This is a genomic window from Frigoribacterium sp. ME-P-080 (assembly GCF_030209595.1).
Lineage (GTDB): Bacteria > Actinomycetota > Actinomycetes > Actinomycetales > Microbacteriaceae > Frigoribacterium.
Genome location: NZ_JARVRR010000003.1, coordinates 515,369 through 627,750 on the forward strand (window position 1 = coordinate 515,369; position 112,382 = coordinate 627,750).

Consider the following 112,382-nt stretch of genomic DNA (forward strand, 5'->3'; position numbering starts at 1 on the left):
CCACGGTGGTGCGGTCGCGACGGGAGGACGCGTAGGCCTCGTACGCCGCACGCTGCTCGGCGGTGGCCGTGTCGGTGGGCAGGACGACCGCGCCCTTGGCGACCCGCGCCTCCTGACCCGAGGGGTGGACCGCGCGGAACGCGCGGATCTGCTCGAGTTGCGACGCCGCGAAGCGGGTCGGCTCGATCGGCCCGGGCGCGCCCGCGAAGCTGACGTTGCTGATCAACATGCCGAGGCCCTGGCGACCCGCCCACTCGGCCGACCGGGGGCTGCCCGCGCCGTACCAGACACGGTCGGCGAGGCCGGGGCTCTGCGGCTGCACCCGCCCGGTGAAGACCTCGATGCCCTCGGTGCCCTCGAACGCGCTGACCTGCTCGCCCCGGACGAGCGAGAGGAACTTCTCGACCCGGCCGTACGAGAAGTCCTGGTGGTCGGCGGCGTCCCCGTAGAGGTGCGGCCCGACCTCGTCGTAGGCGCGGGGCTCGCCGACGCTGACGCCGAGCTGCAGCCGGCCGCGCGAGAGCACGTCGACCGTGCCCCAGTCCTCGGCGAGACGGAACGGGTTCTCCCAGCCGAGCGGCATCACGGCCGTGCCGAGGGTCAGGCGCGAGGTGCGCTGCGCCGCGGCCGAGAGGAACGCGACGGGCGACGAGATGCCGAACTGCAGGTGCCGCGTGCGGGTCCAGCCGCCGTCGAGCCCCAGCGCCTCGGCCCGCTCGAACAACTCGAGCCCCTGCTCGAGTCCGACGGTCGGGTCGTCGCCCTCGAAGGCGCCGATGGTGAGGAAGCCGAGACGACGCAACGGCCTCGCGGCGGCGGACGGAGCGGGCGACGAGGAGGCGGTGGTCACCCGTCGAGCCTAGCCAGACGACCCGGGGTCGCCGGGCCGGGCCCCCGGCCCTCGTCCCCCCGTGCGACATCCCCGGACGACGTCCCCCGGGGTGCGTCCCCCGCATTGGGGACCGGCCCACCCCCGTACTGGGTGCCTGTGCCCCGTTGTCCCCCACCCCGGAGTGCGGTTCGCTGGACGGAGCCGTTCGAGGGTCACGTCGACGACGACACGACCACGCACGCCACCACGACTCCAGGGGAACAGAACACGATGGACACCGCAGAGCCCGACACCGGACGCCCGGGCACCAACGACCCCTCGGACGCGGCGCTCGTCCTCGACCCCACCGCGACCGTGGGCACCGTCCGGACCACGCCGGCGCGCCCGGCCCGCATCCGCCGCGAACGCGCCACCCGTCTGCGTCGCCCCGCCACCTTCGTGCTGTCCTGGCTCGACCTGCCCAACGACGGCAGCGACCCCACCCTGCCCCTCGGCACGTGCCTCGTGCTGCGCACGGTCGGCCGGCCGGCGCGGGACGTGCTCGTCGACCTGCCCGGCGGCCCCGTCCGGGGTCGCGACAAGCTGCGCCCCGGGGCCCCCCTCGGCATCGCGACCCCCGTCGAGCTCGACGCTCTGGTCGCCCTCGGCACCGTCTTCGTCGAGTGGTCGGACGCTCGCGGTGTCAGCCGGACCACGTGGCTCCGCGTCCCGCCGGTCCCGGCTCGGTACCGCAGCCCCGCCGCCCACTGACCACGTCGACGCGTCCGCCCCGGACCGGGACGTCGCCGGGACGGACGTGAGCGACGCGCCGACGCGCGCCGCCCCTCCCGGGCTCAGCGCCGGTACGCCGCCGCCGGGTGCGTCGCGGGGAGCCGGGGTCCGCCGCCGGTCAACCGCTCGCGCAGCGTCTCGCCGGGCACGTACGCCTCGCGCAGTCGACCACGACGACGCAGCTCGGGCACGACCAGCTCGACGAAGTCGGTCAGCGTGTCGAACGAGTGGTACTGGCGCAGGTTGATGCCGTCGATCCCCTCGTCGTCGAGCCAGCGCTCGACGGCGTCCGCGACGACGGTCGGGGTGCCGGCGACGAAGAACGTGCCGCCCCAGGCCTCGTCGACCGAGTCGATCAGCTGCCCCACCGTGATGTCGAGCGGAAGCGCGGCGGCTCCCGGGTGGTCGAGCCGGCCCTCGGCCTCGAGCGCCTCGCGCACGGTCCGGTCGCGGGGGTGCGCCGGGGCGTCGAAGGGGATGCTCCGGTGGACCAGCTTGCCCTGCTCGCTGGCGAACGAGCGGTAGAGCGCCAGCTTCTCGGCGACGACCTCGTCCGTCTCGCCCGTGATCACGCCGGCCTGCACGATGAACGACACGTCGTCGGCGGAACGTCCGGCCGCGACCGCCGCCTCGCGCGTGGCCGCGCCGACCGCCCTGACGGCGGGGCCGCCGGTGAAGACGACCTCGGCGTTGCGGGCCGCCTGCTCGACGCCCTTCGGCGACGCCGTCGCGAGGAAGAGCACGGGCGTGCGCTGCGGCGACGGCTCGCTGAGGTGCGGACCGGCGACGCGGAAGTGATCGCCGACGTGGTCGATCGCGTGCACCTTGGCGGGGTCGGTGTAGACGCCGGATCCGGGCTCGAGCCCGTCGGCGGTGGGGTCGGCGACGACGGCGTCGTCCTCCCACGAGCCCTCCCACAGCTTGTAGAGCACGTCGAGGTACTCGGCGGCGCGGGCGTAGCGCTCGGCCTTGGGGATCTCGGCGTCGAGGCCGAAGTTGCGGGCGGCGTTCGGCAGGTACGACGTCACGACGTTCCAGCCGACGCGCCCCTTCGTGAGGTGGTCGAGGGTCGACATCCGCCGCGCGAACGCGAAGGGCGGCTCGTAGCTCGTCGAGAAGGTGATGCCGAAGCCGAGGTGCTCGGTCACCGCGGCCATGGCCGGCACGACCATCATCGGGTCGTTGTTGGGCGCCTGGATGCCCTCGAGCAGGGCCGGTGCCGGGCTGTCACCGAACACGTCGTAGGCACCGAGCACGTCGGCGATGAAGATCGCGTCGAAGCCGCCACGCTCGGCCAGGCGGGCCAGCTCGAGCCAGTACGCCAGGTCTTTGTACTCGCTGCGGTGGTTGTGCGGCAGCCGCCAGAGACCGTGCGTGATGTGCCCGACGCAGTTCATCTCGAAGAGGTTCAGGATCAGCTTCTTCTTCGGGGCGGGGGTCCCGGCGTCGACGGAGGCGGCGGGGACGGTGGCGGACGGCTCGGGCGCGGGGGTGTCTGCGGTGCTCACGCGTCCTACTGTGCCGCACCGCGCCTCCTCGTCCACCGGGTGGTGACGCCGTGTCGCCCGAGGGGAGAGCCGGGCGGCACCACACCGCACCGCGTCCCGTGCACGACACCGCGACGAGACGAGGTGTGGTGCACGGAACGCGGTGCGGCGCGGCGCGGCGGGTCAGCGCTCGCGGATCGTGGTGGTCACGTCGACGAGGCTGGGATCGGCGGGTGCCGAGCCGAAGCCGAACCGCACGGGCGGGTCGAGCGGGGCCAGCGCCCCGAGGGCGCGACCGTCGAGACGGGCGTCGACCGCGACGATGCGGCGGGCCAGAGTCACGCCGTAGTACTCGCGACGACCTCCACCGGCCGTGCCCGCCGTGCGGGCACCCCGGACGATCAGTCGGGCCACCGGGTCGATCAGCGTGAGCCAGCCGGGGCGGGTCGCGAACGCCCGGGGCACGAGCCTCAGCAGCCAGCCGAGCGCGGACACGGGCCCGATCTCGAGCGACAGGTCGAGGACGTCGCCGCCCGCGTCGTCGGGGCCGGCCGAGACCCGGAGCGTCCGGTCGACGCCGCGCCACGACACGGGCTGCACGCGCACCTCGTCGAACGTGTAGGTCGACGAGACGTAGTCGGCCACGGCCTGCGACGGCGCCAGCAACGTGCGGTGGCCGTCCGCACCCTCGACCATCACGTCGACGAAGCGGCCGAGCGGCGAACGGTCCCACAACCCGACGACGACGCGCGTGCCGGACTCCGTGCCGAAGCCGGCGATGCGTCCGTGGAACCGCTGGTCGGGGGTCGCTCTGCTCATCGCTCGACCGTACGCCGACGGTGCTGCACGCACCGCGCCTCCGGGTCCGTCGCTCCCCCGCTCGTCGCGGGCCGAGGCAGACCCGGAGGCGCGGGTCGTCGGTTCGGGAGGCGCTACTCGGCCACGCGGGCCGAGACGGTCTCGAGGGCGGCGAGCTCGTCGGCGCTGAGGGCCACGCTCGCGCTGGCCAGCAACGCGGGCAGCTGCTCGAGGGTGCGGGCGCTGGCGATCGGGGCGACGACGCGGGGCTGCGCCTGCAGCCAGGCGAGGGCGATCGTGGCGATCTCGACCTGGTGGGCGCTCGCGATGTCGCGCAGGGCGGCCACGACGTCGAGCCCCTCGTCGCTGAAGTAGCCCTCGACGTTGCCGCTGCGGGCCCCGGCGATGTCGTCGCGGCTCTGGTACTTGCCGGTGAGGAAGCCCGCGGCGAGCGAGAAGTAGGGCGTCACGCCGAGCTGGTTCAGGGCGGCGAGCGGAGCCAGGTCGCGCTCGTAGGACTTGCGGGTCACGAGGTTGTAGTGCGGCTGCAGGGCGACCGGGGCCGCGAAGCCCTCGCGACGCGCGATCTCGACCCACTCGGTGATGCGCTCGGGCGAGAAGTTCGAGATGCCGACGTGCCGCACCTTGCCGGCCTTCTGCAGCGCGTCGAAGGCGCCGAGGGTCTCGGCGAGGTCGTCGCCGGTGTCGAAGTGCGCCCAGTACAGGTCGATGTGGTCGGTCTGCAGGCGGGTCAACGAGGCGTCGGCCGCGGCGGCGACGTTGGCGGCGCCGAGCCCGGGGAACTCGGGGTGCTGGCTGACCTTGGTGCCGAGCACGATCTGGTCGCGACGCGAGGCACCACCCTGGGCGAGCCAGGTGCCGATGACCGTCTCGGACTCACCGCCCGAGTTGCCGTCCGCCCAGGCCGAGTAGACGTCGGCCGTGTCGACGAAGTTGCCGCCGCCGGCGACGAAGGCGTCGAGCACCGAGTGCGACTCGGCCTCGTCGCTGGTCCAGCCGAAGGTGTTGCCGCCGAGGGCGAGGGGGAAGACGTCGAGGTCGGATGTTCCGATGAGGGGCATGCGGGGGTTCCTTTCGCGAACGTCGCGTCGGGTCGGCGCGGCGACTACCCAGGTCTAACGCGTGCGGCGCGGGTTCGTTCCCAGGTCCGCGGCGTTGCCGCGTGCGCGGCGTTCCCGGCCGCGCGCTGCTCCCAGGTCCGCGGCGTTCCCGTGTGCGCGCTCAGTACCCCTGCTCGACGTCGACGACGCCCTCGGGGTCGCCGCCCTCGGCGAGCGCGCGGATGTTCGCCTCGACCCGGGCCTGGAACAGCGGCTCGGTCATGTCGTTCGTGTTCGCCTGGTGCGGGGTGACGAGCGCACGGGGCTCGGCCCACAAGGGGTGACCGTCGGGCAGCGGCTCGGGGTCGACCACGTCGAGGCCCGCGGCCCCGATCCGCCCCTCGGCGAGCGCCGTGACGAGCGCGTCGGTGTCGACGAGCGGCCCGCGGGCGATGTTGACGAGCACGGCCGTGTCCTTCATGGCGGCGAACTCGGCGGCGCCGAGCAGGCTGCGGGTGCCGCCGGTGAGGGCCGCGGCGACCACGACGACGTCGCTGGTCGGCAGCACCTCGGCCAGGCGGTCGACCGTGATCGTCCGGGCGGCGCCCGGCACGGCCTCGTCGGTGCGGCGCACCATCGTCACCTCGACGTCGAACGGCTGCAGCAGCCGCAGCAGCTCGGTGCCGATGCCGCCGGCCCCGACGATGGTGACGGACGCGCCGTTCAGCGAGATGCCGCGCTGCTCGCGCTCCCACGAGGAGGCGCGGGCCCTGATCTGCAGGGAGCGCAGCGTCGCCAGCGTCAGCGCCAGGGCGTGTTCGGCCACGGGTGCGCTGTACGCGCCCTTGGCACTGGTGAAGACGAGGCCGTCGCGGGCGGTGGCCTGCATGGTCTCGACGTAGGCGTCGACCCCGGCGCTCGGCAGCTGGACGACGCGGACGCGGGGGTGCTCGTCGATCGCCGCGCGCAGGGCGTCCTGGTCGACGCGGCCACCGAGGACGATCATGTCGGTCTCGTCGCCGAGCTCGACCAGGCGGGCGTCGGTCGCGTCCACCGCCCTCGTCGCGGGGGCGACGCCCCAGGCGTCTCCGGACGACGCCTCGGAGTCGGCGGAGGCGGAGGGCAGGACGGTGACGGCGACGGTGCTCATCGCTCCACCGTATCGATCCGGTCACGAAAGCGACTCAGGCTCGTGTCTGCGTCGAGCCGGTGGCAGAGTGACGCCGTCTGCAGGTCGCGAAACCCGATCGTGGACGCGGGAGGCACGGGTCAACGGCGACACGCGCCTCCTTCCCCTCACCCCGACCCGTCGCTCCCGTCGCACGACGGTCGACGGTCGCGGCCCCCGGGGGTACGCTGTCCCACGGCCCAGGCGGGCCCACGGCCCCACCAGGCCCGGCGGCAGCACGACGGAAGGCAGGTGAGCGGCGATGGCTGGTGACAGTACTGGCGCCCCGCGGCATCACTCCGTGATCGCGCCGTCCGCCCCGCTCGTCTGAGCAGCGGGCCCGACCGACCACGAGCGAGGCCCACGGGCACCGACGTCTCCTGTCGACGCACGTCGTCGACGACCCGACACCCCGGTGTCGTCTCGTCGCCCGTGTGCGTCGCCCCGGCCCCCACCGCACACCCGCCGTCCGCACGGCTGTCGTGACCACCACCGGTACGACATCGTCCCTCGACGGACGGTCGTCGCACCCCGAACGGCAGGAGCGCAGACCATGGCACTCATCGACAACGGCATCTACGTCGCGGGACACCGCACCGACAGCCCGGCGAACCTCGACGAGACGTTCGAGCTGCTGCACGAACACCAGGGCATGGCCTGGATCGGGCTGTACCGCGCCGACCCCGACGAGGTGCGCTCGATCGCGCAGGAGTTCGAGCTGCACCCGCTCGCCGTGGAGGACGCACTCAAGGGCCACCAGCGCGCGAAGCTCGAGCGCTTCGGCGAGACCCTCTTCGTCGTGCTGCGGTCGGCCCGCTACCTGGACGCCGAGGAGACGGTCGAGTTCGGCGAGGTGCACGTGTTCGTCGGTCCGGGCTTCGTCATCACGATCCGGCACGCCGAGAACCCCGACCTGGGTCGGGTGCGGCGCCGCCTTGAGTCGAACCCCGAGCTGCTCGCCCTCGGACCCGAGGCCGTCCTCTACGCCGTGCTCGACCAGGTGGTCGACGGCTACGGCCCGGTCGTCGCCGGCATCGAGAAGGACATCGACGAGATCGAGGACGAACTCTTCGGCGGCGACCCCGAGGTCTCACGGCGCATCTACGAACTGCTGCGCGAGGTGATCAGCTTCCAGCGCGCGACGAGCCCGCTGCGGGGGATGCTCGAGAACCTGCTGCGCGGGTCGGACAAGTACGGCGTCGACGTCGAGTTGCAGCGCTCGCTGCGCGACGTGCTCGACCACGTGTTGCGCATCGGCGAGCGCGCCGACACGTTCCGCGCCCTGCTCGAGAACGCGCTGACCGTGCACTCGACGCTCGTCACCCAGGCGCAGAACGACGAGATGCGGCGCCTGTCCGAGGCCGGGCTCGCCCAGAACGAGGAGACCCGGCGCCTGTCGGAGGTCGGCCTGCAGCAGAACGACGAGGTCAAGAAGATCTCGGGCTGGGCGGCCATCCTGTTCGCCCCGACCCTGGTCGGCGGCGTCTACGGCATGAACTTCGACCACATGCCCGAGTTGCACTGGCAGTTCGGCTACCCCATGGCGGTCGCCGCCATGGTCGCGGTCGGCGCGAGCATCTGGGGCGTCTTCAAGTGGAAGAAGTGGCTCTGACGCCGTCGCACCGGTGACGCCGTCGGGCCGGTGACGCAGAGAACGCAGGAGGCGCGGGTCGGGTGACCCGCGCCTCCTGCGTCCACGAGGCGGTGCGGTGCTGCGGTCGGGGCCTAGGCCTCGAGCGCGGCGTCGAGCGTGATCTCGACGCCGGTGAGGGCCTTGGAGACCGGGCACGTCTCCTTGGCGTTCTGGGCGGCCTCGAGGAAGCCGGCCTCGTCGATGCCGGAGACCTCGCCGCGGACGGTGAGGGCGATGCCGGTGAGCTTGAAGCCGCCGGCCGAGTCCGGGCCGAGCGAGACGTCGGCCTTGACGTCGAGCGCCTCGACGGTGCCGCCGGCCTGGCCGAGGACGGCCGAGAACTGCATGGCGTAGCAAGCCGAGTGGGCCGCGGCGAGCAGCTCTTCGGGGCTGGTGGAGCCGTTGGCGTCGTCGGCGGCACGCTTGGGGAACGAGACGTCATAGGTGCCGAGCTTCGAGCTCGAGAGCTCGACCTGGCCTTCGCCGGTCTCGAGGCTGCCGTTCCAGGCGGTGCGTGAGGTGCGAGTGGGCATGTGGTGCCTTCTTTCAGGGAGGGGCCGACGTCGGGGTCGGCCCGGGGTGGGGTGTTCGGGGGTGTTCTGGTCGGTCGGTGAGGCGGGTCAGAGGTGCTGGTCGGTGAGGGCGGCCGTGTTCGCCCGGACGGCGGCGGCGAGCGCGGCGATGTCGGCTCGCAGCGTCTGCAGGTCGGTCAGCTCGAGACCGGTGGCGCCGCAGATCTGGTCGGCGAAGCCGGCGGCCTGCTCGCGGAGCGCGACCCCGGCATCGGTCAGGGCGACGTCGACGGTGCGCTCGTCGGAGGCCGAGCGCGTGCGCGTGACCAGGCCGTGGGCCTCGAGCCGCTTGAGCAGGGGCGACAGCGTGCCCGACTCGAGCTGCAGCTGGTGGCCGAGCTCGGAGACGGTCGTCGGGCCGCCCTGCCAGAGGACCAGCAGCACGAGGTACTGCGGGTAGGTGAGGCCGAGCGGCGCGAGCAGGTCGCGGTACCGCGCCGTGACGGCACGCGAGGCGTTGTAGAGCGCGAAGCAGATCTGCTCGTCGAGCACGGGCGCCGGGCCCGGGGTCGTCGTGTCGGCTGCTGTCGTCATGTCGGCGACTGTAGCACGTCGCGCGCGATTTGGTTGTGCACAATCGAATGGCATCCTGCGTGACGTGGAACGGGCGGCGACGAACCCGCCTCAGTCGACGTCGAACCCGCCTCGGTCGACGTCGGCCCGGCGTTCCCGGAAGGCGATCATGTTGACGCGGTTGCCGCAGCGGACGCTGCAGAACCGCTTGGACCCGTTGCGCGACAGGTCGACGAAGACCCCGTCGCAGTCCTCGGCGGCACAGGCCCGCAGCCGGCCGGTCTCGTCGGTGCGGATGACGTCGACCAGCGCCAGGGCCGACTCGACGCGGATGCGGTCGGCCAGGGGCGCGTCGTCGCTCGTCGCGTGCAGGTGCCAGTCGAGGGCGTCGTGTCGCACGAGCCGGGGCGACGAGACGCTGTCGGCCAGCATGCGGTTGACCTCGGCGGCGAGCAGGTCGCGCTCGAGCGTCCAGATGCGTCGCAGTTCGGCCCGGACGCCCTGCACCGAGGCCAGTTCGGCGTCATCCCGGTCGAAGCGGCCCGAGAAGGCGAACGAGTCGAGCAGGGCCGTCAGCTCGGCACGGGTCGAGAGCTCGTCGCCACCGGACCGACTCGCGCCGGCACCCGTGTTGACCAGGGCGACGTTGAACTCGAGGACGTCTTCGGTGTCAGGGGCGAAATGCAAGTTGACTCCTTGTCAAGGACGGTTCTACGCTCGCCACAGAGACGGCGCGTCAGCACCCATTGTGCACGACGGCCCTGACACAAGGAGTCCTCGTGAGCACCGGTGCGACCACGACCACGATCGCGACGACGCCCCTCGCCGCGGGGCGCCCCGCCTCGACCACCGCCGGCCTGCTCGTCGCCCTGCTGGCCGCCGCCTCGTTCGGATTCTCGGGCCCGTTCGTCAAGCCGTTGCTCGAGTCGGGCTGGAGTCCCGTGGCCGCCGTCACGGTCCGCGCCCTGATCGGCGGGGTCGTGCTCGCCCCCGTCGCCCTCTTCGCCCTCCGGGGCCGCCTGGGTCCGATCTGGCGTGCCCGGTGGCGCGTGCTCGGCATGGCGGTGGTCGGGGTCGCCGGCACCCAGGTCTTCTACTTCGCCGCGGTGGTGCGCATCCCGGTCGGCACGGCGATCCTCGTCGAGTACCTCGCTCCGCTGCTGCTCGTCGGCGTGGCCTGGGCGACCTCGCGACGCGTCCCGCAGGCCGTCGTGCTCGTGGGCTCCGTGATCGCCTTCGCGGGCCTCCTGCTGGTCGTCGCCCCGAGCGGAGGCGTGGCCCTCGACCCCGTCGGGCTCGCCCTGGCGGGGGCGGCGATGGTCTGCTGCGCCGCCTACTTCGTGCTCGCCGCCCGGCCGAGCGGCGACCTGCCCCCGGTCGCCCTGGCGGCCTCGGGCCTGCTCGTCGGCGCCGGGCTGCTGGGACTGCTGGGACTGACCGGCCTCGTGCCGTTCACGACCTCCGCGGCCGACGTGCCCCTGTTCGACGCGATCGTGCCGTGGTGGGTGCCGATGCTCGTGGTCGGCGTCGTCGCCACCGCGGTCGCGTACGCCACGAGCATCACGGCGAGCAGCATGCTCGGCTCCCGCCTGGCGTCGTTCGTCGGCCTGCTCGAGGTGGCGGCCGCCGCGCTCTACGCCTGGCTGCTGCTCGGCGAGGCCTTGACCCCGCTGCAACTCGGCGGCGGCCTGCTGATCGTGGTCGGCATCGGCTTCGTCCGGGCCGAACGCACCCGCGAGGCCGTGGTCGTGGCCGACGCCGTGGCCGAGACGCCCCTCGGCGACGCGGTGGCCGAGCCGCCCGTCGTCGACACGGTGGCCACCGACGGCCGAGGTGCGACCCTGGGGTGATGGACCCCGTCGAGAACACCGACCTGCACGCCCAGCCCAGTCCACGGACGGCCGTCGAGATCGCCGCAGCGTTCGGACGCCCCCTCTTCACGTTCGTCGACCAGCCCCGACTCGACCTGTCGCAGCCCGGCACCGTCGGCCACGACGACGTGCTGGTCGAGGTGGCCTTGAACTACGTGTTCGTCGCCGACCCTTCCGACCCGGATGCCCCGTCGAACCTGGTCGAGAACGTCGCCGAGATCGACGGCCACCTGGCCGACGCCCTGGCCGCCGGGCAGCCCGACTGGTTCGTGGCCGGGCTACGAGCGTTCCGGTACCCGATGCTGTGGGAGGCGGTGGTCACCCTGGTCGCGCCCGGCGAGCCGGCGCCGTCCGACCAACCCGCATCCGTGGCCGAGCACCTCGCTCGGCACGTCAACCACGTCCTGGTCAACACCGCCGAGGGACGGAGCATCCGACCCGACGGCGGCTCGCCCGTGCTGGACTCCCCCGTGACCGCCCGGCACGCGCAGCCCGGGGCGGTGCTCGTCGTCGACGGGATCGGGCGTGACGCCGCGCTGATCGACACCGATCCCGACGTGGTCGGCTGGGGCACCGAGGTCGACGGCTCGATCGTCCTCGTGGTGCTGCCTCGCGACCGGGTGCCACTCGTCGACCTGCGGTTGACGTCCCTCGCGACCTGACCCGCGCCTCCGGGGCCGGGCATAGGGTCGGGGGGTGACTCCGACGACGCTGCCGCGCAGCACGCCCTCCGCCCAGAACGTCGACGCGGCGGGCATCGCCGCGTTCGTCGACGCCCTCGAGACCACGGCCGGCGTCGAGCCGCACAGCATCATGCTGCTGCGCCACGGGCAGGTCGTCGCCGAGGGCTGGTGGGCTCCGTACTCGGCCGACCGCGCCCACCTGCTCTACTCGCTGAGCAAGAGCTTCACGTCGTCGGCCGTCGGGTTCGCCGTGGCCGAGGGCCTGATGGGGCTCGACGACACCGTGCTCGGCCACTTCCCCGAACTCGACGACGAGGTCACCGACCCGCGCAGCCGCTCGATGCTCGTGCGCCACGTGCTCGCGATGGCCAGCGGGCACCGCGCCGAGACCCTCGACCGTGCGCTCGCCGTCGACCCGGTCGACGTCGTCCGGGGCTTCCTGCTCACGCCGCCCGACGACGAGCCCGGCACCGTCTTCGCCTACAACCAGCCCTGCACCTTCGCCGCCGGCGCGATCGTGCAGCGCGTCACGGGCCAGCCGCTGAGCGAGTACCTGCGACCACGCCTGCTCGACCCGCTCGGCATCGGCGAGGTCGGGTGGCAGCGCGACGCGTCCGGCCGCGAGCTCGGCTATAGCGGACTGCACGCCACGACCCACGCGATCGCCGCCCTCGGCCAGCTCTACCTACAGCAGGGCGAGTGGGACGGCGTGCAGCTGCTGCCGCGCGAGTGGGTCGCCCAGGCCACGCGCTCGCACGTCTCGAACGCGGGCGAGTCGAACCCCGACTGGGCGCAGGGCTACGGGTTCCAGTTCTGGATGGCCCGCCACGGCTACCGCGGCGACGGCGCCTACGGGCAGTTCGCCGTCGTGTTGCCCGAACACGACGTCGTGCTCGCCCTGACCGGCCAGTCGCTCGACATGCAGGCCGTGCTCGACGCGGCGTGGGCGCACCTGCTGCCCGCCTTCGGGACGGACGCGGCGCGCGTCGGCGGCGCCCCGGCCGACGCCGCCCTGGCGTCCCGCCTCGCCGACCTGGCACTGCCCGGGGTCGCCGGTCCCACCGAGCACGACGCCGCACCCGTCCGACCGGCGGACGAGGAGGCGCGGGACGGCGACCAGGACTCCCCCGGCACCGACCGGCTCGTGTCGTTCACCGCGGCCGACGGCAACGACCAGCCCGACCTCACCCTGGTCGACCTGCACGCCTCGGCCGACGCCGCGACGACGCTCACCCTCGTCGAGGGCGACTCCCGCCTCGTGGTCCGGGTCGAGGCCGAGGACTGGGTCGTCACCGACGACTCGGTCGGCGGGGCCGGCTCAGGCGCCGGCTCCGCCGCGCCGGTCGCCGCGAGTGCCACCCGGTCGGCCGACCTGCTGCACGTCGACCTCGTCTTCCTCGAGACGCCGCACCGCCTGCACCTCACGCTCGACGAGTCGGACGGGACCTTCACGGCCCTGTGGGAGACCCAGCCGCTGCACGCACCCGCGCTGGCGCAGCTGCGCATGCCGCGCGACTGACGCGACCCGCGCCTCCGAGGCGCCGACCCGGCTGGGTCGGCGCAGGACTCAGCCGAGGACGCCCGTGTGCTCGAGCACGATGTTCACGCCGATGAGGATGAGGATCACGCCACCGGCGATCTCGGCCGGCTTGCCGAACCTCGCACCCACCCGGCGCCCGACGAGCACGCCGACGAAGGTCAGGACGGTGGTGGTCACACCGATCAGCAGGATCGCCCAGCCGATCGAGACCGGCAGGAACGCCAGGGTCACCCCGACCGCGAGGGCGTCGATGCTCGTGGCGATCGCGAGCACGGCGAGTTCGCGGAGGTTCAGCCGGTCGGTGTCCTTCTCGTCGTCCTCGCCCGACGAGAACGCCTCGTAGAGCATCTTGCCGCCGATCAGGGCGAGCAGCCCGAAGGCGACCCAGTGGTCGAACGGCGCGATGTACTGCGCGAACGTCGAGCCGAGCAGCCAGCCCAGCAGCGGCATCAACGCCTGGAACGCGCCGAACGTCACGGCGATGACGACGGCATGACGAGCGTTGAACCGCGTCATGTGCAGGCCCTTGCCGAGGGCGACGGCGAAGGCGTCGGCGGACACGCCCAGCGCGATGAGGAAGAGGGCCCAGAACGACATGGGGGCAGCGCCTTTCGAGACGGTCGGGTGGAGACACCGCTGTCTCGGAACCTGACGATCCTGCCATGCCCGACGCGCCTCCTCGGCCGGAAAAGCCCTGATCAGAGGTATTCGGCGCGCCGAATCCGTGGTGTCGGCGAACCGTCGCGCGGGGCGTCGCGCGCCGAACGCCTTCCCCGGCCGACGGTTATGAGGCGCGGCGCGGATCAGGAGGCGCGGCGCGGCTCAGGCGGGGACGAGCACGTCGCGGGGCAGCACGGCGTGCACGCCCCAGGTGCGGTTGGCGACCTGGGTGACGCGCAGGTCGACGACCGTGCTGGCGAAGGCCAGCGCCGTGGCGGCGTCGAGCGAGTAGAGCTGACGCATCCACTCGACCATCGCGGCGAGCGCGTCGCCGCTGGCGGCGTTGAGGTCGGCGTCGAAGCCGAAGGTGATGCGCGCCTCGGGGGTCTCGGCGTGGATCGTCGAGAGCGGGCGGTCCGTGGCGAGGCCGACCCGCGCCTCCGTCGTCATGCCGGTCTCGATCGCGGTGCCCCCGACCTCGCCGTCGCCCTGGGCCGCGTGCCCGTCGCCGAGGTAGAGCAGGGCGTCGTCGACCGCCACCGGCAACCAGAGGGTCGTGCCCGCGACGAGGTCACGGCAGTCGATGTTGCCGCCCACGGAGGTGCGGGGCGGGATGGTCGAGTGCTCGCCGGCCTCGGCGGGGGCGAGTCCCATGACGCCGAGGAAGGGCGCGATCGGTCGACGCAGGCCCCGGCTCTCGGTGGCGGTGCCGGCGTCGCGGTCGATGCTCCAGAGCAGCCAGGCGGCCTCGGCGTCGACCAGGCCGAGGTGGCGGGTGATCGGGGTGTCGGCGGCCGCGGCGACCGTGAAGCCCCAGTCGTCGGGGGTGAGCGCGAGCAGGTCGAGCTGGAGCATGTCACCCGGCCGGGCCCCGCGGACGGCGATCGGACCGGTCAGGGCGTGACCCCGCCGCGTCGGGAACAGGTACGGGGTGACCTCGCCGGGCACGGTCTGCGGCTCGAGGTGGCCCGAGGCGTCGAGCGAGCGCACGACGACCGTGTCACCGGGGTCGATCGTCAGGACGGGGGCGTGGTCGCGCGAGAAGACCTCGTGGGCGGTGTCGGTGCGGGGGTCGAGGCGGTGGGTCGTCATCGTCCGAGCGTAGGCCGCGACGCCGACACCGACGCCCCGCCGGACGTGCCGCGCCCAGGGGCCGTCGGTACGATGGAGACCTGTTCCGCCCAGACCCCGCCCCACCTGCTCACAGAGAGACCGACGCCCCCATGGTCCTGTTCTTCCACGTCCTCATCATCGCCATCTCGGTCGTCGGCGCCGGCCTCATCTCAGCCGCCCTCGTGGGGCTCGCGACCTCGAAGTAGCGCGAATCCCCTCGGCGTCCCTCACCCGGACGGAGGTCGACCATCCGGCACGAGGTGGCGTAGCCGACCCCCAAAGACCCGTTTGACGGTGGGACGCGTCGGCCTGCACGATGGCCGCATGTCCGCACTCGACGAACTCCGCGCCACGGCCCACCCGATCCGCCTGCGCCTCCTGTCGCTCCTGACCGGCGTCGCGATGAGCGCCGCCGAGGCCGGTCGCGAGCTCGGGCTGTCGCAGGCGACGGCGAGCTACCACCTGCGCGTGCTCGAGCGCGTGGGTCTCGTCGAGGTCGTCGAGGTGGTCACGATCCGCGGCGGCGAGGCCAAGCGCTACCGGCACCTCTCGTCGGCGCAGCCGTTCCCCGTCGTCCCGCCCTCCGTCGACGGGACCGACGACGACACCGACGTCGAACGCGCCCGCTACGTCGACGCCCTGGCCGACGAGCTGCGTCGCCGCTCCCCGCGGCGGGCCGATGGCCCCCAGATCTCGACCGACGCCGAGCTCTGGGTCGACCCCGAGACCTGGCAGCGGGTCGTGCGCCACGTGGGTCACGCCTCCGCCCTCCTGCACGCCGCCGCGCAGCGCCCCCGGACGCCCGGCACGAACCCGGTGTCGATGACGGCCGCCCTGTTCCCGATGAGGCGACCGTGACCGGGGACGCAGGAGGCGCCTCCTCGGTCCCCCGGGCCCCTCACGACCGCCGGGGTCCCCTCGCGCACGGCCCGTTCCGCTGGCTGCTCGCGGCTCGGACGACGGGCGTGCTCGGCAACGCCGTCGCCCCGATCGCCCTCGCGTTCGCCGTGCTCGACCTGACCGGGTCGGCGGCCGACCTCGGCCTGGTCGTCGCGGCCCGGTCGATCGCCAACGTCGCGGTGCTGCTCTTCGGCGGCGTGATCGCCGACCGGCTGCGGCGAGACGTCGTGCTCGTCGGGACGTCGCTCGCCGCCGCCGGGACCCAGGCCGTCGTCGCCTCGCTCGTCGTCACGGGGTCGGCGACGATCCCGCTGCTCGTCGTGCTGAGCGTGCTGAACGGGGCGGTCGCGGCCGTGAGCCTGCCCGCGGCGGCGGCCCTCGTGCCCGAGACGGTGCCCGACGCCCTGCTGCGGCCCGCCAACGCGCTGCTGCGCCTCGGCCTCAACGGCGGCAGCGTCGTCGGGGCGTCGGCGGGGGCGGGGATCGTGGCGGTGGTCGGTCCGGGCTGGGGCCTCGCCGTCGACGCGGCGGGCTTCGCCCTCGCGGGCGTGCTGTACTCGCGGCTGCGGCTGCCCGTCCGGCCCGGCAGCCCGTCGCGCGGCGGGGCGGACTCGGGCCCGGGGGCGGGCGCAGGGGCGGGCGCTGGCTCGGGCCCGGGCTCGGGCCCGGGCTCGGGCCCGGGCCCGGGCTCGGGCCCGGGCTCGGGCTCGGGCGCTGGCTCGGGCTCGTCGGTGATCGCCGATCTGCGCGAGGGGTGGCAGGAGTTCACCCGGCGCTCGTGGGTCTGGATCGTGGTGGCGCAGTTCGCGGTGCTGAACGCCGCGTTCGTGGGGGCGACGACGGTGTTGGGCCCCGTCGTGGCGGACGGGTCGTTCGGGCGGGCGGCCTGGGGGCTGGTCGTCGCGGCCCAGACGGTCGGCCTCGGCCTCGGAGCCGTCGTCGCCCTGCGCTGGCGGCCCCGGCACGGCCTCGCCGTGGGCGTGGGGCTGATGGCCGTCACGGGGGTGCCGGTGGCGACGCTCGGACTGGCTCCGGTGGTGCCCGCGCTGGTGGTGGCCTTCCTGTTGGGTGGCGTCGCCCTCGAGATCTTCGCCATCTCGTGGGACCAGTCGTTGCAGAGCCACGTGCCCCGCGCCTCCCTGGCCCGGGTCTACTCGTACGACATGGTCGGCTCGTTCGTGGCCGTGCCGCTCGGCGAGGTGTTCGCGGGGCCGGCGGCGCAGCACGTCGGCACGCGACCGACGCTGCTCGTCTGCGCCGCGATCATCGTGTCGGCGACCCTCGCGGCCGTCTCGACGCCGGGCGTCCGCCGACTGACGACCGACGAGGTGCGCCCACGGGTCACCGAGCCCTGACGGTCGCCAACTCGTCCCAGTGGGTGGTGGCGCGGGGCGACACCATGTCGCGCTTCATCGACCACCCGCGCCGGTGGCGGAGACCCGCGATGCCGAGCCCCAGGGTGTCCTCGCCGAACTTGCCGGCGATGCGGTCGATGACGGCGCCGTAGGCGGGCGGTGCCGCGTCGGCCTCGCCGAAGACGTCGAGGCTCGCGTGTTCGTCGCGCGGGGTGAGCTCCATCAGGGTGACGCCCGCCCGGACGTAGCGCTTGCCGGGTTCGAGCTGCGGCCCGAGGGCGGCGATGGCCGAGCGGTACAGCAGGGCGGCGTCGTCGGTGGGCTCGGGGAACGCCACCGACACCGAGTGGTTCGTGTGGGCGGCGCTGTCGGAGAACGGCGAGGTCGCGGTGAAGCAGCGCATCATGCGCGTCAACGACCCCTGCCCGCGCAACCGGGCCGCGGCTCGCTGCGTGTAGACCGACAGGACCTCTTCGAGCTCGGTGACGGTCGTGATGGGCACCGCGAACGACCGCGAGTGGTAGATCTGCTCACGGTCGGGCTGCACCTGCTCGATCGGCAGGCAGTCGACGCCTCGTAGCTCGTGGACCACCCGGGCCTGCACGACGCCGAAGCGCGTGCGGATGCGGGCCGCGTCGGCGTCGCGGAGGTCGGCCGCGGTGTGGATGCCGAGCGGCGCGAGCTTCTTCGCCGTGCGGCGACCGATGCCCCAGACGTCGCCGACGTCGACGCTCGCGAGGATCGCCGTCTGCTGCTCGGGGGCGTAGCTGCCCAGGTGGCAGACGCCGGCGAGGGCGGCGTTCTGTTTCGAACCCCGGTTGGCGAGTTTGGCCAGGGTCTTGGTCGGCGCGATGCCGATGCTGACGGGCAGCCCGATGAGCTTGCGCAGGGCGCGGCGGATCTCGCGGGCCTGGGCGATCGTGTCGTCGAGCGAACCGGTCAGCTCGATGAACGACTCGTCGATCGAGTACACCTCTTGGTCGCTGGTGTACCGACTCAGGATCTCGGCCGACCGCGCCGACATGTCGCCGTAGAGCTCGTAGTTGCTCGACACCGCGACCACGCCCTGCATCGCCGCGATCGGGGCGATGCTGTGCCACGGTGCCGCCATGTCGACGTTCAGCGCCTTCGCCTCTTGCGAACGGGCGATGACGCAGCCGTCGTTGTTCGACAGCACGACCACCGGCCGCCCCTCGAGGGCCGGGTTGAAGACGCGCTCGCACGACACGTAGAAGTTGTTGGCGTCGACGATGGCGACGCTGCGCTCGGACGCGGTCGACCTGGATGTCGTAGCGGACTCAGACACGGTGCAGGCACCTCGTCACGACGCCCCAGATCGTCGCCTCGTCGAGCTCGGACAGCACGATCTCGGGGTAGGCCGGGTTCTCGGGGCTGAGCACCATCCGCCCCTGCCGGTACGAGAGGCGCTTGACGGTGAGCTCGGCGTTGACGACCGCGACGACCACGTGGCCGTCGTGGGCGTCGAGCCCCCGGTCGACGACGAGCTCGTCACCGTCGAAGATGCCGGCGCCGGTCATGCTGTCGCCGCTGACCCGCACCAGGAACGTCGCGGTGGGGTCGCGCATCAGGTGCCGGTTGAGGTCGACCGGCCCGTTGTAGTAGCCCTGCGCCGGGGAGGGGAAACCGGCGTGGACGGCTTCGGCGGCCTGCTGCGGCAACAGGTGGTCGGGACGTTCGTCGCCCCCGACGGGGCCGATGACGGCGGTCACCGTGTGCCCTCGCACCCGGCACGGGGGTCGCCGAGGAGGCGCACGCCGGTTCGCACGGACGACTGCCGGTGGTCTCTCATCACGCCTCCCACCGAGGACGCTACGTCAGACCACCGACACCGCGCTCCACGCCGGCGCGGCCGCCCCGCCGCAACCGCCGACCCCGCGGGTGCCACACCACCGCGACCACCGACCCCACGAGTGCCGCGCCACCGGCACGACGTCCCGCCCCGGCACCTCGGGCCACCCCCCGCCGCCCCGGCACTCCGGCACCCCGCCCTGCGCGTCGCCACGCGGTGCGGTGCGGTGCGGGCAATTCCTGCCTCGTGCTGCGACGTTCCGCGGCGGCCCCGAGCCTCCGGGCCCGGGGATTCGCGCTGCGGCACCATCCCGGAGTTGCCGACGGGGATCGTGGTGACGCGCGGTCCCGACCGGAGCCGAGCGCGCCCGCACCCCCGGCACGCCCCGCCGCCACCCCGGCACCCCGGCACCCCGCCCTGCGCGTCGCCTCGTGGTGCGGGCAATTCCTGCCTGGTGTCGCACCGAGCTGCGCGAGCCCCGGGACTCGGGGCCCGGGATTCGGCGCTGCGGCACCAGCCCGGAGTTGCCGACACGAGTGCGTGACGACCCGAGCGCACGGCACGGTCCCGACGCGACGTGCACGTCCGCACTGCCGAGCCCCGCCCCCCGGCACGCAGGCGCGTGCGGTCGTCGGCGGCGGGAGCCTCAGCCGGCGAGGGCGTCCCGGAGGGCGGTCCCGTGATCGACCAGTCGACCGGCGCGGGCCGACGGGGCCACCTCGTCGAGCCGCTCGACGAGGCGCAGCGCGGCCGCCAGCACGGCCGGTTGGTCGGGGGCGTAGGTGCGGACGGTGTGGAACAGCGAGTCGACGAGCGCCTCCACGGACGGCCACGTGACGAGGACGGCGGGTGCACCCCGGTCGTCCAGCAGCGCCGTGACGGGCTCGCCCCGACGCCAGAGCGGGACGAGCACTCCGGCCGACATGTCGAGCGCGCTCACCGCGGTGTAGGGGTCGTTGCTCCCCGAGGCGAGACCGCGCACGGCGATCTCGACGAGTTGCTGCAGGGCGAACCCGACGTCCTGGTGAGGCGTCCGGGCGGGCCCCAGGGTGGTCGCCCGTCGCAGTTCACGGACCGTGTCGGACCCCGGGGAGGCGCTGGTCACCGCGAGCGGGTCCCCCACGATCACGTACCGGCCGGGCATCGCGACGACGTCGACGACGAGGCCTTCGCGCACGGCGACGCGGCGGAGCGCCTCCCATGAGACGGTCTGCACGTAGCCGTCGGCGTCGGCACGGACGACGGCCGCGTCGGCCTGGAGCGGATCGTCCGCCGAGGACCGGACCCGCGCCTCCTGGCTGACGTCGTCGGCCGGGCTCGTGGGGTAGACGACGTCGGTCACGGCCCGGAGGTCGTCGAGCACCCGCGCCTGCAACGAGGTGATCTGCACCGAACCGGCGATGTGGTGGATGAAGAAGACCAGCACCCCCACGTCGAACACGCTGAGCAGGACCGCGACGTGGACGGCGATCACCGGGACGAACGCGCTGGTGTCGTCGACCTCGGTGTGGACGGTGCGCATCACGACGATGCAGTAGAGGAAGGTCGAGGTGAAGGTCGCCAGCACGAACTGGTTGGCGCGGTCGGCCATGAAGTTGCGGACGAGTCGCGGGCCGTAGGTCGACGACGTCGTGGCGAGCACCGAGATCGTGATCGAGAACGACGTCCCGGCCACGGTCAGCATGGACGTCCCGATGCCCGAGAGCAACGACCGTCCCCCGGAGGCGCTGAGGGCACCCAGCAGCGGCAGCCCCTCGGTCACCGTCGTCGGCAGGGACCGGTCGACCGTCACCAGCACCTCGGCGAGGACGACGGCGACGAGCCCGAACACGGCGGGCAGGAACCAGAACGACTCCCGCACGCGGGTCAACGACAGCATGCCGCCGAGCGTAGACGGTGCCTCCCGCCGGGCACCGCCGGAGGGGAGGACGCCGCCACCGACGCCCCCGCCGATCAGCGGGTCGTGACCACGCGCCGTCCGAGGTCGGAGTCGAGCATCGTGTCCATGGCCGTGCCCACCAGGCGGTCGCCGAGGGGGCGCTCGATGCGGCCGGAGGCGACCAGCGAGGCGATCCCCTGCATCGTCGCCGCGAAGAGCATCTTGAAGTGGTCGCGCGACTCGTCACCGGACGCCTCGGACTCCGTCGGCCCCAGGGCTCCGTCGAGGACGGCGAAGAGGGTGCCCGCCGCCTCGTGCACGGCCTCGGGCTTCGTCGTCACCTTGGTCTGGAACATGAGCTCCATCAGCGCGGCATCGTCGACGGCGAAGTCGACGTAGGCCCGGGCGACGCGATGGAGGCGTTCCGTCCGACCTCCCCCGCCGTCGAGCGCGCGTCGGACCGCGGTGGTGAGCCGCTCGAACCCGGCTCCGGCGAGCGCGTCGAGCAGCGCCTGCCGATCGACGAAGTGGCTCCGGGGGGCACCGTGACTGACCCCGGCCCGACGGGCGAGGTCGCGGAGCGAGAGGCCGTCGACGCCGGACTCGCGCACGACCTCGATCGCCTCGTCCAGCAGCACGGCGCGCAGGTTCCCGTGGTGGAAGGGCCGCTGCGTCATGCCTCGATCCTAATCCCCGACTAGTCATTGACTAGATACTAGACACCGCCTAGATTGAGGCCATGACGACTCCACGCACCCTCCTCGTGCTCGGCGCCACGGGGCAGACCGGGCAGCACTTCACGCGACTGGCACTCGACGCCGGGCATCGACTCCGCGCTCTCGCGCGGACGCCCGGCAAGCTCGCGATCGAGCACGACGACCTCGAGGTCGTCCAGGGCTCCCTCGACGACGACCTCGACCTCGACGCCCTGCTCGGCGGCGTCGACGCCGTCGTGATGATGGTCGGGGACGCGGCCGCCCAACGCGAGCGGCAGGTGAACGCGACCTTCGTCCGAGCGCTCGTCCCCGCCATGCGCCGCAGCGGCACGCGGCGACTCCTGTACCAGGCCGGGGGCCTGAGCGCGGCACCGGGCAAGCCCCTCGCACCGGTGCTGCGGATCGTCCGCAGCACGATCGCCCGCGCGTACATCGGCCAGCACGAGGACAACGAGGCCGTCATGCGCTACCTCGACCAGGACGCCCGTGACGTCGAGTGGATGGTCCACCGGGCCGGCATCGGCTCCGACGGCCCGTCCAAGGGCGAACTGCACCGCTCCTCCTCGTTCATCAGCATCGGCACGTTCGCCGACTGCGCCGCCTACGACCTGCGGCTGCTCTTCGATGATTCGGCCGTCCACACCTGCGACGGCAGCCGCTACCGGCGGGGCTGATCGACCACCGGTGCGGCTGATCGACTACCGCGGGGCGCTGGTCCGCAGGGCGGCGGCGAGGACGACCTCGAGAGCCTGCACCTGGCGCGCCGCGGTCCAGCGGCCGGGGTCGCCGGTCGCCAGGCTCGAGACCCCCTCCACCGCCGCGACGAGGGCCGCCGCCCGGGTGCCCGCCTCGTCGTGGCCCCCGGGATCACCGACCCCGAGCAGTCGCGTCAGACGGTCGGCGAAGGCGCGGCTGGCGAGGGCGTGCCGCTCGGCCAGGACGGGATCGTCGAGCGCCGCGGCCAGGAAGCCGACCCACACGCGGGCCTCGGCGAGACGCTCGTCGTCGGTCGGCAGGGTGCCCAGGACGACGGCGCGTACGGCGGCCACCGCGTCGCCGGCATCGCCCTCGAGCGCGTCCGAGCGCTCGCGGGTGCGCTCGTGGAGCACGTCCCGGGCGTGGAGCAGCAGGGCCTGCTTGTCCCGGAAGGTGTGCAGGACGAGGCCCGTGGTGCAGCCCGCCCGTTCGGCGACCGCGCGGAGGGTGAGCCCCGTCGGCCCGCGCTCGGCGAGGGTCGTGAACACGGCGTCCGAGAGACGCCTCCGGGTGTCGTCCACGTCACGCGTCCTGCTCATCCCGTGATCGTAACGCATGTTACCGTAACGGTTGTCACGAAAGGACGACCCATGCGCTGGACGATCACCCGGACCCCCTTCGACCACCCCGACGCCGACGGCCTCCGCCGCGCACAGCGGGTCGAACTCGACGCCCGGTACGGCAGCGACGACCACGAGCCGGGCACGCCGCCGTCGGCGGCCGACGTCCCGGTGTTCCTCGTCGCCCGCGCGGACGACGGCCGGCCGATCGCCTGCGGTGGCCTGCGCCCTCTCGCCGACACGGTGGTCGGCCCGGCCACGGTCGAGGTCAAACGCATGTACGTCTCGCCCGAGGCGCGGGGATCGGGGGTCGCGACCGCCGTCCTCCGAGCCCTCGAGGACGCCGCACGCGACCTGGGCTCCCGCCGGATCGTGCTCGAGACGGGCATCCTCCAGCCGGACGCCATCCGCTTCTACGAACGCGAGGGCTACGAGAGCATCCCGCTCTTCGGCTCGTACGCCGGGTCGGCCGAGTCGGTCTGCTTCGCCCGCGACGTCTGAGCCGCGGCCGCGGCACCCCGTCGACCCGCAGGCGCCCTGCCGACCCGCGGGCGCCCTCCCGACCCGCGGCGGGGCATCCCCCTCGGGGCGGGGCACGTCTTCTGGGGTAGAGACAGTCGCCGGCGGATGCGGCATCGTGTCCGTCAGACCTCCCGTCGGCGATTCGTGACGAAACCTGCTCGACCCTCGTCCCCATTGCTGAGGCCACGTCCCACCAGCGTGCGACCCGGAGAGGAGGACCAGGAGATCACCGTGCCCAGCACCTACATGCCCGCGACCGGACCGGCGCCCGACGAGCGCGCAACGGACGAGCGCGCACCCGACGACTTCCGCCGGGACGCCTGGTCGAGCGACGACGTCGAGGAGGCGCGCGACAGTCTGCAGACGGTCCTCGCCGGCCGGGACTTCCGCGCCCGCGTCGACTCGGAGCCGTTCGCGTTCCGCTTCGCCTCCGCCGGCGACGCCCGTCTGGCCCTGCAGACCGGCACCTTCACCGGTCACCTGCAGGGCACGATCCCGTGGTCGCGGGACTACGTCGTGTCGTGGTTCCAGCAGGGCTCCGTGACCATCGACCACCCCACCGGGCAACTCACCAGCGTGGGCACCCGGCCGTTCCTGACCCCGACCGAGACGTCGTTCTCGTTCGTGATGACACCCCACCGGCACGGCATCGTCCACATCGACGGCGCCTTCTTCGAGGAGGTCGCCACCGAACGCCACGCCGGGCCGGCGCAACGGATCGTCTTCGACTACGCCGCCGTGCCGAGCGACGTCGCCCTCGCCGCCTGGCAGCGCACCCTCGGCGCCGCCACCCCGACGATCGTCGACCCGCGGACCCCTCCCCTCGCCCGCCACAGCGCCCAGACGGCGATCGTCAGAACGCTGCTGGACGTGTTCCCGTGGCGAGCGGTCGACGTCCCCGACTCCCTGCGCACCGAGCGGACGAAACGCCTGCGACTCGTCGCCGAGTACGTCCACGCCTACGCCGATCAGGCGATCTCGTCGGCGGACATCGCCACGGCCGCCGGCATGCACACCCGGACCCTGCAGCAACTGATGAACGAGCACCTGGGCTCCAGTCCGTCGAAGTACCTGAGACACGTCCGCCTCGACCGGGTGCGCCAGGACCTCGTCGCGGGCGACCCGGGGACGACCCTCGTCTCGGAGGTCGCCGGCCGCTGGGGCTTCGGGAACATGGGCCGGTTCTCGGCCGCGTACCTGGCCCGCTTCGGCGAGCACCCGAAGGACACCCTGGCGCGCTGAGCGGTCGGAGGCGCGGGTTCCGTCATCGCCGGCGGTCCGTGTATCGTCTCCTTCACTGAGGTAAAAGGCGTCGCGATCCGCGACGCACCCGCACGCGGCATCGGACGATCCGCCACTTCTTCCCTCGAAGGAGTGCGCCCTCGTGTCGCCCAGCCCCCACCTCATCCGCCGCGCCGGCCTCCGCACCGGCGACGCGCCTCCTCGCCTCTCGGACGCCTGGATCGCCCTCGCCGGGTTGTCCGCGGTGTTCCTGTTCGAGATGCTCGACAACTCGGTGCTGAACGTCGCGCTGCCGACGATCGGCCGCGAGCTGGCCGCCTCGACGACGGGGCTGCAGTGGGTGTCCGCCGCCTACTCGGTCGCCTTCGGCGGGCTCATGCTGCTGTTCGGCGCCGTCGCCGACCGCGTCGGCCGCCGCCGCGTGATGATGACGGGACTCGTCCTGCTGGCCGCGGCGAGCCTCGCCACCGCGGCGGTCACGACGACCGGGGAACTCGTCGCCGTCCGCGTGCTCATGGGGGTCGCGGCCGCGATGACCACACCGGGGTCGATGGCGCTGGCGTTCCGCCTCTTCGACGACGAGGGCCTGCGCGTCCGCGCGCTGACCGTCATCTCGACCGCGGGGCTCGTCGGCCTCGCCGTCGGACCGACGGTCGGCGGCTTCGTGCTGGCCGTCGCCCCGTGGCAGGTGCTGCTGCTCGCTGACGCTCCCATCGCCGTGCTGGCCCTGGTCGGCATCGGGCTCGGTGTCGCCCGGGACGACCCCGCGGGGCTCCGACGCGACCCGGTCGACGTCGCCGGAGCGCTGCTCGGCTCGGCGACCGTGTCCACCGCCCTCGTGACGCCGACCGTCCTCGTGGAGTCGGGTGGCACCTCCGGGTGGGGGTGGCTCGGCGTCGCCGTGACCGTCGTCGGCGCCGTCGGGTTCGTGGCCCGGGAGCGGTCCGCCCGGCACCCGGTGGTCGACCTCTCACTGCTCGCCCGTCCGCTGGTGTCGAGCGGCCTCGCGTTCAAGGCGGCGTCGGGCCTCGCCGTCGCCGGGCTCTCGTACCTGGTGACGCTCCAGCTGCAGTTCGCCTGGGGCTGGCCGCCGGCCCTGGCCGCCGTGGGGACGCTTCCGCAGGTCGTCGTGCTGCTCGCCGGCGGTCGCCTCGTCGGGCCGTTCGTCCGGCGGGTCGGTCTGGCCCGGGCGGCGGGGATCAGCGCGGCGTCGGTCGTCGCGGGCCTCGCGGTCTTCGGCGCCCTGGGTCGCCACGGGTACGTGTGGGTGCTCGTCGCGCTCGTGCTGGTCGCGGCGGGGATGCGCGTGGTCGGGGTCGTCGCGGGCGCCTCGGTGCTCACCGGCCTGCCCGCCGACCGCACCTCGGTCGGTGCCGCCCTGGTCGACACGTCGAGCGAGCTCGCGAGCGGTGCCGCCGTCACCGTGGCCGGGACGGTCGTCGCCGTGCTCGTCGGCGGCAGCATCACCACGACCACCTGGACGACCGCACGTCTGGCCACGTTCCAGGACGCCCTGACGGTCGCGGGCCTCGGGCTCGCCGTCGTCGCCGCCGCGCTCGTCGTGGTCGGGACGACCCGTGCCCGGGCCGCCGACGGCAGGGCCGACCGCGGCCGCGCCGACCCCGGCCGCGGCGACCCCGGCCGCACCGAACCCGCCCCCGAACCGCTCTCGACCCCGACCCGTTCCACCACCACCGAGGAGACCTCCCGTGCCTGACACCACCGCCCTGCCCCGTCCGCCGTTCGACCCCGAGTTCGCGCCCTTCCTGGAGGCGATGGACGCCCGCGGCCGCTTCCGCCTCGAGACCGGGATGCTGCCCCGGATGCGACAGCTCGAGACGACGGAGGCGCAGCTCGACGAAGGACTGCGCGCCCGCGGTCTCGAGAGGCGCAGCATCACCGTCCCCGGGCACCTCGGCGACCCGATCGACCTCGCGGTCGTCCAGCGGATCGGCCGCACCGGGCCGGCGGCCTGCGCCTACGCGATCCACGGGGGCGGCATGATGTTCGGCCACCACCTCGGCAACCTCGACTCGTACGACGACTGGCTGCTCGTGCACGACGTCGTCCTCGTCAGCCCCGACTACCGCCTCGCGCCCGAGCACCCCGACCCCTACCCGGTCGAGGACTGCTACGCCGGTCTCGTCTGGGTCGCCGAGCACGCCGACGAGCTCGGCGTCGACCCCGACCGCATGGTCGTCGTCGGCCAGAGCGCCGGGGGCGGGCTCGCCGCGGGCACCGCCCTCCTGGCCCGTGATCGACGAGGCCCGGCCCTTCTCGGGCAGGTGCTCGTCAGCCCCATGCTCGACGACCGCGACGCGACCGTCTCCGCCCGACAGTTCGACGGGGTGGGCGTCGCCGACCGGGAGATGACCCGGTTCGGCTGGGACGCCTACCTCGGCGACCGTCGCGGTGACGACGACGGCGTGTCGTTCTACGCCGCTCCCGGCCGCGCGACCGACCTCGCGGACCTGCCACCGGCCTACGTCGACTGCGGCAGCGCGGAGGTGTTCCGCGACGAAGCCGTCGCCTACGCGGGGGCGCTCTGGGCGGCCGGGGTGCAGGCCGAGCTCCACGTGTGGCCGGGGGCCTTCCACGGCTCCGCGAGCATGCTGCCGCAGGCGACCCTGTCGCGCCGAGCCGTCGCGGCCCTGCGGGACTGGACCGGGCGCCTCCTCGGCTCTGCCGCCTGATCGAGGCCGAGATGGAGCCCGGTCACGATCAGGGGGCGCCGCGGCGGCGACGGGACACGCTCAGGAGTCCCGCCGCCGCGCGGCGAGGGCGAGGAGCGCACCGAGACCGAGGAGGCCGAGCACCGCGATGCCGAGGACGGCCGCTTCGCTGCCCGTGAAGGCGAGCAGACGGTCACCCCGTGACGCTCCGGGCCCGGTCGACGGGTCCGAGGTCGTGTCCGCGGCACCGACGGCATCGACGGGTGCCCCCGGGTCGACCGGGGCACCCGGGTCGACCGGCACACCGGGATCGACCGGCTCCCCCGGGTCGACGGCCGGCAGGAGGCCCGCGTCGATGCCGAGGTCCCGGTCGACCCCGACGAGCTCGTCCCCCTCGAGGACGGTCGAGAGCGCCACCGTCGCGGTTCCGTCGAGCCCGGCGTCGGAGTCGACGCTGTCGTCCTCGCCCTGGTGGCGTGCGGTCCAGGCCCGGTCGGGCAGCGAGGAGAAGGCGACGGTGTACTCCCCCGGGCGGAGCCCGTCGACGACGTACGTGCCCGCGAGGTCGGTCCTGGTGCGCCGCTCGACCCGACGGCCCCGGTCGTCGGTGCCGGTGAGGGTCACCGGGAGGAACGGGATGCCGGCCTCGGCAGGCCCCTGGAGCCCGTCGGCGTCCGCGTCGTCCCACACGCGGTCGCCGCCGGCTCCGGCGACGACGGTGATGGCGGCCCGGTTCGAGAACGCGGCGAGCGCGAGGTTCGTCGCGCGCAGGCCGAACCGGTTGGTGACGACGTCCCCGTCACGTGCCTCCGTCGTCGTCGCGGTCAGGTCGTGCGTGACGACCTCGCCGACGTCGACGGCCGTGGTCCGCTGGATGCGGACGGCGGTGACGTCCTCGAGCGCCACCTGGTCGCCGCCCGTCCCGATGCGGGACGCGTCGAACCAGGCGGTGTCGCCCCCGGGGGCGTTGCTCGGGTCGTCGCCGTCCAAGGAGATGCCGCCCGGGGCAGCGGTCGTGTAGCGGACGCGTTCACCGGCGTCGGGGTCGACCTCGACCGGGGCGGCGAGGTCGACCTGCCCACCGCTGGCCCCGACGGTGGGCAGGACGTCGATCAGGTCGACGGCCGCGATGGGGACGGAGTCGGTGTTGCGGTACTCGAGCGTCCAGACGAGGTCGTCGCCGACGACGACGGTGGGCTCCTCCGCGGTCTTCTGGACGCCGATGCCGCTCGAGGACTCGACGCGGACGCCTCGGAGTGCCGTGCGGAGCCCTTCGGGCGACAGGTCGTCGTCGGCGGCGACGTGGGCGGTGTTGTTCACGGACCCCGGCGGGGCCGTCCCGGACACGTCGAGCCGGTACGTGAGGGGCGCGATCGGACGGTTGGGGACGACGTCCTCGAGGGTCCAGACGATCGTCTCGTGGAGCTCACCGTCGATCGTCGTGGTCTCGACGCTCGTCGGTTCGAGGGAGCTCGAGCCACGCTGGTACGTCGTGTGCTCGGGCAGGACGTCGGTCACCGTGAGGGCCTGGGGGCGGCCCCCCTCCGTCGCGTTCGTGAGCGTCGGGTAGAGGGCGTAGTCCATGCTCGTGCCGGCGACGACGAACGCGGTCTTGTCGGGGGTGGTCTCGGCGGTGGTGCCGGGGTCGACGACCTTCTTCACGACCCGGGCCCTGACCTGCGTGACGATGACGCTGTCGGCCAGCGGCCCGACACCGTTGGCCGCGGGCGCCGTGTCGTGGACCCAGGCGCTCGTGCCGTCGAAGAACGAGCCGAAGTCGTGGACGCGGGTGTCGTTCGGGGCGGCCTGCACCTCGAAGTAGCTGAAGAGGTTGCCGGCCCGCCCGCCGGCGACCGTCCCGACGGCGCGGATCTTCCCGATCGCGTCGACACCGCCGGGGACGTCGTCGGGGCTGTCGTACCAGGGACCGTCGGAGTCGTCGCACGTGGCGTCCCGACCGACGGTGGGGTCCGTGAAGGAGAACGCCGCGTACTCGATGCGGACGCCCTCGTTCCAGCCGTTGGTGGTCGCGTGCTCGCCGAACAGCGTCGTCAGCTGCTGGAAGCGGTTGTCGTAGACGTCACAGGTGATCGCCCCGACGTAGTCCGAGACGCCCCTGTTCGCCAGGTTGACCTGGGAGCGGAGGCGCGTCCCGGGGGTGACGTAGGGGTCTCCCGACTTCGCGGAGCCGACGGCGGTGGAGCCGTTCACCCGGGTCTGGCCGAGGTGCTTGAAGCCCCCTCCCGGGACGAAGAACGACAGGTTGCGGTCGACCGAGTTGTTCGCCAGCGGTTCGGTCGAGCCCGGGAAGTTGGACGCACCGCTGATGCCCGTGGTCTGCAGCGGGGTGAAGGTGTTGCTCGCGATGAGGGACTGGCCCGCGTCGAGGGCGGGAACCCAGATGCTGATGTACCCGCTGATCACGTAGGGCTTGACGCCCCCCTGGATCGGCTGGCCGGTGGCGCTCTGCGAGGGGATGCCCCTCGACGGCGTGATGTCGGTGTCGGTGCCCGTGATGGTCACCTCGACGGGCTGCCCCGGAGCGGACTGCGTGCACTCGAAGCGGCCGGAGTGCAACACCGTCGTGGACCTCCCCCCGCTGCCGCCGGGGAGGACCGGGAAGGTGCGCCCGTCGTTGAGCCCGCAGGCGGCCCGCCCGTCGTGGCCGAAGAGGACCGCGGGGGACGGCAGGTCGCCGAACATCCGGGAGACGTCGTCCTGGAAGGTGAAGGTGCCGCTCGAGCGTTCGTAGCCGAGGAGCCCCTGCCCGGGGACCACGGGCTCCCACGCGACGGTCACGGGGTACTGGAGGACCGTCCCCTCCGTTCCGTCGGGGCCGACGACACCGGGGTGGAAGGTGGAGTTCGCGACGGATTTCGCGAGGTCGAAGCGCGGTGCCGCGGAGACCGTCGTCGCCACGGATGTGACGGGCCCTGCCGGTTCGGCGACGCCGTCACCGGTCACGGTGCCCGTGATGGCGACCGTGCCGCCGCCGGCCCGGGAGTCGATGGTCAGGACGACCGGGGTCGCGAGGACCTGCCCCTCGCCGACGGTGCCGACGTTGCAGGTGAGTTCGGGGCCGACGATCGCGGAGCCGTCGACCTCGCAGGTGTTCGGCATCCCGGCCCACGTGGTGCCGTCGGGTGCGGTCACGGTGAACCGCTCGTTCGTCACCGAGCCGCCGTTGGCGCTGACGGTGACGCGGTAGGTGATGGCGTCGAAGGTGCGGACGATGCCGTTGGAGGCGCCGGCGTCGGCACCGGGGCCCTCGGCGGGCGTGAAGGGGCCGCTGCCGTCGGCGCGGCGCTCGATGTCGAGGTCGACGGTCGCGGTCGAGGCGGCGGCAGCCGGGGCCGACGTCGGAGCAGCCGGCTCCGTGGCGGTGGGCGTCGCCGCGGCCGGTGCCGCTGCGGCCGGCGTCGCCGCGGCCGGTGCCGCAGCGAAGGCCGCGGTGACCATGGCCAGGGCCACCGTCGCACCGACCCCTCGGATCGATGTGGTCGTCTTCATCGTGTGGCCCCTTCGCCGATCGTCGACACGCCACCCGGAAGGTGACATGTCCGAGTTCACATGTCGGTTGCCATGTTAGGGCGCGTCGATGGCAGGGGGAACCCCCGGAAGAAGGTGACTCGACCCCTCGTCAGTCGCGCTTGGCGCAGGTGACCTGGTCGGCGGACTGGCCCGAGACGTTCCCGGGGAGGGCCGCCGAGGTCGGTGCGGGTGTGGGCGCCGGGGTCGCTCCGGCGCCCGGGACGACGTCGACCGCCCCGTCGGTCGCCTCGCCCGACGGCTCGCCCCCGGCACCCGTGGACGGAGACGCCGACACACCCGGCACGGCCGGGGCGGCCGGGTCGAGCACCGCCGACCGTCCGAGGCTGTCCGCCGAGAGGGTCAGCGGCAGGTTGCGCTGCAGGGCGTCGTCGAGCACCGCCGCGGCCGACTCGTCGACCAGCACGCGGTTGCGGTCGGCGGGATCGTCCACCGCCGGGTACTGCACGAAGACCATGTTCGACAGCCCGACCGTGTTCACGGCGAGGGCGAGCTTGGCGAGGGTCGACGCGTCGGCCAGCGTGTCGCTCAGCGTCATGTTGGCGAACGCCACCCTCGCGATCGCCAACACCTTGGTCGGGTCGGTCAGCGTCCCCGCCGACACCGTCTGCCGGGCGAGCGCCGAGAGGAACGTCTGTTGGTTGCTGATCCGCCCGAGGTCGCTCGAGTCGCCGACCCCGTAGCGCGAGCGGAGGAAGGCCCCCGCCTCGGCCCCCGACAACGTCCGCGTGCCGGCCGGGAGATCGAGTGCGGGCTGGACCTCGGTGTCGCGGATCGGCGTCGCCAGGCACACCTCGACGCCGCCGATGGCGTCGGCCATCGACACGACCCCCTCGAACGTGATCGATCCCGCGTAGTCGATCTGCAGTCCGGTCAGCTGTCCGATCGTCTGGGCCACGCACGACAGTCCGTTCTTCGGCCCGCCACGTCCCAGCGCGGTGTTCAGCATCGCGCCCGAGGTCGCCGGGCTGACCGTGCCGTCGTCGTTCGGGCAGGCCGGCATCGGCACGATGAGGTCGCGCGGGAAGCTCACGACCGCCATGTTCGTGTGGTCCTCGGAGATGTGCACGAGCACCGTGGAGTCGTTCTTGCCCGCCCCCGAGCTGGCCTGCTGGTTGGCGGCGTCGTCGAATCCGGTGCCCAGCCCCTCGCGGGTGTCGGTGCCGATCAGCAGCAGGTTCACCTCACCGGTCTGCGCCGTCAGCTGCGGCACGGGCGAGGCGGACGACCCGTCGGGTCCGGCGAGCTGCACCGTGGGCCTCGCGCCCTGCAGCACCTGCCACGTGGCGATGGCCGCGATCGAGGTCGTGCTGACGAGGACCACGGCCAGCGCGGCCGCCGTCACCTTCGCCGCGAACGCCACGGGGTGCCCGCGGCGGAGGCGACCGTGGCGGGCGATCCCGCCCTGCCGCACCGCGCCTCCTCGATCGGAGCGGTCGTCATGGCCGTCGAGGGCCCGCTCGGTGCGTCCGTCGTCGGTCATGCGCGCCCCCTCGGCGAGAGAGGGCTCGGGAGACCCTCGTCGGGACGAAGCATAGGAGGCGCGGGCCGGGAAACCCCGGAGGTCGCCCCGTCGACGTCCCCGGCCGGCCCGGTCAGGCGGTCTCGCCGAGCGTGGCCGGCGCGACGGCGGGGAGGACGTCCTCGGTCCAGTCGACCCTCAGGGAGCCGGACCCCGACCCCGACCAGCCACGCAACTCGGCGCCGACCGTGTCGCGGAACGTGGCCGCCTCGTCCTGGTCGCCCACGACGACGTCGAGCCGCAGCCGCGCCAACTGCTCGGTGACGCGGACCGGCAGGCCCCAGGCCTGCAGCACGAGCACCTCGGACGCGGCGCTCAACGCCGGGAAGTGCCGCCGGAGCTTCTGCTCGACGACGTGCAGCACGGCCACCTCGTCGGTGGGGCGGATCACTCCGGTCAGCGAGATCATGCCTGATGGTCCGCCCGGGAGGTTACGGCAGTGTGGCCGCCCGCTGTGAAAGCACCCGGGCCTCGCTTCCTCCCCCGCGGCGGCTTGTCCCCCGACCGGTCCCCCGCGGCCACGACCGTGTTGGCAGATCGGCCCCGGGTGGGCATGATCGTCACATGGCGAAAAAGCTCAAGACGGCCCACCGCGACCTCGTCGAGGCGCTCGACCACCACCGCAAGGTCATGCAAGAGAAACCGCTGTCGAGCAAGCGTGCCGGTCGGGCGACCGCCAAGCTGCGACTCGCCGTCTCGGCCTACTCGGCGGTCGTCGCCGACAAGACGGGCCAGCCCGACCCGTTCGTCGACTACGACGCCCTCGACCCGGCCACCGTCGCGTCCCTCGCCGCCGAACGCGACGCCATCGCCCACAAGAAGTCGTCCGACCAGGGCACGCTCGACTGACCCGGCCGCGCCGCGCCTCCTCGGGTGGCGTCGCACCGCCGACTGGACGTCGCACCGCCCACTTCGACGGTGCGATGCTCAGTCGGCGGTGCGATCCCGGCCCGTGACTCGGGGCGGGCTACTCGGCCCGGCGACTCGGGGCGGGGCAGCCCGGGGCGGGTCGGCCCGGGGCGGGTCAGCTCGGGACGGCCGCGCCCTCGACGAGGGTCCAGCCGCCGTCGGCCGCCCGGCGCACCGCGCCGGCCCGCTCGAACGCGTCGAGCCAGCCACCCATCGGCCACTCGCCCCACCGCTCGGCGAAGAGGCCGCCGTTGCGCACGACGTCGGACAGGTGGCGCCACGGCGGTGACGACGTCGGGTGGTACTGGTGGTACGCGTGGGCGCCGCCGACCCAGACGAGCGGGACGTCGAGCGAGCGCGCGGTGAAGGCGAAGTCGGTGTCCTCGCCGCCGTAGCCCTCGTATCGCTCGTCGAAGCCGCCGAGCCGCGCCCAGGCGTCCGGCGTCACCGCGAACGACAGCGACCAGAACAGCGGATAGTCCGCGGCGCCCGCGACGAGCGTCGTCCCCGCAGGAGGCGCGGGTCGCGCCGCGTGCGGAGCGGTCGCCCCCTCGAGCCCCTCGCCGGCGCCGAGCACGAACCCTTCGGGCAGGTAGGTGACGGGTCCGCTCAGGAGAGCCCCCGGGTGGTCGAGCGCCGCCTGTTCGTAGTGGCGGAAGAGGTCGGGGCCGGGGACGCAGTCGGCGTCGAGGAACACGATGAGCGTGGCACCGTGACCGACGGCCGCGTCGGCTCCGCGGTTGCGTCCGGCGGCGAGGCGCAGGCCGTCGGGACCCGGCGGGACGTGCAGGGTCGTCACGCCGGCCAGGGCGGGCACGTCGGGGGCGGGGGTCTCGTCGAGCCAGACGATCACGTGGCCGGCTTCGGGTGCCACCTGCCGGACGAACCGCAGCTGGTTGAGGACGTGCTTCATGCGGGTGGCGGAGGCGAGGGTCACCACCACGACGGTCACGAGGCGACCCCCGCGAGGTCGGTGCCGACGGCGAGGTCGGTGCCGACGGCGAGGTCGGAACCGACGGCGGGCTCGGCGCCGACGGCGGGCTCGGCGCCGACGGCGGGCTCGGCGCGCGCGGGGCCGACGCCGTGCGCGCCCCGACCGGCCACCTCGGCGACCACCGCGGCGGCGCGGGCGGCAGCCCCCTCGACCTGCCACGCCGACCAGTCGGGCCGCAGCCCCCGGGCGCGCTCGACCACCGACGGCCACTCGGCGTCGGCGGGCCAGGACGGCGCCACGACGGCGAGACCGGCCCGGTCGAGCGCCCGGGCGGTCGTGAGCTGTTCGTCGAAGGGTCGGGTCTGCGGCACGACCACGGCACGTGCGCCGAGGGCGGCGAGGTCGGCGACGGTGTTCTGGCCGGCCCAGGTCACGATCACCTCGGCCGAGGTCATGGCCGACCACGGATCGTCGACCCAGGTGTCGAGCCCGAGGGCCGACCAGGTCGTGCCGGGCGTGGCCCGAGCCGCGCGGGCGACCGCGGCCGAGAGGTCCCCGTGGTCGCTGCCGCCGGCACCGCCCACGAAGAGGACGCTGCCGGGGACGACGGCCGACCCGCGGTCCGAGGCCCCGCGCCCGTCCTGCCGCGAGATCCCGCCGACCCAGCGCACCTTCTCGGCGACCCGGTCGAGCGCCGACGAGTCGTGCGTCCCGGCGGGCCAGGGAGCGATCACGCGCGACGCGGCGTCGTACGCGAGTCGATGGGGTTCGTCGGTGCGGTCGCCGGGTTGCGAGACCACGACGACCTCGACGCCCAGCAGCCGCACGAAGAGCGTCACCTCGACCGAGACGTCGACGACCATCGCGTCGAAGGGGCGCCCGCCAGCCGCGGCCCCGGCGATCTCCCCGGCGATGCGGCCCAGGCGGGAGGCGTGCCCGGGGTGCCCCACGGGAGCCCAGTGCAGCAGGCCGCCCACGGTCGGCGAGGCGTCGGCGGGGTGACGGACCACGCCGTCCGGGCCCGTGGTCGGGGCGTCGTCGCGCTCGAGTTCGATCCAGGTGGTGTCGTCCGGCAGGTCGACGGGGGCGCTCAGCGAACTGAAGACGACGACGTCGGCGTCGAGGTGCGGCCGGACGGCCGAGAAGCGGGTGCGGTGCCCGGCACCGTGGTGGTGCACGTACCAGCCGACGAGGGGGCGGGCGACCGTCGAGGTCACGCCGTCACGACCCGTCGGCCCGTGCCGGCCGGGCGCACGGCCGACAGGCCGCCGGCGAGGGACGAGGAGGCACGGTGCCGGCCACCCACGCCGGTCGGCTCCGTCGCGGCGACGACGGACGTGCCCGGCACGCGCTCGTCCGAGGCCACGACGTCGGCGTACAGCCGCTCGAGGACGGCGGCCCGGGCTCGCAGCGAGAACCGGTCGACGGCGTCCTGCCGCACGGTGCGGCGGGCGTCGGCGTCCGTCCCGACCCGGCGCAGCAGGTCGTCGGCCGCGCGCGCCATGCCGTCGAGGTCGCCGGCGGGGACCAGGGCGGCCCCGACCGAACCCGCCACGACCTCGGGGACTCCCCCGACGGCGAACGAGACGACCGGCGTGCCGGTGACCAGCGCCTCCGCGATGACGAGTCCGAAGGGCTCCTCCCACACGGGCGTGACGAGGGCGCAGCCGCTGTGGCCGACGAGGGCCGCGAGCTCGGGCTGGCGCAGTTCGCCGACGTAGTGGGCGGTGGCTCCGAGGTGCGGGGCGACCTCGGTCTCGAAGTAGTCGACGTCGCCGATGCGGCCGGCGATCACCAGGCGGCGCCCGGCGCGACGGGCGACCTCGAGGGCGAGGTGCAGCCCCTTCTCGGGGACGATGCGTCCCGACCAGACGAGGTCGTCGCCCCCCGGTCCGAAGCCCCAGCGCTCGGTGTCGACGCCGTTCGGCAGGACGCTCGCCTCGACGCCCTCCCTCGCCCAGGCGGCGGCGGTGTGGCCGCTGACGGCGACGAAGCGGCTGCGCGGCCCGGTGGACGAGCGGTGCGCGGCGAGCATGTCGGGCAGGGTCGGCGTGTGCAGGGTGCTGACCATGGGCACGCCGATGCGGTCGGCCCGGGCGAGCGGGACGCCGTGCAGGCTGTGGTTGTCGACGAGGTCGTAGTCGTCGGCGTGGTCGGCGACGAACTGCAGGGCGCGTTCGAGGGCCGGCAGCGCGCGCTCGAGGTAGCCGTCGGGGTAGGTCGTGTCGGTCGCCTCGGCCGGGTCGTCGAAGACCACGGCGGGCAGGACGAACTCGGGCGGGCTCTGGTCGAGGTGGTCGGACCCCTCGGTGGCGATCAGCGAGACGCGGTGGCCGCGCTCGCGCAGGGTGCGCACCTGGTGGTGGACCGACGACTCGAGTCCGCCGGCGAACGGCTCGCGGATCGGGTAGCGCAGGGGCGCCACGACGACGATGCGCAGGGGCCGGGAGGCGCGGGTCACGCCGTCACCGCCGCGACCGTCGCGAGGGCGCGCTCGTACACCGCGAGGTGGGCGGCGGCCACGTCGTGGCGTTGTCGTCGCCGCACGGACCGACGCTGCTGCTGCAGGGCCGCGCGGTGCGGGGTGCCGCGGCGCGAGGCCGGCACCCGGGCTGGGGCGTCGTGTGCGTCGGCGGTCTCGTCGACGGCGTGCGGGCTGACCAGGGCGATGACGGCCGCGGCCAGCGACGCGGGGTCGTCGAGGTCGAAGGAGGCGGTCGCCCCACGGTCGGGGTGCTGCGCCGCGGCGTGGCCGACGCGGGGCGCGGCGACCGGGACGGCGAGGTCCCAGCACAGCTCGACCCAGCCGGAGTGCGTGCCGTGGCGGTAGGGCAGCACCGAGACGTCCAGGTCGGCGAGCGACCGCTCGAGCCGGGCGTCGGTCAGGCGCGGGTGCTCGGCGAGGGTCGCCGACGGGCCGGCGGCCCGGACGAGCTCGCGGATGCGCTCGGCCTGCTCGGGGTCGCGCACGCGCTCGTTCAGGTCGACCCGCGCCTCCACGGCGGCACCGGTGGCGCGCAGGGCGTCGACCGCCGCGAGCAGGGTGCGGACGGTCTCGACGCCCGCGACGTTGGGGCGCAGGTCGCGGAGGTGGACCCCGACGACGACCGTGTCACCGGATGTGCCGACCGGCAGCTCGACCTCGGGGTCGACGATGGCCGGATGCGCGATGACGGTCGGGCGACGACCCCACCGGGCAGCGACCTCGTCGGCGGCCGCGTCGGTGAGGGTGATCAACTCGTCGGCGGCCGGGATCAGCACGTCGAGGTGCTCGACGTGGGGCGCCTGGTCGACGAGCTGCGGGTTCGTCAGGTCGTGCACCGTATACACGAGCGGCAGGCGCAGGTCGCGCAGGGCCTCGACGACGGCGACGAGGTGGGCGGTGGGGTACGACTCGGTGCCGAAGTGCACGTGCAGCAGGTCGATCTCGTCGGCGTGGGCGCGGAGCCAGTCGGCGTCCAGCACCACCGGGGGCCACCAGCGGTCCGGCTCGGCGGGGTCGGGCAGCGGGTCGGCGAGGTGGACGACGCGGCCGGAGGCGTCGTCGGGGTCGAGCAACGAGCGGACGTACGGGTGGCCGGCCGGGACGGAGGCCACGCGGAGGGGCGCGACGACGACGGTCTCGTCGGACGCGGGGGCCGTGGTCGACGGCGACGTCGGGGCGTGATGGGTCATCGGGGCCTCCTCGGCGTGATCAGGTCGCTCGCCGTGGCGGACCGGCGCGAGGCCTGTCTCGCGGTACGACGAGCACCCGCGACGATGCGGGTGAGGTGTGCCGGGGCTGGCGGCGGGAAAGGATGACGCGACCGGGGAAGTCGCTGTTGACTCAACATAGGCCCGCGCGACCCCCTTTGTCCGTTCCGAGCGCGGGCCGGAGGGAAGCATGTCCGAACAGCGAACCGAACCCGACGGCCGCACCCGTCACTACGGCGACTTCTACGGTCTGAGCGAGCCGGAGGGCGACGGGGCGATCGCCCTCGTGGTGGGCAACTGCCAGGCCGAGTCGCTGCGGATCTTCCTCGACGGCGGGGGCCTCACGACCGTCCGGATGCCGCCCGTGCACGAGCTCACGGCCGCCGACCTGCCGCAGCTCGGCCGGTGGCTCGGCCGGGCCGGGCTGCTGGTCTCGCAACCGGTGCGCGACGACTACCACGACCTCCCGCTCGGCACGGCCCAGCTGGCCGCGATGCTGCCCCGGGAGGCGCGGGTCGTCCGGGTGCCCGTCGTCCGGTTCGCGGGCCTCTACCCCGCGCACGTCATCGTGCGCCCGCCGAGCGACGTCTCGCTCGTGCCGCCCGTGGTCGAGTACCACGACGTCCGGCTGATCGCCGAGGCCGCCGGGCGGCCCCTCCCGGGAGGCGCCCTGACGCCCGCCGTCGTCCGGTCGGTCGCCGAGCAGTCGCTGGCCGAGCTGCGGAAGCGCGAGGTCGCCCACGACAGCGTCGTCGCGTCGGACCTGTTCGAGGTCGGTGCGGGCGCCGACGGGGCCGGCACGCCGCGCTTCGACCAGATGCGCACCCTGAACCACCCCGGCAACCCTGTCTGGACGGCCCTCGCGTCGCGCGTCCGCGAGCGCCTCGGCCTGCCCGAGCACGTCGTCGATCCGGGCCGACCCGTGCTCTCGAGCGTGCACGCCCCGCGCGAGCAGGCGGTGATCGACGCCTGGGGCCTCGACGACGAGGCGACCGACCACTGGGTCGTCGGCGGTGAGCGCGTCGACGCCGACGAGGTCCGCCGGGCACACCTCGCCTGGTACGCCGAGCACCCGGACGCGGTCGAGGCCGCGCTGGCCCGGCACGCCGACTCGTTCGCGTTGTGGGGTGCGGCGTGAGCGGCGGGGCGGTCGATCCCTCGACCCGCGAGGCGACCGCGCGCGACTCGGCCCGGTGGACCGCGCGGGACGGTGCGGCGGCCACGATCGACCTCGTCGAGCTGCCCGTGGTGGTCACGCACCACGATCCGCAGCACGGCGTCGCGACCTACGCGGCCCAGATCGCCGCGACGGTCGAGGCCCGCACCGGTCGGCACCTCGCCCTCGACGTCGCCGACCTGCTCGACGTGCCGGACGTCGACGGGGGCTTCGGTGCGGGCCCGGCCGACACCGTCGACGTCGGCGTCCCGCGGGCCCACCTGCAGTTCACCGACCGGCTCTGGGGCCCCTCGCCGGCCGCGGCGGCCGACGTCGTCGAGCACCTGGCCGACACGACGGCGCTCACGGTCACCCTGCACGACCTGCCGCAGCCGTCGGACGGCGAGCGCAACCTGAGGAGGCGCGGTGAGGCCTACGGTCGCGTGGTCGCCGCCGCGCGAGGCGTCGTGGTCAACAGCGACCACGAGCGCTCCCTCCTGCGCGAGTGGGTCGGCTTCGACGGCCCGGTCGAGGTGATCCCCTTGCCGGTCGACCGGCACCCCCTGCCGCCGGAGCGGACCGGGCCGGACGGGCTCCCCGAGCCCGCCGGGCCGGCCGGGCTCCCCGAGCCGGACGGCGACGTCGCGGTCATCGGCTTCTTCTACCCGGGCAAGGGGCACGCCGAGGTCGTGGCGGCCGTGGCCGGACTCGCGGCCGCGCGGCACGACGCCGCCGACGACCGGGACGGCAGCGGGGCGACGCGACCGGACGCGCGGGCGACCGGCGTCGTGGCGCTCGGCCGCGCCTCCTCGGGGCACGAGGCCGAGCTGCAGCAGCTGGTCGACGAGGCGGCAGCGCTCGGCGTGCCGTTCGGCGCGACGGGCTACCTCGACGACGCGACGCTGCTCGACCGCGCCCGGCGCGCGTCGGTGCCCGTGGCGGCGCACCAGCACGTGTCGGCCTCCGGTTCGATCGCGACCTGGATCGCGGCCGGGCGACGACCGCTCGTGCCCGACACGAGGTACTCGCGCGAGATGGCCGCCCTCCGGCCGGGCACGCTCACGCTCTACCCCGACGGCGGTCTGGCGACGGCGATCGCGACCGCCCTGGCCGACCCGGCGTCGACCTGGCTCGACGACGACGCCCGGACCCTGCCCGGCCTCGACGAGGTGGCCGACGCCTACGCGGCGTGGTGGGCCGAGGGGGTGCGCTGGTGAGCCGCGACGCCGGGTCGCCGGTGTCTGACGCGACCGACACCGCGCCTCCTGCGGGCGGATGGTTCGTCGTCGGCAACGCGTGGGACGCCCTCGACGGGGTGTGGCCCGACCTGCCGCCGCTCGTGTCGGTGGTCGTCGTGCACTACCGGCAGCAGGCCGAGCTCGACCGGACGCTGGCGGCGCTGGCGCGTCAGAGCTACCCGGCCGAACGGCTCGAGGTGATCGTCGTCGACGACGGATCGCCGACGCCACCCACCGTGCCCGAGGGGGTGCGGCTGATCGTGCAGGAGGACCTCGGGTTCCGGCTCTCGGCCGCCCGCAACGTCGGCGTCGCCGCGTCGTCGGGGTCGGTGCTGTGTTTCGTCGACGCCGACACGTCACCCGAGCCGGACTACGTGCTGCGGCTGACCCGGCTGCCGGCGCTCGCCCCCGAGGCGGTGACGGTCGGCCAACGGAAGCACGCGGACTTCGCGGGGGTGCTGGGTCGTGACGGCGGGGCCGGTGACGGCGTGGCCGTGCCGGTGTCGGAGCCGGTCGAGGTGGCAGGGCCGGCCCACGAGCTGGAGCAGCCGCGCTGGTTGGAGCAGGCGTACGGCTGGTCGGCCGACCTGCTGCACGCCGACGACCGGTCGTACCGCCACCTGATCGGGGCGGTCACCTGCTGCACCCGCTGGTTCTTCGACCAGGTCGGCGGCTTCGACGAGTCGTTCACGAGCTACGGCGGCGAGGACTGGGAATGGGCCCACCGCGCGTGGCTCGCCGGCGGCGTGTTCGCGCACGTGCCGGGCGCCGTGGCGTGGCACGACGGGCCGGACTGGGCGGGACGGGCGACGGGTGCCGGCGGCGGGTCGGCGGGGTCGGGGTCGGGGGGTTCGGCGGGGTCGGCGGCGTCGGCGGTCGCTCGCGAGGACGAGGAGGCGCGGCGTCAGGTCGAGAAGAACGGCGAGACCCTGCGCCTCGCGGACCTGATCGCCGTGCGCGGCTCGCGTGGGTTCGGCGTGCGGAGTCGCGCGGTGGACGTCTGCGTCGACCTGGTCGCCTCCGTCAGGACGTCGATCTCGGCCGGTGCGGCGTTCGTGGCGGTCGACAGCGTGCTGGCGGCGATGCCGGACGTGACGGTCGTGGTGCCGGACGACGTGGCCCCGGTCTTCGAGGCGGACCAGCGGGTGCGGGGCAGCTCGTCGGACGCTGCCGCCGCCGCGCTGGGCGGTGCCCGGGTGGTCGTGACGCTCGACGGGCCCGTGCGGGTGCTGCCCGCGGTGGAGGCCGGCGGCTCGGACGACGCCCGGGTGCAGGCCCTGGCCGCTGCGGTCGGCCTCGGGGACGACGTCGCGCGTGACCTTCGGACGGCGACGGACGCGGTGGGCGTCGGGTCGCTCGGCACGCTCGAGTTGGCGGACCCGTCGGGCCGCGTGCTCGTGACGGTCGAGTCGCGCCGCGCCGCCCTGCGCGCCCGACGCTGGGGGGCGGGCGTCGCGTTCGTCTCGCACCGCGCCTCCGTGGACTGGCTGACGCCCGTCACGGGCGAGCCGAGCGTCGCCGCCTACCTCGGCGGCTGGGGCTGATCCCGGGGCCCGCGCGATCACTCCCGCGGTCGCGTCGAGTGGTCCCCCATCGTCCTTCGTCGGCCGACGAGGGACGATTCGGGACCACTCGACCGACGTTCAGGGGGTGGGTGCGACCAGGGTGAGCCAGCCCTCGTCGACGACGTAGCCGAGGGTGGCGTTCGCGGCGACGATGGCGGGATTGTCGGCCGAACCTCCGGTGCGGAAGCGGAGCACGCCGGCGTCGAGGAGGGCCAGCACCGACGCGGCCTTGACCGCCGCCGCGAGGCCTCGACCGCGGTGATCGGGATGCACGACGGTGACGTCCGTCTCGGCGGTGGGACCGTCGAGGTCGACGACGGTCAGGCCGACGAGGCGACCCGTCGACGTGAGGGCACCCCAGGCCCGGCGGGTCGGTCCGGGTGTCGCCGACGACCGGTCGAAGGGCTCGTGCCGTGTGGCCACGCTGCCCGGGTAGTCGTCGAGGGTCTGCGCGTCGAGAGCGAGGACGTCGTCGACGTCGTGCAACCCGAGCTCGCGGATCGTGACGTCGGCGACCCTGCCGGACGCGAGGGCGCGGAGGCGGTCACGGTCGAGGCGGTCGCCGTCGAGCCGGGCACCGAACGACCGGGCCGCGACGGTCCACCCGGCGCGGAGGAGCGCGGCGGCCTCGGGTGAATCGTCACGGAGGACGGCCGGTGTCTGCACGGCCCGATGGTACGACGCCCCCGCTCGATAGGGTGGTCTGGTCGCGGTGGGCGGCGCGGACGAGGGGGATCTCATGAGCGACCAGAACGACGGAACGGACCAGCGGGGCGGCCAGCCGCAGCAGCCGCAGCAGCCGCCCTACGGGCAGCCCTCCTACGGGCAGCCGACGCCCCCGCCCTACGGGCAGCAGTCGCCTCCGCCCTACGGGCATCAGCCGCCCTACGGGCAGCCGACGCCTCCGTCGTACGGGCAGCAGCCCTCGTACGGGCAGCCCTCGTACGCACAGCCCTCGTACGGGCAGCCCTCGTATGCACAGCCCTCGCACGGACAGCCGCCGCAGGGATCGCCCTCCGGCCCGGGTGGTGCGGTCCCCCTCTGGGCGCCGCTGTACGGGGCGGGCCCGGTCGTCGCGGTGAAGCGGTTCTTCCTCAAGTACGCCGACTTCACGGGGCGCGCGAGCCGCAGCGAGTACTGGTGGGTGGTCCTCGCCAACACGGTCCTCTACTTCGTCCTCGGCATCGTCGGGTTCCTCGCGGGCCTCCCGGGGAGCACGACCGACTACGACGGCACCCTAGAACCCGGACCCGGTTTCATCCCCTTCGGCTTCGTCTTCGCGATCCTCTTCTTCGGGACGATCGTGCCGTTCCTCTCCCTCGGAGCGCGGCGACTCCACGACATCGACCTCAGCGGGTGGTTGCTGCTCATCAACCTCGTCCCGTACCTCGGCGGGTTCGTCATCTTCATCCTGTCGCTGCTCGGCCCGAAGCCCGGCGGCGCCCGGTTCGACCGGCCCCGGGCCTGACGGCACCCCAGCCCGGGCGCGGTGACGGCGGCGGACGCGTCACGGTAGTTTCTCGACCATGAGCGCTCCCGACGCCCGCGTGCCCGACGACCGACGTGCCCTCGTCCAGCCGGAGCTGCGCCCCGGCGAGCACCTGCTCTGGTCGGGCGGCCCGGACGAGAGCGTGACCTTCGGTCGCAACGACCTGTTCCTCGTGCCGTTCAGCCTGCTGTGGTGCGGGTTCGCGATCTTCTGGGAGGTCTCCGCGCTGCGCGACGGGGCGTCGTGGTTCTTCGTCGCCTTCGGTGGGGTCTTCGTGGCGATCGGCCTCTTCTTCGTGGTCGGCAGGTTCCTGCTCAAGCGGGCTCGGAAGGCGAAGACGGGTTACGCGGTCACCGACCAGCGGTCGTTCCTGGTCGTCGGGTCGACCGTCCACCAGGCGCCGGCGAAGCAGCAGAATCAAGAGGTCTCGTGGTCCCGGGACCGCACCCACGTCAGCGTCGACTGGACCGACTCGATCACGGGGAACACCCCGTTCGGCGCACGGCAGCGCGGCCTGACCAACACGGGTCTCGACGGGGTCATGGCCCCGCTGCCGATGACCTTCGTGGACGTGCGCGACGGCGAGGCGCTGCTGCGCGCGCTCGACGAGGCCGGGCGTCCGGAGGCGCGGTGAGGGCCGTCCGCGGATTCCTCCGTCGACGAGAGGCGGACGTCGACGAACCACGCCGCAGTCAGGCCTGGCGGGACCTCGTCGACCGGGTGCTCGTCGAGCTCCACGCACTCGACCCCTAGGGACTGGAACCCGGCACGGAGGACGGCGCCCCGTGGGGCGAGTACGAACCCGAGGCCGTCCCGACGGCGACGACGACGGCATCGGGCCGCGTCTCCGGCGGTACCGTGAACCCGTGTCCTCCCACCTCCGCCTGATCGAGCCGCGAGACGCCCCCGAGTTGGCCCGGGCGTTGACGCGCAACCGTGAATTCCTGGCGCCCTGGGACCCCGTGCGCGGTGACGCCTACTTCACGCTCGAGGGGCAGCTGTCGGTGATCTCGTCGCTGCTGGCGCAACGATCCCGGGGTGAGGCGCAGCCGTTCGTCATCATCGACGAGGGTGCCGTGGTGGGCCGGCTGACCCTCAGCGGGATCGCCCGTGGCCCCTTCCGGTCCTGTGACCTGGGCTACTGGCTGTCGGAGGACCGCAACGGGCGCGGCATCATGACCTCGGCCGTCGGCGAGGCCGTCGACTGGGCGTTCGGCGACGCCGGCCTCCACCGCGTCCAGGCGGGGACGCTCCGTCACAACGTCGCCTCACAGCGGGTCCTGCGGAAGGCCGGTTTCGAGCAGTACGGCATCGCACCGTCCTACCTCGAGATCGCGGGCCGCTGGCAGGACCACGTCCTCTTCCAGCGGGTCGACGACTCGACCGGACGGTGATCCGTCCAGGACAGGCTCGGCCGTTCCCTTGGAGGGTGTGACCCCGCCATCCGTTCCATCCGGACACCCGCCGCGACACCGGCCCGGAACTACCGACACCGGCCCGGAACTACCGACACCGACACCGGCAGCGCCCCCCGTCGGCAACTCCTGGCTCCCGTCGCGGTAGCTCTCCTCCCCCGGTGGTCCCGGTACTCCGTCGCAGCACCGGCCCGGAGTTGCCGACACCGAGACCGGTGGCGAACTCGATGTCCACTCCGACCCAGACGCCCGCCTGCCCACCCCCTCGCCAGCAGCACGCGTCGCATCCCAGGTCAGCAAATCCTGATTCCTGTCGCGGCCGTGCCCATCCCACGCGGATCCCGCCATCCAGCCACAGCACCAGCCCGGAATTGCCGACACCGGCACCGACACCGACACCGACACCGAAGTCGAACCCGAACCCGCGAGGGCCCGCTCCGTCGTCCGACAGCGGACCGACGGCCCCGTCAGAGCACCGTGTACCCGGCGGCGAGCGCCGAGCGACCCGTCAGGGCCGTCAGGAGGCGCGGCGCGTCAGCCCACGGAGCATCGGCCACGAGGGCCCCGAGCACCACCAGCGCCTGACGACCCGCGACCTCGGGCGCCTGCCCGTCGAGCCCGGCGGCCGCCCTGAGGTCGCCCGTGTGCACCACGAGCTCGACGACGCGCGTCGGGAGGTACGCCTCGAGCCGCCATTCGCCGACCGGCGTCTCCACCCGCGCGTCCGCGGTCCGTGCAGCCACCACGCCGGTCACCCGTCGCACGACGGCGTCGATGCTCTCGGGCAGGTGGGCGCCGAGGTCCCGTCCTGCCTGCCGCCCCCGCTCGGCGACCTCGTCCGGGTCGGCACGCCCGCACCGGACCGCCCGGTAGTAGTCGACGGTCCGGTGGCCGGAATCCGACGACCCGGGCCGCAGGTACTGCTCGACCGTGAGCAGGGCCCGCGACGTGTGGCCGACGAGGTCGCGGTGGTTCCACTCGCCGAGGGCCGGGGCGTCCCAGAGGGCCGGCGGCCGGTCCAGCTCGTGCACCGTCTCGGCGAACCATCGCGCCGCCGCCCCGAACGCGTCGCGGACCGTCTCGAAGCTCTCATCCATGGGGTGAGCCTAGATCCGGCCGTGACCTGCGTCTCGAGGTGTCCACCCGTCCGTCACCATGCCCTAGCCTCGCCATCGTGGGGAAACGTCAGATCTACGTCGAGACCGTGATCGACGCCGACCTGGACCGGGTCTGGGCCGCCACCCAGGACCCCGCCCAGCACGTCCGCTGGGACGTCCGCTTCTCGAGCATCACCCCCGGGCCGCCGGGCGCCGACGGGTCGACCCCGTTCCGCTACGTCCGCCGCACGCCCGTCCACACCGTCCGGGGCACGGGCGTCAGCATCGGCGAGCGCCACGGCCGGGACGGTTCGCGCACGTCCGCCCTGCGCTTCGCGACCGACGACGTCCTCTCGCCGATCCGGGCCGGTCGCGGGTACTGGCGCTACGTCCCCACCGCCGACGGACGGACGCGCTTCGTGACCGGCTACGACTACGACCCGGGTTGGGGCCCGCTCGACCTGGTCGTGCGTCCGCTGCTCGGTTGGGCGACGGCGTACAGCTTCGACCGCCTGCGCCTCTGGCTCGAGACCGGCCGCGAACCCGAGCGGTGGCCGCTCGCCTGCGCTCTCGCGTTCTGGCGTCCGGACCGCCCCCGCGCCTCCCGCACCCTGCGTGCGCCCGCCGGCGGCACGCGCGCGGGCGACCACCTGAAGGAGGCGCCGGTCACCCTGGCCGCGCTGCCCGACCCCGCGAGGCGGTCACCCCGATGACGTCGATCTTCGAGCAGGCCCTCGGCAAGGACTTCACGCGTCTGCACCCGATGATGCAGCGACGTTTCGGCGTCGGTCTCGACTCGGGCGAGGCCTGCGTGGGCCGGGGGGTCATGTCGTCGATCCGGCGGGGCCCGTGGTGGACGGTCCCGTTCTTGCAGATCGGGCGGTTGCGCAACATCCTGGTGCCCGACGTCGGCCACGACGTGCCCTTCGTCATCGAGAACTATCCGTACCGCGACGCACTCGGACGCGAGACGGTCACCTTCGTCCGCTCGTACTCGGTGCCGCGCCGCCGCGCGGGACGTCGGCCGGTCCGATTCGACGCGACGATGGTGCTCGACCGGGGGCGGGTGCTCGACTACCTCGGCACGCACCAGCACCTCGCGGTCGACCTCGACCTGTCTGTCGACGACCGCGGCGGCCTCGTGCTGCGATCCGGGGCGCAGCGCTTCCACGAGGGCCCCGTCTCGTTCCGCTTCCCGATGCTGTTCAGCGGTCGGGCCGAGTTGCACGAGTGGTGGTCCGACGACGACGAGTCGTTCCACGTCGACCTCGAGGTGCACAACCACCGCCTGGGGTTCCTCTTCGGCTACCGCGGCGCCTTCACCTGCGAGTGGGTCGCCGCCTCCGATGCGCCCGCCCGGCTCAAGCCGCGACGCACCGAGGCGCGTCTCTAGGCCCGGAAGTGGAGCGTGCGTCCCGTCCCCCTGTCGGCAAGTCCTGGCTCCCGTCACGCCCGCACCCGTCCCACGCCGATCCACGCCCCCCGCCGCAGCACCAGCCAGGAATTGCCGACACCGCCACCGCCAGCACCACTGACCCAGGAACCGGCACCGGCACCGGCACCGGCCCCAGCGTCAGACCCCGTCGGCAAGTCCTGGCTCCCGTCACGGCCGCACCCGTCCCACGCCGATCCCGACACCCCACCGCAGCACCAGCCAGGAATTGCCGACACCGCGACAGCAACACCGGCACGGCACCGGACCCGGCATCGGCATCGGCATCGGCATCGGCATCGGCATCGGCATCGGCATCGGCATCAAACCCTGTCGGCAAGTCCTGGCTCCCGTCACGCCCGCACCCGTCCCGCGCCGATCCTCGCACCCCATCGCAGCACCAGCCAGGAATTGCCGACACCGCGACACGGGCACCCGCCACGGCACCGGACCCAGCGCCGAACCCCGTCGGCAAGTCCTGGCTTCCGTCACGCCCGCACCCGTCCGGGGCCGATCCACGCACCCCACCGCAGCACCAGCCAGGAAATGCCGACACCGCGACACCTCGACACCGGCACGGCGTCGGCGTCGGCACCGGCACCGGCGTCGGACGCGGGCGTCGGCGTCGTCGGCCACCGGGAGGGGCGGGTCGAGTCCCGGCGGAGGAACGACCCGGCCGGTCACATCAGCAGGCGAGGGAGGGCCGTGTACGCGACGACGAACAGGATCGACAGGGCCACCACCGACCCCGCCGTGACGACGGGCACCCACGTCGGGACGGACGACCGGGTCCGCATGGTGCCCCAGGCGAGGAAGCCCGCGCCGAGGACCAGTTGGAGCACCCAGTAGATCGCGCCCGGTCCCTGGTCGAGGACGACGAGCCCGTAGAGCCCCTCCCCCACGAGCACCGTCGAGAGCGGCACGACCGCAAGGGTGCGCCGGGTCGGCGACGAGGCGCGGAGGAGTGCGGCGCTGACGCCGATCACCGGGCCCACGAGGAGACCGAGGATCGTGAAGACGTTCTGGAACGGCTCATCGTAAGGGAAGCCGCGCCATCCCGACACGATCCGGTAGCCCTCGACCAGCAGCACGAACGCCACGGCACCCAGGACGGCCGACAGGGCTGGACGGGCCCGCACGGTCAGGACCAGCGCGAAGACGAGGATCGACCAGCCACCGGACGAGTTCGCGAAACCACCGAGCCATTCGGGCAGGACGCCCTGTGCCGGGCTCGTCAGTCCTCCGAGCACCAGTGCTCCGGCCGCCACCGCGGCGACCCGACCGGCGCCGTGGACGATCGTCGCGGCCCGGCCCCCCTGCCGTCGGGCGGTCGGCGGGGCGGGGCGGTCGAGTCGGGTCCCGGTCATGGCAGCTCTCCTTCGAGGAGGTGCCAGCGTACGAACGCCCGGCGTCGGCACGCGTCCTCCGCGGGTCGCAGGCCGTGCGGCTCGAGGATGACCTCGCCCTCGAGACGTCCGTGGACGTCGGGCCGTCGGACCGTCGGCCGCGGAAGGACGATCCCCATCCGCCCGGCCGCGATGCCGGCCGGACCCGCGTGCCGCCGTGCCCGCGTGCCGGCCGAGCCAGCGTGCCGTCAGAAGGTGGCCAGGGCGCTCACCCTCATCTGCTGCACCCGGGCGTTCGCACACGCCTCGAAGCTCGACCCCGAGGCGGGGACGAAGATCGACTCGAGCGAGCCGGGCGGGTAGACGCGGAACCCGTCGGTCGCCTGCGGGCGGCACTCGGACGCGTCGTAGTTCCCCGTCTGGGCGATCTGCACGATCGTCTGCACCTCGGCACCGGGGGCGAGCGCGTGGGCCTCGTGCGGCGTCGAGCGGTCGAGCGCGGCCGAGGCGCCGATCTGGGTGCCGTTCCCGTCCCCGACGAACGAGACGCCGGGCCAGCCCTGGAGGGTGCAGGAGCGCTGACCGCCGTTGGTCAGGATGATCGCGACGCCGTAGCTGCCGGCCGCACCCCCGCCTCCGTCGGCGATCTCGGCGGTGAGTTCGCCCACCGTGCACCGCGAGGACGCGTCGCCCGGGGCGCCGTCGCCCAGGTCGCCACCGCCGCCGGACGCCCCGTCGGGACCCGGCGTCGCCGTGGGAGAGGAGGCGCTGGTCGGCGAGTCGGTCGCCGACGAGCCGGTCGTCGGTGAGGCCGTGACGGTCACGGTGGGGGCCGCCGTCGTCTCGGGGCCGCCCGGGGCCGAACAGCCCGAGAGCACGACGGCGAAGGACGCCACGACGACCGCGGCGGGGACGAGGGAACGGAACGGACGCTTCATGCCTCCACAGAAGCACGCTCGGTCGGGTTCTTGCACACTCTGCACTTTTACCCGCTCGTTCCCCCGTCTCCGCCGGGACGACGAAGGGCCCGGCATCCGCGGATGCCGGGCCCTTCGTGGTGCCGACCGGGGTCGGCGGGACGATCAGTTCTTGCCGAGGTCGTCCTTGGCCTTCTCGGTCTCGAGACGCTCGTCGCCCATGTGCTGGTCCTTGTGACCCTGCTTCGTGAGCTCTTCGTCGTCCGTGCGCTTGCCGACGGCCTCTTCGGCCTTGCCGGCGGCCTTCTGGACGAAATCTTTTGCCTTGTCACCAACGGACATGACGTACCTCCTGGTTGTCGGTCGACCGGACTGACCCGGTACACCCGTGACGGTAGGCCGGGTGTCCGCGGGCCGCCGGGGTTCACAGGCTGTTCCAGGTTCGTACCCGGACCGGGACCCGACCGATCGGTCTCGACCCGGTCCACGCCGTCGCCTAGGATCGTCGCCGAGGGGGCACCATGGCACGACACACACCGGGGGCGGGCGACGACGAGGGAGTCACGCCCGGTCACGAACCCTTCGCGCCCCCCGCGGCCGACACCGACGACGACGCCGACACGGTCGACGCGTCGGACGCTGCCGGACCTCGACTCGTCGCCTGGTCGCACCCCGGCACCGCGGGTTCGGCCACCACCGTCGGCGCCGCCAGCGCTGCCTCGGCCGACCCGGTCGGCGCGACCGACGACGACGACGAGGACGGCGAACCCGCCCCCCGGTCCCGCCGCCGCCGCCTCGCCGTCATCGGCGGCGTCGTCGCCGCCGCGGCCCTCGTCGCCGTGGCCGTGAGCGCGGTCCTGTTCACGAACGGCTCCGCCCCGCTCGCGGCCGGGGCACCGACCGGGTCCGCGAGCCCGACCACGATCGCCCGCACCTCGACACCCACCCCGAGTGCCTCCCCGTCGCCGATGCCGACCGCCCCCGCCACGCCCTCGCCCCGGGCGGCCACCCCGCCGCCCGAGGACGCTGCAGTGCCGGCGCCGTTCATCACCCCGGTGCCCGCGGGCACGGTCGTCGCCGAGTCCGACGTGGCGTCCCCCAAGGGCAGCATCCACTTCCACTACCGGGTGGTCGCCACCGGCGACGGCACCTACACGACCGACGTGACCGACTTCACCTCGAGCCTGCCCGTCCCGGTGGGGGTGTCGTTCTACCAGGTCGCTCCGTCCGTCGGCGACGGCATCACGTTCGGAGGCGACGGGGGTTCCGAGATCGGGGGGCCCACCGCGACCCCGGCATCGGCGTCCTGGAGCTTCGGAGCGGTCACCCAGCCGTCGTACCTCTCGACCCTCGTCGTCCACTCGACCAGCACCTCCCCGGACGTCCCCGTCGAGATCTCGGCCGGGAAGGTGCTCGCCGTCGCCCCGGTCGCCTGGTCGGTGCCGCCGCGTGGGACGAACATCGCCCCGGTCGACTCGGGTGCGGTGGCCTTCGCCACGGGAGCGCTCGAGGCGACCACGGCGTCCGGTTCGCCCAAGCGGTACACCGTCGCGCCCGACGACCTCATCGACGCCGTCGCCCGGCGCTTCGGCATCTCGGTCTCGGCGCTCCTCTACATGAACCAGGGCCTCCAGGTCATCGACGACGCGCAGCACCTGTTCGCGGGCACGACGCTCGTCCTCGACCCCGACAGCGTCTGAGCCGGGACGTCCCGCACGACGACGCCTAGGGTCGGGGTGGTGCCCCGCCTCCCCGTGCTCGTCCGTCACGCCGTGTGGTGGGTGCAGGACTACGCCTACGCCGCCGTCTGGCAGGTGAGGGCCGTCACGAGTCCGCGCGACCCGGAGCGCTACCTCGGCGGCACCGGTCGGCCCGTGCTCGTCGTCCCCGGCGTGTGGGAGACCTGGGCCTTCCTCCGACCGATGATCGAACGCCTGCACGCCGAGGGCCACCCCGTGCACGTGCTCGACGACCTGCGGTGGAACAGCCGCCCGGTCGAGGCCACCGCCCGCGACGTCGCCGCCTACCTGCTCGCACACGGACTCACCGACGTGGTGATCGTCGCCCACAGCAAGGGCGGCCTGATCGGCAAGTACGTCATGGCGCTGCTCGACGAGACCCGCCGCGTGCGGTCGATGGTCGCCGTCTGCTCGCCGTTCTCGGGGTCGCGCTACGCCACCTGGCTGGTGCTGCCCGCCCTCCGGGCCTTCTCCCCCCGCGACGCGACGACGATGCGGCTCGCACGGGACGAGTCGGTCAACGGCCGCATCACCTCGGTCTTCGGCGAGTTCGACCCCCACATCCCCGAGGGCAGCGAACTGCCCGGCGCCGTCAACGTGCGCCTCCACGCGGGCGGGCACTTCCGGGTGCTGGCCCACCCCCGGACGATCGCCACCGTCCTCGCCGCCGCCGGCGAGCCCGTCGAGCGGGTCAGGCCGGAGTGAGCAGGTCGTGCGCCAGCACGTCGGCGACGGCCAGCACCTTGTAGCCCTCGCTCTCGAAGAACACCGTCATGCGGTCGGCGTCCGTGCTCATCACGGTGCCCTCGCCCCAGGTCGCGTGCACGACGCGCGCGTCGGGCGCGAACGCAGGAGGCGCGGTGTCGGTGACGTCGTCCTCCTCGCCTCCGCGCGCCTCCCGGGGGTCGCCCGCCCTCTCGGCGGCCCGGCAGCCGTCGCAGTTGCCGCACCGCTCGGGCGAGTCCTCGCCGAAGTAGCCGAGCAGGAAGTGCCGACGGCAGTCGGGCGCCTCGGCGAAGGTGCGCATCATCTCGATGCGCGAGCGCTCGACCCGGTCGCGGGTCTCGGCGACCCCGCGCGCCGCCTCGGCGGCACTCGGGGCGTCGAAGCCGTCGACCGGCTCGAACCCCTTCGACGACTCGGACAGGGCACCGCCCTCGAGCAGCAGGTCGATGAGGCGCGAGACCGTGCGCGCGCCGAGGGCCAGCTGGTCCGACACCTCCGACCGCCGGACGGGCCGACCCGCCGCCGAGAGCGCGGTGAAGACGCCCCGCAGGTCCGCGCGCCCGGGGAGGCCGGAGGCGAAGAACGAGCGCAGCGAGAGGTCTTCGGGGCGGTAGTGGAGGGTCGCGGTGGCGGGGTCGCCGTCGCGCCCGGCCCGGCCGATCTCCTGGTAGTACGAGTCGAGCGAGTCGGGCACGTCGGCGTGCACGACGAACCGGACGTCGGGCTTGTCGATCCCCATGCCGAACGCGCTCGTGGCCACCACCACGTCGACCTCTCCGGCATGGAACCGCTCGTGCAGTTCGCCCCGCTCGGCCGAGCGCTGGCCGCCGTGGTATCCCACGACGGTGCGGTCGGGGCAGCGCTCGGCGATCGCGGCGGCGTAGTGCTCGGTCGCCTTGCGGGTGGCGACGTAGACGATGCCCGGCGTCGTCGAGGCGGCCACCTGCTCGACCACGGCGCGGGCCTTCTCGTCGTCGTCCTCATGCCGCACGACCTCGAGGGAGAGGGTGGGCCGGTCGAAGCCGTGGCTCAGCACGAGCGGGTCGTCGAGACGGAGGCGTTCGACGATCTCGTCCCGCACCGGGCCCGACCCGGTCGCCGTGAGCGCCAGCACGGTGGGTCCCCCGAGACGCTCGACGACCTCGCCGAGGTGCAGGTAGTCGGGCCGGAAGTCGTGCCCCCACGACGAGACGCAGTGCGCCTCGTCGACGACGAAGAGGGCGACCCCGGCGTCGCCCAGGCGGTCGACGGTCTCGTCCCGGGCGAGCTGCTCGGGGGCGAGGAAGACGTACGTGACCTCTCCGGCGGCGAGGCGCTCCCAGCCCTCGTCGTTCTCGGCGTCGGTGTGGCCCGAGTTGATCGCGACGGCGGGCGGGGCGTCGGGGCGTCCGACGAGTCCCGCGACCTGGTCCGCCTGCAACGCGATCAACGGCGAGACGACGACCGTGGGCCCGTCGAGCACGGCACCGGCCACCTGGTAGATCGCCGATTTGCCGAATCCCGTGGGCATGACCGCGAGGGTGTCCCGGCCGGCGACCACCGCCTCCAGGGCCTCGAGCTGGGCGGGGTGCAGGTCGGTCCAACCGAAGAGGTCGGCCGCGGCACGGGTGATGTCGTCGGTGCGGGGGGTGCTCGTGCGGGCGGTGCTCGTGCGGGTGCGTGCGGGGCGCGTCGTCGTGCTCATGTGGTCCTCGTTCCGGTGGGGCAGAGGTCCATCCCAGGCACGTGCGGGGCGACACGCGCAGGGCTGCCAGGCGATGCCCGGCCCTGCGTACCCCACCCGCCGCGGGTCGCGCATGCTACCCCTCGGTGGGCCCGCCGCGCCGGCCGTCGCGCCTCCCGTCGCGCCGCCCGTCGCACCTCCCGCGGACCGGCCCCGCGCCGCACGTCACGGGCGGAGGCGCGGGTCCAGCCGTCGCGGACCCCGTGGGCGTAGCGTCCGGTGCATGAGCGACGAGAAGCAGACCGAACCCGTCATGGACGGGGCCACCGAGGCGACCGACCACGAGAAGCTGAGCGGCCTGATCGAACAGGTCGAGGCCGACCACGGCGACGAGGGCGCGGCCTCGATGGCCGACCACCTCCGCGACCGCATGGACGAGACCGCGCAGGCCGACGAGAGCCCGGCGGACGCCGAGGAGTGAGTCCCCGGGGCTCCACCGCGAGGTGGAGCCCGCAGGCCCCGGTCGTGACCTAGCGTCGAGGGATGTACTCCAACGGCTTCTCCCTCGTCGGTGTCCTCTACCCCGTCTTCTTCGTGGTGGTGTTCGCCTTGGCCGTCACGCTGGCCGTGCTCCTGATCAGGACCCTGCTCTGGGTGATCCGGGCACTGGCGGCCTACACGCGAGAACGAGAACTCCGCATCGACCTGCTGCTCGCCGGTGACGACGACCCGGCAGGCCCGCCGGCACCCGGCGGTCCCGCGATCTGACGACCAGGAGGCGCGGGTTCAGTTCCCGACGCCCGCGACGACCTCGCGGACGAGGTCGGCCACCAGCCCGGGCCGTTCGAGTCCCGGCAGATGGGCGACGCCCGGCAGCACCCGACCCGGTCCCTGCCCGAGACGTCGAGCCGTCTCGGCGTAGAACGGCTCGTCGGCGGGGATGTCGAGCGCGCCCCAGGTCGCGAGGACCGGCGTCGCGACCTCGCCGAGGCGGCTCCACGTGTCGAGCCCGGCGTCTCCGGCCCCGTCCGGTGCGGCGACCTCGAGGATGCGGGCGTTCATCCGCTCGAAGAGTTCGCGGGGGGCACCCGTGACTCGGCCGCTCCGCGCCGCAGGACCGTCGAGCCAGAGATGGGCCAGCAGACGGACCTGCGCCTCGACGTCGCCGCTGCCGGACGCCTCGTCGAGGGCCTCCATCAGCGGGCCCGACGCCGGGTCGGGGGTCCAGTCGAACGGGGTGTCGTCGTCCGTCATGCCGCTGACCGCGGCACCGATCAGCAGCACGCCCGCCACGCGCTCGGGTGCGGTCACGGCCAGGTCGAGGGCGAGCGCACCACCCATCGAGTTGCCGACGACGAACGCCCGCCCGACGCCCAGCCGGTCGAGCAGCTCGACGAGGTCGGCCAGGTGCGTGGCGTCGCCGTCGGCCGCGGAGGCCGGGCTCTCGCCGAACCCCCGGCGGTCGTGGGCCACCAGGTCGAGCCCGTCGGCCGCGAGTTCGTCGGCGACGCCCGTCCAGCTCCGGCGGTCGGCGACGCCGGCGTGCAACAGCACCACGGTCGGGCCGTCGCCCCGCCACCGGGTGGCCGCCAGGGCGGCACCGTCCGACAGGGTCACGTCCGCGCGTTCGCCGCTCATGTCGGCCACGGTAGCGCTCCGCCGTGCCCTTGCCCAGACCCGCGTGCCGCCGCTCGGACGACCTGACGGCCCGACGGCCCGGACGGCCCGACGGTCTGGACCCGGACCGTCTAGACCCGCTGCTGGCGCGGCACGACGACCCGCTCGAAGACGACCACTCCGGCCGTCGCGATCGGGATCGCCACGAGGGCACCGAGGACGCCGCCGAGCGCCCCTCCCCCGAAGGCCGCCACGATGACGAGGGCGCCGGGCACCGCCACGGCCTTGGACATCACCCGTGGGGTCAGCACGTAGGCCTCGACCTGGGCGTAGACGAGCAGCACGATGCCGACGACGATCGCGGTGACCGGCGAGACGGTGATCGTGGCGGCGATGATGATCGCGTAGGCCACGACCGTGCCGACCACCGGGATCAGTGCGCCCAGGAACGCGAGGGTCGCGAAGAGCACCGGCACCGGTCCGCCGGCGATCGTCAGCACGATGAAGACGAACACGGCGTTGACGGCGGCGAGCGCCACCTGCCCGGCGACGTAGCGGCCGACCGACAGGAAGATCTCGTCCGAGATGCTCATGACGTTCTCGCGGTGGCTGCGGGGCACGGCGCGACTGAGCGAGCGCAGCATCTGCGGGAGGGTGATCGCGAAGTAGAGGGTGAGGATCGCGACCACGATCACCGCGGTGATGGCGTTGGTGATCCCCTGGCCGACGGCGAGCAGGCCTCCGCCGAGGGCGAGCAACTGGTCGGGGTCGAGCAGGTACGAGGTGACGGCGCCGACCGCGTCGTCGACGTCGACGTCGAACCCGACGGTCTCGACGGCCTGCTGCACCCAGGGCTGGCGCGAGAGCTCCTGCAGGGCGGCGGGGGCCGTCTGCACGACGTGCCCGATCTGCTCGATCAGCGCGGGCACGACGGCCGCGACGATGCCCACGACGACCCCGACGACCAGCACGACGGCGACGACGACGCCGACCCAGCGCGGGGCGCCGGCGCGCGCGAGGCGTCGGACGACCGGTTCGAAGGCGAGCGCGAGGAAGAACGCGAGGCCGATGTAGACGAGGATCGTCGACAGGGCCATGAGGGCGACGATGATGCCGACGCCGAGCCCTCCGCCGAGGGTCGCGATGAGGCCGAACCGGAAGGCGCCGGGGCGCTGCATCGGGCTGGGGGGTGTGGCGGTCTGCGTGGCCGTACCGGCCGATCGACGCACGAGACGGGCGCGGGGTGACGAGGGCATCCGACCATCCTGACCTGCTCGAGCCGATCGAGGCCACGCCGACCCCGGTCGGCCGGGGTCCGAGTCGCACGATCACTCCATCGGCAGGGAGCTCCTCCGCCCGGTCACGTGCGAAGGCCCGCCCCGACTCTCGTCGGGACGGGCCTGTCTGCGTCCGTCGGGACGCGGGCCCGAGGGGTCAGGCCCCCTGCACGTTCTCCTTCGACTGCTGGGCGCTGTCCTTCACGTCGCCCGCGGCGCTCGAGGCGTCGTCCTTCACGGTCGAGGCGGCGTCCTGCGCCGTGCCCTTGACCGAGGCGAACGCCTCCTGGGCGGGCTCCTTCAGGTTCGACGCCACGTCCTGCGCCGCACCCTTCACCGAGTCGAGTGCCGGGCCCGCTGCGTCCTTGGCGTCGGAGACGAGCTCCTTCTCCTTGTCCGAGGCGGGGATCAGCGACGACACGAGCCAGCCGGCTCCGAAGGCGATGAGGCCGACGGCGAGCGGGTTGCCCTTCGCCTTGCGCACGGCCGCCGACGAGGCGTCCGAGACGCTGCCCGCGGCGTCGTGACCGGCACCCGATGTCGACGAGGCCGCATCGTGCGCCGCACCCATGACCGACTCCTTGACGCCCGAGAAGCGGCTCTTCACCTTCTCGGTCTGACGATGCGCGATGCTCGACGGGTTCACCTTGTCGGCGAGCGCGTCGACGTCGTTGCCGAGTCCGGCGCGCGTGCGCTCGATCTCGGCGCGGATCTCGTCGGGCGTGCGGCTGCTGCCGTTCTGGTCGGTGGTGCTCATGCGGTGCCTCCAGGCGTGACGGTCTCGGGGATCTTCTTGAGGGAGTCGACCGTCTTCGGTGCCCCCTTGATGCTCTTCAGTTCTTTCCTCCCGCGCAGGAACAGCACGAGGGCGACGATCGCGTAGACGACCGCGATGATCAGCGACGACCAGCCGAGGCCGATCAGCACGCCGAGGCCCCACATGGCGGCCAGCGAGACGAACAGCAGGGCGAAGAGGCCGGTGAGGCCCGCTCCGCCGAACATGCCCGCACCCTTGCCGGCTTTCTTGGCCGACTCCGTGAGCTCGGCCTTGGCCAGCTCGACCTCTTGGCGGAAGAGGGTCGAGATGTCACCGGTCACGCCGGAGAGCAGGTCGCCGAGCGACGTGGTCGCGGCCTTCTCCTCCGGGGCGGGAGGCGTCGCCACGGGCTCGCGGAACGGGTCGCTCACGCGCGCGTCCCCGAGGTGCCGGGCCACGTCGTGGGCACGCTGGAGTCGGGCGTCGACGAGCCGACGCCGGGGACGTCGCCCTCGGTGACGACGTCGTACTCACCGGCCACGGGGCCGACGTCACCGACGAGACGGCTCGGCGCGGTGGCGGACGCAGGAGGCGCTGGCCGGCTCGCCGCACCTCCGGCGTCTCCGGTCGTGGCGGCGTGCTCGTCCCCGGCCTCGGCCGTCAGCGACTTGACGACGCGTCCGGCGAGCAGGCCGGAGACCGCGGCGATGGCGATGAACGTGCCGGGCTTGCGCGCCGCATACGACTTCACGTCGTCGAGCAGGCTGCCCGGGTCGCGACCCTCGAGCCAGCCGGCGACGCCGTGGGCGCGACCGGACAGGTTGCGGACCAGCTCGCCCGCGATGCCGCTGTCGGCGGAGTCGGCCATCGAGCCGAGCTGGTCGCCGACCTGGCGGAGGCCGGCCGCGGCCTTCTCCTGCTGGGCGCCGGCCTGCTCCTTGAGCTCGCCCGTCGCCTGGCCGAAGAGCTGCTTGGCCTGGCCGCCGGCCTCGGAAGCGACCTTGGAGACCTGCTCCTTGGCACTGCCGGCGACGTCGGAGGCTGCGGACTTCGCGTCGTGCGCGACCCCGGCCGCCTCGTCCTTCGCGGCGCCGGCCTTGGCCTTCGCGGTGTCGGCGGCGCCGGTGCCGGAATCGGCGCCGGTGCCGGTGCCGGTGCCGGTGCCGTCGTGCCCGAGGTGCTCCTCGACGACCGGGGCCGCGGTCGCGCTGAAGTCGCTCGCCGTCGCGTCGGGGTCGGTGATGTCGGCGTACGCGCCGACCTGGTCGCCCAGGTCGGTCACGGCGTCGTCGCGGCGCAGGTGGTCGTGCCCGGAGGCGGCGCCGCGAAGCGGCTGCCCCTCGGAGGTGGTGTCGTAGACCGGGGTGGACGGGTCTCCGTCGTAGCGTTCGTCGTCGCTCATGTCGTGCCTCTCGGATCGTCGGCGACCGTCCGGGTGACGGTCGTGATCGGGGTAGGACCTGTCGCTCTGTCCCTCTCCCGGGGGGCGGTGACCGCACATGGTGAAAACGCGACGGGGGGTTGACACGGGCCGGCCGGAAGGGTCGTGATCGGGACGGATCGTGTCGGGGAAACGCGACATGCCGCCCACGTTCGCACGTGAGCGGCATGTCGTGACCTGTCGGGGCCGGAGCCCGGGCGACTAGCTGTCCTTGCCGTCCGAGACCTCGCTGTCGTCGCTCTGCTCGGAGTCGTCGACGAGGCCCTGCTTCGACCCGTCGGCCAGGTCTTCGGTGTACTTCTTGTCGTCTTCGGTCATGTCGGTCGAACCGTCGGGGATGCCGTTGTCGTTGGTCATGCCCGCACCATACTCGCCGGCCCGCCGACCGGGCCGTCAGTGGAACTGGGGGACGATCAGCCACAGTCCGACGAGCACGGCAGCGATCCCCACGGCGAAGCACAGCCCGCCGGCGACCGTGGCGCCCAGCGGTCTCGACCGCGACGGTCCCCCGCTCGGGACGGCGGCACCGGCCCCGCCGTCGGACTCGACGGCGCCGTCCGCGAACAGACGGACCCCCGTCGCGAACGCGGTGACGATGACGGCGGTTGCGGCGAGCGCGGTCGCGAAGACCACGACGAAGGCGCCCCAGTCGACTCCCAAGAACATGGTCACTCCCCTCGTCCGCGGCTCGCGCCGACCCGTTCGGCGGCCGGCGCCTCGTCGCTGTCGTTGACGGTCTCGTGGGTCACCGGGTGCCGTCGGGCGAGGAGGGCGAAGGCGAGCCCACCGGCCAGGGCGAGCACCGCGACCACCACCAGGCCCGCCGTGCTCGAACTGGCCAGCCAGGCCGAGAGCCCTCCGACCAGCGCGGCGGCCGGCAGGGTCACCACCCAGGCCGAGGCGATCCTGCCGACGACGCCCCAGTGCACCGTGGCGAGCTTCTTGCCCAGCCCTGCCCCGACGATGGACCCCGACGTCACCTGGGTCGTCGACAGGGCGAACCCGAGGTGGGACGAGATCAGGATGGTCGCGGCCGAGCTCGTCTCGGCCGCGAACCCCTGCGGGGCCTGGACGTCGGTGATGCGCTTGCCCACGGTGCGCATGATGCGCCAGCCCCCGAGGTAGGTGCCGAGCGCGATGGCGAGGCCACAGGCGAGGACCACCCAGAGCTGCGGGGCGCTGCCGGCACCCTGGTAGCCGGCGGCGATCAGGGTCAGCGTGATGACGCCCATCGTCTTCTGGGCGTCGTTCGTGCCGTGGGCGAGCGAGACCAGGGAGGCGCTGATCGTCTGCCCGTGCCGGAAGCCGGCGGTGGACCCCCGCAGGGTGGCCTGCCGCGTGATCCGGTAGGCCACGTAGGTGGCGACGAGGGCGACCACGCCCGCCACGACGGGCGAGATCAGGGCCGGCAGGACGACCTTCGACAGGACCACGCCGAAGTCGACGGCCCCCACGCCGGCACCGATGACCGCGGCCCCGATCAGGCCGCCGAAGAGGGCGTGCGACGAGCTGGACGGCAGCCCGAGGTACCAGGTGGCGAGGTTCCAGATGACGGCTCCCACGAGACCGGCGAAGATCATGACCGGTGTCACCTGCACCCCGCCGTCTCCCTCGCGGATGATGCCGTTCGAGACGGTGCTCGCGACCTCGGTCGAGAGGAACGCACCCACCAGGTTGAGGACGGCCGAGATGAGGACGGCGACCTTCGGCTTGAGGGCACCGGTGGCGACCGAGGTGGCCATGGCGTTGGCCGTGTCGTGGAAGCCGTTCGTGAAGTCGAAGACCAGCGCGATCACGACCACGAGCACCACGGTGACGAACACGTCCATCGGTACCGCCCTCCGGGACCCTCGCCGGTCACCGACCGATGACCGCGGCACGATGGCCCCGGTGCGACGCTAGGCCTCGTGGACGCGCTCGAAGATGAACGCCGAAGGAATCTTGCACATCATGCAAATGGACCGGAGGGCTCGGTGCCCACCACCGTCGGGACCGGCCGTTCCGCTAGGCGCAGCCCCGCGAGGCGCGTACGGTGGGCGTAGGCAGCCCCAGCTCCCGGTCGCCGTCCTCCCGCACCTCGGGAGGTGGTCCGACCGGAGGCACCGAGCACCCCGACCCGACGGACCCCATGGCACGCACCACCCTCCCCGAGACCGCACCCGAGCAACTGACCGAGTGGCCGTCGCTCGACAGCGACGACCACTTCACGGACGATCCCGCCCTCTAAGGAGCGATCCCCCACGGGGCATCCCGCGCCTCCTCGGCGTCAGGCCGCCGTGCGTGACCGACGCGAGCGGGCCAGGACGAACGGCAACTGCGTCTCGTCGACGACGGGCACCCCGTAACGGAGGGCCTTGCGGACCTTGCCCGATGCGCAGGCGACGTCCGCGGCGACGACCAGCGACGTCTCGGTCGTGACCGCCGGCCAGACGACCAACCCGGCACGTTCGAGCGTCCGCACGAGGGCGTCCCTCTCCTGGCTGAGCGATCCGGTCAGCGCGACGTGTGCGCCGGGTGCCAGCGGACCGACGTCGGGCCGGGCCAGGGACGGCGTGCGGGGTTCCGGTGCCGCTCCGAGGGACTCGTCGAGCCCCTCGATGACCTCGAACTCGTCGAGCTCGTCGTCCTCCGCCGGACGGGGCGCGCGCTCGAGCACGGACGGCACGAGAGCCGCGTCGCGCCGGTGCGGGGCGATGCCGAGCATCTCGGCGACCGCGTCCACCTGCCGCCGTTCGTCGTCCGAGAGCACGTCGTGCGCCCAGACGGTCGAGACGAGGGAGGCGAAGTAGCGGTCGTGCACGAGCGCACGGGACAGGTCGTCGAGGTCGAGCTCGGCGGCGAGGGTCGCGAGGTTCCCGGCCTCGTCCCTCGAGAGGTAGCCGTCGGACAGTGCCTTGTCGAGCATCGCCGCGTACTGGTCCTGACGACGGTCGAGGCCGAGCTGGGGCAGCAGCTCGGTCGCCCGCTCGAGGAAGCGCGGCTCGGTGGGCGCCGGCTCGACGGACAGGCCGTAGACGTCGCGATCGAGGTCGAGGTCGACGGGACCCGCGAGGTGCGTGCCGCCCGCGGGGCTCGCCGGGGGCACCGCCGCCGGAGCCGTGGGCCCCACGGCGCCGGACGCCGAGAGGACGGCGGAGGGGGCGGGCGCGAGGTCGCGCACCCGGGCGACACGGCGCCGGGCCCGCCAGGCCGCGCGGCCGGGGACGTGGCCTCCGTCGTCGGCGCCACCCGCGCCTCCTGCGTACCGGGGGTGCGGCGTGGACCGCGGGGTCTCGGCCGTCGGCCACTGCTGCAGGGCGGCGTAGCGGCCCCAGTCCTGCCACCAGGCCGACTGGGCGTCACCCATGCGCAGGTAGGCGGACAGCAGCTGGGCGGTCGCCGCCGCGTCGCCGAGCGACTCGTGGGCGACGGAGAGGTCGACGTCGATGGCCGCGCAGCAGTCGGCGAGCGTGCGGCCGGCGCCGGGCAGGTACGTGGGGGCGAGCTTCATCGTGCAGAGTGCGCCCGACCCGTCGGTCCCGAGCGGCGACACCAACCCGAGGCGCGCGAACTCGGCGGCCAGGAACTGCGCCTCGAAGCGGGCGTTGTGCGCGACGACGACGCGTCCGCGCAGGCGGTCGCAGAGGTCGTCGACGACGTGCTCGAACCGGGGTGCCCCGCGGACGTCCGCGCTGCGGAGCCCGTGGACGTGGATGGGCCCGAGGTCCCGCGAGGGGTCGACGACGGTCTCGAACGACGCCTCGACCTCACCGTGGACGTCGAGGTGCACGATGCCGATCTCGATCACCCGATGGTGTCGCCCGGGCCAGAGACCCGTCGTCTCGACGTCGATGACCGCGTAGCCGCCGTGAACCATGTCATCCCTTTCGTCGGGGCGAGCCTGGCAGGTTGCCCGATGGGCATCCAGCCCGCAATCGGGTGACACCCGTCGTGGGGCGGTGGGGGGACGCGGGGTCAGGAGGCGCGGCTCGGTGCTTCCCGTCGGTCCCGTCGTCCGCCACGATGGGGGCATGACCGCCGCCCCCGTCTCCGTCACCGCCGCGACCGCCTCCGTCACGGCCCCGACCGCGTCCGTCACGGCCGTCTGCCGGGTGTCGGCCCTGCTGCCCGACTCGGGCACGATCGGCGTGACCGCCATCGACAAGCGCCCCGTGGACGGGCCCGTCCACGTGCGCCCCCTCGGCCTCCGTGCCGACGTGCAGGCTGACCGCAAGCACCACGGCGGGATCGACCAGGCGGTGTACGCCTTCGCCGACGAGGACGCCGCCCACTTCGCCGAGCTGCTCGGCCGCGAGGTGGTGCCGGGGCTGTTCGGCGAGAACCTGCGGACGTCCGGGGTCGACGTCACCGGCGCGGTGATCGGCGAACGCTGGGCCGTGGGCGGCACCCTCGTGCTCGAGGTCACGAAGCCTCGCGTCCCGTGCGGCACGTTCGCCCGCCGACTCGGCGAGGCCATGTGGGTCAAGCGGTTCTACGCCGAGGGTCGCCCCGGCACCTACCTGCGGGTGGTGAAGGCGGGGCCCGTCCAGGCGGGTGACGGCGTCACGGTGCTGTTACGACCGTCGCACGGGGTGACGATCGGCGAGGCCTTCACGGGGCTCCGGCCCGACCGGGCCGAGGCCCTCCTCGCAGCCGTCGTCGGACCCGACCGCCTGAGGCTCACCGACGAGGTCCGGGGCTTCGCCGAGAAGGCCCTGCGAGGGCGCGTCCCCGCCTGAGCGCCGGCACGCACGCTCCACTAGCCTCGACCGAGAGGGCCCGGACGGGGCCCGCGCCAGAGGAGGCACCCATGTTCGAAGCCGAGAACATCCGCGACTGGATCGGCATGCCGGTCGTCGACCCCGACGGCGACAAGGTCGGCTCGCTCGAGAGCATCTACTTCGACACCGCTGCCGACCAGCCCGCCTTCGCCACCGTGACCGCCGGACTGCTCGGCCGCTCGCGCCTGGTCTTCGTGCCGCTGCAGGGTGCCGTCGTCGCCCCCAAGCACCTCAAGGTGCAGTTCGCGAAGAAGCTCGTCAAGGACGCCCCGTCGATCGAGACCGACGGCGAGCTCGAGGCAGCCCGCGAGCCCGCCGTGTTCGAGCACTACGGCCTCGTGTACCAGACCGGCGCGGCCGGCGAACGCCGCCTCGGCCGCCGCTGACCGCCGCCGCTCCCGACCGCGAAGGGCCCCGCCGCATCGGCGGGGCCCTTCGGCGTCCGCTCGGGCGATGGTGCGCGCACGAGTGCAGAACGTGCAAAAATCAGGAGGCGCGGGTCGGTGACCCGCGCCTCCTGCGTCGTGCGCCCGCCCCGACGCCGCCGCCACGTGCTCCGGCCTCGTGCCGCCTCTCCCCCTCGCCTCGCTCCCGTCGCCTCGCCCCACGCCCCCTTCGCCTCGCCTCACGCCCCCTTCGCCTCGCCTCACGGCCCGTGCCGCTGCCCGAAAGGCCACCCCATGACCCACGCCCCCGCCCCGACTGGCGCCTCGTCGCCGTCCTCCCCCGGAGCGGGCCCCGGCCAGCCCGCCGGGGTGCCGCGTCACGCCTGGTACGCCCTCGTCGCCCTGCTCCTGGGCATGTTCATCGCCCTGCTCGACACGACGATCGTCAACGTCGCCCTGCCGACGATCCGCACGACTCTCGACGCCTCGGAGTCGACCCTGTCGTGGATCATCTCGGGGTACGCCCTCGCCTTCGGCCTCGCGTTGATCCCCGCCGGGCGCATCGGCGACCGCATCGGCCACAAGTGGGTCTACTTCACGGGAGTCCTGCTCTTCACGCTGGCGTCGCTCGCCTGTGGCCTCGCCCAGGACGACACCCAGCTCGTCGTGTTCCGCGTCGTGCAGGGCCTCGCCGGCGGCATCTTCGTGCCCGCCGTCACGGCGTTCATCCAGTTGCTGTTCCCCGGTCGCTCGCGGGGCAAGGCCTTCGCCATCATGGGTGCCGTGATCGGCGTCTCGTCGGCGCTCGGTCCGATCATCGGCGGCCTGATCATCCAGGCCTTCGGCGACGAGAACGGGTGGCGTCTCGTCTTCTACGTCAACCTGCCGTTCGGCATCATCACCCTCGTCGCCGCCGCCGTCCTGCTGCCCAAGCGCGACGAGTCGGTGCCCCGTCCCGACCGCGGGCTCGACTGGATCGGCCTCGTGCTGGTCTCGGGCGCCTTCGTCGCGCTGCTCGTCCCGCTGATCCAGGGGCAGGACGAGGGCTGGCCGCTCTGGACCTACCTGACCATCGCCGCCGGCGTCGTGCTGCTCGCCCTGTTCGGCCTGTGGGAGGTCGCGTACACGAAGCGCGGCAAGACCCCCCTCGTCCCGCCGAAGCTGTTCGCGCACCCGTCGTTCACCGGTGGCGTCGTGCTCGCGCTGGTCTACTTCGCGGCCTTCACCAGCATCTTCTTCACGATCTCGCTGCTCTGGCAGTCGGGGCTCGGCCACAGCGCGTTGGCCTCGGGCGCCGTGGCGATCCCGTTCGCGGTGGGCAGCATCATCAGCTCGTCGCAGAGCAACCGCATCGCCGCCCGGCTCGGTCGCGGCGTGCTGATCCTCGGCACGGCCCTCGTCACCATCGGCCTCACCTGGATGTGGCTCGTGCTCGTCACGGTCGACGCCTCCGATCTGACCAACTGGATGCTGCTGGTCCCGCTGCTGCTAGCCGGCCTCGGCAACGGCTTCTTCATCGCGCCGAACGTCCAGTTCATCGTCGCGACGGTCGACCGGCAGGACGCCGGCTCGGCCAGCGCCGTCATCTCGGCGATCCAGCGCATCGGGTCGGCCGTGGGCATCGCGATCATCGGCAGCGTGCTCTTCGGCACGCTGACCATCTCGGGCCGCACGCCGGCCGACGTCGCCACCGGCTTCACCGACGCGGCGGCCCACGCCATGCTCGTCAGCGCGATCTTCGCCCTGGCCTCGTTCGTGCTCGTGTTCGCCCTGCCGCGTCGCGTCCCGCAGCAGCGCGGATAGCGCCGTCCGGGCGCCGCCACGCGCGGGTGGGGCCGGGATGCGAACCCGGCCCCCTCGTTCGGGCGGCACCAAGGAAGGTGAGGCACACTGCAACGATGCCCTCAGCCCTGCCGACCACAGAGCCGACCGTCCGCCCGGTCTCGACGACCCGTCGAGACCGGGTGCTGCCGCTCGACGGCCTGCGCACGCTGGCCATCGCCCTCGTCGTGCTCTACCACCTGCACGTGCCGGGCTTCGGCAGCGGTTTCGTGGGCGTCAACGTCTTCTTCGTGCTGTCGGGCTACCTGATCACCACGTTGCTGCTGCGCGAGCACGCGTCGACGGGACGCATCCGGCTCGGCCGGTTCTGGGTCCGCCGCCTGCTGCGGCTCTACCCGACGCTGCTCGCCGTCGTCGTGGTGGGCGTCTCGCTGTGGTGGCTCGTGGGCGACTACCAGGGCTCGACCCTCGGCCCGATCGGTGCCGCCCTGATCGCCCTCACCTACACCGGCAACGTCGCCCGGGCGTTCTTCGACACCTCGCAGGGCGTCTTCGCGCCGATGTGGAGCCTGTCGATGGAAGAGCAGTTCTACCTCGTCTGGCCGCCGGTGCTGGTGCTGCTGCTCGCCGTCGCGGTCAGGCGCAAGGCCCTGGTCGCCGGCCTCTCGGTGGTCGTGGTCGCCTCGGCCGTCGCCACCTGGTTCCTCTACGACCGCCCGTCAGGCGGTGCGACCCCCGACATCTACTTCAGCCCCGTCCTCAACGTGGCCCCCCTGCTGATGGGCTGCGTGCTCGCGGTCGTCCTGCGGTCCGACCGCGTGCGGGCAGCCCTCGCCGGCCGCTGGGGAGCCCTCGCCACCTGGCTCGGGTTCGCCGGGGTCGTGGGGTCGCTCTTCGTCATCGGATCGGGGTGGCAGCAGAGCGTCCTCACCTTCGCGGTCGCGTTGCCCGCCGTGGGCCTGGCCTCGATGCTCCTGATCGGTGGTCTCGTCACGGCGTCGTCCCCCGTCGCCTGGGTGCTGTCCCTGGCACCGGTCGCCTGGTTCGGACGGGCCGTCTCGTACCCGCTCTACCTCTGGCACGTCGTCTTCATCGCCCTCGTCGAACCGTACGTGCAGGGTGCGCTCGGCATCGTCCTCGTGCTCGCGGCGGCGATCGGCACGTCCGTTCTCTCGCACCACTTCGTGGAGAAACCGGCCCTCGCGCTGAAGGGCCGTTTCGAGCCCCGGGAGCCTCGCCGCGCCTCCTCGACCGTCTCACGCGACCGCGAGCTCACGAACGCCTGACGCCCAGCGCCGGTCGGCGGGCGCCTGACGCCGGGCGGACCGGGGTCAGAGCCAGCCACGCTCGCGCGCGACCCGGGCGGCGGTGTGCCGCGACGAACTGCCGGTCTTCTGCATCGCCGACGACAGGTAGTTGCGCACCGTGCCGGACGCGAGGTGCAGCCGGGCGCTGATCTCGCGCACCGAGAAGCCGTCGGTCGTCAGTCGCAACGTGTCGAGCTCGCGCTCGGTCAGCGGGCAGTCGTCCATCATCGCCGAGGCCGAGATGTCGGCGTCGATGTAGCGGCGGCCGTCGTGCACCTGCACGATCACCCGTTCGAGCTCGTCGGGGTCGACCGACTTCGGCAGGAACCCCCGCACCCCGGCACGGAGGGCACGACGGAGCACGCCGGGGCGGCCGTGACGGGTCAGCAGCACGACCGCCTGCTCGGGTCGTCGACCCAGGATCGCGATCGCCGCGTCGATGCCGTCCATGCCGGGCATCTCGAGGTCGAGCAGCACGACGTCGGGCTCGTGCAGCGCGGCGAGGGCCACGGCCTCGGCACCGTCGGCGGCCTGGGCGACGACGGTGATCGTGTCGCTCAGGTCGAGCAGGGCGGCGATCGATCGACGCAGCAGGGTCTCGTCGTCGGCGAGCAGCACGCGGATCATGCGGATCTCGTGCCGGTCGACGCCCCCGGGGCCGCCGCGGGGGCCGCCCCGGCCCGTGTCGCCGTCGGCCGGGATGCTCCGCCGGCTCCCGTCGCCGTCGCCCTCGCCTCGACCCGGAACCGGCCGTTCTCGAGCCGGGTGGTCACCGTGCCGCCGACCGCGGCGAACCTCTCGCCGAGACGGGCGAGGCCGCTGAGTCCGCGCAGGGGCTCGGGGGCACCGTCGTTGACGACCTCGACCGACTCGGGGCCGAGCACGATGGAGACCCGCTCCGCCTGGGCGTGACGCAGCACGTTCGTGGTGGCCTCACGCACGACGTGGCCGAAGAGGTCGTCAGCAGGGTGACCGACGGGAGGGACGCCCGTGACCTCGAGCTCGATGCCCGCCGCCCGGATCAATTCGGCCGAGTTGGCCAGTTCGCCGGCGAGCGTGAGCGTGCGTTCGCCGTAGGCCAGCCGACGGGTCTCGGCGATGGTCTGCACGATCAGCTGCTCGGCCTCGCGGAGGTGCCGTCGCGCGGCGGCGGGGTCGCGGTCCAGGGTCTTGTCGGCCAACTGCAGCTGCAGGCGACCGACGTGCAGGGCCTGCCCTTGGATGTCGTGCAGGTCGACCGAGAACCGGTACCGCTCGCGCATCACGGCGAGCTCGGACTGGGTCTCGCGGGCCGCGTCGATCTCGAGGTACAGGTCGAACCCGTACCGGTTCAGCCGACAGATCCCGTAGAGCGACAGCAGGCCGATCACGACCACCGTCGACAGCCCCACGAGCGGTGCGGCCGCGTCGACCTCGACGACCACCACGGGCACGAGCCCCGCGACCACGGCGGCGACGACCCATCGCCAGGAGGCGGACGGGGGCGTCGTCGCCAGGTACCCGACGGTGAGGCCGAAGGGGAAGAGCAGCAGGGCGTTGTGCCCGCCGAGCGGGACCGCCAGCCAGACGAGGTACGAGACGACGAGACCGGCGACGGCCAACGGCACGGGTGGGCGGCGTTCCCAGAAGAACGAGTGGGCCGTGACGAGAGCCCCCGCGGCGCCGGAGGCCGCCACCAACCACCAGGAGGTGCCCTCGGCCACCAGCGTCACGACCAGGACGAGGGTGGTGAAGAGCGCGAGCGCCACGAACGACCACGTGACGTACCGCCGCATGCGCGCGAGCGGGGGCAGGTGGCCGCCCGGTCGAGGACGCACGGCCAGCGGGAGGTGGGGCATGCGACCACGCTAACGGAGGCCGCCGACGCACGGAGGTGCCCGATGTCACGGCCGAGCATGACCGATGTCACACGGCACGGGTGGCACGCCGGCACTACCCGTCGTCCGCCCGGCACGAGATCGTCGAGGTCATGACGAACTCCACCGACACCACGCCCCGACCGGCCGTCGCGCCCGGCTCCGCCGAGCGCGGCGACGCCGTCATCTCGACGCACGGCCTCCGCTGTTCGTACGGCTCGTTCACCGCCGTCGACGGCCTCGACCTGACCGTCCACCGCGGCGAGCTGTACGCGCTCCTCGGCACGAACGGTGCCGGCAAGACCACCACGCTCGAGGTGCTCGAAGGGCATCGCACGGCCGACGCGGGCCGGGTCGAGGTGCTCGGCGGCGATCCGACCGACCGGGGGCGCATCCGACCGCGCATCGGCACGATGTTGCAGGACTCGGGCCTCGCCCCCGAGCTCACCGTGCGCGAGAGCGTCCAGCTGTCGGGCGCCGTCTCGGGTCGCGACGACGACGTCGACCGCGTGCTCGGCCTCGTCGGCGTCGACCACGAGGCCTCGGCCCGGGTCGCACGGCTCTCGGGCGGCGAGCGGCGGCGGGTCGACTTCGCCGCGGCCGTCTGGGGCACGCCCGAGCTGGTCTTCCTCGACGAACCCACCACGGGGCTCGACCCCGCGGCACGGGACGCGCTCTGGGCCGTGGTCGCCGGACTCCGGGAGGCGGGGGTCACCTTCGTCCTGACCACCCACTACCTCGAGGAAGCCGCCGAGAACGCCGACCGCATCGGTCTGATGCACCGCGGGCGCATCCGTCGCGAAGGGACCGTCGCCGACCTCACCGCCGGCAGCACGACCTCCATCCGCTTCGTCGCCCCCGGCCCGCTGGACGGCCTCCCGCTGCAGGTCGCCCGGACCGAGAACGACCTCGTCGTGATCGAGACCGACGACGCCCAGCGCGACCTCGGGGCGTTGCTCGGCTGGGCGACCGACGCCGATCGCCCGTTGGCCCGTCTCACGGTGCACGAGTCGGGACTCGACGACGTGTTCCGCGACCTCGGCCGCGCCTCCTGACCGTCGACCGTCGCCGACTCCGCTCCCCACGCCCATCCCCGAAAGGACATCCCATGACCACCGTGACCCGTCCCTCCCCCACCCGGTCGGCAGGCTCGCGACGTCGTTCCGGCCCGCTCGCCATCGCCCTCGCCGAGCTGCGCATGCTCGTGCGCAACCGCACCGTCGCCCTCTGCGCCCTGCTGCTGCCCCTGGGCTTCGGGGCCCTCACCTACGCCTTCGACTCGTACGGCACGGCCGGCATGCTCGCCGGCGTGCAGATCATCGGCATGGTGGGCCTCGGCGTCTACGTCACCGCGACGACCACCCTCGCGGCCCGTCGACAGTCCCTGTACCTGAAACGGTTGCGCAGCGGGTCCGTCGGCGACGCGGGCATCATCGCCGGGCTCGTGCTGCCCGTCGTGGCGGTCAGCGTCGCGCAACTCGTCATCGTGCTCGGCGTGCTCGCGCTCCGCGAGCCCCCGGTGCACCCCGGGCTGCTGATCGTGGCCGTCCTGATCGCCGAGGCCATGTTCGCCGGCTTCGCCCTGGCCACGGCCGGGTTCAGCACCTCGCCCGAGCACGCCCAGTACACGACCATGCCGCTCTACCTGATCACGCTCGGGGTGGCGATCTGGTGGACGGTCACGGGTGCCGACGACCTGCTCTGGCTCAAGCGCATCCTGCCCGGGGGCGGACTGATGGAACTGATCACCCTCGCCTGGAACGGCGGCGACCTGTCACTCGTGTCCGTGCTGCTGGCACCGACGCTGGTCTGGGCCGCCCTCGGAGCCCTCGCTGCCACGAAGGCCTTCCGATGGGAACCCCGGCACTGAGCGGCCCCGACCTCGTCCCGAGGGCCGATGCGGCCTCGTCAGGGTCGATGCGGCTTCGTCAGGGCCGGCGCGGCTTCGTCAGGGTCGACGCGGCTTCGTCAGGGCCGACGCGGCTAGGTCAAGGCCGACGCGGCCGGGCGACGGCGGGCACGCCCACCGCGACCGACCCGGCCGGAACGTCCTTGGTCACGACCGCGTTGGCCCCGACGACGCTGCCGCTGCCCACGGTGACGCCGCCGAGCACGGCGGCCCCGGCACCGATCATCACGCCGTCACCGACGGTGGGGTGCCGGCGGCCGAGCGCGCCTCCGCGTCCCTTGCCCCCGAGGGTCACTCCGTGGAAGATCGTGCAGTCGTCACCGACGACCGCAGTCTCGCCGATCACCACGCCCATGCCGTGGTCGATGAACAGGCGGGCCCCGAGGCGGGCCCCGGGGTGGATCTCGACGCCGGTCAGCGATCGGACCATCTGCGACAGCAGGCGGGCGGCGAACCGCGACCCGAGGAGGCGCGGTGCCGGCCCCGCACGCCACAGTCGCGAGGTCACGCGGTGCGCCCACACCGCGTGCAGGCCCGAGTAGACGAGGGCGGTCTCGAGGCGTCCTCGGGCAGCCGGGTCGCGCCTCCGGACGGTGTCGAGGTCCTCGCGGAGGCGCGCGACCAACCGCACCCTAGGCGTCCGCGAGGTCCTGGAACAGCACGGTCGACAGGTAACGCTCTCCGGTGTCGCAGACGATGGCGACGATGCGCTTGCCGGCGTTCTCGGGTCGCTTCGCGATCTCGAGTGCGGCGTGGATGATCGCCCCCGACGAGATGCCCGAGAGGATGCCTTCCTTCGTGGCGAGGTCGCGCGCGACGCGCAGGGCGTCGTCGAGCTGCACGGGGAACACCTCGTCGATCTGCGAGCGGTCGAGCACCTCGGGCACGAAGTTCGCCCCGATGCCCTGGATCTTGTGCGGGCCGGCCTTGCCCTCGCTCAGCAGGGGCGAGTCGGCGGGCTCGACCGCGACGACCTTCACACCGGGGACCTTCTCGTGCAGCACCTGACCGACGCCCGTGATGGTGCCGCCGGTCCCGACGCCCGCCACGAAGAAGTCGATCTTCCCGTCGGTGTCGCGCAGGATCTCGGGCGCGGTCGTGCGGCGGTGGATCTCGGCGTTGGCCTGCGTCTCGAACTGCTGGGCCCAGATCGCGTTCTCGGTCTCGGCCGCGATCTGCTTGGCGCGTTCGACGGCGCCCTTCATGCCCTCGGGTCCGGGGGTCAGCACGATCGTCGCGCCGTAGGCCTTCATGACGGTGCGTCGTTCGACGCTCATCGTCTCGGGCATCGTGACGATCACCCGGTAGCCGCGGGCGGCTCCGACCAGGGCCAGCGAGATGCCCGTGTTGCCACTCGAGCCCTCGACGATCGTGCCGCCGGGCTTCAGGTCGCCGGAGGCCTCGGCCGCGTCGACGATGGCGACGCCGAGACGGTCCTTCACGCTGGCCCCCGGGTTGTAGAACTCGAGCTTGGCCAGCACCTCGGCCCCGCCCTCGGCGGGCAGCGAGTTGAGCTTGACGAGCGGGGTGTTGCCGAAGGCCGAGGTGATGTCGGCGTGGATTCCGGGCATGCGCGGGTCTCTTCCGTGAACGGGGGTCTGTGCGGACGGATCGATGCTCATCTTAGGCAGCCGTCCTGCACCGTCCCCCTGTGTGTCCCCGAGCGACGTGTGCGTCCCCCGCCGCCTGCCACCCCACCGCCGCCGTCCCGCCGCGCCACCCCGCCACCCCGCCACCCCGCCACCCCGCCACCCCGCCACCCCGCCACCCCGCCACGATGTAAAGATTCCGCCACACAATTCAATGGTGTTGTGTTTACTTCGTGGCGGCGTGCTTCGTGGCGGCGTGCGTCGTTCCGGCGCCGCCCCGCCCCGGCCCCGTCCGGCCCAGCCCGGCCCCGCGCATCGCCCGTCACGACCGACGCCGCAACGGCACACCGAGATCTCGCATGATCTGCGCGAGTGGCGCGCGCTCCCGGACGTCGTCGGCGTCGCACCGTCCGATGCGAGTCACCTGGCCCGTGCGCATCAGCCGCCTCTCGCGTGCTTTCTCGGCCTTCACCACGGCGGACGGCGCCAGCCCGCCCCGGACCGCCTCGTGGTCGTACTTGACCTTGCCGTCGAACTCGAGCACCGAGCTGCCGAAGACGAAGTCGCACCGCCCCGCGAGTCCCTGCGCGTCGTGGAACTCGACCTGCAGTCCCGGGGGCGGGGCCCCGAGCTCGTGCAACGCGATGCGACAGAGCGATTCGCCTCCGTTCTCGGACCACGGCGAGGCGAAGGCGACCACGCGTCGAGCGGCCTCCGCCCCCCCGCGTTCCCGTCGTACTGCCGAGGCGCGCCCCCAACTCGTGCCGGGCGCCGTTCGCCGCGCGTTCGACCCGGGCTCGATGTTCTTCGTAGCCGTCCTGAGGACGCGGGTCCCGCCAGCCGAAGCACCCTGCCCCGACCGCCGCGCGCCGGAGGACCCCGTCGGTGCACAGCACCCCGTCGGCGAACGAACGACCTCGGGCGATGTCGATCGCCGTCCGCGCCTCGGACGTGGTCAGCACCCCGTCGACCTCGACGACGTCCCCGGCATCCGTCGAGCCCGGATGTCGGACCACGCGCTCGCTCGTCCGCACCCGATCCCGACGGGGGTCCAGGACGTGCACCCGCGTTCCCGCGCCCCGGACGGACGGCAGCCCGTGGACGGCGACGGCCGACTCGTGCGACACGACGGTGCCCGGCGGCAACCCGGCCAGGACGGCGCGCACCCTGACCAGCTGCCGGTGCCGCGCCGAGAGACGCGTCCAGTCCTCGCTGGGCACGTACGCACCGGGATGTACCCGGACGACGAGGCCCCGTCGGGTGTCACGTCTGAGCGCTTCGGCCTCGCGACTGTGGGTGCCGTGGGTCGACACGAAGGTGATGGCGGGCAGCGGTTCCGACGACATGCCCCGAGCGTCGCGCACCCATTCTTGGCCCGCTCGTGCGCGCTCGTGGCCTGTGGAGGCATCACGCCGTCCGACGTCTGTGCCCGAGGTGTCACCGACACCGCCGCGTGCATCACCCCGCCACGAACTAAACAACCCGCCACACGTTCGCGTGGCGGGTTGTTTACCTCGTGGCGGGGTGCGGCGGCGCGGGGGCCGCGGCGCGGCGACAGCGCAGGAGGCGCGGTGCGGGACTACGCGCCCGTCACCTTCCCGGGGTTGAACACGCGCCCCGGGTCGGCCGAGTCGAACAGCCCCTGCATGACGGCCACGCCCTCGGGCGAGACGTCCTGCGCGAGCCACGGCTGGTGCTCGAGCCCGACGCCGTGGTGGTGCGAGACGGTCGCCCCGGTGTCGATGAACGCCTGCTGGATGGCGTGCTTGACCACGTCGTACTCGGCCTCGGCGTCGTCACCGTGCTCGAAGGCGAAGGTGAAGTACAGGCACGCGCCCGAGTGGTACGAGTGCGACAGGTGGCCCATGATCCAGCCCTGCTTGCCGATGCTGTCGAAGGCCTGGTTCGCCGCGGCGTAGACGCGCGACGACACGAGGCGCAGCTTCGACCAGGGGGCGGCGGTCTCGGAGACGTCCGCCGCGCCTCCGTGGTCCATGAAGAAGTCGCGCAGGTAGGGCGTGTCGAACTTCTTCTGGTCGTAGAGCTTGCCCGGCCCCTTGCCGACGCTCATGCCCTTGTTCGCCTTGACGATCTTGGCGACGGCCTTCTGGGTGTGGGCGACGTGCTCGGGGCTGCCCTCGTAGCCGATGAACGACAGGCACATCGCGTCGACGTCCCAGCCCTTGGCCTTCAGGATGGTCGGCAGCAGGTCGGTGACCTTCTGCGAGATGCCCTTGCCCGGCTTCGACGTGGCGAACGAGAAGGCGGTCTCGTGTGCGTCGCTGACGCGGGTGACCGACGGGCTCACGTCGCTCTCGGCGATGGCCTGCATGGCGGCGAGGCCGTCGTGCCACGACGGGAACAGGTAGGCGAGGATCTCGCGCTTCTCGGGCAGGCGGTGCACCTGGGCGGTGACCTCGGTGATGACGCCGAGACGTCCCTCGCTGCCGATGATCATCTCGCGCAGCGACGGACCCGTCGACGCGCTCGGCACGGCGCGGATCGAGAGCACGCCACCGGGGCGCACGACCCGCAGCCCCTTGGTGATGTCGGCGATGTCGCCGTACTTGTCGCTCTGCATGCCCGACGAGCGGGTGGCGACCCAGCCGCCCATGGTCGAGTGGGTGAAGCTGTCCGGGAAGTGACCGAGGGTCCAACCGCGGGCGTTGAGCTGCTCCTCGAGGTCGGGGCCCTGACCGCCGGCCTGGATGCGCGCCAGTCCGCCGTCCTCGTCGATGTCGAGCACCTTGTCGAGCCGGCCCATGTCGAGCGAGACGATCGTGCGCTCCTCCGCGGGCAGCGGTTCGAGGCTGCCGACGATGTTGCTGCCGCCGCCGAAGGGGATGAGGACGAGGTCGCTCGCGACGGCCAGGTCGACGATGCGCTGGATCTCGTCCTCGTCGGCCGGGTACACGACGACGTCGGGCACCCGGTCGAGACGTCCGGCGCGGATGCGGATCAGGTCGCGGATGCTCTTGCCGTAGGTGTGGACGACCCGGTCGTGGTCGTCGGTGACGACCTGGCCGTCGCCCACGATCTGCACGAGCGAGTCGAGCACCTCGGTGCCGACCCGGGACGAGGGGACGTCGAGGTCGTCGAACGAGAGGCCGGTGTCGTGCCCCTGGGACAACTCGACGCCCACGATCTTCTTGACGAAGGGGGCGAAGGCGGGCTTGTCGTCGTGGTGGAAGGCGACGCCCTCGACGCCCCAGCCCCACCACTTCATGTGCTTGACGCCGTCGACGGCAGGACTCTTCTTCTGTTGGACGTCGGTCACGGGCGTTCTCCTTCGAGCGGGTCTGACGGGCCCAGGATGCGGGCGGTGTTGGCGTCCTTCAGACGCAGGATCTCGGTGCGCACGCGCGTCGAGAAGTCGGTGACGGACTCGCCGTCGTGGGGCCGCATCGGGTCGCCGAACGCGACTCCGACGGGCAGTCGGCCGGGCCGGGGCCAGCTGCGGCCGCGCGGTTGGGCGATGTTGGCCCCGATCAGGGCGAGCGGCACGACCGGCACGCCGCAGGCCGAGGCGAGGGCGGCGGCGCCGGGCTTGAAGGCGGCGACGGTGCCGTCCTTCGAGCGGGTGCCCTCGGGGAACACCAGCACGGGGTAGCCGCGCTGCAGCAGCGATCGAGCACTGACCGTGGGCTGCCCCTGACGCCCCCGGGCGGCCGCCTTGGCCGCGGCGCGTCGGCGGGCCGAGCTCTGCGGAGTCGACCCCGCCGACGCACCGGACGAGGAGGCGCGGGTCGCGTCGACCGCGGAGGCCGGGGTCCCCGAGCCCCGCTGCACCGGGAACGCGTTGAAGAACAGTTCGGTCAGCTGACGCCGCCAGGGCACGTCGAAGAAGTAGTCGGCCGCGGCGCCCGTGGCCAGGTAGCGCGCGAGCTTGCGCGGCAGGGCACCGAGGATGAGCGGCGCGTCCAGGTGGCTCGAGTGGTTCGCGACGACGATGAAGCCCCCGGTGAGGCCCTCGACCCGGTCGCGGTCGATGACCGTCACGTCGGTGATCGACCAGATCGTCGGCTTGAGCACCATGCGCTGCGCGACGTAGCGGGCCATCGCGTGTCGCCGCGAGCTGAAGCGGTCGCGGACGTCGCTCGCGACGTCACCGGCACGCTGGGCGACGCCACCGGCCCGCTGGGCGACGTCCCCGGCTCGCTGGGCGACGTCGGCCCTGACGTCGTCGACCCGCTGGGCCACGGCGTCGAGGCGGGCGTGTTCGCGGCGTCGTTCTCCGTCGTCCTTCACGCTCACTGCCCCACCGGCTTGCGGCGGCTCGACGAGATCGCGCCGGACGCGGCCCGGACGGCGCCCTTGGGGGCGTGCCGGACCAATCCCATCAGCACCTTGTACCGAAGCGTGGGCATGGAGATCACCTTGCCTTTGTCGACGTCGCGCAGACAGGCGACCACGAGTTGTTCGGTGCTGAGCCACAGGGCGTTGGGTATGGACGACGACTTTATGCCGGCACGCTGATGGAACTCCGTCCGCACCCAGCCCGGCAGGAGGGCCGTGACGCCCACGCCGGTGCCCTTGAGCTCGACCGAGAGACCCTCGCTGTACGAGGTCACCCACGCCTTGATCGCCGAGTAGCTGCCCATGGCCATCAGCCCCGCGGTGCTCGACACGTTGACGATGCGACCGCGGCCGCGCTCGCGCATGGACCTCGCCGCCGCACCCGAGAGCACGAGCACGGCCCGGCACATGACCTCGAACGCGAGGTCGTGCGCGGCGACGTCGGTGGAGGTCAGCGGGGTGTGCATGCCGAAACCGGCATTGTTCACCAGCAGGTCGACGGGGCGGGTCGGGTCGGCCAGCCGTTCGGCCACCCGGTCGACGTCGCGACGGTCGCCGAGGTCGGCCGCGAGCACCTCGACGTCACGGCCGAGCGCGCGCAGGGCGGTCGCCGTCTCGTCGAGTCGGGTGAGGTCACGAGCGACCAGGACGATGTCCCAGCCGCGCATGGAGAGTTGGCGGGCGAATTCGGCTCCGATGCCGGACGTGCCCCCGGTGACGAGCGCTACAGCCATGCCGCTTACGATACGGTGCTGAGAGCAGACTGCGCGCATCGAGACACGTTCGAGGCCCTTCTCGCCTCGTCCACTTCTGCCCCGGAGGACCCCCTGTCATGACGACCAGAGATGCCCCGCGCGCCGACCCCGACTTCGACATCCGCGAGTTCACCAAGACGGCCCAGGGCAACTGGCGCCCCGACCTCGACCTGTCCGGCTTCGCCGACCGCCCCCTGGGCCCCGACGCCCTGCGCCTCGTCCGCCATCTCGGACGTCTCGAGAGCGCCACGATGGAGAACCTGCGCAACCTCCTGGTGACGGCCACCCACAAGGACACTCGGGTCACCGCGTTCCTCGTGACGTGGGCGTTCGAGAAGTTCTGGCTGGCCGACGCCCTCGACGCCGTCCTCGAGGCCCACGGCGAGCCCCGCAACCGCGACGTGACCGAGGGGCCCAAGCGTCACGCCGCCTCCGAGGCCGTCGAGCGCCGTGGCCCGATCACCCGGGCCCTCCAGGCCATCACCGTCGGGTCCCCCATCGTCGCCGTGCACACGACGACGGGAGCCGTCGACGAATGGGTGCTCCGAGAGGCATACGATCGCCTCGACGAGCTCGCGGCACACCCCACGCTGACCGCCGTGATCGAGCGGGCGAGGGTCGTGAAGGGTCGTCACGAGCAGTTCTTCGCGAGCGAGGCCGACTGGCGCCTGCGCGACTCGCGCCGGTCGGTGAAGATGACCCGCGCCTCCTTGCTGACGGCCGTCTGGCCGATCGGCGCCGTCGAGCGCGCCGACTCCGAGCGCACCTTCTTCGACGCCACCGTCTTCGGCGGGGCCGAGGGCCACCTGCGCGCCGACCGCGTGGGCGCGCAGGTCGCCGACCTGCCGGGCCTGGACGCCTCCGTCGGGGTGGCCGTGACCAGAAAGCTGACCGCATGAGCTCCACCCCCGGCCTCGCGCTGCCCGACCAGACCCCGGGCGCCACCCGAGTCGACCTCGGCGGCTCGCACGTCCTGCTCACCGGCGGCACCGGCTTCGTCGGCCAGGCGATCCTCGAGCGTCTGCTCTCGTCGCACCCCGGCACGACGGTCACGCTCCTCATCCGACCGAAGGCCGGCACCTCGGCCGAGGGGCGTCTGCGGCACCTGCTGAAGAAGCCGGTCTTCGCCTCGTGGCGCGAGGCCGTCGGGGCCGAGGGCGTCGAGAAGGCCCTCGCCGAGCGGCTCCGGGTGATCGAGAGCGGTCTGGGCGACCTGCCCGACCTGCCCGACGACCTCGACGTCGTCATCCACAGCGCGTCCACGGTGTCGTTCGACCCGCCGATCGACCAGGCCTTCGAGACCAACGTCGGCGGGGCGGTCGGGCTCTACGAGGCCCTGCGGAAGACGGGCACCGACCCGCACGTCGTGCACGTGTCGACCGCCTACGTCGGCGGCATCCGCAAGGGCGTGTTCCCCGAGGCGTCGCTCGGCCACACCGTCGACTGGCGTGTCGAGCGCGCCGCCGCCGCCGACGCCCGCGCCCGGGTCGAGGCCGCCTCCCGCCAGCCCGAGACGCTGCGCACCTTCCTCGCCCAGGGTCGTGCGGCGCACGGCAAGACCGGTCCGCAGGCGGTCGCCACGGCCGCGGAAGACGCCCGCGTCGCCTGGGTCAAGGCCCGTCTCGTCGACTACGGACGCACCCGGGCCGAGACGCTCGGCTGGACCGACGTCTACACGCTGACCAAGGCCTTCGCCGAGCGCGCCGCCGAAGAGCTCTGGGCCGAGGCCGGGCACCGCCTGTCGGTCGTCCGACCGGCGATCGTCGAGAGCGCCCACCGGCACCCCTACCCCGGCTGGATCGACGGCTTCAAGGTCGCCGACCCGCTGATCATGTCGTACGCCCGCGGGCTGCTGCCCGAGTTCCCCGGCGTGCCCGACAGCGTGCTCGACGTGATCCCGGTCGACTACGTCGTCAACGTCATCCTCACCGTCGCGGCGAACCCGGTCGAGGCCGGCAGCCCCCAGTACTTCCACGCCAGCTCGGGCGGCAGCAACCCGTTCTCGATCCTGCGCATGTTCGAGAACCTCAAGGCGTTCTTCACGGCCAACCCGCTGCCCCGCGACGAGCACTCGTCGATCGAGGCGCCGCACTGGAACTTCCCGGGCGTGCGCAAGGTCGAGGGCGCCATCCGCACCGCGAACCGCGTCAACGACGTCCGCGAGGCCGTGCTCACCCGACTGCCGAGCACGCTGCGCACCCGGACGGCGCTGGCCGGGGTCCAGACGCGGCGGGCCGACCTCGAGTCGTTGCAGAGCCTCACCGACCTCTACCGCCACTACGTGCAGTCCGAGATCATCTTCGACGACCGACGCACCCGGGCCCTGCACGCCGGACTCCCCGCGGGCTCGCCCGCGGACATCGGCTTCGACGTGACCGACGTCGACTGGGAGGCCTACTTCCAAGAAGTGCACTTCCCGTCCATCACCTCGATGACCCGGGCGTTCTCGGTGCGACCCGCCGCGTCGGCCGCCGTCGCCGACACGCGGGCCCTGCCGCCGCGCGACGACGTCGTGGCCGTGTTCGACCTCGAGGGCACGGTGCTCGACAGCAACATCGTCGAGCAGTACCTCTGGGTGCGCTCGGCCGGGTTCCGCAAGGCCGCCTGGCCCGGCGAGGTCGCCAGCCTGCTCACCTCGCTGCCGCGCTACCTCCGGGCCGAGGGTCGCGACCGCGGCGAGTTCATCCGTACGTTCTCCCGACGGTACGAGGGCATGCCCGTCGCGCGGCTCTCGGGCGTGGTCCGGTCACGCGGCTACGCCGACACGGTCCTGCGCCACACCCTCCCCGACGCGCTCGCCCGACTGGCCGAGCACCGTGCCGCCGGGCACCGCACGGTCCTGGTCACGGGCTCGATCGACACCCTGACGACTCCCCTGGCACACCTCTTCGACGACGTCGTCGCCAGCACGATGCACCAGCGCAGCGGCGTCTACACGGGTTACCTCGCACAGCCTCCGCTGGTCGACGAGGCCCGCGCCGCCTGGCTGCGCCAGTACGCCCAGGCGAACGACATCGATCTCTCGGGGTCGTACGGTTATGGTGACTCGTTCGCCGACCTCGCCTGGCTCGAGATGGTCGGCCACCCGAACGCGGTCAACCCCGACAGCAATCTGGCACGCGAGGCGCTCCGAAGAAGATGGAGCATCCGCGATTGGACTCGCAGCGGCCCCCACGGCAGAAGCGGCACCAGCACCACGAGCGGCACCAGCAGCACCACAGCGAAAGGAGACGGAGGCAGGGCCTGAGCCCGCGCCTCCTGACATCACATGGCCTTCGACATCGACAAGTTCGCCGCGACCTCCGAACGCCTGAGCTGGGACGACCTCGACCTCGACCACTTCCGGAAGAACCCGCTCTCGGCCGACTCGCTGCGGACGCTGCGCTACATGGCCGACGTCGAGTACCACACGGTCTGCTACACCCGTGACCTCCTCACGACTCCTTCTCACAAGGAGAACGAGATGACCACGTTCATGACGATGTGGAACCGCGAGGAGTTCTGGCACGGCGAGGCCCTCGCCGCGATCCTCGAGGTCCACGGCATCACGGTCGACTACGACCAGCTCCGCGCGAACCGGCTCAAGCTCGGCTGGCGTGAGCGCCTCGACCCGGTCAAGCAGGGCCTGCTCGGCAAGATCGTGGGCTCGGACTTCGTCGCCGTCCACATGTCGTGGGGCGCGGCCAACGAGTACTCGGCCGTGTCGGCGTACAAGCGCATGGCCGAGCTCGAACAGGACCCGGTCCTCGCCGAGTTGCTGAAGCGCATCGCCAAGCAAGAGGCCCGCCACGTCGCGTTCTACGTCTCGCAGGCCCGTGAGCGTCTGCTCGCGAGCAAGAAGGCGCAGAAGCTGACGCGCTTCCTGCTGTCGAAGGTCTGGGCCCCGGTCGGCTCGTCCATCATGGAGGTCGACGACGTCAAGTTCGTCTTCGGCCAGCTGATGAGCGGCGAAGAGGGCCGCAAGGCCGCCGTCAAGCTCGATCAGAACATCTCGAACCTGCCGGGCATGAGCGGTCTGACGATCTTCCAGAAGGCCCTCGACGGCCTGGGCATCCGCGCGGACTCGGTCGGCGGCTCCTCCGCCGGTTCGGTCGCCACGGCGTGAAGACCAGCCACCTGAGGCACTTCCTGGTCGCGGCCGACGTGCTGCACTTCCCGGTGGCGGCCGACAAGCTCGGCATCTCGCGGCAGAAGCTCGAATCGTCGATCGAGGCCCTCGAGCTCGAGTTCGGTGCGAAGCTGTTCGACCGCGACGTCACGCCGTACCGGTTGACCAAGGCCGGCAAGGCGGCGGTGGTCGTCGCCGAGGACGAACTGGCGAGTCCTTCCACCCCGACCCCGCCGCCACCCCCGCCGGCCGGCGGCAAGGCCAAGGCGTCGAAGGGCAAGGGCCGTACGCCCGCCGTCAAGGGCCAGCCCAAGCCGTTCAAGAAGCGCCAGGGCCGCTAGCAGTGCCTACGGCGGGCCGCCCGCGCGCCACCGCATGACACCGCACCACGAAGTGGACACGGCACCGCGTTTTCTCCTGGTGCGGTGTCCACTTCGTGGCGGAGTGCGCCTCGTGGTGCGGTGGTCAGTTCGTGGCGGCGTCGGGCCCGACCGTGGCGAACCAGTCCGCGTACCGCGTGTTCCGTGCCATGCGGCGGGTCTCGTCGGGGGCGTCGTCGTCCCACCACACCGGGCCGCGTTCACCCAGCGACGTCTTCGCGGCGTCGACCCGGGCCCGGGCGTCCTCGACGGCGGCAGCGTCGTCGGCGGCCAGCGCCGTCTTCTTCGCGCGCCGCGCCTCCATCAGGTCGTGGACCAAGGAGGCGCGGGTCGCCTCGTCGAGGCGAGGATCGGTCCGGCGCCACAGCCGGCCGCGGACCACGAGGTACCGGCCGTCGGGCGTGACCAGGGGTTCGGCGCTCATCCGTCGCGTCGGTGACGCTGCACGAGGGAGTGCAGGAGGGGAAAGCTCCGGGTCACGGTCTGCCAGAGGGTCTCACGGTCGAGGCGATCGTAGTGATGGACGACGAAGTCGCGATTCTTGGCGGCGAGTGAGAACTCGACCTCGTGGAACCTCGTGCCGTCGTACGCGACCAAGCGCTTGCTCAGGTCACCGGCCCGGTTGGCCAGCGCCTCGAACGCCAACGGAAGCGCAGGGTCGCCGTCGAACGCCTCGCGACCACGGGACACGAGCTCGGCCGAGGCCGCCAGGGTCGCGTCGAGGTCGACCAGCCAACGTTCGGCGCGGTCCGGAGAGGGGTTCACACGGGCACCGCTTGTGTCAGGATCTCGCGGTCGGCCTCGGGGTCGAGCCCCCGCCGGGACACGACGTCGACCGGACGCTGGAACACGGCTTCCATGTCGATCTCGAACTGCGCGAAGTCGAAGTAGGTCGCCTCGGCCCCCGGATCGACCAGGAGGTCGATGTCACTGTCGTCGGTCTCGGTCCCGCGAGCGACCGACCCGAAGACGCTGACGGCGTCGATGTGGCTCAGGCCCGCGAGGCGCCGGACGAGACCGGCACGCGAGGTGATCTCGTCCAGCAGCGAAACGCCCTCTCGACCAGACGGGGGACGCTCGGACATCTCGACGAAACGGCTCCACGGCACGATGACGACCTCGGGGCGGCGGTGCGGCCCCACGGCAACGGCCGGACGGTCGGGGTCGAGCCGGAAGTCCCTCATGAGGCGGCTGAAGCCGCTGCGGGCATCAGCCACGGCGAGGACGTCGGCGCTTCGGATGGAGGTCTCCATGGAGACGATGCTAGCGCGGAGCCCCTCATCGTGTACGTCTTTCTGTACATCTGCTCTCAGGCCCGCGCGACGGCCTGCCTCGCGAGCTCGCGCTGCACGCTGAGGGCGAGTTCGCGCAGCATGACGAGGTCGACGCTCTCGACCGTGCGGGGCTCGGGGTCGGCGACGCAGAGCGCTCCGATGCGGACGCCGTCGGGGCTCTCGACCGGGTAGCCGGCGTAGAACCGCGCCGGCGCCTCGACGCCGAACCGTTCGTCGGCCCAGGCGTCCTCGACGATGAACGGCTGGCCGCCGGCGACCGTGTGGGCGCAGAACGAGAGCGCCATCGGCAGCTCGCGGTCACCGCCCCCGGCGAGGGCCTTGTTCCAGTGTCGGTCGGCGGTGACGAGGGAGAACGCGGCCCCGCTCGCGCCGAGCAGGGTCCGCGCCCGTTCGACGATGTCGTCGAAGCGTTCTTCGGGGTCGGTGTCGAGGAGGCCCAGGGCCCTGATCGCCTCCACGCGGTCGACCTCGGCCTGAGGGGCGTGCCGGCGCGCCCGGGCCACGCCGCCGCCGGCGGACATCTGTGCGTCGAGCATGGGCGCGAGCATCTCGGCCTGGGCCTCGCCCCAGCGGGCGTACTTGGCGATGAGCTTGTCCCGGTCGTCGTGGCCCGAGAGCGGCGACGGAGGCATGAGCACGTGCACCCGGGGGTGGGTCGAGCAGACGTCCCGGATGGTCTCGTTCAGCTCGGCCGCGTGTCGGTCGACGAGGCCCCCGCCGGCGATGCGGAACACCGTCACCTCGCTGGGCGACTGGACGCCCGTGACGAGCACGGGACTGCTCGCGCCCCCGGTCTCGGTCTCGATGTGCACGAGCAGGTCGACGAACGCGCGCCGCCACTTCGTGACGTCGGTCATGGCGAGGGCGTCGTTGATGCCCGTCACCACGACCACGGCGTCGTAGCGCGTGAGGTCACGGTGTCCGAGCACCCGCCGGGCGGACACCGTCCCCATCGAGGGATCGGCCACGACGTCGACGTCGACCCCGCGACCCGTGGCCTGCGAGACGGCCCGCGCGAGGTGACCCGCGAGCCCCAGGTCGTGGCTACGGACACCCCACCCGACGGCGGGCCCGCTGCCGAACAGCAGCACGCGATCGGGGCTGACGCCGGGAGCGTGCGTCCGGGCGACGCTCTCGGGCCTGGGCAACCCCAGGCGTCGATCGAACCAGCGGTTGCGCTGGCGGATCATCCCGCGCACGAGCGGGCTGACGAAACGGTTCATGCCGGGTTCCTCCCACAGCGGTGGCCTGATCGACGAGGGCTCCGCGTGGTGAGGGCCGAGCGGTGTCCCTCCATGCTCTCGCCCGGGTACCGGGCGGGACAGCCCCAGGTCGGGGGCCGCCGGACGGCGCGTCCGTCAGACCGCGCGGGGGCCGTCCGACCCCGGCGGCGGCTGGGCGAGCAACCGCGCGAGGTCCACCTCGACGAGATCACGGAGGCGCTGGTCGCGTTCGTCGGGATACGCCGGGTCGACCGCCTCGACGGCCGACACCTTCGTGACGATCGCGGCCCCGACGTCGCCCCAGGCCCGGTCGACCGCCGCCGCGACGATGTCGCGCACGAAGTCGTCGTCGGACTGCAGCTCGTCCAGCCGGTCGGCCACGGCCGTGTAGGTCTTCTCCCGGAACCAGAGGGTGTCGTCGTCCCCGCGCCGGTAGTCGTGCTGGTGTCGCGACCGGCCCTTGGCCTTGAGGGCCTTCGCCCGTTCGCCGCCGATCCGTTCGTTCTGCTCGCGTTGTTCCGCCGCGAGGCGACCGAGGATGGTGCGCACGGCCTCGCGGGTGCGCTCGTGGTCGAAGTGCTCGTCGTCGCGGAGGGCACGGATGACGATCGAGTTGGCCACCGAGACGACGGCGGCCGCACGCGAGATGAGCACCCCTTCTGCGACGGCGCGCTCGAGGGCGGCGGGATCGGGCGTCGCCGGCTCGGAGGGGGCCCCGCGCGTCTTGCCGAACTTCATCGCGCCTCTCTCTCGACCGGGTGGGCGCCGGAGCGCCGGGTGACGGACCGACGATGGCCCGACGTCCCATTAAAGACCCACGGCGGGGTCCGTCGCCCCGGGGTGGGACGACGGACCCCGCCGCGACGGAGACGACGGATCAGGCCGTGGCGGCCAGCGCCGACGAGGTCTCGCGGACGAAGTCGTCGAGGTCGCCGGGGTCACGCGACGTGACGAGCGTGAAGCCCTGCTCGACGTCGGTCACCACCGAACGGTCGACCCAGCTGCCGCCGGCGTTGCGGACGTCGGTCTGCAGCGACGCATAGGAGGTGAGCTCCTTGCCCGTCACGAGGCCGGCCTCGATGAGCGCCCACGGGCCGTGGCAGATCGCCGCGATCGGCTTGCCCGCCGTGGCGAAGGCCTTCACCAGGTCGACGGCGTCGCTCTCGGTGCGGAGGGTGTCCGCGTTGATGGTGCCGCCGGGAACGAGCAGGAGGTCGTGGTCGGCGGCGTCGACCTCGGCGATGGTCGTGTCGGGGCGGACGGTCTGCCCCGGGTCCTTGTCGCCGACGAGCGTCTGGATCGGCTCGGTGGAGACGCCGGCGACGACGACGGTGGCGCCCTGCTCGCGCAGCTTCGCGACGGGGACGACGAGCTCGTCCTGCTCGACGCCGTAGTTGGTGACGATCGCGAGAACGCGGCGTCCGGTGAGTTCGGTGCTTGCCATGGTGATGCTCCTCTCGGGGCCGGTCGGGGCCCGGTGTGCGACGCCTCCCGTCTACGCGGGCGGGCTGGGTCGCGGCTGGCTCGGTGTACCCCACCCGCGCCTCCGGACCGCGGCCCCTCCCGATCAGCTGGCCAGGAGCGCCCTGGCGGTCCCCTCGTCGAGGATGAGGTCGGTGACCAGGCCCGCGGCGAGAGCACCGCGGACGCTGACCACCTTGGCCTCCCCCGCGACGACGCAGACGCGACGCGGCGTGCGTCGGATGGTCGCCAGGTCGGGCCCGGTCGCGCGCCGGTTGAGCTCGATGTCGGCCGACGAGCCGTCCTCGCGGAAGAACACCGTCGCGACGTCGCCCACCACGTGGTCGTGGGCCAGGCTGTCGTGGTCGCTCTGCTCGAGGTAACCACCCGAGTAGACGTGGCTCGGCACGTGTGCCTCGCGCGAGCCGACGCCGAAGACGACGAGGTCCATGGCGCCCTGCAGCGAGAGGACGCGTCGGGTGCTGCGCTCCCGCCACAGGGCGCTCTTGGTGGCGGGGTCGTCGAAGAACGCGGGCACGGGGAACTGCTGGATCAGGGCACCGTACGCGTGGCCGAACCGACGCAGGATCTCGCTGGCGTACTCGATGCCGGTCGTGCGGGTGTTCGCCGCACCGTTGAGCTGGACGAAGACGGTGTTGTGCGTGGTCTTGGGCACCAGGTACCGGCTGACCGCACTGACGGTGGAGCCCCAGGCGACGCCGACGACCATGTTCGAGTCGACGTACTGGGTGAGCGTTCGTGCAGCCGACAGCGCGACCCGGTCGAGCCGGTCGACGTCGCTCGTCTGGTCGGGCACCGGGACCACGTGCGCGACCACGCCGAACCGCCGGTGCAGCCCGTCGCCCACGGCCGTCGGCTGGTCGAGCGGGGACTTGATCTGGATGTCGACGAGGCCCGTCTCGCGTGCCGCCTTCAGGAGGCGCGACACCGACGAGCGGGACGTCTGCAGTTCGTGCGCGATCGCCTCCATCGTGAGGTCCTGCATGTAGTAGAGGTGCGCGGCGCGCAGGGCCTCCTGCGTGCGTTCGGACGTGTCGCCAGCGACCAAGGGGACCTCCTTGCACGTTCGTGCAGATACGTTGCACCTTGTGTGCATCGGGACGACGATGAATCTACCGGCCCGCAGGACGAGTCGGTCACCACCACCTGACATCGCATCTCGAAAGAAGCAGTGACCATGTCGAAGAAGACAGACTCGATCCGTCCCAACGTGCAGCGCATCGTCGACCGCCCGACGGCACAGGTGCTCGTCGTCGGCGGTGGCATCAACGGCATCGCGACCTTCCGCGACCTCGCCCTCCAGGGCGTCGACGTCGTGCTCGTCGAACGGGCCGACTACGCGTCCGGCGCGTCCGCCGCGTCGTCCCACATGATCCACGGCGGCATCCGCTACCTCGAGAACGGCGAGTTCCGTCTCGTCCGCGAGAGCGTCGAAGAGCGCAACGGCCTGCTGAAGATCGCCCCGCACTACGTCAAGCCGCTGCAGACCACGATGCCGATCTTCTCGACGTTCAGCGGCATCATGAACGCCCCCTTGCGCATGCTGACGCACAAGCAGCGCTCCACGAAGGAGCGCGGCGCACTGCTGATCAAGGTCGGCATGACCATGTACGACTCGTTCTCGCGTGACGGCGGCTCGGTGCCCCGTCACAAGTTCCTCGGGCGCAAGAAGGCGCTGGCCGAGATGCCGCACCTCAACAAGGCCCTCAAGTACACGGGCACCTACTACGACGCGTCGGTGCACGAGCCCGAGCGCCTCGCGCTCGACGTGTTGAAGGACGGCCTGGCCGCCGGCGACAACGCCCGCAGCGCCAACTACCTCGAGGCCGTCGGGACCGCCGACGGCGGCGTGACCCTGCGCGACGTCGTCAGCGGGACCGAGTTCACGGTGAAGGCCGACGTCGTCATCAACGCGTCGGGCCCCTGGACCGACCTCACCAACAAGGCCTTCGGTGCCGAGTCGCAGTACATGGGCGGCACCAAGGGGTCGCACATCGTCGTCGACAGCCCCGAGTTGCTCGAGGCCACGAACGGTCGCGAGATCTTCTTCGAGAACAACGACGGCCGCATCGTCCTGATCTACCCGCTCAAGGGTCGCGTGCTCATCGGCACGACCGACCTCGAGGCCGACATGGCCGAGCCGGCCGTCTGCACCGAAGAAGAGGTCGACTACTTCTTCGACCTGGTGAAGCACGTCTACCCCGACATCGAGCTCAACCGCGACCACATCGTCTACCGCTACTCGGGCGTCCGCCCCCTGCCCAAGCACGACGACCTCGCCGCGGGCTTCGTGTCGCGCGACTACCGCATCGTCGAGACCGAGGTCGCCGAGCTGCCCGGCACGGCCGTCCTCAGCCTGGTCGGCGGCAAGTGGACCACCTTCCGTGCCCTGTCGGCGCACCTCTCGACCGAGGCGACGACGAAGCTCGGCGTGAAGCGCACGGTCGACACCACCGGCATGGCGATCGGCGGCGGCAAGGGCTTCCCCACCACCGAGGGCGCCCGCACCACCTGGGTCGCGGCCCACGCCGACGGGCTCGACCGTGACCAGGTCGACCGTCTGCTCACCCGATACGGCACCCGCGCCTCCGACGTCATCGAGGTGCTGCTCGACCAGCCGTCGCAGGCCCTCGAGGCCGACTCGACGCTGACCACGGCCGAGATCGCCTACTTCGCCGAGCACGAGGACGCCGTCCACCTGGCCGACGTCGTCCTGCGCCGCACGAACCTCGCGTTCGTCGGGGGCGTCACCATCGAGTTGCTCACCGAGATCGCGGACGTCATGGCCCGTTCGCTCGGATGGACGACCGAGCAGCGCGACGACGAGATCGAGCAGACCCTGACGACCCTGCGCGACTCGCACGGCGTCGAGGTCCACTCGCAGCACGTGCCGGCGGCGACCCCCGCCGCGGCGACGAACTGACGACACCGACCCGATCGAGAAGCCCCGCCCCTCCCTCCGAGGGGCGGGGCTTCGTCGTCGTCGCCGGGGATGTCGTGACCTGACATTGACATGTCGACTTCGCTGCCCATCGGGCAAAATGTGACGTTTCCGTATTAGGATGCTGGCCGGGCACACGCCCGTGAGGATCTAGGAGGCCGCATGCCGATTCCCGTCACTCCCCCTGCCGCCGAACGACAGCTGCTGCGCGACACGGTCCGCAGCCGCATCCGTGACGCGATCATCGACGGCACGCTCGAACCGGGCGAACGCCTGCACGACGACGAGCTGATCGCCTGGCTGCAGGTGTCGCGCACCCCGATCCGCGAGGCACTCGGCGACCTCGTGCGCGCCGGCCTCGTCGAGATGGCGCCGAACCGCTACACGAAGGTCGCGACGCCGAAGGCCGAAGAGGCCGTCCAGGCGGTCCAGACCCTGGGCGTGCTCTTCGGCGGCGCCGTCCGGCTGGCCGTCCCGAACCTGCCGGACGCCGTCAAGCGAGAGATCGTGCGGGCCATCGACGTCTGCCTCGGCGATCTCGACCGTGAAGACGCCCCGGCGTTGAACGCCCACGCCATCGCGCTCTTCTCGACCTACGTCGACCACTGCGGCAATCCGTCACTGGTCAAGGTCTGCACCGACGTCACCGACGGCCTCGCCTACAAACTGCGCGTGCCGAACATCGTGCAGGTGCTGCAGTGGGATTCGATGGCCGACTCGTTCGCCGCCCTGCGCGAGGCGACCGAGGCCGGTGACCCCATCGCCGCCGAACTCGCCGCCGAGGACCTGCACGCCCTGCCCGGCCAGCGCCCCGTCGCCTGAGCGGGCGGGCGCGGCCGACCGGGCAGGCACGGCCGACCGTCCCTCGACCCGTCAGACCGCCGTGACGTCGTCGACCTCGCCGACGAGTTCTTCGATGATGTCCTCCAAGAACAGCACGCCGGTGGTGACGCCCTCGGGCGAGACGGATCGGGCGACGTGCGCGCCGACCCGGCGCATCGAGGCCAGGGCGTCCTCGAGGTCGGTGTCGCGGCCCACGGCGCCCAGGCGGCGGATGCGCTTCTCGGGCACGGGTGCCTCGAAGGCCCCGTCGCCGGTGAGGTCCATGACGTCCTTGAGGTGCAGGTAACCCGTGGGCTGGCCGTCTCCGTCGGTGAGCACGTACCGCGAGTACCCCCGGGCCGCCACGGCGCGCTGCACGTCGGACGGAGTCGACCCCGGCGCCAGGTGCACCATCTCGTCGAGGGGCACCTCGACGTCGCGCACCTTGCGGGTGGTGAACTCGAACGCCGCCGACAGGGTGCCCGACGAGTCCGTCAGCGTGCCCTCGCGGGTCGACTGCTGGACGATCGTGGCGACCTCGTCGAGCGTGTACGAGCTCGTCGCCTCGTCCTTCGGCTCGACCCGGAAGAGCCTCAGCACGCCGTTGGCGATCGCGTTGAGCGACCAGATGACCGGCTTGAACACCGTCGCCACGAAGACGAGCGGAGGCGCCAGGATGAGCGCCGCCCGGTCGGGCACCGAGAACGACAGGTTCTTCGGGATCATCTCGCCGACGACCACGTGCAAGAACGTGACGAGCACGAGCGCCACGACGAACGCGACGACGCCGATCGCCTCGGCCGAGAGGCTGGTGAGACCGAGCGGGATCTCGAGCAGGTGGTGGATCGCCGGCTCCGAGACGTTCAAGATGACCAGCGAGCAGACGGTGATGCCCAACTGGCTGGTGGCCAGCATGAGCGTCGCGTGTTCCATCGCCCACAGGGTCTTCTTCGCGGCCTTGCTGCCGGCCTCGGCACGCGGCTCGATCTGCGAGCGGCGTGCCGAGATGACGGCGAACTCGGCGCCGACGAAGAATCCGTTGACGATCAGCAGCACGACCAGCCAGACGATTCCGGGCAGGTACTCGTTCATCGGTCGACCCCTTCGGTCAGCGAGGCGACCACGCGGTCGTGCTCGGTCGTGGGTGCGGCGGCGTCGAGGCCGCCGTCAGGTGGGGCCGGGACGAAACGCAGGCGTTCGAGGCGTCCGTTCGCGACGCGTTCGACCCGCAGGCTGCCGCTGCCGCTCTCGAGGGCGACCTCGTCGCCCACCTCGGGCAGGCGGTCGAGCCGGTCGATGACGAACCCGGCCACCGTCTCGTAGTCGCCGTCGTCGGGCACGCGGATGCCCGCCCGGTCGGCCAATTCGTCGGGCCGGAGGGCACCGTCGAAGAGCACGGTGCCGGCCTGGCGCACGATGCCCACGCGGGCCCGGTCGTGCTCGTCCTCGAGCTCGCCGACGAGCTCTTCGACGACGTCCTCGAGCGTGACGAGGCCGGCGGTGCCGCCGAACTCGTCACGCACCACGGCCATCTGCAGGCCGCCGTGGCGCAGCAGGCCGAGCAGCGAGTCGGTGCCCATGCTCTCGGGCACGAAGCGCGCCTCCTGCATGAGGGCGGTCGCGACGACGGAGGCGCGCTCGGCGAGCGGGACCGCGAACGCGTGCTTCACGTGCACCACCCCGACGATGTCGTCGCTGTCGTCGCCGATCACGGGGAACCGCGAGAAGCCCGAGGTCAGGGCGGCCTCGACGACGTCGGCGGCCGAGCCGGTCGACGCGATGGTCGTCATGCGGACGCGCGGCGTCATCACCTCGGAGGCGTCGTGCTGCGAGAAGCGCAGGGTACGGCCCAGCAGGGTCGCGTGGTCCTGGTCGAGCTGGCCCTCGAGGGCCGACCGGCGCACGAGCGAACTCAGCTCTTCGGCCGAGCGGGCGCCCGACAACTCTTCTTTGGGCTCGATGCCCATGGCGCGGATGGCCGCGTTGGCGGTGTTGTTGAAGAGCAGGATGAGCGGCTTGAAGACCGTGGTGAACGCGGCCTGGAACGGCACGACGAACTTCGCGGTGGCGAGCGGCAGCGCGAGGGCGAAGTTCTTCGGCACGAGCTCGCCGACGACCATCGAGAAGAGGGTGGCGAGCACGATGCCCGCGACGCTGCCGACGACCGGGACGGCCGCGGCGGGCACGCCCAGGGAGTCGAGCGGACCGCTCAGCATCGAACTGATGGCGGGCTCGAAGGTGTACCCGGTCAGCAGGGTCGTCAGCGTGATGCCGAGCTGCGCACCGGAGAGGTGCGTCGAGGTGATGCGCAACGCCTTGATCGTGGGACCGAGGCGTTTCTCGCCCCGGTCGCGCCGCGCCTCCAGCTCGTTCCGGTCGAGGTTGACCAGCGAGAACTCGGACGCGACGAAGAAGCCGGTGCCGACGGTGAGCACGAGGCCGATGCCGACCATGACCCAGTCATTCATGTCGCCCCTCCCCGTCTGTGACGACCGCGCGGGCGGTCAGGCGTGGGAGAGGCCAGGGCATGTGAGAGGGAGGTTCGTCCATGACCGAGAACAGTAAGCAGATCCCCCGACCGATGCCTGAGAACGTGCAGTCGATGCAGTCGACCCGCCCTCGAGCCGAGGAGGCGCGGGTCAGGCCGGAGGGGCCGCCGCCGCCGAGGTGGTCGGCGTGGAGGTCTCCGACGTCGAGATCGTGGGCGTCGGGATGGTCGGCGGCAGGGCGGGCGGAGTGGCCCGCAGGTCGGCCACGCGGTCGGCCGGCTCGGTGCGGGCGAGGAACCCGATGCGCGACTCGCGCACGTGCCAGCCCATCAGCTCGGCGGCCCCGGCCTCGTCGCCGGCGTCGATCGCCGCGAGGATGCGTCGGTGGTCGGGCCAGAGCCGCTTGCCTCGCGAGAAGGTGTCGAGGGCGTACAGCCACTCGATCTTGTTCGACAGCTGGCGCAGCAGGGTGGCCAGGGTGGCGCTCCCGCTCAGCTGCGCCACGCCCACGTGGAACCGGTCGTTCAGTTCGACGAGACGGTCGAGGTCGCCGGCCTCGACGGCGGCGTCCCCGTCGTCGAGCAGCTGGCCGAGCACGCGCCGCGTGCGCCACCAGTCCTCGGGCGGGCGCGGCTCTCCGAACAGCTCGCGCGCCCGCTGGGCGGCGCGTCGCGCGGTCGAGATCTCGAGGGCCTCGCGGACGGCGAAGAGGTCGTCGGCCTCGTCGACCGGGATCGCCGCGACCCGGCTGCCCACGTGAGGCGTCGACTCGACGAACCCCTCGGCCTCGAGCGCACGCAGCGCCTCGCGCACGGGGACGCGCGAGACGCCGTGGCGGCGGGCGACCGACGCCTCGGTGATGCGCGTCCCCGGCACGAGGGCGCCCTCGACGATCTCGCGACGCAGGGCGTCGACGAGGACGACGGGCGTCGGGCCCTCAGAGGGCGAGGCTGGCACCGGGGATGGCTCCCAACAGTTCGGTCGTGTACTCGGCACGGGGCGACAAGAAGATGTCGTCGACGCTACCGCGCTCGACCACGGCGCCCTTGCGCATCACCACCACGTCGTGGGCGATCTGCCTCACGACCGCCAGGTCGTGCGTGATGAACAGGTAGCTGAGGCCGAGCCGACGCTGCAGGTCGCCGAGAAGCTCGAGGATCTGCTCCTGGACGAGCACGTCGAGCGCCGAGACGGCCTCGTCGCAGATGAGCAGCTCGGGCTCGAGCGCCAGCGCCCGGGCGATGGCCACGCGCTGACGCTGCCCGCCGGACAACTCGTTCGGACGGCTCTGCGCGACCGAGCGCGGCAGGGCGACCTGGTCGAGCAGCTCGGCGACCCGGTGCCGACGCGAGGCACGGTCGCCGACGCCGAAGATGCGCAACGGCTCGTCGATCAGCCGCTCGACGCTGGAGGTCGGGTCGAGCGAACCGTAGGGGTCCTGGAAGACGGGCTGCACCCGGCGACGCAGCGCGCGACGGGACGCACCGCGGCTCGTGGTGATGCTCTCGCCGTCGATCAGGGCCGACCCGCTCGTCGCCGACTCGAGGCCGAGCACGATGCGGGCCACGGTCGTCTTGCCCGAGCCGGACTCCCCCACGATCGCCGTCGTGGTGCCGCGCGGCACCTCGAACGAGACGTGGTCGACGGCCCGCACCTGCTCGCCACGGCGACCACGGAGGCGGAACTCCTTGACCAGGTCGGTGACGGTCAGGATCGGGTCGACCCGCGCCTCCTTCGCGTCCGTCGCCTCGTCGAGGACGGTCTCGCCGCGACGGAGGGCGGTGGCCGAGGCCAGCGTCGGCGCCGCCGCGACGAGGCGCTTCGTGTACTCGTGCTGCGGGCGACGCAGGATCTGCTCGGGCGTGCCCTGCTCGACGACGCGTCCCTCGAGCATCACGACGATGCGGTCGGTGCGGTCGGCGGCGAGCCCCAGGTCGTGGGTGATGAAGAGCAGGGAGGTGCCACGGCTCTCGACCAGCGTCTGCAGGTGGTTCAGGATCTGCCGCTGCACCGTCACGTCGAGCGCGCTGGTCGGCTCGTCGGCGATGAGCAGCTGCGGCTCCCGTGCCAGGGCGATCGCGATGAGCACGCGCTGGCGCATGCCGCCCGAGAACTCGTGGGGGAACTGCCCCGCCCGGCGCTCGGCCTCGGGGATGCCCGCCTCGCTCATCAGCGCGACGACGCGGCGCTGGACCTCGTCGTGGCCGCGGAGGCCGTGGGTGCGCAGCGCGTCGGCGATCTGCGCGCCGACCTTCATCGACGGGTTGAGGTTGGTCGACGGGTCCTGCGGCACGAGGCCGATCCGGGCGCCGCGCACCTGACGCATGGGGGCCTCGGTCGCCTGCGCGAGGTCGAGGGTGCCGCCGTCGGGCCCCGCCAGCTCGATCGTGCCACCCGTGATGTGGCCGGCCCCGGGCAGCAGGCGCAGGATGGCGGCGACCACCGTCGACTTGCCCGAGCCGGACTGGCCGACGATCGCCACCCGCTCGCCCGGCAGGACGTCGAGGTCGACGCCGTGGACGGCGGGGGTGTCGCCGAACGAGACGCGGAGGTCGCGCACGCTCAGCAGGGGGGAGGTCGGGTTCTCAGCGTCCTGCGGCATAGGCCTGGGCTCCTCGGGGGTTGGCGGCGGCGGAGAGCACACCGGTCTCGGGGTCTCGCGACACGCTGGACAGCCGGCCCAGGGACCAACCGCCGGCGCGGGTGACGACATGGCCGCGGGCGACCAGCGCGTCGATGACGTCGTCGCCCAGGCGGTCCTCGACCACGACGCCACCGGGCTCCCAGGTGCGCGGCCAGAAGCTGCCCGGGAACGACGTGGTGTGCAGGGCCGGGGCGTCGATCGCCTGCTGCGGGGTGTAGCCGCCGACGATCGTGCGCAGCAGGTAGAGCAGCTGCCACTGGTCCTGCTGGTCGCCGCCGGGCGAACCGAGCGCGACGACGGACTCGCCGTCCTTCAGCACGAGCGTGGGCGTCAGCGTGGTGCGCGGGCGGGTGCCGGGTGCGAGCGTCGACGCCGTGCCCTCGTCGAGCCACGACATCTGCAGCCGGCTGCCGAGGCAGAAGCCGAGCTCGGGGATCGTCGGCGACGACTGCAACCAGCCGCCCGACGGCGTCGCCGACACGACGTTGCCCCAGCGGTCGACGACGTCGAGGTGGCAGGTGTCGCCGCGCGTCTCGCCGGTGGGCTCGGTGAACGGCTCGGCCAGACGGTCGGCCGGAGGCGCGGTGGCGGTCGCCGGGGCGTCCTCGGTCGGTGCGACGGGTGCGTCGGCTGCGTCGGCTGCGTCGGCTGCGTCGGCGCGAACCGGTGCCCGACCGGGGGCGGCGACGGTGGGCTCGCCGACGCCGGCCGGTGCCTCGCTGAGCGCGGGTGGCAGGTACTCGGTGCGCATCGTGGGCAGGGCGAACGGTTCGCGCCCCGGGACGTCGCCCGGTCGCAGCTCGTGCGACGCACGCTCGCCGATCAACCCGCGGCGCCGGTCGGCGTAGTCGGCGGACAACAGCACGTCGAGGGGCACGTCCCCGGGGCCGTACCAGGCCTCGCGATCGGCCATCGCGAGCTTCTGCGCCTCGACGATGGTGTGGGCGCCGTCGGCGGTCGACGGGTCGAGCAGGGCGTCGTCGAGCGGCTCGAGCAGCGCCAGCACCTGCAGCAGGGCGGGACCCTGACCCCAGGCGCCGGTCTTGGCGACGGTGTGGCCGCGGAACTCGATCGTGGTCGCCGGCTCGGTCGTGGCCCGGAAGGCGGCGAGATCGGCGGCCGTGACCACGCCCGCGTGGTCGGTGCCCGACGAGTGACGGTGCGGAGTGCGGACGAACGCGTCGATCGCCTGCGCGACGTGTCCGCTGCCCCACTCGACCCGCGCCTCCTCGATCTTCGCCTCGCGGGACGCGTCGGGGCCGAGGGCCTCGCCCGCCGCGACCAACTCGTCGAGCACGGCCGCGTAGGCGGGGTTCGTCAGCAGGTCGCCCTCACGCGGCACCTCGCCACCCGGCATCCACTGGGCGGCGGAGGTGGGCCAGTGCTCGGTGAACAGGTCGGCGACGGTCTCGATGGTCGACGCCACGCGCGCCACGATCGGGTGGCCGTCGCGGGCGTAGCCGATCGCGTAGGCCAGGACGTCGGCCAGGGACCAGGTGCCGTGCTCGGCCAGCAGCTTCAGCCAGGCGTCGACGGCGCCGGGGACGGCGGCCGCGAGGGCTCCCGACCCGGGGACGAGCTCGAGGCCCTCGGCCAGGTAGTGCTCGCGGGTGGCCCCGGCCGGGGCGGGGCCCTGGCCGACGAGCACGGTCGGCGCGTCGGGGGCCTCGGCCGTGGCGTAGATCGCCGTGAGGTCGCCGCCCGGACCGTTGAGGTGCGGCTCGACGACGTGCAGGACGAAGGCGCCCGCGACGGCCGCGTCGAAGGCGTTGCCGCCGCGCTCGAGGACCGACTGGGCCGAGGCCGTCGCCAGCCAGTGCGTCGACGACGTCATGCCGAAGGTGCCGCGCAGGTCGGGGCGGGTGACGAACTCGTCAGGGGTGGTGTAGGTCACGAGGGGGTCACTTCCGGTCGCTGGCGGTGGGGTCGAGGGCGTCGCGCAGGGCGTCGCCGAACAGGTTGAAGCCGAGGCAGATCACGGCGATCGCGAGACCCGGCACGACGGCCGCGAAGGGCGCCTTGGCCAGGTACTGCTGCGCGTCGCTGAGCATGATGCCGAGACTCGCCGTCGGCGGCTGGATGCCCAGCCCGAGGAACGACAGGAGGGCCTCGCCGATCACGGCGACCGGCATGATGACCGTCGCCTGGACGATGATCGCCGAGACGCAGTTCGGCAGGACGTGCTGGAAGATCACCCGCAGCCCCGAGGCGTCCATGGTCGTCGCGGCGAGGACGAAGTCGGTCGACTTGATGCGGAGCGTCTCGCCGCGCACCACGCGGATCATCGTCGGCACCTGCGCGATGCCGAGGGCGACCACCGCGTTCGTCAGGCTCGGACCGCTGATCGCGGCGAGCGCGACGGCGATGATCAGGAACGGGAACGCCAGCATGACGTCGGTGAGGCGCGAGATCACGCCGTCGAGCCACCGCCAGTAGCCGGCCAGCAACCCGAGCGGCGTGCCGACCACGACGGCCAGCAGCACCGACAGCACGCCGACCTGCAGCGAGACGCGGATGCCGTAGACGGTGCGCGAGAGGATGTCGCGGCCGAGGTCGTCCGTGCCGAGCACGTAACCGACCGTGCCCGGCACCTGGAACGGCAGCTCGAAGTTCACCCGGGTCGGGTCGTACGGGGCGATGAGGGGCGCGGCGAGGCCGGCCACGAGGACGACGAGCAGCATGACGCCGCCCGTGACGCCGAGCTTGTTGCGGACGAGGCCGCGCCAGACGCGTCCCCGCCCCGACCCGAGGCCCGCCCCTGCGGCGGTGGGTGTCTCGATGACGGTCACGATGCGCCTCCTACCCTGATGCGCGGGTTGATGACGGAGTACAGGACGTCCACCGCCAGGTTGATCAGGATGTAACCGACCGTGATGATCAGCACGACGGCCTGGATCACGGGGTAGTCACGGGTGAACACCGAGTCGAGCGTGAGCTTGCCGAAGCCCGGCAGCGCGAAGATGCGCTCCGTCACCACGGCGCCCGAGATGAGGCCGCCGAGTTGCAGGCCGACGATCGTGACGACCACGATCATCGAGTTGCGCAGGCCGTAGCGCATCAGCACCCGCCCCCGCCCGAGCCCCTTGGCCCGCGCGGTGCGCACGTAGTCGGTCTTCATCGTCTCGATCATCGAGGCCCGGGTCTGCCGCATGATGACCGCGGCGAGGCTCGTGCCGAGGATCAGCGCCGGCAGGGTCAGGTGGTAGAACGCGCTCGCCGGGTTCTCGGCCACCGGCACGTAGCCCGACGCCGGGAACAGGCCGAGGCCCGCCGCGAGCCAGAGGATCGCGAGGATGCCGAGCCAGAAGTTCGGCACCGACAGACCGACCAGGGCGGCGGCGTTGGCCATCCACTCGGGCCAGCGTCCGCGGTAGCGCTCGGCGACGACGCCGAGGGCGACGCCCACGACGACCGCCACGACGATGGCGTAGAGGGCGAGCCACAGCGTGACCGGCAGGGTGGCCCCGATCAACTCCGTGACCGGGGTGCCGGTGCGGGTGGACTCACCGAAGTCGCCGCGGACGAAGTTGCCGACGAACCGGCCGTACTGCACCAGCAGCGAGTCGTCGAGGCCGAGGTCGGCCCGGATCGCGGCGACGCGCTCGGGCGTCGCCTCTTCTCCGGCGAGGGCCAGCGCCGGGTCGCCGGGCAGCTGGCGCACGCCCCAGAACACGACGATCGAGGCGATCACGAGCGTGACGGCCGACTGCCAGAGCCGGGTGAACAGGTAACGGGTCATCAGGTCACTCCCCCTCGACGAACGCGGCGTTGCTGAGCCGCACGACGCCGTCGGCGTAGGTGGACACCCCGGCGACCTCGTTCGTCAGCGCGGTCAGGCTGCGGGTGCGGTACAGGTAGATCAGCGGTTCGTCCTCCTGCACCTGCGTCACGGCCTCGCCGTAGAGCGCCGCACGCTCGTCGACGTCGATGGACGCGGCGGCGTCGGCCAGCAGCTCGTCGACCCGGGGGTTGCTGTAGCCCGAGTAGTTGTTGCCGCCACCGGTGCGCAGGAAGTTCACCATGTTGCCGTTCGGGTCGACGCGGCCCGACCAGCCGAGCTGCAGCGCGTCGAAGTCGCCGCGCGACTGGACGTCGAGCAGGGTCGAGTACTCGACCGGGGTGATCGACAGGCGGAACCCACCGTCGGCGACCTGGGCCTGCAACGCCTGGGCGAGGCGCAGCGTGTCGGCGTTGTTGCTGGCCTGGATCTCGATCTCGTAGGGCGTCGTCACCCCCGCCTCGGCGAGGAGGCGCTTCGCCCCCTCGGGGTCGTAGCCCGGGCAGGCGTCGCTGGCATCGGTGGCGAACGGACTCGTCGGCGGGATCGGCGAGCAGGCGGTGTCGTTCCACCCGCCGAACACGCTCTGCACCAGCGCGTCACGGTCGATCGACATGGCCAGCGCCTGACGGACGCGCACGTCGCTCGCCAAGGGGGTGTCGATCTGGACGGGGTCGGTCCCGACGCCGTCCTGGTTGCCGATGTTCACGGTGATGCCCTGGTAGCCGAACGAACCGACCTGCAGCACCGTGAGGCCGTCGTCCGCCATGAGGGAGTCGACGTCCATCGTCGACATCGAGTCGGCGACCTGCACGTCGCCCGCGCGGACGTTCGCCGCACGGATGCTCGCGTCGGTGATGATGCGGTAGGTGATCGAGTCGAGGTGCACGTCCTCGGCGTCGTAGTAGAGCGGGTCGCGCTCGACCGAGATCGAGGTCTGCGGCACGCGGTCGACGAACTTGAAGGGGCCCACGCAGACCGGGGCGTCGCCGAAGTCGTCGCCCTCGGCCTCGAGCGCCGTCGGGGACATGATCATCCCCGCGCGGTCGGCGAGGGCCGCGGTCAGCGGGGCGAAGGGGCGCTCGTAGGTCAGGCGCACCGTGTCGTCGTCGAGGGCCTCGACCCCGGTCACCGGGCCGAGCTCGCTGGCCCGCGACGAGTCGGGCTTGTCGAGGTGACGACGCAGCGTCGTGACGACGGCCTGGGCGTCCAACGGGGTGCCGTCCGCGAACACGGCGTCCGTGCGCACGGGGATGTCGACCGTCAGCCCGCCGTCCGACAGCGTCGGCAGCTCGGTCGCCAGCAGCGGCACGAGGTCACCCTCGGCGTCGATGTCGTACAGCTTCTGGCACACGGTCTCCATGACGTAGCGCGTGTAGAGCGACGACGACGTGGTGGGGTCGAGGGCGTCCGGCTCGGCGGACAGCGCCATGACCAGGTCGCCCCCCTCGACGATGGTCCGGTCGCCGATCGGCGCGGTGGTCACGTCGGTCTTGTCGGGCGGGTTCGTCCCGGCGGGTTGCTGTGGGACGCAGGCCGTCAGGGCGAGCGTCGCGGCAGCGGCGAGGGCCGGCAGCGCGAGGGCCCGGCGCAGGCGGCGACGCCCGGCCGGGGAGCTCGCGGCGCGGCTCGCGCTCGCGGCGCGGGTCGCGCTCGCGGCGCGGGACGCGCCGGCGCTCGCGGCGCGGGTCGGGCGGGGTGGGCGGGCCATCGGGCCTCCGATGCTCGGGTGGTATCGGTCTGTGCGGCGTGGATTGCATACAATCCTGCCGCACGCCCCAGTTTTGTATACGAATTGTTTCGCGCGGGTAAAACGTGGCCCGGCCGGTCCGGCTCCGGCCCGTCTCGCCTAGAGACGCACCCGCCCGCACCCGCACCCGCACCCGCACCCGCTCCGAGGTCGCACCACGATCGCGTCACGGAACCACACTCGGGGTTGGTTCGACGACTCGGAAGTGGTGCGACCTGAGCGTCACGGCAAGGGCAGCCCTGCTGAGCGGAGGTTCGCGGCCAGGCGGGGTGGGTGCGACAACTCGTCCCAGACCGTTCGCGCGAATCCGTTGACCTCGGGCCGGTTGCGGATGCGGTCCTCTCGGATCTTCTCGTCCACCACGACTTGTCCGGGCGACCGGCCGTTCTTCCACCGCCCTTCCGCGTACTTGATCCGTCCGTCGAATTCGAGCACGACGCCGAACCGGGGCCACCAGAAGTCGACGACGTCGGCGAAGAGGCCGCCGTCTCCCCAGGTGAAACGCTGCTGGAGCACCGGAGGAGGCGCGCCCAGCTCGTGCAGGACGACCCGCGTCAGCGACTCCCCCGGGGATTCGGCCTCGGGCGTCGCGAAGGCGACCGCCCGGCGTGCACTCGGCAGGCCTCGTGCCGACCCACGTCCGTCGAGGACGTGCCGCACGTCATCCGCGCTCGCGAGCCCCCTCCGCACGAGGGCATCGAGGGCGACCACCGCGTCACGGAACGACGACGTGAGGGCGAGATCGGCTGCTGTTCGAGCCGGAGAGGTGAGGGAAAGTGGAGGGATCGACCGCACCTCCTCACCGGAGAGCGGTCCCGGGTGCCGCACGACGTTCGCCGTCGTCTGGGTCGTGCGGCGGTCCGGGTCGACGACGTGCACGCGGCTCGGCCACTCACCGAGGGCCGGCAGCTCCCAGCATGCGGCCGCCGACGCATGAGACACCACCATCCGCGAAGCGAGCCGCGGCATGACGGCGAGGACGAGGATCAGGTGGCGATCCCGAGAGGAGGCCGCTCGCCACGCGGCAGCGTCGACGGCTGCCCCACGACGCACCCGGACGAACTCACCCCGCTCGACACCACGACGCACGGCCTCGGACTCCCGCCGCCCGTGCTCGAGCCGGTCGGACCGGATGATGTGGGGCAGATGTTCGATCACAGGGAGAGACTGCCGTCACATGGCGGTCCGCCAGTGGTTGTCCACAGGCAGGGCGACGACGAGGTCACATCACGTCTGCGGCATCGAACCGCCCGACGGGGCAGTTCGATGACTCGACGGTGGTGCGACCTCGTGCAGAGCGGGGCGAAGAAGCCGCGCGGAGGCGAGGAGGCGCGGGGCGGCTACTCGAGGTTGGCGTGGCGGGGCCAGAGCTCGTCGGCATCGGCACCCGAGCGCTTCCACAGCGCGTGGAAGACGGCGTCGCCGAGCAGCACGACGGTCTGCTCGAACAGCCCGCCGGCGTACTGCGACGACGCGGCTCCCGAGCGGTCCTGCTTGTCGGCGGCGGGCACCACGAGCACGGCCTCGGCCAGGTCGGCCAGCGGCGAGTCGGCGGCGGTGGTGATGGCGGCCACCCGCGCCCCGGCGTCGACGGCCGTCCGGGCCGCGGCGACGATGCCGGACGTCGTGCCCGAGCCGCTCGCGGTGAGCAGCACGTCCCCGTCGGCGATGGCCGGCGTCGTGACCTCGCCGACGACGTGGACCTCGAGTCCGAGGTGCATCAACCGCATCGCGGTCATGCGGAGGGCGAGACCCGAGCGACCCGCACCGTGGACGAAGACGCGCTCGGCGTCGTCGAGCAGGTCGGCGAAGGCGTCGAGCTGGCCGGACGTGTCGGACGAGTCGTCGCCTCCGGCGTCCACGTCGAGCACCGCCGAGACGGCGGCGTCGACCTCGTCGGCCACGAGCTCGAGGGCGGTGGCGACGGAACCGTGGTCGTCGTCGGGGGTCGTGCTGTCTGCGGGGGTCACGCGTACCAGCCTGCTCGCCCCGCGCCTCCGGCGTCCAGGTTCGGGCCGGCGGTCCGCGTCGACGGGCTCCGGGCGGGGGTGCGACCAGAAGGGGGGCCACCGTCGACCCGCACTGGGGGCAGCCCGGCTGCCGACCGCTGCCTAGCCTGGGACAGGGGGACGAGACACCGAGAGACACCCGAGGAGCACCACGTGACCAGGACGGTCGACACACCCGCGCACCCGACGCGCAGCTACGAGCGGCTGAGGCCTGCCATGCGCCTGTTCTACCTGTGGACGCTCTCGCGTTCCCGCCACGTGCCCTCCCCGCGCGGACGGCCGACCTACCGGGCGGACTCCCCCGACCCCGACACCGTGCTGCTGATCGGCACGGGCCCGACCCACGGCTTCGGCGTGACGAGCCACGAGCAGGCGCTCACGGGTCAGATCGCCAAGGAGACCTCGAAGAGCACCGGTCGCGCCTGCTCGGTCGACTACATCGGCGACGAGATGATGAACGCCGGTTCGGCCCGTTCGTGGATCGGCGACCACGACCTCAGCCTGTACGACACGGTGGTCGTGATGCTCGGCCTCAACGACGCCGTCATGCTCACCCCGCTCGAGGGATGGCAACGTGACGTGACGACGCTCGTCACCGACCTGACCCGCCGCGTCCACCCGACCGCCCGCATCGTGCTGGTCGGCGTGCAGCCCGTGCGCTCGGTCACGCGGTTCGACAACCCGTTCGGATCGGTCGCCGACCGGCACGCCGCCCGCATGAACGAGATCACCGAACGGATCGCCGCGCAGCACCCGTCGGCCTCGTACTTCCGGCTGCCCCCGGGAGAGCTGCAGCCCGGTCGCCCGCACGGCTGCGAGACGATGTACCGGAAGTGGGGCTCCGTGGTCGCCGACCGGGTGGCCCCGACCCTCGACGTCGTGCGCCGCGGCGAGACCGTCGAGCACATCGGACGCACGTCCGTCGCACCCGTCGTGCCCGAGCGGGTCGCCGCCCAGCTCGAGGTGGCCCGACTGGCGGCGTCGGTGGCCGCACCGGCCCCGGTCGACCCGGTCGTCGCACAGCTCGAGGCCGCGCGGGCGGCCGTCGCCCGACTCGAGGCCGAGCAGGCCGTCGCGGCACGCCCGGCGGACGCACCCGCGTCGGCACGCCCGGCGGACGCACCCGCGCCGGCCCCGGCTGCCGCAGCACCCGCACCCGCACCGACCCCGGCGGACGCACCCGGGACCGCTCTCGGAACCGGGGCCACCCCGTCGACCGACACCGCGCCTCCTGCCCGTCCGCGTCGGGCCCTGCCCGAGCCGACCTTCGAGTGGTCAGGAGCCGAGAAGCTGGTCGAGCTCGCGAGCAGCGGCGGGTCGGACACCCTGCAGGACCTCGCCCGCCGAGCCGAGAAGGAGTTCGGCGTCGACGTCGCGGTCGTCTCGCTGCTCGACGGCAAGAAGCTCTACTACGCGGTCAACACCGAACTGCTGCCGGTCTCGATCCCCCGCGAGCTGACGTTCTGCGACGTGACCGTCGCGGCCGACGCGCCCGTGATCGTCGAGGACGCCCGCAAGGACGACCGGTTCAAGGACAACCCCTACCTCGACCTCAACCACGGGTACTTCTACGCCGGGCACCCGATCCACTCGTCGTCCGGCGAGGCGATCGGCACCTTCTGCCTGCACAACACGCGGCCCCGCAAGGCGAAGAGCGTGTCGTCCGAGAAGCTGGCCGAGTTCGCCCGGCTCGCCGAACTCGAGCTGCAGAGCTACGAGACGGCCGAGGGCGGTCACGACCTGCCGACGATGTACGAGACCCGGGAGGCGGCGGTCGCGGCGGCCGTGTCGGGTCGCGCCCCACAGGCGGCCGCGCTGGCACGGGGCGTGGCCGACGCCACGAGCGTCGTCGCCGCGCCCCAGCCCGTGGCTACGCCCACGACTGCGCCCACGGCTACGGCTGCGGCTGCGGCTGCGGGCACGGTCCCCGTGGTCGCCGCTGCTGCCGCATCCACCCCGGCCCCCACGCGCGTCGGGCGCCACGCCGCTCCCTGACCGCGACCTGCGGGCGAGGACGCACCACGTCCGCGTCGTCGAACCACCCGAGAGCGTGGTTCGACGACGCGACGGTGGTGCGACCGGCACACCACCACACCGTCACACCGTCACACCGCCACGCCGGCGCGCCGGCGCGCCGTCACGCCGTGGCGGTCGCTGACGCGCCCTTCCGCTGCTTCAGCCACAGCACGAGCATGAAGCTGAAGATCACGAGCACCATCCACGAGCCGATCTTGCTGGGGTGCACGAGGCTCCAGCCGTCGACCTGCGAGGCGTAGGTCCAGGCACCGAGCAGGGTCGCGGCGTTCTCGGCGATCCAGATGAACAGCCCGATGAGGGCGAACGACACGAGCAAGGGCATGCGGCGGTCGACGCCCCGCACGCGGAAGGTCACCGACCGCCGGGCGATCAGCAGCGCGGCGACGCCGAGCAGCACCCAGCGCAGGTCGGCGATCCAGTGGTTCGTGAAGAAGTTGACGTAGAAGCCGACCGCGACGGCCATGGTCGCCGCCATCGGCACGGGGTCGACGCGGAGGTCGAGCCGGCGCCACGCCTGGCAGATGTAGCTCGCGACCGCCGCGTACATGAAGCCGCTGTAGAGCGGCACGTCCCCCAGGCGCAGCACGCCGGGCTCGGGGTACGACCACGAGCCGATCGCGACCTTGAAGACCTCGAGCCCGAGCCCGAGGACGTGGAAGACGCAGATGACGAGCAGCTCGTCCCGGGTCTCGAGCCGCGTCGCGACGAGGACGACCTGCACGAGCAGGCACCAGATCAGCATCGCGTCGTAGCGCGGCACGCCCACGTCGACCACGCGGGTCACGGCGAGCCCGGCGAAGATCGCGACGGCGAACGCGCACGAGAGGGCCTGGGCGCGGCCGAAGGCCAGCAGGTCGAGCAGGGACTCGCGCGCGCGGGCGACGCGACCCGGACCGTGGCGCGGGACGACCTCGACTGCGGACACCGTGCCTCCTCGGTTCGTCGTCGGTGGCGGCCGGGTGGCCGCGCCGTCGCGCCCCGTGGGTGCGACCTCGTCCACGCTACGAACCCCGAGGAGGCGCGGCGTCCGCCCCGAGGACCACCCGCCTCCCCCGCGGGTCGCGGCGGCGGACACGCGAGAGCCCCCTCGCCGTGCGGCGAGGGGGCTCTCGTGGGGTGCTCGTCGGCGTCCCGCGCTGCGGGTCGCTGGTACGCACCGTCGACGGGCCGGGCGTCAGCCCGTCCGAAGTCGTGCACCGGGCCGGGGCCCGGGACGGTCAGATCTGGTCGTCGTCCACCAGACCCGCCACGAAGGGGTAGCGATCGGCCACGTACTCGTGGAGGTCGGGGTGGACGAGGGTGTCGAGCGAGGGAAGTGAGGAGGTCATGGTCGGGCCGTTCAGTCGAGGTCGTCGGTGTCGTCGAGGGCCGTGTCGAAGTACGACACGTGATCGCCGACCTGGTCGGCGAGGATGCGCTGGGCGAAAGTCACGACGCGCGCCTCAGGCCGACATCGCGTGGGCCGGAGCGGCCACGAGGAAGTCGGCGTAGGTGGGCTCGTCGACCCGGGCGACGGCCGAGACGGCTGCCGAGATCGGCGCGGCGAGGGCGACGGCCGCGACTCGCGCCCGACGACGACGGGGGTAGGTCTCGATGCGGACGGCCGGGACGCGGGGGTCGCGGCGGTAGAGGCCCGCGTCGACGCGACCGGTGGTCGGGCGGGTCGCCGCGGGGCGGGCCGAACCGACCGTGCCCCGGACGAGGGAGACGAGTTGCTCGTGGCCGAGGCCCTGGAGCGAGGTGCTGCTGGTGTTCATGTTCTTCTCATTTCTGGTGACCCTGCGTCACCTGAGGAACCTGCTGGAACTCCGGCACCGCCCGTGAAGTCGGTGCCCGTACCGCCGTGAACCGGTACGCCCACCACTGTGGCAGGCCGATTGCTAGATGAACTAGCCAGATCGGGAAGAGTGCGCATTGCGGACATGGCTCGGTCCTCGCCTGCACGATCTGCGTTCTTCTTCGTTTTTCTGCTTTTGTCTTGTTTTCTCTGTGGAAGCGACGTACAGTCGGCCCACGCCGGCAGCACGCATGCCGGCAGCACCGCGAGACGACGAGGAGGTCGCATGTACGCCACCGAACGGCACGAGTCGATCGCCGAAGCCCTGCGCTCGGCCGGTCGGGTGTCGGTCAGCGATCTCGCCCTGCGTCTCGACGTCACGGCCGAGACGGTCCGCCGAGACCTCGACGCCCTCGAACAGGCGGGCCTGCTCCAGCGCGTGCACGGCGGTGCCGTCGCCGCCGGCCGCTCCAGCGTCAGCGAACTCAGCCTGAGCGAGCGCGAGACCCGGCACAGCCCCGAGAAGACCTCGGTGGCCCAGGCCGCCGCGCACCTCGTGCCGCCGACGTTCACGGGCTCGATCGCCCTCGACGCCGGCACCACCACCGCCGCCGTCGCCGCCGAACTCGCCCGCTGGACGCCGGCGACGCCCGGCACCGTCCTCACCGTCATCACCAACGCCGTCCCGATCGCGGCGCTGCTGCAGCACAGCCCCCACGTCGACCTGCACCTGCTCGGCGGACGCGTCCGCGGGCTGACCAGCGCCGCCGTCGGCACCAGCACGGTCGAGCAGATCCAGGCGCTCCGCCCCGACATCGTCTTCGTCGGCGCGAACGGCGTCAGCGCCGGCTTCGGGCTGTCGACCCCCGACGAGTTCGAGGGCGCCGTCAAGTCGGCGTACGTCCGTGCCGGACGCCGCGTCGTGGCCGTGGTCGACCAGACCAAACACGGCGAGGAGGCGCTGGTGCGGTTCGCGCGCCTGGCCGAGATCGACACCGTGGTCACCGACGCGCCCCCCGCGCCCGACCTGGGCGAGGCCCTCGAGCTCGCCGACGTCGAGGTGATCGTCGCATGAGCGCCCCGACCCCCATGCCCCGCCCCGTCGTGGCCCCGATCGACACCGCCCCGCAGCCAGGAGGCAGCCGCATGATCCTCACCGTCACCGCGAACCCCTCGCTCGACCGCACGATCGAGCTGCCGGGCACCCTGCAGCGCGGGGCGGTCCAGCGCTCGGTCAGCACGACCGACGAGCCCGGCGGCAAGGGCGTCAACGTGTCCCGGGCCCTGGCGGCGTCGGGTGCCGAGACCGTGGCCCTGCTGCCCGGCGCCCTCGACGACCCGGTCCTCGTCGCCCTGCGCGAGCGAGGCGTGCCCACCGTCAACCTGCCGATCGGCCAGCGCCTCCGGGCCAACGTCACCCTGACCGAACCCGACGGCACGACCACCAAGATCAACGAGCTCGGCCCCGACCTCGGCTTCCACGTGGACGAACTCACGGCCCTCGTCGTCGAACACGCGGCCCTCGCCTCGTGGCTGGTGCTCGCCGGCTCGCTGCCGCCCGGCCTGCCGACGACCTGGCTGGCCGACGTCGTCCGGGCCGTGCGCGCCTCCTGCGGTGACGCCGCCCCGCGCATCGCGGTCGACTCGTCGGGCGAGCCGTTCGCGGCCCTGATCGCGTCGGGCGTCGGCATCGACCTCGTCAAGCCCAACGCCGACGAGCTCGCCGAGATCGTCGGCGGCGACCCCGAGGCGTACGAGGCCGACCCGGCCTCGGCCGTCGCCGGGGCCCGACGCCTGCGCGAGCTGGGCGTCGAGACCGTGCTGCTCACCCTCGGCAGCGCGGGCGCCCTGTTGATCGACGACGAGGGCTCGTGGTTCGCCGCCGCCCCCGTCATCACCGCCCTGAGCACGGTGGGCGCCGGCGACTCGTCGCTGTCGGGCTACCTGCTCGCCGAGACCGCCGGGGCACCCGCCCCGGCCCGCCTCGCCCAGGCCGTCGCGTCCGGAGCCGCCGCCGCGGCCCTGCCCGGCAGCATCGTCCCCCGCCTCGACCAGACCTTCCCTGACGACATCGACGTCGTCCCGGTGGCCCCCGCGGCCGTCGGGCACCTCTGAGCAGCGTCGCCCAACCCCAAGGAGCAGAACAGCATGTCATCCCTCATCAGCACCGACCTCGTCGGTCTCGACGAAGACCTGGGCGGCACGTCGACCGACGTCATCCGCGCCCTGGCCGCGCGCGTCGCGGCCTCGGGCCGCGCCGGCTCGGCCGACTCGCTCGCCGACGACGCCATCAAGCGTGAAGCCTCGGTCGGCACCGGCGTCCCCGGCGGCATCGCGATCCCCCACGCGCGGTCGGCCTCGGTCACCGAGCCCACCCTCGCCTTCTCCCGGCTCGCGCGCACGGTCGGCTTCGGTGCCCCCGACGGCGACGCCGACATCGTCTTCATGATCGCGGTGCCCGAGGGCGCCGACGGCGACCACATGACGGTCCTCTCGACCCTCGCCCGCGCCCTCATCCGCGACGACTTCACCGCCGCCCTCCGCGCCGCGAAGACCCCGGCCGACATCGTGCAGCTCGTCGACGACGAGGTCAGCGGCGAGGTCGCCGAGACGCGCGGCGCCACCGCCGCCTCCGCGGCCGGGGCGACCAGCGCCTCCTCGTCCGCGGCCGACGCCACGGGCGACGGCGCGCGGCGCCCGAAGCTGGTCGGCGTCACCGCCTGCCCCACCGGCATCGCCCACACCTTCATGGCCGCCGACGCCCTCGTCGCCGCGGCGAAGCGCCTCGGCGCCGACCTGCAGATCGAGCCGCAGGGCTCGGGCACGGTCACCCCCCTCGACCCGGCCGTCATCGCCGAGGCCGACGCCGTGATCTTCGCCGTCGACGTCGACGTGCGCGACCAGGGCCGCTTCGCCGGCAAGCCCGTCGTCCGCGGACCGGTCAAGCGCGGCGTCGACGCTCCCGACGCCATGGTGAAGGAGGCGATGGCCGCCGCCAAGGACCCGAACGCCGCCCGCGTGGCCGGCACGGCCGGTGCCGCCGGTGCCGCCGCGGGCTCGACCGCCGAGAAGCAGGGCTTCGGCTCGTCGCTCAAGCGCTGGCTGCTGACCGGCGTCTCGTACATGATCCCGTTCGTCGCCGGTGGCGGCCTGCTGCTCGCCCTGGGCTTCCTGCTCTCGGGTTACGAGATCGCCGGCAACGCCGCGACCGTGCTGACCGACTACTCGCTGTTCAACCTGCCGCCCGAGGGCCTGCCGTACTTCCTCGGTGCCGCCGCGTTCCAGATCGGCAACCTGTCGATGGGCTTCCTCGTCGCCGCCCTGGCCGGTTACATCGCCTACGCCATCGCCGATCGACCCGGCATCGCGCCCGGTTTCGTCGCCGGTGCCGTCGCGGTCTTCATGGGGGCCGGCTTCATCGGCGGTCTCGTCGGTGGTCTGCTCGCCGGCTTCGCCGCCTACTGGATCGGCAAGCCCGACGTGCCCCGCTGGCTGCGCGGCCTGATGCCCGTCGTGATCATCCCGCTGCTCGCGTCGATCTTCGCCTCGGGTCTGCTCGTGCTCGTGCTCGGCGGCCCGATCGCCGCCCTGACCGTCGCCCTGACCGACTTCCTCAACGGCCTCAGCGGCACCGGGGCGATCGTCCTCGGCGTCATCCTCGGCCTCATGATGTGCATCGACCTCGGTGGTCCGGTCAACAAGGTCGCCTACTCGTTCGCCGTCGCAGGCCTGTCCGCGGGCTCCATCAGCGACAACCCGGCGCCCCTGATGATCATGGCCGCCGTGATGGGCGCCGGCATGGTGCCGCCGCTGGCCATGGCCCTCGCGTCGACCGTCCTCTACCGAAAGGGCTTTTCGCAGGTCGAGCGCTCCAACGGCACGGCCGCCTGGCTGCTGGGCGCCTCGTTCATCTCCGAAGGCGCGATCCCCTTCGCCGCGGCCGACCCGCTGCGCGTGATCCCCGCCAGCATGGTCGGAGGCGCGGTGACCGGAGCCATCTCGATGGCCGCCGGCGTCACGTCGCAGGCCCCCCACGGCGGCATCTTCGTGTTCTTCGCGATCGGCAACCTGGGCATGTGGGCGTTGGCGATCGTCGCCGGCACCGTCGTGAGCGCGTTCGTGCTCGTCCTGCTGAAGAAGTTCGTCCGCCGGGGTGCGGCCGCCGGGACCGACGCGTCGGCCGAGGCCGCCGAGGCCGGTTCGGTCGTCGGCCAGCGCAGCCCCGTCGCCGCGTAGCAGCGACGCGGCCCCGCACCGACGCCGTCGAGGCGACCCACACGAGGAGGCGCGTTCCGGGAAGTCCCGGAGCGCGCCTCCTCGGCTGTGGACGGGCCGCGGACGGGCGGCCGCGTCCTCTACCCTGGCGTGAGCAACCGATTGGACCCCACGCCGTGACCGACATGAGCCTGAGGCTCCCCACCACCCATTTCCGTGCCGTGTTCGACCTGGGCCAGCGCCCGGCCGCGCAGACGCCGCTGCCGACCGCGCTCGGCAAGCCGAACCTCTACGCCGAGTACGACGACGACGACCTGATCACCGCCCTGTACGTCGGCTACGAGACCGGACAGGTGCACCTCGAGACCACGCCCTCGGGCGACGTCGAGCACCACTTCCACCTCGCGAACGGCGACGACAGCGACCTCAGCCCCTTCGGCGTCGCCGACACGCGGGTGCTCGTCGAGTGGTCGACCCGGCTGATCGTCGACCTGCACCGCCGCATGCCCGACCTGCTCGACGAGGTCGACGAGGCGGCGGCCTGGCACGACGCCGGCTTCGACCTCTACGTCTGCGAGGTCGAAGAACCACGCAAGCTCGACCTGGTCGAGGTCGACATCGAGGGCGAGTTGCTGACCCTGCCCTGGCTCGGCTCGGGTGCCGTCGAACACGACCACATCGAGGGCGACGACCACCCGATCGCGCTGGCCTGGACGCCCCAGGGCGCGTCCGAGGGCGTGCCGATCGCCGAGGCCTGGCTCGACCCCCGGACCGACCAGCCCCGGACGAAGGCCCTGCCCGGCGTCGACTGGGAGGCCGTGGGCTGGGGTCGCGACGAGGTGCTGCCCTGGCTCGAGGCGATCTACATGAACCACCACGTGCTGCCCGACGCGGCCGGCACGATCCTCACGGGCGTGCTCGAACGGCTGGGCGGGATCGACGGCACCGACTAGCCGGGGGCCTTCGGCCCTCGGCCCTTCGCACCGCGTTTCGTGCACGGCACCGCGTCTCGTCGCGGTGCCGTGCACGAAACGCGGTGCGAAGCGGTGCGGTGCGGTGCGGTGCGGTGCCGTGCCGTGCGGTGCGGTGCAGTGCGGTGCAGTGCGGTGCGGGCTGCCAGGATGGCGCCATGAGCGACTCGCCCGCACCGCGCCTCCTGAACCTGTTGCTCCTCGACGTCACCGACGAGGCCCGCGACGACCCCGCGTTCGAGCGCGAGCTCGACGACCTGTCCACCTCGGTGGTCGCCGCCGCCGAGCAGGTCGGGTTCACGGTGCGCCGGGTGCCGGCCAACCGGCTCGGCGACGTGCGCGCCGCCCTCGCCGAGGCGGACGCGGTGCTCGTCACCGGTGGCGAGGACGTCGACCCGAGCCACTACGGCGGTCCCCTCGACCACCCGGGGCGGGGCCAGACCTTCGCCGACGCCGACCGGGTGCAGATCGAGGTGGTGCGCGGGTCCGTGGAGGCGCGGCTGCCGCTGGTCGGCATCTGTCGCGGCATGCAGGTGGTCGACGTCGCCCTCGGCGGCGACCTCGTGCAGCACCTCGAACACCCCGGCCACGTGAACCCGGACGACGTCTCGGACAGCATGGTCGACCACCCGGTCCGCCTCGCCGACGACAGCACCCTCGCCTCGATGCTCGGCACGACGTCGCTGGTCGTGCGCAGCTCGCACCACCAGGCGGTGGGACGCCTGGGCGAGGGGCTGCGCGCGGTGGCCTGGGCCGACGACGGCACGGTCGAGGCCGTCGAGCACGTCACGGCTCCGGTGTGGTGCGTGCAATGGCACCCCGAGGACCGCGGGGCCACCGGCACGGTGCTGACCGACCTGCTCGTCGCGGCGCGCGACGCCGCCCTCGGTCGAGCCGGCGACCGGTCGCGTCGCACCGCCGACTGAACATCGCACCGCCGATGTGGGCGGTGCGACGTCCAGCGGGCGGTGCGTTGCTCGACCGCGGCGGGCGGGCCGGGGCCCGGCCCAGGTGGCCGGGCCCGAGGCCGGCCCGGTGGGCCGGCCCGCGATCGCGCCCGGTTCCTAGCGCTCGCGCACGATCAGGGCCGAGGCCGCGGTCACGAGCCGCCGGGGCAGGAACCGGTGCGCCTGGGCACCGATCGCGTTGCCGAGCCCGCTGACCACGACGGCACGGCGACGACGCACGGCCCGCAGCGCCGCGGTGACGACCTGCTCGGGCGTCT

108 protein-coding genes (2 of these 108 running past the window's edge) are annotated in these 112,382 nt (G+C 73.0%); 43 read left to right on the top strand and 65 right to left on the bottom strand.

Features of this window, described 5'->3' with window-relative positions; all coding sequences use genetic code 11:
• Positions 1-850 carry the 5' portion of an LLM class flavin-dependent oxidoreductase gene (locus QRN23_RS07565; RefSeq protein ID WP_285063087.1) on the bottom strand. Its footprint begins 221 nt before the window's first position, so 850 of the gene's 1,071 nt are visible here — the first part of the coding sequence; the start codon lies at positions 848-850; its stop codon lies beyond the left edge, outside the window.
• A 252-nt stretch (positions 851-1,102) separates the two neighbouring features.
• On the opposite strand from QRN23_RS07565, the gene QRN23_RS07570 reads away from it, so the two are divergent.
• On the top strand, positions 1,103-1,582 hold the full coding sequence (locus QRN23_RS07570; RefSeq protein WP_192124459.1) for a hypothetical protein: 480 nt from the start codon (positions 1,103-1,105) through the stop codon (positions 1,580-1,582).
• 83 nt (positions 1,583-1,665) lie between these two features.
• On the opposite strand, the gene QRN23_RS07575 is transcribed toward QRN23_RS07570, so the two are convergent.
• The 4 genes from QRN23_RS07575 to QRN23_RS07590 form a co-directional block, all read right to left on the bottom strand.
• Positions 1,666-3,111 (bottom strand): NtaA/DmoA family FMN-dependent monooxygenase, encoded by a 1,446-nt coding sequence (locus QRN23_RS07575; RefSeq protein WP_350224693.1) that lies wholly within the window; start codon positions 3,109-3,111, stop codon positions 1,666-1,668.
• Between the two features lie 162 nt (positions 3,112-3,273).
• The gene (locus QRN23_RS07580; protein ID WP_056046745.1) at positions 3,274-3,909 is read right to left on the bottom strand and encodes a hypothetical protein; all 636 of its coding nucleotides are present in this window, start codon (positions 3,907-3,909) and stop codon (positions 3,274-3,276) included.
• Between the two features lie 113 nt (positions 3,910-4,022).
• A complete protein-coding gene (locus tag QRN23_RS07585) occupies positions 4,023-4,970 on the bottom strand; it encodes an aldo/keto reductase (protein ID WP_173151505.1) in 948 nt (315 codons plus the stop codon).
• Between the two features lie 160 nt (positions 4,971-5,130).
• The gene (locus tag QRN23_RS07590) at positions 5,131-6,099 is read right to left on the bottom strand and encodes a D-isomer specific 2-hydroxyacid dehydrogenase family protein (protein WP_285063090.1); all 969 of its coding nucleotides are present in this window, start codon (positions 6,097-6,099) and stop codon (positions 5,131-5,133) included.
• A 571-nt stretch (positions 6,100-6,670) separates the two neighbouring features.
• Between QRN23_RS07590 and QRN23_RS07595 the strand changes: the two genes are divergently transcribed.
• Positions 6,671-7,729 carry a magnesium and cobalt transport protein CorA gene (locus QRN23_RS07595; protein ID WP_056046751.1) on the top strand — a complete coding sequence of 353 codons (1,059 nt, stop codon included), beginning with the start codon at positions 6,671-6,673 and terminating at the stop codon, positions 7,727-7,729.
• A gap of 113 nt (positions 7,730-7,842) precedes the next feature.
• Here the strand turns inward: QRN23_RS07595 and QRN23_RS07600 are convergent, their stop codons facing one another.
• From QRN23_RS07600 to QRN23_RS07610, 3 genes are all read right to left on the bottom strand, one after another.
• Positions 7,843-8,283: an OsmC family peroxiredoxin gene (locus QRN23_RS07600; RefSeq protein WP_056046752.1), complete on the bottom strand. Its 441-nt coding sequence runs from the start codon at positions 8,281-8,283 to the stop codon at positions 7,843-7,845.
• A gap of 87 nt (positions 8,284-8,370) precedes the next feature.
• On the bottom strand, positions 8,371-8,856 hold the full coding sequence (locus QRN23_RS07605; protein ID WP_285063091.1) for a MarR family winged helix-turn-helix transcriptional regulator: 486 nt from the start codon (positions 8,854-8,856) through the stop codon (positions 8,371-8,373).
• A 90-nt stretch (positions 8,857-8,946) separates the two neighbouring features.
• A complete protein-coding gene (locus tag QRN23_RS07610; RefSeq protein ID WP_082460336.1) occupies positions 8,947-9,522 on the bottom strand; it encodes a CGNR zinc finger domain-containing protein in 576 nt (191 codons plus the stop codon).
• Between the two features lie 92 nt (positions 9,523-9,614).
• On the opposite strand from QRN23_RS07610, the gene QRN23_RS07615 reads away from it, so the two are divergent.
• From QRN23_RS07615 to QRN23_RS07625, 3 genes are read left to right on the top strand one after another with little or no spacing between them, the layout of a single operon-like run.
• A complete protein-coding gene (locus QRN23_RS07615) occupies positions 9,615-10,685 on the top strand; it encodes an EamA family transporter (protein ID WP_350224694.1) in 1,071 nt (356 codons plus the stop codon).
• On the top strand, positions 10,685-11,368 hold the full coding sequence (locus QRN23_RS07620) for a hypothetical protein (RefSeq protein WP_285063092.1): 684 nt from the start codon (positions 10,685-10,687) through the stop codon (positions 11,366-11,368). Before QRN23_RS07615 ends, QRN23_RS07620 begins: the two co-directional genes overlap by 1 nt.
• Before the next feature lie 34 nt (positions 11,369-11,402).
• Complete coding sequence (locus QRN23_RS07625) at positions 11,403-12,908, top strand: serine hydrolase domain-containing protein (RefSeq protein ID WP_277960306.1); 1,506 nt, start codon at positions 11,403-11,405, stop codon at positions 12,906-12,908.
• Positions 12,909-12,956: 48 nt separating this feature from the next.
• Here the strand turns inward: QRN23_RS07625 and QRN23_RS07630 are convergent, their stop codons facing one another.
• Entirely contained in the window at positions 12,957-13,526 is a 570-nt protein-coding gene (locus tag QRN23_RS07630; RefSeq protein WP_056046758.1) for a manganese efflux pump MntP, read from the bottom strand.
• A 225-nt stretch (positions 13,527-13,751) separates the two neighbouring features.
• The gene (locus QRN23_RS07635; protein ID WP_159827500.1) at positions 13,752-14,681 is read right to left on the bottom strand and encodes an acetamidase/formamidase family protein; all 930 of its coding nucleotides are present in this window, start codon (positions 14,679-14,681) and stop codon (positions 13,752-13,754) included.
• Positions 14,682-15,026: 345 nt separating this feature from the next.
• Here QRN23_RS07635 and QRN23_RS07640 point away from each other — a divergent pair, with 345 nt between their 5' ends.
• On the top strand, positions 15,027-15,560 hold the full coding sequence (locus QRN23_RS07640; RefSeq protein WP_285063094.1) for a winged helix-turn-helix domain-containing protein: 534 nt from the start codon (positions 15,027-15,029) through the stop codon (positions 15,558-15,560).
• Positions 15,557-16,957, top strand: a complete 1,401-nt coding sequence (locus QRN23_RS07645) for an MFS transporter (RefSeq protein WP_285063095.1) — start codon at positions 15,557-15,559, stop codon at positions 16,955-16,957. The genes QRN23_RS07640 and QRN23_RS07645 overlap by 4 nt, the downstream gene beginning before the upstream one ends.
• Here QRN23_RS07645 and QRN23_RS07650 read toward each other — a convergent pair.
• The 4 genes from QRN23_RS07650 to QRN23_RS07665 form a co-directional block, all read right to left on the bottom strand.
• Positions 16,944-18,263 (bottom strand): Y-family DNA polymerase, encoded by a 1,320-nt coding sequence (locus tag QRN23_RS07650; protein WP_056046762.1) that lies wholly within the window; start codon positions 18,261-18,263, stop codon positions 16,944-16,946. The two genes, QRN23_RS07645 and QRN23_RS07650, sit on opposite strands and share 14 nt — an antisense overlap.
• Positions 18,256-18,687: a LexA family protein gene (locus tag QRN23_RS07655; RefSeq protein WP_143048573.1), complete on the bottom strand. Its 432-nt coding sequence runs from the start codon at positions 18,685-18,687 to the stop codon at positions 18,256-18,258. Before QRN23_RS07655 ends, QRN23_RS07650 begins: the two co-directional genes overlap by 8 nt.
• A gap of 726 nt (positions 18,688-19,413) precedes the next feature.
• Positions 19,414-20,646 carry a DUF2254 domain-containing protein gene (locus QRN23_RS07660; RefSeq protein WP_285063096.1) on the bottom strand — a complete coding sequence of 411 codons (1,233 nt, stop codon included), beginning with the start codon at positions 20,644-20,646 and terminating at the stop codon, positions 19,414-19,416.
• Between the two features lie 74 nt (positions 20,647-20,720).
• The gene (locus tag QRN23_RS07665) at positions 20,721-21,323 is read right to left on the bottom strand and encodes a TetR/AcrR family transcriptional regulator (RefSeq protein WP_056046766.1); all 603 of its coding nucleotides are present in this window, start codon (positions 21,321-21,323) and stop codon (positions 20,721-20,723) included.
• Positions 21,324-21,385: 62 nt separating this feature from the next.
• Here QRN23_RS07665 and QRN23_RS07670 point away from each other — a divergent pair, with 62 nt between their 5' ends.
• Positions 21,386-22,036 carry an NAD(P)-dependent oxidoreductase gene (locus tag QRN23_RS07670; protein WP_056046768.1) on the top strand — a complete coding sequence of 217 codons (651 nt, stop codon included), beginning with the start codon at positions 21,386-21,388 and terminating at the stop codon, positions 22,034-22,036.
• A gap of 24 nt (positions 22,037-22,060) precedes the next feature.
• Here the strand turns inward: QRN23_RS07670 and QRN23_RS07675 are convergent, their stop codons facing one another.
• Complete coding sequence (locus QRN23_RS07675) at positions 22,061-22,657, bottom strand: TetR/AcrR family transcriptional regulator (protein ID WP_056046770.1); 597 nt, start codon at positions 22,655-22,657, stop codon at positions 22,061-22,063.
• Positions 22,658-22,708: 51 nt separating this feature from the next.
• Here QRN23_RS07675 and QRN23_RS07680 point away from each other — a divergent pair, with 51 nt between their 5' ends.
• The 4 genes from QRN23_RS07680 (at position 22,709) to QRN23_RS07695 (ending at position 27,135) form a co-directional block, all read left to right on the top strand.
• Positions 22,709-23,179 (top strand): GNAT family N-acetyltransferase, encoded by a 471-nt coding sequence (locus QRN23_RS07680; protein WP_056046772.1) that lies wholly within the window; start codon positions 22,709-22,711, stop codon positions 23,177-23,179.
• Between the two features lie 252 nt (positions 23,180-23,431).
• The gene (locus QRN23_RS07685; RefSeq protein ID WP_285063097.1) at positions 23,432-24,442 is read left to right on the top strand and encodes an AraC family transcriptional regulator; all 1,011 of its coding nucleotides are present in this window, start codon (positions 23,432-23,434) and stop codon (positions 24,440-24,442) included.
• Positions 24,443-24,584: 142 nt separating this feature from the next.
• Complete coding sequence (locus QRN23_RS07690) at positions 24,585-26,159, top strand: MFS transporter (RefSeq protein ID WP_350224695.1); 1,575 nt, start codon at positions 24,585-24,587, stop codon at positions 26,157-26,159.
• Positions 26,152-27,135 carry an alpha/beta hydrolase gene (locus QRN23_RS07695; RefSeq protein ID WP_201298975.1) on the top strand — a complete coding sequence of 328 codons (984 nt, stop codon included), beginning with the start codon at positions 26,152-26,154 and terminating at the stop codon, positions 27,133-27,135. Before QRN23_RS07690 ends, QRN23_RS07695 begins: the two co-directional genes overlap by 8 nt.
• 60 nt (positions 27,136-27,195) lie before the next feature.
• Here the strand turns inward: QRN23_RS07695 and QRN23_RS07700 are convergent, their stop codons facing one another.
• The 3 genes from QRN23_RS07700 to QRN23_RS07710 form a co-directional block, all read right to left on the bottom strand.
• On the bottom strand, positions 27,196-30,624 hold the full coding sequence (locus QRN23_RS07700; protein WP_285063098.1) for an SdrD B-like domain-containing protein: 3,429 nt from the start codon (positions 30,622-30,624) through the stop codon (positions 27,196-27,198).
• Positions 30,625-30,754: 130 nt separating this feature from the next.
• Positions 30,755-32,146, bottom strand: a complete 1,392-nt coding sequence (locus QRN23_RS07705; protein WP_285063100.1) for an LCP family protein — start codon at positions 32,144-32,146, stop codon at positions 30,755-30,757.
• 112 nt (positions 32,147-32,258) lie between these two features.
• Positions 32,259-32,594 carry a hypothetical protein gene (locus QRN23_RS07710; RefSeq protein WP_123570612.1) on the bottom strand — a complete coding sequence of 112 codons (336 nt, stop codon included), beginning with the start codon at positions 32,592-32,594 and terminating at the stop codon, positions 32,259-32,261.
• A 155-nt stretch (positions 32,595-32,749) separates the two neighbouring features.
• Here QRN23_RS07710 and QRN23_RS07715 point away from each other — a divergent pair, with 155 nt between their 5' ends.
• A complete protein-coding gene (locus QRN23_RS07715; RefSeq protein WP_043595140.1) occupies positions 32,750-33,034 on the top strand; it encodes a hypothetical protein in 285 nt (94 codons plus the stop codon).
• Positions 33,035-33,209: 175 nt separating this feature from the next.
• On the opposite strand, the gene QRN23_RS07720 is transcribed toward QRN23_RS07715, so the two are convergent.
• From QRN23_RS07720 to QRN23_RS07735, 4 genes are read right to left on the bottom strand one after another with little or no spacing between them, the layout of a single operon-like run.
• Positions 33,210-34,046, bottom strand: a complete 837-nt coding sequence (locus QRN23_RS07720) for a glycosyltransferase family 2 protein (RefSeq protein WP_285063101.1) — start codon at positions 34,044-34,046, stop codon at positions 33,210-33,212.
• Complete coding sequence (locus QRN23_RS07725) at positions 34,043-35,245, bottom strand: glycosyltransferase (protein ID WP_285063102.1); 1,203 nt, start codon at positions 35,243-35,245, stop codon at positions 34,043-34,045. Before QRN23_RS07725 ends, QRN23_RS07720 begins: the two co-directional genes overlap by 4 nt.
• A complete protein-coding gene (locus QRN23_RS07730; protein WP_285063103.1) occupies positions 35,242-36,489 on the bottom strand; it encodes a glycosyltransferase in 1,248 nt (415 codons plus the stop codon). The genes QRN23_RS07725 and QRN23_RS07730 overlap by 4 nt, the downstream gene beginning before the upstream one ends.
• Complete coding sequence (locus tag QRN23_RS07735; RefSeq protein WP_285063104.1) at positions 36,486-37,703, bottom strand: glycosyltransferase; 1,218 nt, start codon at positions 37,701-37,703, stop codon at positions 36,486-36,488. Before QRN23_RS07735 ends, QRN23_RS07730 begins: the two co-directional genes overlap by 4 nt.
• Before the next feature lie 208 nt (positions 37,704-37,911).
• Here QRN23_RS07735 and QRN23_RS07740 point away from each other — a divergent pair, with 208 nt between their 5' ends.
• From QRN23_RS07740 to QRN23_RS07750, 3 genes are read left to right on the top strand one after another with little or no spacing between them, the layout of a single operon-like run.
• Positions 37,912-38,859, top strand: a complete 948-nt coding sequence (locus tag QRN23_RS07740) for a WcbI family polysaccharide biosynthesis putative acetyltransferase (protein ID WP_285063106.1) — start codon at positions 37,912-37,914, stop codon at positions 38,857-38,859.
• Entirely contained in the window at positions 38,856-40,094 is a 1,239-nt protein-coding gene (locus tag QRN23_RS07745) for a hypothetical protein (protein ID WP_285063107.1), read from the top strand. Before QRN23_RS07740 ends, QRN23_RS07745 begins: the two co-directional genes overlap by 4 nt.
• Before the next feature lie 20 nt (positions 40,095-40,114).
• Complete coding sequence (locus QRN23_RS07750) at positions 40,115-41,659, top strand: glycosyltransferase family 2 protein (protein ID WP_285063108.1); 1,545 nt, start codon at positions 40,115-40,117, stop codon at positions 41,657-41,659.
• Between the two features lie 99 nt (positions 41,660-41,758).
• On the opposite strand, the gene QRN23_RS07755 is transcribed toward QRN23_RS07750, so the two are convergent.
• Positions 41,759-42,346, bottom strand: a complete 588-nt coding sequence (locus QRN23_RS07755; protein WP_173151566.1) for a GNAT family protein — start codon at positions 42,344-42,346, stop codon at positions 41,759-41,761.
• Between the two features lie 73 nt (positions 42,347-42,419).
• Between QRN23_RS07755 and QRN23_RS07760 the strand changes: the two genes are divergently transcribed.
• The 3 genes from QRN23_RS07760 (at position 42,420) to QRN23_RS07770 (ending at position 44,563) form a co-directional block, all read left to right on the top strand.
• Positions 42,420-43,148 carry a DUF805 domain-containing protein gene (locus QRN23_RS07760; RefSeq protein ID WP_285063109.1) on the top strand — a complete coding sequence of 243 codons (729 nt, stop codon included), beginning with the start codon at positions 42,420-42,422 and terminating at the stop codon, positions 43,146-43,148.
• A 58-nt stretch (positions 43,149-43,206) separates the two neighbouring features.
• The gene (locus QRN23_RS07765) at positions 43,207-43,803 is read left to right on the top strand and encodes a hypothetical protein (RefSeq protein ID WP_123570621.1); all 597 of its coding nucleotides are present in this window, start codon (positions 43,207-43,209) and stop codon (positions 43,801-43,803) included.
• Positions 43,804-44,035: 232 nt separating this feature from the next.
• Positions 44,036-44,563 carry a GNAT family N-acetyltransferase gene (locus QRN23_RS07770; RefSeq protein ID WP_285063110.1) on the top strand — a complete coding sequence of 176 codons (528 nt, stop codon included), beginning with the start codon at positions 44,036-44,038 and terminating at the stop codon, positions 44,561-44,563.
• Between the two features lie 488 nt (positions 44,564-45,051).
• Here QRN23_RS07770 and QRN23_RS07775 read toward each other — a convergent pair whose 3' ends face one another.
• The gene (locus QRN23_RS07775; protein WP_285063112.1) at positions 45,052-45,681 is read right to left on the bottom strand and encodes a maleylpyruvate isomerase N-terminal domain-containing protein; all 630 of its coding nucleotides are present in this window, start codon (positions 45,679-45,681) and stop codon (positions 45,052-45,054) included.
• Positions 45,682-45,758: 77 nt separating this feature from the next.
• Between QRN23_RS07775 and QRN23_RS07780 the strand changes: the two genes are divergently transcribed.
• Together QRN23_RS07780 and QRN23_RS07785 are read left to right on the top strand one after the other, a co-directional pair.
• Entirely contained in the window at positions 45,759-46,394 is a 636-nt protein-coding gene (locus tag QRN23_RS07780; RefSeq protein ID WP_285063114.1) for an SRPBCC family protein, read from the top strand.
• Positions 46,391-47,074, top strand: coding sequence for a DUF4166 domain-containing protein (locus tag QRN23_RS07785; protein WP_285063116.1), 684 nt, complete (start codon positions 46,391-46,393; stop codon positions 47,072-47,074). Before QRN23_RS07780 ends, QRN23_RS07785 begins: the two co-directional genes overlap by 4 nt.
• Positions 47,075-47,793: 719 nt before the next feature.
• On the opposite strand, the gene QRN23_RS07790 is transcribed toward QRN23_RS07785, so the two are convergent.
• The 3 genes from QRN23_RS07790 to QRN23_RS07800 form a co-directional block, all read right to left on the bottom strand.
• Complete coding sequence (locus QRN23_RS07790) at positions 47,794-48,480, bottom strand: DUF6518 family protein (protein ID WP_285063117.1); 687 nt, start codon at positions 48,478-48,480, stop codon at positions 47,794-47,796.
• Between the two features lie 227 nt (positions 48,481-48,707).
• Positions 48,708-49,397, bottom strand: a complete 690-nt coding sequence (locus tag QRN23_RS07795; protein ID WP_285063118.1) for a DUF4232 domain-containing protein — start codon at positions 49,395-49,397, stop codon at positions 48,708-48,710.
• Between the two features lie 144 nt (positions 49,398-49,541).
• Positions 49,542-49,718 (bottom strand): CsbD family protein, encoded by a 177-nt coding sequence (locus QRN23_RS07800; RefSeq protein WP_192124401.1) that lies wholly within the window; start codon positions 49,716-49,718, stop codon positions 49,542-49,544.
• Between the two features lie 179 nt (positions 49,719-49,897).
• Between QRN23_RS07800 and QRN23_RS07805 the strand changes: the two genes are divergently transcribed.
• Positions 49,898-51,076: a LysM peptidoglycan-binding domain-containing protein gene (locus QRN23_RS07805; protein WP_285063119.1), complete on the top strand. Its 1,179-nt coding sequence runs from the start codon at positions 49,898-49,900 to the stop codon at positions 51,074-51,076.
• 39 nt (positions 51,077-51,115) lie between these two features.
• Complete coding sequence (locus QRN23_RS07810; RefSeq protein WP_285063120.1) at positions 51,116-51,820, top strand: alpha/beta fold hydrolase; 705 nt, start codon at positions 51,116-51,118, stop codon at positions 51,818-51,820.
• Here the strand turns inward: QRN23_RS07810 and QRN23_RS07815 are convergent.
• Complete coding sequence (locus tag QRN23_RS07815) at positions 51,807-53,525, bottom strand: RecQ family ATP-dependent DNA helicase (RefSeq protein WP_285063121.1); 1,719 nt, start codon at positions 53,523-53,525, stop codon at positions 51,807-51,809. The genes QRN23_RS07810 and QRN23_RS07815 overlap by 14 nt on opposite strands.
• 262 nt (positions 53,526-53,787) lie before the next feature.
• Here QRN23_RS07815 and QRN23_RS07820 point away from each other — a divergent pair, with 262 nt between their 5' ends.
• Together QRN23_RS07820 and QRN23_RS07825 are read left to right on the top strand one after the other, a co-directional pair.
• Positions 53,788-53,985 (top strand): hypothetical protein, encoded by a 198-nt coding sequence (locus QRN23_RS07820; protein WP_054146271.1) that lies wholly within the window; start codon positions 53,788-53,790, stop codon positions 53,983-53,985.
• A 62-nt stretch (positions 53,986-54,047) separates the two neighbouring features.
• A complete protein-coding gene (locus QRN23_RS07825) occupies positions 54,048-54,272 on the top strand; it encodes a hypothetical protein (protein ID WP_173151588.1) in 225 nt (74 codons plus the stop codon).
• An 18-nt stretch (positions 54,273-54,290) separates the two neighbouring features.
• On the opposite strand, the gene QRN23_RS07830 is transcribed toward QRN23_RS07825, so the two are convergent.
• The 9 genes from QRN23_RS07830 to QRN23_RS07870 form a co-directional block, all read right to left on the bottom strand.
• Complete coding sequence (locus QRN23_RS07830; RefSeq protein ID WP_285063124.1) at positions 54,291-55,142, bottom strand: alpha/beta fold hydrolase; 852 nt, start codon at positions 55,140-55,142, stop codon at positions 54,291-54,293.
• A 110-nt stretch (positions 55,143-55,252) separates the two neighbouring features.
• Positions 55,253-56,377 carry an AI-2E family transporter gene (locus tag QRN23_RS07835; RefSeq protein ID WP_123570632.1) on the bottom strand — a complete coding sequence of 375 codons (1,125 nt, stop codon included), beginning with the start codon at positions 56,375-56,377 and terminating at the stop codon, positions 55,253-55,255.
• Between the two features lie 178 nt (positions 56,378-56,555).
• On the bottom strand, positions 56,556-57,155 hold the full coding sequence (locus tag QRN23_RS07840) for a DUF3618 domain-containing protein (protein WP_056046817.1): 600 nt from the start codon (positions 57,153-57,155) through the stop codon (positions 56,556-56,558).
• Positions 57,152-57,586 (bottom strand): phage holin family protein, encoded by a 435-nt coding sequence (locus QRN23_RS07845; RefSeq protein WP_233568373.1) that lies wholly within the window; start codon positions 57,584-57,586, stop codon positions 57,152-57,154. Before QRN23_RS07845 ends, QRN23_RS07840 begins: the two co-directional genes overlap by 4 nt.
• A complete protein-coding gene (locus tag QRN23_RS07850; protein ID WP_285063125.1) occupies positions 57,583-58,557 on the bottom strand; it encodes a hypothetical protein in 975 nt (324 codons plus the stop codon). The genes QRN23_RS07845 and QRN23_RS07850 overlap by 4 nt, the downstream gene beginning before the upstream one ends.
• Before the next feature lie 240 nt (positions 58,558-58,797).
• Positions 58,798-58,953 (bottom strand): hypothetical protein, encoded by a 156-nt coding sequence (locus QRN23_RS07855; protein WP_157485374.1) that lies wholly within the window; start codon positions 58,951-58,953, stop codon positions 58,798-58,800.
• Positions 58,954-58,989: 36 nt separating this feature from the next.
• The gene (locus tag QRN23_RS07860) at positions 58,990-59,262 is read right to left on the bottom strand and encodes a hypothetical protein (protein WP_123570635.1); all 273 of its coding nucleotides are present in this window, start codon (positions 59,260-59,262) and stop codon (positions 58,990-58,992) included.
• Positions 59,263-59,264: 2 nt separating this feature from the next.
• Positions 59,265-60,425 (bottom strand): inorganic phosphate transporter, encoded by a 1,161-nt coding sequence (locus QRN23_RS07865; RefSeq protein WP_123570636.1) that lies wholly within the window; start codon positions 60,423-60,425, stop codon positions 59,265-59,267.
• A gap of 437 nt (positions 60,426-60,862) precedes the next feature.
• Positions 60,863-62,452: an exonuclease domain-containing protein gene (locus tag QRN23_RS07870; RefSeq protein ID WP_158612867.1), complete on the bottom strand. Its 1,590-nt coding sequence runs from the start codon at positions 62,450-62,452 to the stop codon at positions 60,863-60,865.
• A 154-nt stretch (positions 62,453-62,606) separates the two neighbouring features.
• Here QRN23_RS07870 and QRN23_RS07875 point away from each other — a divergent pair, with 154 nt between their 5' ends.
• From QRN23_RS07875 to QRN23_RS07890, 4 genes are all read left to right on the top strand, one after another.
• On the top strand, positions 62,607-63,314 hold the full coding sequence (locus tag QRN23_RS07875; protein ID WP_285063127.1) for an MOSC domain-containing protein: 708 nt from the start codon (positions 62,607-62,609) through the stop codon (positions 63,312-63,314).
• A gap of 71 nt (positions 63,315-63,385) precedes the next feature.
• On the top strand, positions 63,386-63,742 hold the full coding sequence (locus tag QRN23_RS07880; RefSeq protein WP_043596802.1) for a PRC-barrel domain-containing protein: 357 nt from the start codon (positions 63,386-63,388) through the stop codon (positions 63,740-63,742).
• Positions 63,743-64,036: 294 nt separating this feature from the next.
• Positions 64,037-65,545, top strand: a complete 1,509-nt coding sequence (locus QRN23_RS07885) for an MFS transporter (RefSeq protein ID WP_123570639.1) — start codon at positions 64,037-64,039, stop codon at positions 65,543-65,545.
• A 95-nt stretch (positions 65,546-65,640) separates the two neighbouring features.
• Positions 65,641-66,810: an acyltransferase family protein gene (locus QRN23_RS07890; RefSeq protein ID WP_123570640.1), complete on the top strand. Its 1,170-nt coding sequence runs from the start codon at positions 65,641-65,643 to the stop codon at positions 66,808-66,810.
• Between the two features lie 45 nt (positions 66,811-66,855).
• On the opposite strand, the gene QRN23_RS07895 is transcribed toward QRN23_RS07890, so the two are convergent.
• Together QRN23_RS07895 and QRN23_RS07900 are read right to left on the bottom strand one after the other, a co-directional pair.
• Positions 66,856-67,458 carry a response regulator transcription factor gene (locus QRN23_RS07895; protein WP_173151602.1) on the bottom strand — a complete coding sequence of 201 codons (603 nt, stop codon included), beginning with the start codon at positions 67,456-67,458 and terminating at the stop codon, positions 66,856-66,858.
• Positions 67,455-68,669, bottom strand: a complete 1,215-nt coding sequence (locus QRN23_RS07900) for a sensor histidine kinase (RefSeq protein WP_285063131.1) — start codon at positions 68,667-68,669, stop codon at positions 67,455-67,457. Before QRN23_RS07900 ends, QRN23_RS07895 begins: the two co-directional genes overlap by 4 nt.
• 131 nt (positions 68,670-68,800) lie before the next feature.
• Between QRN23_RS07900 and QRN23_RS07905 the strand changes: the two genes are divergently transcribed.
• Positions 68,801-69,742 (top strand): ABC transporter ATP-binding protein, encoded by a 942-nt coding sequence (locus tag QRN23_RS07905; RefSeq protein ID WP_285063133.1) that lies wholly within the window; start codon positions 68,801-68,803, stop codon positions 69,740-69,742.
• A 53-nt stretch (positions 69,743-69,795) separates the two neighbouring features.
• The gene (locus QRN23_RS07910; RefSeq protein WP_159825966.1) at positions 69,796-70,557 is read left to right on the top strand and encodes an ABC transporter permease; all 762 of its coding nucleotides are present in this window, start codon (positions 69,796-69,798) and stop codon (positions 70,555-70,557) included.
• Positions 70,558-70,675: 118 nt separating this feature from the next.
• Here QRN23_RS07910 and epsC read toward each other — a convergent pair whose 3' ends face one another.
• The 6 genes from epsC to QRN23_RS07940 all read right to left on the bottom strand — a co-directional run bounded on the left by epsC (position 70,676) and on the right by QRN23_RS07940 (position 77,215).
• Positions 70,676-71,227 carry a serine O-acetyltransferase EpsC gene (gene epsC / locus QRN23_RS07915; protein WP_123570644.1) on the bottom strand — a complete coding sequence of 184 codons (552 nt, stop codon included), beginning with the start codon at positions 71,225-71,227 and terminating at the stop codon, positions 70,676-70,678.
• Between the two features lies 1 nt (position 71,228).
• On the bottom strand, positions 71,229-72,167 hold the full coding sequence (gene cysK, locus QRN23_RS07920; protein WP_056046838.1) for a cysteine synthase A: 939 nt from the start codon (positions 72,165-72,167) through the stop codon (positions 71,229-71,231).
• Between the two features lie 340 nt (positions 72,168-72,507).
• Positions 72,508-72,885, bottom strand: a complete 378-nt coding sequence (locus QRN23_RS07925) for a hypothetical protein (RefSeq protein WP_285063137.1) — start codon at positions 72,883-72,885, stop codon at positions 72,508-72,510.
• An 879-nt stretch (positions 72,886-73,764) separates the two neighbouring features.
• On the bottom strand, positions 73,765-75,462 hold the full coding sequence (locus QRN23_RS07930) for an FAD-binding oxidoreductase (RefSeq protein WP_324289756.1): 1,698 nt from the start codon (positions 75,460-75,462) through the stop codon (positions 73,765-73,767).
• Positions 75,459-76,433, bottom strand: coding sequence for a lysophospholipid acyltransferase family protein (locus QRN23_RS07935; protein ID WP_192124373.1), 975 nt, complete (start codon positions 76,431-76,433; stop codon positions 75,459-75,461). Before QRN23_RS07935 ends, QRN23_RS07930 begins: the two co-directional genes overlap by 4 nt.
• A 2-nt stretch (positions 76,434-76,435) precedes the next feature.
• Positions 76,436-77,215 carry an SDR family NAD(P)-dependent oxidoreductase gene (locus QRN23_RS07940; protein ID WP_056046842.1) on the bottom strand — a complete coding sequence of 260 codons (780 nt, stop codon included), beginning with the start codon at positions 77,213-77,215 and terminating at the stop codon, positions 76,436-76,438.
• Positions 77,216-77,313: 98 nt separating this feature from the next.
• On the opposite strand from QRN23_RS07940, the gene QRN23_RS07945 reads away from it, so the two are divergent.
• From QRN23_RS07945 to QRN23_RS07960, 4 genes are read left to right on the top strand one after another with little or no spacing between them, the layout of a single operon-like run.
• Positions 77,314-78,135 carry a hypothetical protein gene (locus QRN23_RS07945; RefSeq protein WP_285063140.1) on the top strand — a complete coding sequence of 274 codons (822 nt, stop codon included), beginning with the start codon at positions 77,314-77,316 and terminating at the stop codon, positions 78,133-78,135.
• Positions 78,132-80,483 (top strand): SDR family oxidoreductase, encoded by a 2,352-nt coding sequence (locus QRN23_RS07950; protein ID WP_123570649.1) that lies wholly within the window; start codon positions 78,132-78,134, stop codon positions 80,481-80,483. Before QRN23_RS07945 ends, QRN23_RS07950 begins: the two co-directional genes overlap by 4 nt.
• Before the next feature lie 21 nt (positions 80,484-80,504).
• The gene (locus QRN23_RS07955) at positions 80,505-81,341 is read left to right on the top strand and encodes a ferritin family protein (RefSeq protein WP_055970915.1); all 837 of its coding nucleotides are present in this window, start codon (positions 80,505-80,507) and stop codon (positions 81,339-81,341) included.
• A complete protein-coding gene (locus QRN23_RS07960; protein WP_043595703.1) occupies positions 81,338-81,685 on the top strand; it encodes a helix-turn-helix domain-containing protein in 348 nt (115 codons plus the stop codon). Before QRN23_RS07955 ends, QRN23_RS07960 begins: the two co-directional genes overlap by 4 nt.
• 124 nt (positions 81,686-81,809) lie before the next feature.
• Here the strand turns inward: QRN23_RS07960 and QRN23_RS07965 are convergent, their stop codons facing one another.
• The 7 genes from QRN23_RS07965 to QRN23_RS07995 form a co-directional block, all read right to left on the bottom strand.
• Positions 81,810-82,148: a hypothetical protein gene (locus QRN23_RS07965; protein ID WP_192124371.1), complete on the bottom strand. Its 339-nt coding sequence runs from the start codon at positions 82,146-82,148 to the stop codon at positions 81,810-81,812.
• Positions 82,145-82,489 carry a HepT-like ribonuclease domain-containing protein gene (locus tag QRN23_RS07970; protein ID WP_056046849.1) on the bottom strand — a complete coding sequence of 115 codons (345 nt, stop codon included), beginning with the start codon at positions 82,487-82,489 and terminating at the stop codon, positions 82,145-82,147. Before QRN23_RS07970 ends, QRN23_RS07965 begins: the two co-directional genes overlap by 4 nt.
• On the bottom strand, positions 82,486-82,977 hold the full coding sequence (locus tag QRN23_RS07975; RefSeq protein WP_056046851.1) for a nucleotidyltransferase family protein: 492 nt from the start codon (positions 82,975-82,977) through the stop codon (positions 82,486-82,488). Before QRN23_RS07975 ends, QRN23_RS07970 begins: the two co-directional genes overlap by 4 nt.
• A 56-nt stretch (positions 82,978-83,033) precedes the next feature.
• The gene (locus QRN23_RS07980) at positions 83,034-84,242 is read right to left on the bottom strand and encodes a GAF domain-containing protein (RefSeq protein ID WP_056046852.1); all 1,209 of its coding nucleotides are present in this window, start codon (positions 84,240-84,242) and stop codon (positions 83,034-83,036) included.
• Positions 84,243-84,377: 135 nt separating this feature from the next.
• Positions 84,378-84,980, bottom strand: coding sequence for a hypothetical protein (locus QRN23_RS07985; protein WP_159825945.1), 603 nt, complete (start codon positions 84,978-84,980; stop codon positions 84,378-84,380).
• Between the two features lie 139 nt (positions 84,981-85,119).
• Entirely contained in the window at positions 85,120-85,686 is a 567-nt protein-coding gene (locus tag QRN23_RS07990) for a type 1 glutamine amidotransferase domain-containing protein (RefSeq protein ID WP_123570651.1), read from the bottom strand.
• Positions 85,687-85,809: 123 nt separating this feature from the next.
• Complete coding sequence (locus QRN23_RS07995) at positions 85,810-86,709, bottom strand: sugar-binding transcriptional regulator (protein WP_233568409.1); 900 nt, start codon at positions 86,707-86,709, stop codon at positions 85,810-85,812.
• Between the two features lie 192 nt (positions 86,710-86,901).
• Between QRN23_RS07995 and QRN23_RS08000 the strand changes: the two genes are divergently transcribed.
• A complete protein-coding gene (locus QRN23_RS08000; protein ID WP_199736222.1) occupies positions 86,902-88,647 on the top strand; it encodes a glycerol-3-phosphate dehydrogenase/oxidase in 1,746 nt (581 codons plus the stop codon).
• 180 nt (positions 88,648-88,827) lie between these two features.
• A complete protein-coding gene (locus tag QRN23_RS08005) occupies positions 88,828-89,487 on the top strand; it encodes a GntR family transcriptional regulator (RefSeq protein ID WP_056046860.1) in 660 nt (219 codons plus the stop codon).
• 51 nt (positions 89,488-89,538) lie between these two features.
• On the opposite strand, the gene QRN23_RS08010 is transcribed toward QRN23_RS08005, so the two are convergent.
• The 10 genes from QRN23_RS08010 to hxlB form a co-directional block, all read right to left on the bottom strand.
• Entirely contained in the window at positions 89,539-90,579 is a 1,041-nt protein-coding gene (locus tag QRN23_RS08010; protein ID WP_200413344.1) for a hemolysin family protein, read from the bottom strand.
• Complete coding sequence (locus tag QRN23_RS08015) at positions 90,576-91,955, bottom strand: hemolysin family protein (RefSeq protein WP_056046864.1); 1,380 nt, start codon at positions 91,953-91,955, stop codon at positions 90,576-90,578. Before QRN23_RS08015 ends, QRN23_RS08010 begins: the two co-directional genes overlap by 4 nt.
• A 171-nt stretch (positions 91,956-92,126) precedes the next feature.
• Positions 92,127-92,933: a GntR family transcriptional regulator gene (locus tag QRN23_RS08020; protein WP_285063143.1), complete on the bottom strand. Its 807-nt coding sequence runs from the start codon at positions 92,931-92,933 to the stop codon at positions 92,127-92,129.
• Positions 92,914-94,578: a dipeptide ABC transporter ATP-binding protein gene (locus tag QRN23_RS08025; RefSeq protein WP_159825962.1), complete on the bottom strand. Its 1,665-nt coding sequence runs from the start codon at positions 94,576-94,578 to the stop codon at positions 92,914-92,916. Before QRN23_RS08025 ends, QRN23_RS08020 begins: the two co-directional genes overlap by 20 nt.
• On the bottom strand, positions 94,562-96,514 hold the full coding sequence (locus QRN23_RS08030) for a gamma-glutamyltransferase family protein (RefSeq protein ID WP_285063145.1): 1,953 nt from the start codon (positions 96,512-96,514) through the stop codon (positions 94,562-94,564). Before QRN23_RS08030 ends, QRN23_RS08025 begins: the two co-directional genes overlap by 17 nt.
• Before the next feature lie 7 nt (positions 96,515-96,521).
• Positions 96,522-97,409 (bottom strand): ABC transporter permease, encoded by an 888-nt coding sequence (locus QRN23_RS08035; protein ID WP_236556928.1) that lies wholly within the window; start codon positions 97,407-97,409, stop codon positions 96,522-96,524.
• Entirely contained in the window at positions 97,406-98,359 is a 954-nt protein-coding gene (locus QRN23_RS08040) for an ABC transporter permease (RefSeq protein ID WP_056046871.1), read from the bottom strand. Before QRN23_RS08040 ends, QRN23_RS08035 begins: the two co-directional genes overlap by 4 nt.
• Positions 98,360-98,363: 4 nt before the next feature.
• Positions 98,364-100,109 (bottom strand): ABC transporter substrate-binding protein, encoded by a 1,746-nt coding sequence (locus tag QRN23_RS08045; RefSeq protein WP_285063146.1) that lies wholly within the window; start codon positions 100,107-100,109, stop codon positions 98,364-98,366.
• Positions 100,110-100,370: 261 nt separating this feature from the next.
• Positions 100,371-101,306, bottom strand: coding sequence for a hypothetical protein (locus tag QRN23_RS08050; RefSeq protein WP_285063147.1), 936 nt, complete (start codon positions 101,304-101,306; stop codon positions 100,371-100,373).
• Between the two features lie 182 nt (positions 101,307-101,488).
• Positions 101,489-102,019, bottom strand: coding sequence for a 6-phospho-3-hexuloisomerase (gene hxlB / locus QRN23_RS08055; RefSeq protein WP_370516164.1), 531 nt, complete (start codon positions 102,017-102,019; stop codon positions 101,489-101,491).
• 291 nt (positions 102,020-102,310) lie between these two features.
• Here hxlB and QRN23_RS08060 point away from each other — a divergent pair, with 291 nt between their 5' ends.
• Positions 102,311-104,152, top strand: coding sequence for a GAF domain-containing protein (locus QRN23_RS08060; RefSeq protein ID WP_285063148.1), 1,842 nt, complete (start codon positions 102,311-102,313; stop codon positions 104,150-104,152).
• 142 nt (positions 104,153-104,294) lie between these two features.
• Here the strand turns inward: QRN23_RS08060 and QRN23_RS08065 are convergent, their stop codons facing one another.
• Positions 104,295-105,119, bottom strand: a complete 825-nt coding sequence (locus QRN23_RS08065; protein ID WP_285063149.1) for a DUF817 domain-containing protein — start codon at positions 105,117-105,119, stop codon at positions 104,295-104,297.
• A 517-nt stretch (positions 105,120-105,636) separates the two neighbouring features.
• Positions 105,637-105,951 carry a hypothetical protein gene (locus tag QRN23_RS08070; protein WP_056046878.1) on the bottom strand — a complete coding sequence of 105 codons (315 nt, stop codon included), beginning with the start codon at positions 105,949-105,951 and terminating at the stop codon, positions 105,637-105,639.
• A 306-nt stretch (positions 105,952-106,257) separates the two neighbouring features.
• On the opposite strand from QRN23_RS08070, the gene QRN23_RS08075 reads away from it, so the two are divergent.
• The 5 genes from QRN23_RS08075 (at position 106,258) to QRN23_RS08095 (ending at position 112,083) form a co-directional block, all read left to right on the top strand.
• Complete coding sequence (locus QRN23_RS08075; protein WP_056046880.1) at positions 106,258-107,046, top strand: DeoR/GlpR family DNA-binding transcription regulator; 789 nt, start codon at positions 106,258-106,260, stop codon at positions 107,044-107,046.
• A 71-nt stretch (positions 107,047-107,117) separates the two neighbouring features.
• Positions 107,118-108,086, top strand: a complete 969-nt coding sequence (locus tag QRN23_RS08080) for a 1-phosphofructokinase family hexose kinase (RefSeq protein WP_285063254.1) — start codon at positions 107,118-107,120, stop codon at positions 108,084-108,086.
• A gap of 33 nt (positions 108,087-108,119) precedes the next feature.
• Positions 108,120-110,207 (top strand): PTS fructose transporter subunit IIABC, encoded by a 2,088-nt coding sequence (locus QRN23_RS08085; RefSeq protein ID WP_285063152.1) that lies wholly within the window; start codon positions 108,120-108,122, stop codon positions 110,205-110,207.
• Positions 110,208-110,362: 155 nt separating this feature from the next.
• A complete protein-coding gene (locus QRN23_RS08090; protein ID WP_192124357.1) occupies positions 110,363-111,139 on the top strand; it encodes a hypothetical protein in 777 nt (258 codons plus the stop codon).
• 176 nt (positions 111,140-111,315) lie between these two features.
• A complete protein-coding gene (locus tag QRN23_RS08095; RefSeq protein ID WP_285063153.1) occupies positions 111,316-112,083 on the top strand; it encodes a gamma-glutamyl-gamma-aminobutyrate hydrolase family protein in 768 nt (255 codons plus the stop codon).
• Positions 112,084-112,221: 138 nt separating this feature from the next.
• Here QRN23_RS08095 and QRN23_RS08100 read toward each other — a convergent pair whose 3' ends face one another.
• Positions 112,222-112,382 carry the 3' portion of an SDR family NAD(P)-dependent oxidoreductase gene (locus QRN23_RS08100; RefSeq protein ID WP_123570661.1) on the bottom strand. Its footprint extends 619 nt past the window's final position, so 161 of the gene's 780 nt are visible here — the last part of the coding sequence; its start codon lies off the right edge, out of view; it ends in the stop codon at positions 112,222-112,224.

Coding starts and splice junctions, on each gene's coding strand:
- QRN23_RS07570 (WP_192124459.1), top strand. CDS start 1,103: ATGGACACCGCAGAGCCCGACACCGGACGCCCGGGCACCAACGACCCC.
- QRN23_RS07580 (WP_056046745.1), bottom strand. CDS start 3,909: ATGAGCAGAGCGACCCCCGACCAGCGGTTCCACGGACGCATCGCCGGC.
- QRN23_RS07585 (WP_173151505.1), bottom strand. CDS start 4,970: ATGCCCCTCATCGGAACATCCGACCTCGACGTCTTCCCCCTCGCCCTC.
- QRN23_RS07590 (WP_285063090.1), bottom strand. CDS start 6,099: ATGAGCACCGTCGCCGTCACCGTCCTGCCCTCCGCCTCCGCCGACTCC.
- QRN23_RS07595 (WP_056046751.1), top strand. CDS start 6,671: ATGGCACTCATCGACAACGGCATCTACGTCGCGGGACACCGCACCGAC.
- QRN23_RS07600 (WP_056046752.1), bottom strand. CDS start 8,283: ATGCCCACTCGCACCTCACGCACCGCCTGGAACGGCAGCCTCGAGACC.
- QRN23_RS07605 (WP_285063091.1), bottom strand. CDS start 8,856: ATGACGACAGCAGCCGACACGACGACCCCGGGCCCGGCGCCCGTGCTC.
- QRN23_RS07620 (WP_285063092.1), top strand. CDS start 10,685: ATGGACCCCGTCGAGAACACCGACCTGCACGCCCAGCCCAGTCCACGG.
- QRN23_RS07630 (WP_056046758.1), bottom strand. CDS start 13,526: ATGTCGTTCTGGGCCCTCTTCCTCATCGCGCTGGGCGTGTCCGCCGAC.
- QRN23_RS07635 (WP_159827500.1), bottom strand. CDS start 14,681: ATGACGACCCACCGCCTCGACCCCCGCACCGACACCGCCCACGAGGTC.
- QRN23_RS07640 (WP_285063094.1), top strand. CDS start 15,027: ATGTCCGCACTCGACGAACTCCGCGCCACGGCCCACCCGATCCGCCTG.
- QRN23_RS07660 (WP_285063096.1), bottom strand. CDS start 20,646: ATGCTGTCGTTGACCCGCGTGCGGGAGTCGTTCTGGTTCCTGCCCGCC.
- QRN23_RS07665 (WP_056046766.1), bottom strand. CDS start 21,323: ATGACGCAGCGGCCCTTCCACCACGGGAACCTGCGCGCCGTGCTGCTG.
- QRN23_RS07670 (WP_056046768.1), top strand. CDS start 21,386: ATGACGACTCCACGCACCCTCCTCGTGCTCGGCGCCACGGGGCAGACC.
- QRN23_RS07675 (WP_056046770.1), bottom strand. CDS start 22,657: ATGAGCAGGACGCGTGACGTGGACGACACCCGGAGGCGTCTCTCGGAC.
- QRN23_RS07680 (WP_056046772.1), top strand. CDS start 22,709: ATGCGCTGGACGATCACCCGGACCCCCTTCGACCACCCCGACGCCGAC.
- QRN23_RS07700 (WP_285063098.1), bottom strand. CDS start 30,624: ATGAAGACGACCACATCGATCCGAGGGGTCGGTGCGACGGTGGCCCTG.
- QRN23_RS07705 (WP_285063100.1), bottom strand. CDS start 32,146: ATGACCGACGACGGACGCACCGAGCGGGCCCTCGACGGCCATGACGAC.
- QRN23_RS07710 (WP_123570612.1), bottom strand. CDS start 32,594: ATGATCTCGCTGACCGGAGTGATCCGCCCCACCGACGAGGTGGCCGTG.
- QRN23_RS07715 (WP_043595140.1), top strand. CDS start 32,750: ATGGCGAAAAAGCTCAAGACGGCCCACCGCGACCTCGTCGAGGCGCTC.
- QRN23_RS07735 (WP_285063104.1), bottom strand. CDS start 37,703: ATGACCCATCACGCCCCGACGTCGCCGTCGACCACGGCCCCCGCGTCC.
- QRN23_RS07740 (WP_285063106.1), top strand. CDS start 37,912: ATGTCCGAACAGCGAACCGAACCCGACGGCCGCACCCGTCACTACGGC.
- QRN23_RS07760 (WP_285063109.1), top strand. CDS start 42,420: ATGAGCGACCAGAACGACGGAACGGACCAGCGGGGCGGCCAGCCGCAG.
- QRN23_RS07765 (WP_123570621.1), top strand. CDS start 43,207: ATGAGCGCTCCCGACGCCCGCGTGCCCGACGACCGACGTGCCCTCGTC.
- QRN23_RS07775 (WP_285063112.1), bottom strand. CDS start 45,681: ATGGATGAGAGCTTCGAGACGGTCCGCGACGCGTTCGGGGCGGCGGCG.
- QRN23_RS07785 (WP_285063116.1), top strand. CDS start 46,391: ATGACGTCGATCTTCGAGCAGGCCCTCGGCAAGGACTTCACGCGTCTG.
- QRN23_RS07790 (WP_285063117.1), bottom strand. CDS start 48,480: ATGACCGGGACCCGACTCGACCGCCCCGCCCCGCCGACCGCCCGACGG.
- QRN23_RS07795 (WP_285063118.1), bottom strand. CDS start 49,397: ATGAAGCGTCCGTTCCGTTCCCTCGTCCCCGCCGCGGTCGTCGTGGCG.
- QRN23_RS07800 (WP_192124401.1), bottom strand. CDS start 49,718: ATGTCCGTTGGTGACAAGGCAAAAGATTTCGTCCAGAAGGCCGCCGGC.
- QRN23_RS07805 (WP_285063119.1), top strand. CDS start 49,898: ATGGCACGACACACACCGGGGGCGGGCGACGACGAGGGAGTCACGCCC.
- QRN23_RS07815 (WP_285063121.1), bottom strand. CDS start 53,525: ATGAGCACGACGACGCGCCCCGCACGCACCCGCACGAGCACCGCCCGC.
- QRN23_RS07820 (WP_054146271.1), top strand. CDS start 53,788: ATGAGCGACGAGAAGCAGACCGAACCCGTCATGGACGGGGCCACCGAG.
- QRN23_RS07825 (WP_173151588.1), top strand. CDS start 54,048: ATGTACTCCAACGGCTTCTCCCTCGTCGGTGTCCTCTACCCCGTCTTC.
- QRN23_RS07830 (WP_285063124.1), bottom strand. CDS start 55,142: ATGAGCGGCGAACGCGCGGACGTGACCCTGTCGGACGGTGCCGCCCTG.
- QRN23_RS07835 (WP_123570632.1), bottom strand. CDS start 56,377: ATGCCCTCGTCACCCCGCGCCCGTCTCGTGCGTCGATCGGCCGGTACG.
- QRN23_RS07840 (WP_056046817.1), bottom strand. CDS start 57,155: ATGAGCACCACCGACCAGAACGGCAGCAGCCGCACGCCCGACGAGATC.
- QRN23_RS07850 (WP_285063125.1), bottom strand. CDS start 58,557: ATGAGCGACGACGAACGCTACGACGGAGACCCGTCCACCCCGGTCTAC.
- QRN23_RS07855 (WP_157485374.1), bottom strand. CDS start 58,953: ATGACCAACGACAACGGCATCCCCGACGGTTCGACCGACATGACCGAA.
- QRN23_RS07860 (WP_123570635.1), bottom strand. CDS start 59,262: ATGTTCTTGGGAGTCGACTGGGGCGCCTTCGTCGTGGTCTTCGCGACC.
- QRN23_RS07865 (WP_123570636.1), bottom strand. CDS start 60,425: ATGGACGTGTTCGTCACCGTGGTGCTCGTGGTCGTGATCGCGCTGGTC.
- QRN23_RS07870 (WP_158612867.1), bottom strand. CDS start 62,452: ATGGTTCACGGCGGCTACGCGGTCATCGACGTCGAGACGACGGGTCTC.
- QRN23_RS07875 (WP_285063127.1), top strand. CDS start 62,607: ATGACCGCCGCCCCCGTCTCCGTCACCGCCGCGACCGCCTCCGTCACG.
- QRN23_RS07880 (WP_043596802.1), top strand. CDS start 63,386: ATGTTCGAAGCCGAGAACATCCGCGACTGGATCGGCATGCCGGTCGTC.
- QRN23_RS07885 (WP_123570639.1), top strand. CDS start 64,037: ATGACCCACGCCCCCGCCCCGACTGGCGCCTCGTCGCCGTCCTCCCCC.
- QRN23_RS07890 (WP_123570640.1), top strand. CDS start 65,641: ATGCCCTCAGCCCTGCCGACCACAGAGCCGACCGTCCGCCCGGTCTCG.
- QRN23_RS07895 (WP_173151602.1), bottom strand. CDS start 67,458: ATGATCCGCGTGCTGCTCGCCGACGACGAGACCCTGCTGCGTCGATCG.
- QRN23_RS07900 (WP_285063131.1), bottom strand. CDS start 68,669: ATGCCCCACCTCCCGCTGGCCGTGCGTCCTCGACCGGGCGGCCACCTG.
- QRN23_RS07905 (WP_285063133.1), top strand. CDS start 68,801: ATGACGAACTCCACCGACACCACGCCCCGACCGGCCGTCGCGCCCGGC.
- QRN23_RS07910 (WP_159825966.1), top strand. CDS start 69,796: ATGACCACCGTGACCCGTCCCTCCCCCACCCGGTCGGCAGGCTCGCGA.
- cysK (WP_056046838.1), bottom strand. CDS start 72,167: ATGCCCGGAATCCACGCCGACATCACCTCGGCCTTCGGCAACACCCCG.
- QRN23_RS07940 (WP_056046842.1), bottom strand. CDS start 77,215: ATGGCTGTAGCGCTCGTCACCGGGGGCACGTCCGGCATCGGAGCCGAA.
- QRN23_RS07945 (WP_285063140.1), top strand. CDS start 77,314: ATGACGACCAGAGATGCCCCGCGCGCCGACCCCGACTTCGACATCCGC.
- QRN23_RS07950 (WP_123570649.1), top strand. CDS start 78,132: ATGAGCTCCACCCCCGGCCTCGCGCTGCCCGACCAGACCCCGGGCGCC.
- QRN23_RS07955 (WP_055970915.1), top strand. CDS start 80,505: ATGGCCTTCGACATCGACAAGTTCGCCGCGACCTCCGAACGCCTGAGC.
- QRN23_RS07965 (WP_192124371.1), bottom strand. CDS start 82,148: ATGAGCGCCGAACCCCTGGTCACGCCCGACGGCCGGTACCTCGTGGTC.
- QRN23_RS07975 (WP_056046851.1), bottom strand. CDS start 82,977: ATGGAGACCTCCATCCGAAGCGCCGACGTCCTCGCCGTGGCTGATGCC.
- QRN23_RS07980 (WP_056046852.1), bottom strand. CDS start 84,242: ATGAACCGTTTCGTCAGCCCGCTCGTGCGCGGGATGATCCGCCAGCGC.
- QRN23_RS07985 (WP_159825945.1), bottom strand. CDS start 84,980: ATGAAGTTCGGCAAGACGCGCGGGGCCCCCTCCGAGCCGGCGACGCCC.
- QRN23_RS07990 (WP_123570651.1), bottom strand. CDS start 85,686: ATGGCAAGCACCGAACTCACCGGACGCCGCGTTCTCGCGATCGTCACC.
- QRN23_RS07995 (WP_233568409.1), bottom strand. CDS start 86,709: ATGCAGGACCTCACGATGGAGGCGATCGCGCACGAACTGCAGACGTCC.
- QRN23_RS08000 (WP_199736222.1), top strand. CDS start 86,902: ATGTCGAAGAAGACAGACTCGATCCGTCCCAACGTGCAGCGCATCGTC.
- QRN23_RS08005 (WP_056046860.1), top strand. CDS start 88,828: ATGCCGATTCCCGTCACTCCCCCTGCCGCCGAACGACAGCTGCTGCGC.
- QRN23_RS08010 (WP_200413344.1), bottom strand. CDS start 90,579: ATGAACGAGTACCTGCCCGGAATCGTCTGGCTGGTCGTGCTGCTGATC.
- QRN23_RS08015 (WP_056046864.1), bottom strand. CDS start 91,955: ATGAATGACTGGGTCATGGTCGGCATCGGCCTCGTGCTCACCGTCGGC.
- QRN23_RS08025 (WP_159825962.1), bottom strand. CDS start 94,578: ATGCCGCAGGACGCTGAGAACCCGACCTCCCCCCTGCTGAGCGTGCGC.
- QRN23_RS08040 (WP_056046871.1), bottom strand. CDS start 98,359: ATGACCCGTTACCTGTTCACCCGGCTCTGGCAGTCGGCCGTCACGCTC.
- QRN23_RS08045 (WP_285063146.1), bottom strand. CDS start 100,109: ATGGCCCGCCCACCCCGCCCGACCCGCGCCGCGAGCGCCGGCGCGTCC.
- QRN23_RS08070 (WP_056046878.1), bottom strand. CDS start 105,951: ATGAACACCAGCAGCACCTCGCTCCAGGGCCTCGGCCACGAGCAACTC.
- QRN23_RS08075 (WP_056046880.1), top strand. CDS start 106,258: ATGTACGCCACCGAACGGCACGAGTCGATCGCCGAAGCCCTGCGCTCG.
- QRN23_RS08080 (WP_285063254.1), top strand. CDS start 107,118: ATGATCCTCACCGTCACCGCGAACCCCTCGCTCGACCGCACGATCGAG.
- QRN23_RS08085 (WP_285063152.1), top strand. CDS start 108,120: ATGTCATCCCTCATCAGCACCGACCTCGTCGGTCTCGACGAAGACCTG.
- QRN23_RS08095 (WP_285063153.1), top strand. CDS start 111,316: ATGAGCGACTCGCCCGCACCGCGCCTCCTGAACCTGTTGCTCCTCGAC.